Origin of the sequence: Thermus sp. CCB_US3_UF1 (genome assembly GCF_000236585.1) — a bacterium.
Lineage (GTDB): Bacteria > Deinococcota > Deinococci > Deinococcales > Thermaceae > Thermus.
Window position 1 is genome coordinate 861,054 of record NC_017278.1, and the last position, 107,974, is coordinate 969,027.

The window sequence follows — 107,974 nt, forward strand, 5'->3', positions numbered from 1 at the left end:
TTTGTAGACTGAGGTGCCCATGGACCTTACCCCCTTGGATGTACGCTACCAGGAGTTCCCCACGGGGCTTCGGGGTTACCAGAAGGAGGCGGTGCGGACCTACCTGGCCCAGGTGGCCGAGGTGATGGAGGGCCTGATCCAGGAAAACGAGGCCCTAAAGGAGCAGCTCAAGGCCCTGGAGGAGGAGAACGCCCGCCTCAAGGAGGCCGAGGGGGAGCTGAAGCGGGCGGTGGTGGCGGCGGAGCGCATCGCCCGGGAGATCAAGGCCCAGGCGGAGCGGGAGGCCGAGCTCATCAAGAGGGAGGCCCTGGCCGCCAAGGAGCAGGTGCTCCGCGAGGCGGCGGAGGAGCTTAGGCGCCTAAGGGCCGAGATCGAGCGGGCCAAGCAGGAAAAAGCCCTCTTCCTGGGCCAGCTTAAGGCCCTTCTAGAGGGGTATTTGGACGCCTTGAAGCGGTGGGAAGCCCCTTGAGGCCCTGCAGGGGCTTAAGGCCCAGGTAAAGCCAAAGCCGGTACAGGGCCTCCCGGGCCCAGTAGCCCAGAGGGTAGGGGCCAGGGACGGGGTGGCCCTCGGCCTCCAGGCCAAGCAGCCGGGCCAGGAAGAGGGCCCGCCCCAGGTGGGGGGCATCGGTGACCAAAAGGACCCTTCCCCGGAGGTGGGGCTTGAGGAAGAGGAGGTTTTCGTAGGTGTTCTGGCTTTGCGTTTCGCAGAGGAGGGCCCCTTCCGGTACCCCCCGTTGCGCCAGGTAGCGGCAGCCCACCTCCCCCTCGCTGTACCGGTCCCCCGGCATTCGTCCCCCCGCCACCGCCACCCGGGGGGCTTGGCCCTGGCGGTAGAGGGCCAGGGCGGCCTCGAGGCGCCGCTCCAGGGCGGGGGAGGGCTTGCCCCCGTACTGGGCCGCCCCCAGGACCACGATCCAGGCGTAGCCCCCATGGGCCCAGGCGGGTACGAGGAGCACCAGGGCCAGGAGAAGGCCGCGCACGGCCCCCACTCTACGCCAGAGGGGCCCCTTCGGGTATACTGAGGGAGCATTGGAGAAGATCTTCGGCAGGACGGAAGGGCTCAAGAAGAGCGAGCTAAGGAAGCTTTCCAATCTGTACCGGAGGCGGGTGCCTGCGGAGCGGGTCCTCACCCCGGAGCTGGCCCAGACCCTGGCCCTCCTCTCCCAGGAGGTGGGGCGGCCCCTGAGCCTCCTCCTGGACCGGGAGGGGCGGGTGGTGCGGGTGGGGGTGGGGGACGCCAAGGAGCTGCCCATCCCCGAAGGGGCCCGGGCCGAGAACCGGCTTTCGGGTTTCCGCCTCCTGCACACCCACCTGGCCAAGGGGGGGCTTTCCCGGCCCGACCTTTCCGTGCTCTTCCTCCACCGCCTGGACAACCTGGCGGCCTTGGAGGTGGAGGAGGGCCGGCCCACCACCTTGCACCTGGCCTTCCTCTCCCCGCCCAAGGCGGAGGAGGAGGACTGGCGCATCCTTCCCCCCAGGCCCTACTTCCAGTACCTGGAGCTGGACCTGAAGGCGGAGGTGGCGGCCCTGGAGGAGGAGATGGCCCGCCAGGCCCGGGTGCACGAGCTCAGGGACGGGAGCGGGGAGCGGGCCATCCTGGTGGGGGTGGACCTGGGGGAAGGCCCCGAGGCCGAGGCGGCCTTGGGGGAGCTGGCCGAGCTCACCCGCACCGCCGGGGGGGTGCCGGTGCGCCAGGTCCTGGTCTTCCGCCAGGCCCTGGACCCCCGGTACCTGGTGGGCCTGGGCAAGCTGGAGGAGCTTAAAAGCCTGGCCTACCACGAAAACGCCTCCACCCTCATCTTCGGCCTGGAACTCTCCCCGGCCCAGGCAAGGGAGATCGAGAAGGCCACGGGCCTCAAGGTCCTGGACCGCACCCAGCTCATCCTGGACATCTTCGCCCTCCACGCCAAGACCCCCGAGGCCCAGGCCCAGGTGGAGCTGGCCCAGCTGCGCTACCTCCTCCCCCGCCTGGTGGGGAAGGGGAAGGAGCTGAGCCGCCTGGGGGGCGGGATCGGCACCCGGGGGCCGGGGGAGACCAAGCTGGAGGTGGACCGCCGCCGCCTCCTGGCCCGGGTGGCCCATCTGTCCCGCAAGCTGGAGGAGTACGCCAAGCGGCGGGAGGAGGCCAGGCGGCAGCGCAAGCGCCGCGGGGTGCCCCTCGTCGCCGTGGTGGGGTACACCAACGCCGGCAAGACTACCCTGCTCCAGGCCCTGGCCCGGGGCGGGGAGCCGGGGGAGGACAAGCTCTTCGCCACCCTGAGGCCCCTTACCCGCCGGGGCTTCCTGCCCGGGGTGGGGGAGGTGCTCTTCACGGATACCGTGGGCTTCATCCGCCGCATGCCCGAGGAGCTCCTCACCGCCTTCCGGGCCACCCTCGAGGAGGTGCGGGAGGCCGACCTCCTGGTCCACGTGTTGGACGCTTCCGAGGAGGGGGCCTTGGGACGCCACCAGGTGGTGGAGGGCCTCCTGCGGGAACTGGGGGTGGAGGCCCCCAGGGTCCTGGCCCTCGCCAAGGCCGACCGGGCGGCCCCCTACGACCTCCTCTACCTCCGGGAGCGGCTTGGGGGGGTGCCGGTTTCCGCCCTCAAGGGCACGGGCCTGGCCGAGCTGAAGGAGGCCCTGGCCCAGGCCCTCCTGCAGGCGGGGGTGCGCCCCCAGGCCTGGGCTCAGTACACGTGAAACCCCTTTAGGCCGGTTTCCTCGGCCCACATGGCCTCCACCGCCTCCACCCGGGCCAGTCGGGGGCCCTGCCGGAGGTGGTGCAAAAAGGCCTGGAGTTCCTCCTCTGGGCCCTCCGCCACCACCTCCACCCGGCCATCGGGGAGGTTTTCCGCGTAGCCGGAAAGCCCCAGTTCCAGGGCCTTCCGCTGGGCGAAGGCCCTGTACCCCACCCCCTGCACCCTTCCCTTCACCAAGGCCACCAGGCGCGGCATGGCCCCATTCTAGGCCCCTTGCCACGCGGCTTTCATCTCCCCTTCTTATGCTTAGGAGGATGCGGCGGGGGCTTTTCCTCCTCCTGGGGGGGGTTCTCCTCCTGGCCCTTTTGGCCTGGCCGCCCCTCCTGAAGGGGGCGGTGGAGCGGGGCCTGGCCCTTGCCGGCTTCCAGGGCCAGGTGAGGGCGGTGCGGGGCCACCTCCTCCTAGGCCTCCGCCTGGAAGGGGTGGTCCTGAGGGGGCCCGGCCTGGCCCTGGTGGCCGAAGAGGCTGGACTTAGCTACGACCTTTTGGGCCTTTTGCGGCGGGAGCTTCCCCTTTCCCTTCGCCTCAAGGGGGCCAGGGTGGAGCCCACCTGGGAGGCCCTGATCCCCGAGAAGCCCGCCCCCCCCCCGGCCATCCGCGTCCTCTTCCGCCACCTCCACCTGGAGGGGGTGGAGGTGGTCCTCCCCCAGGGAAGGAGGCTTTTTCTCCCCTCCTTGCGCCTAAGCCTCCAGGGCGCAAACCCCTACGCCTTCCTGGCCCGGCTTCCCGGGGGCAGCTTCCAGGGGGAGGCCCGGGCCCTTTCCCCCGACCTTTCCCGCTGGGAGGTGCGCTACCGGGGAGAGGTCCAGGGGCTTTCCTTCTTCTACCCCGGGCTCAAGGGGGGGCAGGTTTCCGGGGTCTTCCACCTGGGCCCCGAGGGGGTGCGGGGGGAAAGCCGGGTGGCGGGGGGGGTGGTGGAGCTGGTGGGCTTCCGCCTGGATGGGGTGGAGGGGCCCATCCGTTTCCTGGGGGATAGGGTGGAGGCGAGCCTTCGGGGCAGGGGCCTCGAGGGGCCCCTCCAGGCCTGGGCCGAGGTGGACCTCAAGGGGGAGCGCTACCGCTTCGCCCTGAAGGGGCGGCCAAGGCTTCCCGCCCTGGCCCGGCACTACGGCCTGGAGCTGCCCGTGGAGGGGACGGGGGAGCTCTTCCTGGAGGGGGAGGGCTGGGCCGAGCTCCGGCTCCAAGGCCGCTTCCAGGGGGAGGGGCGGCTTTTGGGGGAGCCCTTCCGCCACCGGGGGACCCTGGCCTTTGCCCGCGTCTTCCGCCTGGAGGCGGGGGTGGAGGGGCGGCTTTGGGACCGCACCTACCGCTTGGCCTTGGCCCTGGAGGGCCAGGGGTACCGGGCGGAGCTCGGGGACTCCCGGGGGAGCCGCCTCCACCTCCTGGGCCAGGGCTCCCGGGTGGAGGCCCGGGGCCAGGTGGCCTGGCCTGGCCCCTTGAGCGGCCAGGCCCAGGTGGCCTTCTGGGGCCAGGGAAGCCGCTGGCGGGCCCGGGTGGCGAGCCCGGGGGTGGGCCTTCCCCTCTTCCGCCCCCTGGACCTTTCCGGGGAGGTGGCGGGGGAGGGAGGCCGGGTGGCCGGGCGGCTTGGCCCCTTGGCCCTGGCCGGCACCTGGGGCGACCTGGCCCTGCGCCTAGGGGAGGTGCCCTTGGCGGTGGGGGCCCTATCGGGCGAGGGGAGGCTTCTTGCGGGACGGCTCCAGGCCGACCTCCGTTTCGCCTCCCCTTACGCCAGCTTCCCCTTGCGGGTGGAAGGGGGGGCGGGGGGGTTCCGCTTCGCCAGCCCCCACGGGGAGGGCAGCTACCGGGGCGGGGTCTTGGCCCTGCGCCTGGAGGGGCTACCCCTGCGCTTCCTGGAGGAGGTTCGCCTTTCGGGGTGGGCCCGGTACGCGGGGGGCGGCCTTTCTGGGGTCCTTGCCCTCCGGGGGGCTCACCTGGAGGCCGAGGCCAGGCTCCGCCGCCTGGGGGCGGAGATCCAGGGGGCCCTCCTCACCCCTTGGGGGAGGCTTCTCCTGGCCGGGGCCTACGACCCGGGGCCGGGCCTGCGCCTGCGGGCGGGGGACCTCCGCCTCGCCTACCGGGAGGCCCTTCGCCTGCAGGGGCAGGCCCTCTTGGGCCCGGTGCGCCTCGAGGCCGACCTCCGGTATGGGCCTGGTTTTTGGGGATTTGCCGAGGCGGAGGTCTACGGGGTGAGGGGGCGGGTGGAGGGGAGGGGGGAGGGGCTTTGGCTCCGCCTCTCGGGGCACGTGGAGGGGGAGGGGGAGGTCTACCCAGGGCTTGGGGTTTCGGGGCGGCTTTTGCCCCCCTTGCCGGAGGGGCTGGAGCTTCCCCCCCTGGCCTTCCGCCTGGACCGGGAGGGGCTGGAGGTCCTTGGGGTGGGGCGGGTGGCCTTCCGGGAGGGCTTCCCCTTCGCCCTTGCCCTCCCCTTCCGCTACCGGGGGGTGGAGGGGCGGGTCTTGGCCGAGGGGGACCGGGAGGGGGGACGGCTGGAGGTCCGGACCCCCTACGGGGAGGCCAGGGGGGCGGGTCCCTGGGGGTCCCTGGCCCTGGAGGGGCGGGTGGCGGTGCCCCGGCTGGGGGCGGGGCGGCTGGAGGGGCGGGCCGACCTCCTGCGGCTGCGCTACCAGGGGGAGGCCTTTTGGGAGGGGCTTGGCCTGCGGCTTGGGGTCCTGGGGGAGGGGGGTAGGCTCCGCCTTTGGGGGACGGGGCCGGGCCTGAGGCTTCTGGGGGGGTACGAGGGGGGGCTTTCCCTCCTCCTGCAGGCGGAGGGGTGGGACCTTTCCCCCCTGGGCCTGCCCCTGCGGGCCACGGGGACCTGGGGGGAGCGGGGGGGGGACGGCTTCGGCTGGAAAGCCCCTACGGGGAGGCCCTCCTCACGGGGGAGGAGCTTCTGGCCGCCCGGGTGCGGCTTGAGGGGCCATACCTTCAGGGGGAGGGGGAGGTTTCCCCGGCGGGCTTTGCCCTCCGGGCCCGGGGGGCCTACCGGGCAGGGGGGGTGGAGGTCCAGGGGGAGGCCTGGGGGGGCGGGGCCTGGGGGGGGTTCTCCCTGGAGGTGAGGGGGGAGGCCCGGGCGCCCTACCTGGAGCCCCTGGCCTTCCGGGGTCGGGTGTGGTGGGAGGAGGGGGTGCGCTACCGCCTGGAGGGCCCCGTGGCCCTGGAGGGGGAGGGGCTTGCCTACCGGGGGCGGTTCCGCCTGCCCTTCCGCCTCCTGGGACGGGAGGGGTGGGTCCAGGGGGATTTCCAGGGGGAGGGCCTGCGGGTGCTAGGGGAAGGGGAGGGGCGCCTGGGGGGGCTTCCCTTTGCCTTCCGCGGGGGGTACGCGGGGGGGCTTTCCCTGGGCCTGGACTACGCCGGGGGGCGGGTGGAGGTACGGGGGGAGGAGGTGGCCTTCGCCCTGGAGGAGGTGGCCCCCCTGGGGGAGGCTTTGGGCCTGGCCCTTTCCGGGGAGGCGGCGGGGCGGGTGTCCCTGGGGGGGGAGGGGGAGGCCTGGGCGCGGGTGCGCTACGGGTCTGAACCCCTGGAGGTGGACTACGGGGAGGGGGTCTTGCGCCTTTTCTTGCCCGGCCGGGGGTGGGCCTGGCCTGGAGGCCGGCCGGGGGGGAGGTGGAGGGGCTAGGGGAGCTTGAGGGCGGGGGGAGGTTCCTTTGGCCCCGGGGGGAGGTGGAGGCGGCCTTCCGCTACCGGGAGGGGGAGGTGAGGCTTGGGGGGTCCCTGGGGGCCCTGGCCCTGGAGGCCCGCTTCCGCCGGGAGGGGGTTGGGGAGACGGGGCTTGAGGCGGGCCTGGACCTTCTGGGCCTGCGGGGAAGGGGGGTGGTGCGGCACGCCTCTTCCTATGCGGAGGGGGAGGTGGCCCTGGCCTGGGAGGGGGGGATGTACTGGGGGGAGGGCTGGCTCCGGGGCCTGGCCTACCTGGTGCAGGAGGGGCCCATCCGGGTCTGGGGGGAGGGGGGTAGGGTGGAGGCGCGCTGGGAGGCGCCCCTTTCCCTTTGGGCCCGGTACGGGGAGGGGCTCCGCCTGGGGGTGGAGGGGGAGGGGGAGGTGGCGGGGGTGAGGGTGCGGGCCCGCCTGGGCTACGGGCCGGAAGGGTACCGGGGGGGCCTCGAGGCCCAGGGGCTGGGCCTTCGCCTGGAGGGGAAGGGGGAAGGCCCCTTACGCCTCCGCCTCCTGGGGGAGGACCTGCCGGGAAGCCTCTCGGCCTGGGGGGCGCTGGAGGGGCTTACCTTTAGGGGAGAAGCCCAGTACGCCCTGGCCCTGGGCCAGGCCCGGCTGGAGGCCTCCGCCCACGTCCAGGGGGGGCTGTCCGGCCTCGCCCTCCAGGGGGAAGGGGCCCTCCGGGGGGAGGGGGAGGCCTGGCCCTTCCGCTTCGCCTACCGGCCGGAAGGATGGTCCCTGGACCCTGGGGCCCTGGTCCTGGAAGGGGAGGCCCCGGGCTTCCGCCTACGCCTTTCCGAGGGGCGCCTCGCCCTGGCCCTGGACCGGGACCTCACCCCCTTCGGCCTGCCCCTGCGCCTCGTGGCCCAGGGGGAAGGCCCCTGGGAAGCCCCCCTGGAGGTGGTCCTAAAGCGCCCCGAGGGCCAGCTTTCCGGGAGGGTCTGGCCCTGGCCCCTTAGGGCCGAGCTTTCCGGGGAGGCCCTGGGGGAGGGCCTGGCCCTGGAGTACCGGGAAGGGGAGGCCCGCCTCCGCTTCCTGGGGCCCCGGCTTTCCGGTACGGCCCGCTACGCCCGGGGGCTTTCCGGGGTCCTGGGCCTCCGCTACCCCCTGCCGGGAGGAAGCCTGGCGGGGGAGGTGGACCTGGGGCGGGGGGGCTTCCGCCTCTGGGGGGAGGGGGCCTGGGCGGGGGAGGTGGCGGGGGGCTTCTGCCTGCCCGCCCCCCTGGGAGGCTGTGCGGGCCTGGCCCTGGAGGCCTCGGGGGGGCTGGCCTACGGGGAGGTGGCCTTCCGGGGGGCCTACCGCTACCGGGCGGCTTCCGGCTACCTGGGAGGGCTTTCCGGGGAGGGGCGGCTTGCCACCCCTTATGGGGCGGTACGCCTCCTGGGCCGGGGCCTGGGGCTGGACCTGGCCGGGGAGGGGCTTCCCCTGGAGGGGCGGCTGGAACTCCACCCCCTCGGCCTGGCCTACCGCTACGCCGGACCCTTGCCCCGGGGCCTAGGGGAGCTGGAGGCGGAAGGGGTGTATCCCGGGGCCTGGCTTAAGGGGCGCTACCGCTACGGGGAGGTCCTCCTGGACCTGGAGGGCCTGCCCGGCTTCCGGGTGCGCCTCCTGGGAAAGGGGCTTAGGGGGGAGGTGGGGCCGGAAGGCCTCCGCCTGGTGGCCGAGGGCTTCGCCTACGGGCCCTTGGCCCTTTCCGGGGAGGTGGCCGGGGCCTGGGGGGCGGTGGGGGCGGACCTCCGCCTTTGGGGCCTGGGCCGGGAGGCCCGGGTGAGGGGGGAGTGGGGCCCCGAGGGGCTCCGCCTGGCCCTGACGGGGGACCTCCAGGGGGAGGTGGCCTGGAAGGGGGCCTGGCGGGGGAGGCTTGCCTTCCGGGAGGGGTTTTTGGACCTTTCGGGCCAGGGGGTGCCGGAACTCCAGGGGGAGGTGCTGGGGGAGGGGGTGCGCCTCCGCTGGCCCCTTTTGGAGGTGGGGGGCCTCTTGGCCCACCTGGCCGAGAGGCGGGTGGAAGGGGAAGGGAGGCTCTTGGCCGGCCTCCTCCCCGGGGGGCTTGGGGTCCGGGGGGAGGGGGAGCGGCTCCTCCTGGACTACCGGGTGCCCGGGCTTGGCCTGCCCCTGGTGGGGGCCTTGGACCTAAAGGACCTCGCCCTTTCCCTCGGGAGCCCTGAGGGGGAAGGGGAGCTTCGCTACGCTTCCGGTGGGGTTTCGGGCCGGCTTGTCCTCAACCTTGGGGGGTTCACCCTGGGCCTCGAGGGGGCGGGGGACCGGGTCCGCCTCCTGGGGGAGCACCCGGCCTGGCCCTGGTGGGCGGCGGGGGCGGGGCGGCTCGAGGGGGAGGTGGACCTAGGGGGAGGGTACCGGGCCACCTACCGGGCGGGGGCGCAGACCCTCGCCCTCACGGGCCGCCTCCTGGAGGCGCGGCTTTGGGCGGAGGGGCCCTACCTTTCCGGGGAACTCACCTACCCCCCGGGCGGGGAGCTCCGGCTGGACCTGCCCCTTCCCCCCTTGGAGAGCCGCTTCCAGGGCCGGGTCTTGGGGCCCGGGTATGGGCTGGAAGGGGTCTTGGAGGGAGGGGTGGGCCGGGTGGCCGTCCAGGGACGGCTTTTGCCCCTGGAAGGGGAGCTGCGGCTGGAGGAGGCCGCCCTGGAGGACTTCCTGGGCCGGTATGCCCCCTACCTGAAGGGCCGGGTTTCCGGGCGGCTGGTGGTGGCGGAAGGAAGGCTGGAAGGGGGCCTGAGGGGGGAGGTGGGGGTGGGGGAGACCCGCCTGCCCCTGGCCTTTTCCGGCCGCTTGGCCCCGGGGGCCCTACAGGGGGAGGGGCAGCTGGGGCCAAGCCCCTTCCGGGTGGACCTCCAGGGGGGGCGCCTGGAGGTTTCCGCCTCCCCCCGGGGCTTCCCCCTCCACCTCCTCCTCGAGGCCGTGGCCGGGCCCCTGGAGGGGGAGGCCTACTGGACGGGGGCGGTGCGCCTGCGCCTGCCCCTGGGCGACCCTTGGCGGGGGGAGGGGGTGCTGGTGGGGGAGAGCCTCCTTTTCCGCGGGGCGGGGGATGAGCTTCGGGGCCAGGCCGCCTTCCGCTACCAGGGGGGGCGGCTTTACGTGGACCGCCTCCGCCTTGCTGGCCGGGGCAGCTGGGAGGGGGGTGGGTACTGGAGCCCGGAGGGAAGCGACCTCTTCCTCACCCTGAAGGATACGGTCTTCACCCCCGTGCTCCAGGTGGTGCCGGCCCTCAAGCCCTACCGGCCCGAGGGCTCGGGGAGCCTGAGCCTGAGGCTGACCGCCCAGGGCTTCCAGGTGGCCTTCCAGGACTTCCGCTTCCGCCTGGGGCCCGTGGCGGGGTACCTGCCCCAGGGCCTCCTCTCCCTCAATGGGGGGGCCCGGGCCGAGGGGGAGCTGGAGCTTTCCGCGCCCTTCCCGGGGCGGGCCAGGCTGGGCCTCGAGGGGCGCCTGGAGGACTTCCGGGTTCTGGCTCGAGGTACGGTTTCCCTGCCCGGCCTGAAGGAGGCCACCCCGGCGGAGGTGGCCTTCCGCTACCCCACCTACGGGGTGGAGATCCGCTTGGGGGAGGCCCAGGCCCAGGGCACCCTCTTCCCCTTGCGCCTGGCGGGGTATGGCCGCCTGCCCCTCTACTACCCCCAGTACTACCTGCAGGAGGGCCTTTTGGACGTCAAGAGCTTCTTCCTCTACGAGGAAAAGGGCACTTACCGCCTTACGGGCAACGCCGAGGTCCTGAGGGCCCGCCTGGCCCTGCCGGAAAACCCCCGCCAGCTCTCCCGGGAGGGGGTCCAGGTGGGAGGAGCCCCGGGCCAGAGGCCCACCCCCTTCCCCCTGGCCTTTGACGGAGTGCGGCTTTACGCCGAGCGGGGGGTCCTGGTGCAGGAGAGCCTGGTCCAGGGGGAGCTCAAGGGGGAGGTCTTCCTGGGCGGCACCTACGCCGACCCCTTCCTGGTGGGGGAGGTGGGGGCGCTGTGGGGCAACTTCCGCCTTTGGGACTCGGTCTTCACCCTGGACCCCGCCAAAAGCGCCTTGCGTTTCCGCCCCGACCGGGGCATCCTGCCCGAGTTCGCCCTGGAGGCCCAGACGGAAACCCGGGGGTACAAGGTGGCCCTAAAGGCCTCCGGGGAGTTCCTGCGCGAGGGGGGCCGGGTCAAGGTGCGCCTGGAGCCCCGCTTTGCCTCCGAGCCTGCCCTCCTGGAGCCCGAGATCTACGCCCTCCTCACCCTGGGCACCCCCGACCTGGCCCGGCTTGCGGAAACCCTTCCCCAGGCGGCCTTGGGGGCGGCCTTGGAGAACCTGATCCTGGGCCAGCTGGAGCGGGAGATGGCCAAGGCCTTTGGCCTGGACCGCTTCCAGGTGCAAGTGCCCCTCCTCCAGGGGGGGGAGGTGGAGGACATCCGCTTCTCCATCGGCAAATACCTGAGCCCAGAGCTTTTCTTGGGCTACGAGGTGGACCTTAGAGGCCAGCAGACCCTTTCCGCCCAGTACCGCCGGGACGGGCTCACCTTCGCCCTGGGCTCCACCTTCCAGCCGGGGGATGGCCGGCTTTCCCGCTTTGCCTTTTCCCTGGGGTACGACCTCACCGAGGCCCTGGGCCTCACCCTCAGCCTCGAGGCCGCCGACACCACCCGGTTTGGGGTGGGGGCCCTCTACCGGTGGTAGCATGGCCGAGGTTATGCGCGCCTTGGCCAAGCTAGCTCCCGAAGAGGGCCTAACCTTGGTGGAACGCCCCCGGCCCGAGCCGGGCCCGGGGGAGATCCTGGTGCGGGTGGAGGCCGCCAGCATCTGCGGCACCGACCTGCACATCTGGAAGTGGGACGCCTGGGCCCAGGGGCGGATCCGTCCACCCCTGGTCACCGGGCACGAGTTCAGCGGGGTGGTGGAGGCGGTGGGCCCGGGGGTAAAGCGCCCCCAGGTGGGGGACCATGTGAGCCTGGAAAGCCACATCGTCTGCCACGCCTGCCCCGCCTGCCGCACGGGCAACTACCACGTCTGCCTGGACACCCAGATCCTGGGGGTGGACCGGGATGGGGGTTTTGCCGAGTACGTGGTGGTGCCGGCGGAAAACGCCTGGGTCAACCCCAAGGACCTGCCCTTTGAAGTGGCGGCCATCCTGGAGCCCTTTGGCAACGCCGTGCACACCGTGTACGCGGGGAGCGGGGTTTCGGGCAAGAGCGTCCTCATCACCGGGGCCGGGCCCATCGGCCTCATGGCGGCCATGGTGGCCCGGGCCAGCGGGGCCGGGCCCATCCTAATCTCCGACCCCAACCCCTACCGCCTGGCCTTCGCCAAGCCCTACGCCGACCGCCTGGTGAACCCAAAGGAGGAGGACCTCCTGGAGGTGGTGCGCCGGGTCACGGGCAGCGGGGTGGAGGTGCTCCTGGAGTTCTCCGGCAACGAGAGCGCCATCCACCAGGGCCTGAAGGCCCTCATCCCCGGGGGGGAGGCCCGGATCCTGGGCATCCCTTCGGACCCCATCCGCTTTGACCTGGCAGGGGAGCTGGTCATGCGGGGGGTCACGGCCTACGGGATCGCCGGGCGGCGGCTTTGGCAGACCTGGATGCAGGGCACGGCCCTGGTCTACTCGGGCCGGGTGGACCTCACCCCCCTCATCACCCACCGCCTGCCCATGAGCCGCTACCGCGAGGCCTTCGCCCTCCTGGCCTCGGGCCAGGGGGTAAAGGTGATCCTGGACCCCAAGGCCTAGGGGCCTTTGGGGTAGCCTCCTCCCCCAAGGAGGGGAGGATGCTTTCCAGGAGGCAGGTGCTGGCAGGGCTTTTGGCCCTGGGCTTGGGCCGGGGCCGGGCCCAGCGGCTGGAGGAGGCGGTGGAGGGCCTCGAGGTGCCCTGGGCCTTGGCCTTCCTGCCCGACGGGGGGTTCTTGGTGGCCGAGCGGCCAGGGCGGATCCGCCTGGTGCGGGGCGGGCGGGCCACCCTCTACGCGGAGCTTTCCGTCTACGCCCGGGGGGAGTCGGGGCTTTTGGGGATCGCCCTCCACCCCCGTTTCCCCCAGGAGCCCTACCTCTACGCCTACCGCACCGTGGAGGAAGGGGGGCTTAGGAACCAGGTGGTGCGCCTCTGGCACCGGGGGGAGCGGGGGGTCTTGGAGCGGGTAGTCCTGGACGGCATTCCCGCCCGGCCCCACGGCCTCCACTCCGGGGGGCGGATCGCCTTCGGCCCCGACGGGATGCTTTACGTGACCACCGGGGAGGTGTACGAGCGGGAACTGGCCCAGGACCTCTCCTCCTTGGGGGGGAAGATCCTGAGGCTCACCCCCGAGGGGGCCCCGGCCCCGGGGAACCCTTTCCTGGGCCGCCCGGGGGCAAGGCCGGAGGTCTACAGCTACGGCCACCGCAACCCCCAAGGCCTGGCCTGGCACCCGGAAACGGGGGAGCTTTTCGCCAGCGAGCATGGGCCCAGCGGGGAGCAGGGCTTCGGCCACGACGAGGTCAACCTCATCCTCCCCGGGGGCAACTACGGCTGGCCCCGGGTGGTGGGCCGGGGTGGGGACCCGCGGTACCTGGACCCCCTTTACTTTTGGCCCCAGGGCTTCCCCCCGGGCAACCTGGCCTTCTGGCGCGGGGGGCTTTACGTGGCCGGGCTTCGCGGCCAGGCCCTCCTCCGCCTGGAGCTTACCGGGGGGAAGGGGAACTGGCGGGTGGCCCGGGTGGAGACCGTCCTTCAGGGCTTGGGCCGCTTGCGGGAGGTGCGGGTGGGGCCGGACGGGGCCCTTTACGTGACCACCTCCAACCGGGATGGCCGGGGCCAGGTCCGGCCCGGGGACGACAAGGTCCTCCGCCTCCTTTAGGCTGAAGGGGTGGAACGCCTTCTGCCCTTCCGCCTGGACGAGCAAGAGGGGGTCTTCTGGCTTTTGGACCAGCGGCGCCTTCCCCTGGAGGAGGTCTGGGTGCCGGTGCGGAGCGCCCGGGAGATGGCCGAGGCCATCCGGGCCATGGTGGTGCGGGGGGCGCCGGCCATCGGGGTGGCCGCCGCCTTCGGCATGGTCCTGGCCCACAGGGCGGGGGAGGACCCGGAGGAGGCCGACCGCCTCCTGCGGCAAAGCCGCCCCACCGCGGTCAACCTCTTCCACGCCCTGGACCGCTTGCGGCCCTTCTGGGGCGATGCCAAGGGAAGCCTCGAGGCCGCCCAGGCCCTCTGGCGCGAGGTGGAGGAGACGGAGCGGGCCATCAGCCTCCACGGGGCCCGGGTGCTCCGGGGCCAGGTCCTCACCCACTGCAACACCGGCCCCCTGGCCACCGGAGGGTACGGCACCGCCCTGGGGGCCATCGTGGAGGCCCACCGCCAGGGGCGGGTGGCCCACGTCTGGGTGGACGAGACCCGGCCCTACCTCCAGGGGGCCCGCCTCACCGCCTTTGAGCTCCTGCGGGCCGGGGTGCCCGCCACCCTCATCGCCGACAACATGGCGGGCTTCCTCATGGGGCGGGGCCAGGTGGACGCGGTGGTGGTGGGGGTGGACCGCATGGCCCTCAACGGGGATTTCGCCAACAAGATCGGCACCTACGCCCTGGCGGTGCTGGCCCACCACCACGGCATCCCCTTCTACGCCGCCTTGCCCCTTGCCTCCGTGGACCCCAAGCTTCCCACCGGCGAGGGCATCCCCATTGAGGAGCGGCCCCCGGAGGAGGTCTTGGAGCTAAAGGGGATGCGCCTGGCCCCGGCGGGTTTCCCCGCCTACCACCCCGCCTTCGACATCACCCCCCACCGCTACCTCACGGGGATCGTGACGGAAAAGGGGGTGCTCTACCCGCCCTTTGACGAGGCCTTGCGGGATGCTTTGGGGCTTTCTTGAGGGGCTTTTGGGCCACCTCTGCCCGGGGTGCGGGGGCAGGCTGGACCGTCCCCTGCTCTGCTCCCGCTGCCGGGCGGGGTTAGGGGCCTTCGCCGCGGGGGAGATGGTCTACCTGGGCCTTTACGGCCGGGTGGGAGGGCTGGCCCGGGCCCTGAAGTATGGCCGGCGGGCGGGGCTTGCCCCCCTTCTGGCCCGCCCCTTGGCCGAGGGGGTCCGGGCCCAGGCCTGGGCCCTGGAGGGGGTGACGGCGGTCCCCACCCTCCTTCCCCGCCTTCTTTGGCGGGGATATAACCCCCCGGAGCTTTTGGCCCGGGAGGTGGCCCGCCTCCTGGGCCTACCCTACCGCCGGGTCCTAAGCCGGGTGCGCTACGCCCCAGGCCAGCCCACCCGGGGCCGGGGCCGCGGGCGGCTTCCCCCGGACCTCTTCGCCCCCCGGGCCCGGGTGGAGGGGGCCTGGCTCCTGGTGGACGATGTCCTCACCAGCGGGGCCACCTTTTTGCGGGCCAGGGAGGCCCTCCTTCGGGCCGGGGCCAGCCGGGTCTACGGGGCCTTCCTGGCGGTGCGGGACCCCAAGGCCCTGGGGCCTTACCGGTAAGGGGCCACACTCCTGGACCTAAAGGTCCCTAAACTTGAGGGGAAGGGGGTGGGTTGGCCGTGAAAAAGCTCCGCCGTCTGGAGGACCTTTTGCCCCACCTCCGGGAGGGACGTTACCGCTTGGGCCCCCACGTGGCCAAGCACATGCTCCAGGAGGGCTTCACCGAGCTGGACATCCTCCGGGCCTTGGAGTGGGGCCGGGAGCTGGCCATCTACCCCGAGGACCAGCGGATGCTGGTCCTGGGCTACATGGTCTTCCCCCCCAGGCTCCGCCTGCCCCTCCATGTGGTCCTGGAGTACGCCACCCCGCGGCAGGTGGACATCGTCACCGCCTTCATCCCCAAGGAGCCCCACCGGGTCTACTCCCGGGCCCGCTTAGCCGCCCTCCTGCGCTTTGACGGGGCCCTCGAGGAGGTCCGCTGGACCAAACCCCTTTCCTCCTACCCCCAGGAGGGCTAGAGGCCTAGGCGCACTCCGGGCAGCGGCCAAAGACCGTAACCTCGTGGCCTTCCGCCTGGAAGCCGGGAGGCAGGTGCCCCTCCAGGGCCAGGTCGCACCCCAGGAGTTCAAAGACCCGGCCGCAGAGGCGGCAGAGGAAGTGGTGGTGGTGGCCCCGCCCCGCGGGCTCGTACCGCGGGGGTTCCCCGGGGAGGGAGACGGGGGTCAGGAAGCCTTCCTCCACCAGGCCCTTCAGGGTGCGGTAGACGGTGGCCAGGCCCAGGGAGGGTACCTTCCTGCGGGCCAGGTCCAGGACCTCCTGGGGGGAGAGGGGGCGGCCCGCCTCGAGGAAGGCCTCCCGGATGGCCCGCCGCTGCCTTGTGGAGCGCTCCATGCCCCCCAGGATAGCAAACTGAGAAGGGGTTTTCATCCTTTGCCGGGTAAAGTGGGGCCATGCGCGCCGTGCTCCTTTTCCTGTTATGGTCCCTGCCCGCCCTGGCCCAGGGGGAGGGGTCGTACCTCCTGGGCCGGATCCTCTCCCTGGACCCTGGCCGGGGGGTGGCCCTGGTGCGGGTGGGGGGGGAGGAATGGGAGGCCCTCCTGCCCGCGGACGGCGGGGGGTTCCGCCCAGGGCAGGGGGTGGTCCTCTACCGGGAGGGGGAAAGGGTCTACGTGACCGAGCCCGACCGCATCCCCCTCCTCCTCTTCCTCCTGGGCCTCTTTGCCCTCTTCGCCGCCCTCTTGGGCCGGGGAAAGGGGGTGCGGGGGCTGCTCGGTACCTTCCTCAGCCTGCTGGTGGTGGTCTACTTCGTGGTGCCCCGGGTGGCTGCGGGAGGAAACCCCCTCCTCATCGCCTTCCTGGGCAGCCTAGGGGTGCTTTTCCTCACCATCTACCTGGTCCACGGGGTGAACCGCAAGACCACGGCGGCCCTGGTGGGCACCCTCCTTTCCGTGGCCTTCGTCCTCCTCCTGGCCCTCTTCTTTACCCGGAGCCTGGCCTTCACCGGCCTGGCCTCGGAAGAGGCCATGCTCCTCAGGCAGTGGGGAGGGGTGGACCTGGTTTCCCTCTTCCTGGCAGGGGTGGTGGTGGGGGCCCTGGGGGCCCTCACCGACGTGACCGTAACCCAGGCCGCCGTGGTCCAGGCCCTGGCCCACGCCAACCCGCGCCTGGGCCTTCTGGAGCTCTACCGCCGCGGGATGGAGGTGGGCTACGACCACATCGGCAGCCTGGTGAACACCCTGGTCCTGGCCTACGCCGCGGGGTCGTTGCCCCTTTTCCTCCTCCTCACCAAGGACCCCACCCCCTTGCGCTTCCTCCTCAACACCGAGCCCTTCGCCGCCGAGCTGGTCAGCATGGTCCTGGGGTCCTTGGGCCTTCTCCTCGCCGTGCCCCTCACCACCTTGGTGGCCGCCTGGGCCTTCCGGGGAGGGCGGGGTGGGCCCCCGGAGGCCCATCCCCATCCCCACTAGGGCATAATGGAACCCGTGCGCCTTCTCCACACCGCCGACTGGCACCTGGGCAAGGTCCTCAAGGGGGTGGACCGCACCCCGGAGATCGGCGAGGCCCTGAAGGCCCTCCTGGAGATCGCGGCCAAGGAGCGGGTGGACGCGGTGCTGGTTTCGGGCGACCTCTTTGACCGCCCCCAGGTTTCCGCGGAGGCCGAGGCCCAGGCGGTGGAGTTTTTCCTGAGGCTAAGGGAGCTGGGGATACCCGCCCTGGTCATCGCCGGCAACCACGACCCCAAGGAGCGCCTCGAGGCCCTGGCCCCCCTCTTCGCCTTGGCGGGGGCGGCGGTGCGGGGGAGGCCCCTCTTCCGGGAGGAGGGGGGGGGTGGTGGCCCTGGGGGGGGTGGAGGCGGCCCTTCTGCCCTTCGTCTCCGAGCGGATCCTGGTGAAGCGGGTCTTCCAGGAGGCGGAGGAGCGCCACCGCAGCTACGCCGAGGCCATGCGCCGCATCCTGGCCAACCTGGAAAGCCCTCTGATGCTGGCCCACTTCGCCCTGGAGGGGGCCAGGCCGGGGGCGGGGGAGTTCGCCTTCCACCTTTGGGGGAGCTACGCCGTTCCCCCCTCCGCCCTGCCCCTTTCGGCCCGTTACCTGGCCCTGGGGCACATCCACCGCCAGCAGCAGGTTTCCGAGGCCCCCCTGGCCTGGTACCCGGGAAGCCTGGTCCAGCTGGACTTCGGCGAGGGGGAGGAGGCGGAGCGGGGAGCCCTTTTGGTGGAGCTTCCCCCCTCGGGCCCTCCCCGGGTCCACCCCATACGGGAGCGCTGGGGTAGGCCCCTTAGGACCTTCCGCCTGCGCAAGGAGGAGCTTGACGCCCGCTTGGCTGAGATGGAGCGCTTCCCCGGCTACCTGCGCCTGGTGGTGGAGGGGAGGCTTTCCCCAGAGGAAAGGGAGCGGCTCTTTCGGGCCCTGCCCCATCTCCTGGCCGTGGAGGCCGCGGGGATGGTGGAGGCCGGGGAGGGGGAGGCCATGGGGGCCCACCTGGGGTTCAAGGAGGCCTACGCCCGCTACCTAGAAACCCGGGGGCGGAAGGAGGAGGCCCTTTTGGAGCGCTTCGTAAAGGTACTGGAGGAGGTGGAGCTTGCGGCCCTTGCGCCTGGAGCTTGAGGGCTTCGGCCCCTACCGGGAAGCGCAGGCGGTGGACTTTTCCGATGTGGAGCTCTTCGCCATCACCGGGCCCACGGGGAGCGGGAAGAGCACCCTCCTGGACGCCATGGCCTTCGCCCTCTATGGCCGCGTGCCCCGGGTGGGGCGGAGCGTGAAGGAGCTCAAGCACCCCGCGGTCCCCGAGGCCCGGGTGCGCCTGGTCTTCCAGGTGGGGGGACGGGTTTTCCGCGTGGACCGGGTCCGGGGGAGGCGGAGCGAGGACCGGCTTTTTGAGATCCTGCCCCAAGGGGAGCGCCTTCTGCCCCTGGAGCGCCAGGCGGAGTTCAACGAGCGGATGGCCCAGATCCTGGGCCTTTCCTACGAGGCCTTCACCCGGGCCCTCCTCCTGCCCCAAGGGGAGTTTGACCGCTTCCTCAAGGGGGAAGCCCGGGAGCGGCACGAGATCCTGGCGGACCTCTTTGGGCTTGCCCTGTTGGAGCGGGCCCGGGAAAGGGCCGCCGAAAGGCGCTCGGCCCTTCTGGAGGAGAAGGGGCACCTGGAGGGGGAGCTCCGCCCTCTGGAGGGGGCCACCCTCGAGGCCAAGGAGGCCCTGGAGGGGGAGCTTCAGGGCCTGCGGAAGGAGATCGCCCGGCTTACCCGGGAGGAAGGGCGCCTGGCGGAGGAGGCCAAAGGGGCGCAGGAGGCCCTCCGCCTCCTTCGGGAGCGGCACGCCCTGGAGTCCTGGCGGGCCCGCCTCCAGGCGGAGGCCCCGGCCATGGCCGCCCTGGAGGCGCGGCTTGCCCGGGCGGCGGAGGCGGAGCGGGCCCTGCCCCTTTGGCGGGACCTCCGCGCCAAGGAGGAGGCCCTCAAGGGGACGCAAGGGGAGCGGCAAGGGGTGGAGGCCCGGCTTGCCGACCTGATGGAGGCCCGGCGGGCCCTAGCCTTTTCCCCCGAGGCCCTAAGGGCCGCCCGGGAGGCCCTTCTGGAGGCCCAGGAGCTAAAGGCCCTGGAGGCCCTCTGGCGCCGGGTGGGCACGCAAGCCCACCCTACCCCCCGCCTGGACCCGGCGGCCCTGGAGGGGGTGCTGGCGGAGGAGGACCGCCTGGCGCGGGAGGCCGAGGCCCTAAGGGCCTGGGCCCGGGCCAAGGCCCGGCGCGAGGAGGAGGAAAAGGCCCTTTCCCGCCTCCAGGAAGAGCTCTCGGCCCTGGAGAGGGAAGGGAAGGCCCTTCGGGCCGAGGCGGAAAGGGTGGAAGGGGCCTTGCAGGCGGCCACCGCCCACCGCCTTAAGGAGGAAGTGGCCGCCCTAAGGGCGCGCAAGGAGGAGTTGGAAAGGGAGCGGGCCCGCCTGGAAAGGGCCTTGGAAGAGCTGGCCCGGGAGGAGCGGCGCCTTGGCCTTTGGGCCTACCGCGACCTCCTGGAGCCCGGGAAGCCCTGCCCCCTCTGCGGGGGGGTGGTCCACGCCCTGCCCCCCCTGGGGGAGCCCTCCCGGCTTGCCCTGGAGCGGCGTTCCCTGGAGGAGGAGCTCCAGGCCCTGCTCCGGCGGCTTGGGGCCCTGGAGGGGGAGCTGGCGGAGAAGGAGAAGGCCCTTTCCGCCCTTCCCGAGCCCCTTCCCGGGGACCTCGAGGCCCTGCAGACAACCCTGGAAGGGCTCAAGGAACGGTTGCAGGCCCTGCGGGAGGGGTATAGGGAGCTCCAGGGGAAGGCCAAGGCCATGCAGGAGGGGCTGGCGAGGCTTCGGGAGGAGGAAGCCCGCCTGGCCCCAAAAGGGGTGGAGGAGCCGGAGGCGGCCCTCCAGCAGGCGGAGCGGGCCCTGGCCGCCCTGAGGGCGGAAAAGGAGGCCCTGGGGGCGGGGCTTTACCGCCACCTCCAGGAGAGGACCGGGGGCCAGGGGGTGAAGGCCCACCTGGAGGCCCTCCGGGCCCGGGTGAAGGACCTGGAGGGGCAGGAGAGGGAGGACCAGCGGCTTTCCCAGGCCATCCAGGAGGCCGAGCACCGCCTGGCGGCCCTAAAGGCCAAGGAGGCCGAGCAGGAGCGGGCCCTGGCCGAGGCCCGGGCCCGGGTGGAAGGGCTTCTTCCCGAGAGGGAGGCGGAAGCCCTTTACCTTCCCCCAGGGGAGAAGGAGGCCCTGGAGGCCCAGCTGCGCACGCACCGGGAGGAGTGGGCGGAGGTGGAGGCCCGCCTGCGCGCCCTTCCCCCGGCCCCGCCCCTTTCCCTGGAGGAGGCCGAGGCAAGGGTCCAGCAGGCCCAGAAGGTCCTGGAGGAAAGCCGGAAGGCCCTGGAGGACCTAAAGCGGCGGGAAGCGGTCCTGGAGGAGCGCCTAAGGGGGCTAGAGAGGGATCTGGACCGCCGCCGGGAGCTGGAGGGCCGCCTGGCCCAGGTGGCCCAGGAGGTGGCTCTGTGGGAGAAGCTGGCCCTGGACCTCCAGCGGCACAACTTCCCCACCTACCTCCTGGGCCTGCGGCAGCAGCACCTGGTGGCGCGGGCCGACGAGCTCCTCCACACCCTTTCCGGAGGGCGGTACCGGCTGCGGGCCCGGGGGAGTGAGTACGCGGTGCTGGACCTCTGGACGGACGCGGAGCGCCCGGTCAAGACCCTTTCCGGGGGGGAGAGCTTCCTGGCCAGCCTGGCCCTGGCCCTGGCCCTTTCCGAGGAGCTTTCCCAGGGGAGGCTTGGGGCCCTTTTCCTGGACGAGGGCTTTGGCACCCTGGACCCGGAAACCCTGGAGCTGGTGGCCGGGGTGCTGGAGAGCCTGCCCACCCGGGGGCGGTTGGTGGGCATCGTCACCCATGTGGAGGCCCTGGCGGAGCGGCTTCCCGCCCGGCTTCGGGTGCGCAAGCACCTCTCGGGGAGCCGGGTGGAGTGGGCCTAGGGGTAGGTTTGTCCCTGGGCGGCCCCATACCCCTTGGGGTACCCTGAGGGTGCCCGGTAACCCTACCCCCTTCCCCACCGGGTAAGGAGGTGCGCCGTGAAGAAGGCCAAGGACATCATGTCCACCCAGGTGGTGATGATCCAAGGGGCGGCCACGGTGAAGGAGGCCATCAACCTCATGAAGGAAACGGGCCTCCGGGCCCTCATCGTGGACCGCCGCCACGAGGAGGACGCCTACGGCATCGTCACGGAAACGGATATCGTCTACAAGGTGATCGCCTACGGCAAGGACCCGGCCACGGTCCAGATCCACGAGATCATGACCAAGCCGGTGATCGCCGTGAACCCCGACCTGGGGGTGGAGTACGTGGCCCGGCTTTTCGCCAACACCGGGATCCGCCGCGCCCCCGTGATCCAGGGGGAGGTGATCGGCATCGTTTCCGTCACGGACATCCTGCATAAGGCGGTGTTCTAAGATGCCCGCCCCAAGGGCGGCCTTGGGGCCGCCCTTTTCTTGACCCGGTCCAAGCTCTTTTTTAGACTGGGGGCGGAGGTGAACAATGCGGCGGTTTTTGGCCCTCTTGTTGTTCCTTGGTCTGGCCCTGGCCCAGGGCCTCGAGGCCTTCTGGAAGGCGGTGGAGGTTCCGGGCGGCCTCTGCTCCGACGGCTCCCCCTACCGCTTCTACGTAAGCCCGGGGGATCCCAAGAGGCTCGTCCTGGACTTCCAGGGGGGCGGGGCCTGCTGGAACGCCGCCACCTGCAGCGCGGAGAGCCAGACCTACCGCAAGCGGGTGGACGTGCAGGAGCTCCTCCTGGCCCAGGGGATCTACAACCGCCTGAGCGCGGCCAACCCCTTCGCGGGCTGGACCCATGTCTTCATCCCCTACTGCACCGGGGACCTGCACGTGGGCCGGGCCACGGTGGACTACGGGGGGTTCAGGGTCCACCACCAGGGGGCCAGGAACGTCCAGGGGGTCCTGGACTACGTCTTTAGGAACTACACCAACCCCGAACGGGTCTTCGTGACCGGGTGCTCCGCCGGGGCCTACGGGGCGGTCTTCTGGGCCGACCGGGTTCTTGCCGCCTACAAGGAGGCCCAGGTGGCGGTGTGCGGGGACGCCGGGGTGGGGGTGCGCACCGAGGGCTTCCCCGGCTTCGCGGTGTGGAACCCCCGGCTGCCCGAGGTCGCGGGGCTTTCTCCCAACCCCCAGGTGGCGGAGATCTACCTGGTCCTGGCCCGGGCCTTCCCCAAGGCCCGTTTCGCCCAGTACACCACGGCCTTGGACGGCACCCAGGTCTTCTTCTATGGCCTCATGAAGGGGGAGCGCACCCCCTCCGAGGCCACGGCCCGGGAGTGGGCGGAAGGGGCCCAAAGGGCCCTCCTCCTTCCCGCCCAGGCGGAGAACTACACCCTCTACCTGGCCCCCGGGAGCCAGCACTGCATCCTGCCCCGGCCCGAGCTCTACACCCTGAAGGTGGGGGAGGTGGCCTTCCTGGACTGGCTCAGGTCCCTGGCTGAGGGGAAGACCCCCCCTCGGGTGCGCCCCTGAGGCCGAAGGCGGCGAACCAGTCCCGGAGCTCGGGGTAGAGGCTGAGGAGGAGGCGGTGCCCCTTCCTGCGGTCCAAGGGGGCCGCGTCCAGAAAGGCCCTAAGGAGCCTGTCCCCCTCCGCAAGGAGGGCCTCGGCCTTGAGGGTGAACTGGGCCTGGAACCAGAGGGCGCTTTCCAGGTTGCCCCGCCGCCTTTCGTAGGCGGAAAGGCTCCGCACCCTGGGGCTGAGCCCCGCCAGGTAGCGGCTCCAGGCCAGAAGGGTTTCCCCGAGCTCCGGCCTGGCCCCCTTCAGGCCCAGAAGGAAGAGGTAGTTGGCGAAGAACTCGTCCAGCCAGCGGGCCCCCGTGCGCAGGCGCCAGGCCACCTGGACCGCGTGGGCGTACTCGTGCCCCAGGTTGAGGTCCAGGAGAAGGGCGGGCTCCCCCGGAGGGGGGCCTAGGGGGAGGAGGACCTCCCGCAGGCGGTGGAGGAGCCTTTCCGGGTAGGTGAGGGGGGCGTAGACGGCCAGGCCCTGGGGGCCCGTGTGCTGGAAGGGAAGGCCGTAAGGATAGGCCAGCCTTTGCCGCCAGTCCCTCTCCGAGAGGGCGTACAGGGTCACCGGGGGGATGGGGGCGTAGGCGGCGTAGACCGCCCGCAGGGCCAGGAGGTAGTCCCTAAGGGCCTGGGCCCTCAGGGCCCCGCCCTGGGAGGCGAAGGCGGGCAGGTGGGGGTGGGGGAGGGCGAGGAGGGGCATCAGATGACTTCGCGGAAACCGATGCGCTCGGCCTGGGCCCGGAGCTCCTCCTTGAGGGCCCGGTGCTCGGGGCGGGAGAGGTCCGGGTCCTCCTCCAGGATGCGCTTGGCCAGGGCCCGGGCCCGCTCAATGATCCCAGTGTCCTCCGCCAGGTCCCCCAGCTTCAGCTCGGGGTAGCCGGACTGGCGGGTGCCCCTCAGCTCCCCGGGGCCGCGCAGCTTCAGGTCCATCTCGGCGATGTAGAAGCCGTCCGTGGAGGCCTCCAGCACCTTGAGGCGCTTGAGGGTCTTCTGGCTTGCCTCCCCGGCGATGAGGATGGCGTAGCCCTCGAGGCCCCCCCGCCCCACCCGTCCCCGGAGCTGGTGGAGTTGCGCCAGGCCGAAGCGCTCCGCGTTCTCCACGATGATCAGGCTTGCCCGGGGGATGTCCACCCCCACCTCGATCACCGTGGTGGAGACCAGAAGGTCAAAGGCCCCCTGGCGGAAGGCCTCCATCACGGCATCCTTTTCCCGGGCGGGCATCTTCCCGTGGAGGAGGGCCATGCGCACCCCGGGGAGGAGGCCCCTTAGCTCCTCAAACAGGGTGGTGGCGGCCTTGAGGTCCAGCTCCTCTGATTCCTCAATGGCCGGGGCCACCACGAAGACCTGGTGCCCCTTGCGCACCTCCTCCCGGGCGAAGGCGTAGGCCTGGAGGCGGAGGCGGTGGGGGAGGACCTTGGTCTTCACCGGGATGCGCCCCGGGGGCATCTCGTCCAGGAGGCTCACCTCCAGGTCCCCGTAGAGGGTGAGGGCCAGGGAGCGGGGGATGGGGGTGGCGGACATGACCAGGACGTCCGGGGGCACCCGGGCCAGCTTGAGAAGGGCCCGCCGCTGCAGGACGCCGAAGCGGTGCTCCTCGTCCACCACCGCCAGGCCCAGGTCCCGGAAGCCCACCTTCTCCTGGATCAGGGCATGGGTGCCCACGGCCACCTGGGCCTCTCCCGAGGCCAAGCGGTCCAGGACGGCCTCCTTCTCCCTGAGGGTCATGGAGCCCAGGAGGAGTTCCACCCGCACCCCCAAGGGGAAGAGGTAGCGGGTGAGGTTTTGGTGGTGTTGCTTGGCCAGGATCTCCGTGGGGGCCATGAGGGCCCCCTGGGCCCCGTTTTGCGCCGCCAGGTAAAGGGCGAAGGCCGCCACCACCGTCTTCCCCGAGCCCACGTCCCCCTGGAGGAGGCGGGCCATCTGCCTGGGGCTTTGCATGTCGGAGGCGATCTCCCCCATAACCCTTTCCTGGGCCCGGGTGAGGGGGAAGGGCAGGGCCTCCTTGAAGGCCTCCACCCAGGCCTCCTCCACCCGGAAGCTCCGGCCCAAGACCATCCCCCCGGCGTCCAGGAGGGCCTTGATTTCCAGAAGGAGGTACTCCTGGAACTTGAGGCGGAGGAGGGCCCGCTTGAGGGCCTCCTCGTCCTCGGGGAAGTGGATGGCCCTTAGGGCCTCGGAGTAGTCCCCAAGCCCTTCCGCCTCCCGGTAGGGGGCCAGGGGATCGGGGAGGGGGAGGGCCCTTTGCAGGGCCTGGTGGACGGTGCGCCGCAGGAAGGCCTGGCCTATGCCCTCCTTGGCGGGGTAGATGGGGACGATGCGCCCGGTGGAAAGGGACTCGGTGCCCTCGTCCTCAAAGTGCTCCACCAGAAGCTGCACCCCGCCCCGCCGCTGCACCCGCCCGGTGACGATCAGGGTGGCCCCCACCTCCACCTGGGACAGGACCCAGGGCTGGTTGAACCAGACCAGGGTGAGCCGCCACCCCCAGGCGTCCTGGGCCCGCACCTGGACCAGCTGCATTCCCTTTTTGGGGGTCTTGAGGAGCTCCTTGGCCAGGACCTTCACCGCCAGGGTGGCCTTCTGGCCTTCCTCCAGGAAGCGCACCCCGGGCAGGGCCCGGCGGTCCTCGTAGCGGCGGGGGTAGTAGTGGAGCACGTCCCGCACCGTGCGCAGGGCCAGCTCGGCCAGCTTTTTCCGGCCCTGGGGGGGGGCGAGGAGGTGGGCGGGGTCCTCGGGGGAGAGGCTTCCCGGGGGCTTGGGGGCAGGGGGGGGCGGGGCGCCATCTTGCAGGAAGCGGATGGCCTCCTCCAGGATCCGCCGCCTTTCCTCGGGGGCCTTTTCCCCATAGCCCTGGAAGAGGCTGAGGAGCTCGGGAAAGGGGCGGGCCAGGTTCCGCACCAGGCCCTCGAGGCCCCCCACCACCACCTGGTCCTTGGCCCCATCCTTCAGCTCCCGGAGGATGGGCCTTAGGAGCCTTTCCCTAAGCTCCCCTTCCCTCACGCTCCCCATGATACCCTTAGGCCTGTGAGCCGCGTGGAGCGATTGCCAAACGGTCTCCTTCTGGCCCTGGAGGAGCGGGACTACCCGGGGGTGGCCTTCCACCTCCTGGTCCCCGCCGGGGCGGTGAACGAACCCGAGGGGCTTCTCGGGTCCAGCGCCCTCCTGGAGGGGTGGCTTTGGAAGGGGGCCGGGGAGCTGGACGCCCAGGGCCTGGCGGGGGCCCTGGACGCCCTGGGGGTAAGGCGGCAAAGCGGGGCGGGGCTGGAGTATACCCTTTTTTCCGCCGCCTTCTTGCCGGAAGTCCTGGAGGAGGTCTTCCGCCTCTATGCCCTCCTCCTCACCCAGCCCCGCCTGCCCAGGGAGGCCTTTGAGGCCGTGCGGAGCGTGGCCCTGCAAAGCCTCCTCTCCCAGGAGGACCAGCCGGCGCGGAAGCTCTTTTCCGAGCTGAGGCGCCGGGTTTTCCTCTCCGCCCACGGGCGGGACCCCTTGGGCCAGGCGGAGGACCTGAAAGGGGCCACCCCGGAGGCGGTGCGGGCGGACTTCCACCGGCGCTATACCCCTAGGGGGGCCATCCTGGCCGTGGCGGGAGGGGTTTCCTGGGAGCGCCTCCTCGCGGCCTCGGAGCCCTTCCTGGCCTGGGAGGGGGAGGAGGCCTTCTACCCCCCACCGCGGCTGGCTGAGCCCCATCGCTTCGCCCTTCCGCGCCCCACCGCCCAGGTGCAGATCGGCCTGGCCTACCCCGACGTGGGGCCGGAGGATCCGGGCTTCTACCCGGCCCGGCTGGCCCTCGAGGTCCTCTCCGGAGGGATGTCCAGCCGCCTCTTCACCGAGGTGCGGGAGAAGCGGGGCCTGGTGTATGCGGTTTCCGCCTTCCCCGCCGGGGTTAGGGGGCAGGGCCTCCTCATGGCCTACGCCGGCACCACCAAGGAGCGGGCCCAGGAAACCCTGGAGGTGATGCTTCAGGAGATGGAAAGGCTGGCCCAGGGGGTGACGGAGGAGGAGCTCCTCCGGGCCAAGGTGGGCCTGAGGACCGCCCTGGTCATGGCCGACGAGTCCATACGCAGCCGGGCCAGCTCCATGGCCCGGGACCTCTTCGCCCTGGGCCGGGTGCGTTCCCTTTCCGAGATCGAAGGGGCCATTGAGGGGACGGACCTGGGGGCGGTGAACGCCTTCCTGCGGGCCCACCCCTACCGCGACCCCTGGGTGGGCCTTCTGGGGGAGGTGGCCCATGTTTCGTGAAGCAGAACTGAAAAACGGCCTCAAGATCATCGCCGAGGTGCTTCCCGATGCCCGGAGTGTGGCCCTGGGTTATTTCGTCAAGACCGGGGCCCGGGACGAGGAGCCGGAGGAGAGCGGGGTGAGCCACTTCCTGGAGCACATGGTCTTCAAGGGCCCCGAGGGGATGGACGCCCTCTCGGTCAACCTGGCCTTTGACCGCCTGGGGGCCCAGTACAACGCCTTCACCTCCGAGGAGGCCACGGTCTACTACGGGGCGGTCCTGCCCGAGTTCGCCCTGCCCCTCTTGGAGCTCTTTTCCAAGCTCCTGCGCCCCGCCCTGCGCCCCGAGGACTTCGCCACGGAGAAGGGGGTGATCCTGGAGGAGATCGCCCGCTACCAGGACCGTCCGGGCTACATGGCCTACGACTGGGCCCGGGCCCGCTTCTTCGCCGGGCACCCTCTGGGCCACAGCGTCTTGGGCACGGAGGAGAGCATCACCGCCCTCACCCGGGAGGCCATGGCCGCCTACCACCGCCGCCGCTACCTGCCGGGGAACATGGTCCTGGCCGCCACGGGCCGGGTGGACTTTGAGGCCTTGGTGGCCGAGGCCGAGCGGCTCACCCAGGACTGGCCCATGGGGGAGGCGGACCGGGCCTACCCCCCCCTCCTCCCCGCCCACGGCGTGGAGGAGCGCCCCTACGAGAAGGCCCGGGCCCTTTACCTGGTGGGCCTTTTCCCCGGCCTGGCCTACGGGGACGAGGGGCGGTACGCCGCCCAGGTCCTGGCCCACCTCCTGGGGGAGGAGGGCTCGGGGCGGCTGCACTTCGCCCTGGTGGACCGGGGCCTGGCCGAGGTGGCCTCCTTCGGCCACGAGGAGGCGGACGGGGCGGGCTTTTTCCACGCCTACGTCCAGGCGGACCCCAGCCACAAGGAGGCGGTGCTTTCCACCCTGCAGGCGGAATTGGCCCGCCTGGAGCGGGAAGGGGTGGGGGAAGGGGAGGTGGAGCGGGCCAAGACCCCCCTGGCCACGGCCCTGGTCTTCGCTGGGGAGACCCCCATGGGGCGGCTCTTTCACCTGGGAATGGAGTACCTCTACACCGGGCGCTACCTCCCCTTGGCCGAGGTCAAGGCCCGGGTGGGGCGGGTGGGGGCGAAGGAGGTCAACGCCCTCCTGGAAGGGGGCCACCTGAGCCGGGGCCTTTACTACCTGGTCCTTCCCCATGGAGCCTAAGGCCCTGGGGGCGGCCCTCTTCACCATCCTCCTTTGGGCCAGCGCCTTCGCCGGGATCCGGGCGGGGCTGGAGGGGCTTGCCCCTGGGCACCTGGTCCTCCTGCGCTTTTTGGTGGCGGGGGCCCTTCTCCTCCTCTTCGCCCCCCTATGGGGGGTGCGCCCGCCCCGCCGGGAGGACCTGCCCCGGCTCTTCCTCCTGGGCTTTTTGGGCATCAGCCTCTACCACACCGCCCTGGTCTACGGGGAGGTCTGGGTGAGCGCCGGGGCCGCCAGCCTCCTCATCGCCACCGGGCCGGTGTTCACCGCTTTGCTTTCCCGCTTCCTTCTTGGGGAAAGGCTTTCCCCTTGGGGGGTTGTGGGGTTTGCCCTGGCCCTGGTGGGGGCTAGCCTCATCGCCTTCGGGGAGGGCGGGGGCCTGGCCTTGAGCCCCGGGGCCTTTCTGGTCCTCCTTTCCGCCCTGTCCACCTCCTTCTACTTCGTCCTACAAAAACCCCTTTTCGCCCGCTACCGCAGCCAGGAGATGACCGTGTACACCCTCCTCCTGGGCACCCTGCCCCTCCTCCTCTTCCTGCCCGGGCTTCCCGAGGCCCTGAGGACGGCGCCCCGGCCCGCCCTCCTTAGCGCCTTGTACCTGGGGGTTTTCCCCGGGGCTTTGGCCTACCTCACCTGGACCTACGCCCTTTCCCGCACCCCGGCCTCGAGGCTCTCCAGCTTCCTCTACCTCTCCCCGGTCCTGGCCATCCTCATCGCCTACCTTTGGCTGGGGGAGGTGCCTTCCCCCCTCTCCCTCTGGGGTGGGGGGCTGGCCCTCCTCGGGGTCCTCCTGGTAAACCTCAAGGGCGTAAAATAGCCCCCGGGGTGCCCTATGGAAGTGAAGGTTATCGGCGTGGTGGGCGCGGGGCAGATGGGTAGCGGCATCGCCCAGGTGGCGGCGGTGGCGGGCTACGGGGTGGTGCTGGTGGACGTGGCGGAAAGCTTCCTGGAAAGGGGCCTGGCCAGCATCCGGCGCTCCCTAGGGAAGTTCCTGGAAAAGGGGAGGATCACCCCCGAGGCCCACGAGGAGGCCCTGGGGCGGATCCGCACCGGCCTAAGCCTCGAGGACCTCAAAGAGGCCGACCTCATCGTGGAGGCCATCGTGGAGGACGAGGGGGAGAAGCGCCGCCTCTTTGAGCGCCTGGGGGCCTTGGCCAAGCCGGAGGCGGTCCTGGCCAGCAACACCTCCTCCATCCCCATCACCGCCTTGGCCCGCTACTCTGGCCGGCCCCAGCGCTTCATCGGCATGCACTTCTTCAACCCCGTTCCCCTCATGCCCCTGGTGGAGGTGATCCGGGGGGAGCTCACCGCCCCGGAAACCCGGGATCTGGTGGTGGCCGTGGCCCAGCGGATGGGGAAGACCCCCCTGGAGGTCCAGGACTACCCGGGCTTCGTGTCCAACCGCCTCCTCATGCCCATGATCAACGAGGCCATCGAGGCCCTGCGCGAGGGGGTGGCCAGCAAGGAGGCCATCGACGGGGTGATGCGCCTGGGGATGAACCACCCCATGGGGCCCTTGGAGCTGGCCGATTTCATCGGCCTGGACACCTGCTTGGCCATCATGGAGGTCCTCCACCGGGGCTTCGGGGACGACAAGTACCGCCCCTCCCCCCTCCTGCGCCGCATGGTCCAGGCGGGGCTTCTGGGCCGCAAGACGGGCCGGGGCTTTTACGCCTACGACGAGAAGGGGAACAAGGTGGGCTAAAAGAAAAAGAAATGAGGATATTATGTCCATTCTGCCCAAGCTTTTACCCCGAGCCAGTTGGCTTGCACTCCTTTTCCTTGCTGCCTGCGCGCCCTCGGCCGTGAACCCTGCCCCGTCCCCAGGGGGCTTCCGGGCGGCCCCCTTTCCCGGCACGCCCTTCCACGCCCGCTCCACCCAGGAGGGGTTCCACCTTTCCGCCACCGCCTTGGGCCTGAGCCTGGGCATGGTGAGGGAGGCGTTTTACCTGGGAATAACCCCCATGGGCCTGGGCGCTTACCTGGAAGCGGGGTACCGGGCTGGGGTGGCCGTTTCCCTGGGCCTTGGCTCCCAGTACTGGGATGGCTGTGTGTGGGATCCTTCCACCCAAACCTGCGCCAGCTACCAGGAACGCGCGTGGGGGTTGGCGGTGGACGTGGCCTACCCTTTTCCTATCCCTACCCAGACCGGGGAAGCCTACCTGGCCCCAAGGGTCTACCTGGGCTACGCCCACATCGTGCGCACGGGCCAGGGAGCTGGGGAGAGAGGCCGGTTTTTCCTGTACCCCGGGGTGGTCCTGGGAATCAACGTTTCCCTTGCCTCCTTGTCTCCCGAACTCCGCCTGGGGCTGGAAACCGGCTTCCTCCTTTACGGGGAGACCGGGACCTTCTTCTCTCCCTTTAGCCTGGGCCTAAGCTACCGCTTCTAGGGGGCCTTTGCCCCTGGAAGCTTTTCCACCCGGGGGGTAGACTCAGGGCCATGGAGCTGCCGCGCGCCTATGGCCTCCTCCTCCACCCCACCAGCCTCCCTGGCCCGTACGGGGTGGGGGTGCTGGGGGAAGAAGCCCGGGCCTTTTTGCGCTTTCTCAAGGAATCCGGGGCCCGGTACTGGCAGGTTCTGCCCTTGGGCCCCACGGGCTACGGGGACTCCCCCTACCAGTCCTTCAGCGCCTTCGCCGGGAACCCCTACCTCATCGACCTGAGGCCCCTGGCCCAGGCGGGGTATGTGGCCTTGGCCGATCCCGGCTTCCCCCAGGGGCGGGTGGACTACGGCTGGCTGTACGCCTGGAAGTGGCCCGCCCTGAAGGAGGCCTTCCGGGGCTTTGGGGCAAAGGCCCCCAAGGAGGAGCGGGAGAGCTTCCTGGCCTTCCAGGAGGAGGAGGGCTCATGGCTTAAGGACTACGCCCTTTTCATGGCCCTAAAGGCCCACCACGGGGGGCTTTCCTGGAACCGGTGGCCCCTGCCCCTGCGCCTCAGGGAGGAACGGGCCCTCAAGGAGGCCGAGGCGGCCTTGGCGGAGGAGGTGGCCTTTCACGCCTGGACCCAGTGGCTTTTCTTCCGCCAATGGGGGGCCTTGAAGGCCGAGGCCGAGGCCTTGGGCCTCGAGGTCATCGGGGACATGCCCATCTTCGTGGCTGAGGACTCCGCCGAGGTCTGGGCCCACCCCGAGTGGTTCCACCTGGACGAGGAGGGCCGCCCCACGGTGGTGGCCGGGGTGCCCCCGGACTACTTTTCCGAAACCGGCCAGCGCTGGGGCAACCCCCTTTACCGCTGGGAGGTGCTGGAACGGGAAGGCTTCTCCTTCTGGGTGGCGCGTTTGGCCAAGGCCCTGGAGCTTTTCCACCTGGTGCGCATCGACCACTTCCGCGGCTTTGAGGCCTACTGGGAGATCCCCGCCACCTGCCCCACGGCGGTGGAAGGGCGCTGGGTCAAGGCCCCGGGGGAGCGGCTTTTTGAGCGCATCCAGGAGGTTTTTGGCCGGGTGCCCATCCTGGCGGAAGACCTGGGGGTCATCACCCCGGAGGTGGAGGCCCTGAGGGACCGCTTCGGCCTTCCCGGGATGAAGGTCCTGCAGTTCGCCTTTGACAACGGCCTGGAAAACCCTTTCCTGCCCCATAACTACCCTTCCCATGGCCGGGTGGTGGTCTACACCGGCACCCACGACAACGACACCACCCTGGGCTGGTACCGCACCGCTACCCCCCACGAGCGGGCCTTTTTGGCCCGCTACCTGGCGGACTGGGGGATTGGCTTCCAAAGGGAGGAGGAGGTTCCCTGGGCCCTCATGGCCCTGGGGATGCGCTCCCTGGCCCGGCTGGCGGTGTACCCGGTGCAGGACGTGCTGGCCTTGGGCTCCGAGGCCCGGATGAACTACCCTGGCCGCCCTGCGGGGAACTGGGCCTGGCGGCTCCGCCCGGGGGAGCTATCCGGGGAACAGGGGGAGAGGCTTCGCCAGATGGCCGAGGCCACGGGACGGCTCAGCTAAACCCCCCCACCCCGTCTAGGGATGGGGGGAGGGGTAGGCCCTGGCCTTTAGCCCAGGGCCTTTTTCACCAGCTCCACGATCTCGTCAATGGTGTCGGCCACGGGAATGCCGGCCTCGGCGAAGGCCTGGAGCTTGGACTCCGGGGTGCCCACGTTGCCCATGATGATGGCCCCGGCGTGGCCCATGCGCTTGCCCTTGGGGGCGCTGCGCCCGCCGATAAAGCCCACCACGGGCTTGTTCATGTGCGCCTTCACCCAGGCCGCCGCCTCCTCCTCGTCGGAGCCGCCGATCTCCCCGATAAGGACCACGGCCTCGGTCTCGGGGTCTTCGTTGAAGAGGGGGAGAAGGTCCTTGAAGGTGGTGCCGATGACCGGGTCCCCGCCGATGCCCACGGTGGTGGTGGTGCCGAGGCCCGCCTGGGAAAGGGCGGCGGCGGCCTCATAGGTGAGGGTGCCGGAGCGGCTGATAAGGCCCACCTTGCCCCGCTTGAACACGTGGCCGGGCATGATGCCGATCTTGGCCTCCTCGGCGCTGATGATCCCGGGGCAGTTGCCGCCAATCAGGCGGCTGCCCAGGGCCTTGATCTCCTCCACCGCCTTCACCATGTCCAGGGTGGGGATGCCCTCGGTGATGAGGACGATGAGGGGGATGCCGGCGTGGGCGGCCTCGAGGGCCGCATCCGCTGCCATAGGGGCGGGCACGAAGATGATGGAAGCGTCGATGGCGTGGTTCGCCACCGCCTCCTTCACCGTGTCGTAGACGGGGAGGCCCAGGACCTCCATGCCCCCCTTGCCGGGGGTGACCCCGGCCACCACCTGGGTACCGTAGGCCAGCATCTGCTGGGTGTGGAACTGCCCTTCCCGCCCGGTGATGCCCTGGACCAGGACGCGGGTTTCGCGGTTCACCAGGATCACGCCGCACCTCCCACCATGGCCACGATGGCCTTAGCCGCCTCCACGGACGTGGGGTACATGTAAATGGGCTTGCCCTCCAGAAGCCGCTTGGCCTCCTCCTCGGCAGTGCCCGCCACCCGCATGACCACGGGCTTGGTGAGGAGGCCCTCCTCCAGGGCCCGGATCACCCCCTTGGCCACCTCGTCGGCCCGGGTGATGCCGCCGAAGATGTTGAGGAAGACCCCCTTGACGTCCGGGTCCTTGAGGACCACCTTGAGGGCGTTGTACACCACATCGGCCTTGGCCCCGCCCCCAATGTCCAGGAAGTTGGCGGGCTTGCCCCCCACCCGGTTCACCAGGTCCAGGGTGTACATCACGAGCCCGGCCCCGTTGCCGATGATGCCGATGCTCCCCGGAAGCTTCACGTAGGCGAAGCCGTAGTTGCTGGCCTCCACCTCCAAGGGGTGCTCGGCCTCGATCTCCCGAAGCTCGGCCAAGTCGGGGTGGCGGAAGAGGGCGTTGTCGTCCAGGACGATCTTGGCGTCCGCGGCCACGATCTGGCCGTCCGTGGTCACCACCAGGGGGTTGATCTCGGCGATGGAGGCGTCCACCCCCTCGTAGGCCCGGTACAGGGCCACCAGGACCTGGGCCAGCTTGTTCAGGTTCCCCTCCAGCCCGGCCCGCTTCACCATCTCCCGGGCCTCAAAGGGGCGGAAGCCCTTGTGGGGGTCAATCCAGAACTTGTGGATGGCCTCGGGGCGTTGGGCGGCCACCTCCTCAATGTCCACCCCCCCTTCCTTGGAGAGCATGAGGACCACCTTCTTCTGGGAGCGGTCCAGGATGAGGCCGGCGTAGTACTCCTTGGCGATGTCCACCGCCTCGGCCACCAGCACCTTCTTCACCGTGAGGCCCTTGATGTTCATGCCCAAGATGGCCTGGGCCTTCTCGTAGGCCTCGGCGGGGGTGTCCGCCAGCTTTACGCCGCCCGCCTTGCCTCTGCCGCCCACGTGCACCTGGGCCTTGATGACCACCCGCTTGCCCAGTTCCTCGGCGATCCGCTTCGCCTCGTCGGGGGTGTAGGCCACCTTGCCGGGCGGCACCGGCACCCCGTAGCGGGCCAGGATCTCCTTGGCTTGATACTCGTGCAGGTTCAAGCTCCACCTCCTTGGCCGGCCAAGGCCGAAGGGCATTATACCCTTCATGCCAGGGGGCTTGGGGGGTAAGCTGGGGGGGAAAGGGGGGGGTTATGGACGAGAAGCGGGCGGGTTGGGCCCTGGGGCTTGCCCTGGTGGTCCTGGGGGTCTTGCTCCTCCTCCAGGCCCTGGGGGTGGCGCTGGGGCGCTGGCTCTTTGGCCTCTTGCTCCTGGGGGCCGGGGGAGGGTTTCTGGCGGCCTACCTTCAGGGGCGGTACGGGTGGGCCTCCATCCCTGGCCTGGGCCTTCTGGGCTTGGCCCTGGCCCTTTTCCTTGAAGGGCAGGCGTGGGCTGGAAGCCTCTTCCTCCTGGGCTTGGGGGCGGGGCTTATCGCCACCTACCTGGCGGACCGGGCCCAGTGGTGGGCCCTGATCCCGGGGGGCATCCTCCTCTCCCTGGCGGGGGTGGCCCTGGTGGAGGGGCTTTGGGCGGTGGAGGCGGGCTGGCTTCTCTTCCTGGGCATGGCCCTCACCTTCGCCGCCCTTTTCCTCCTGGGCCACCGCTGGGCCCTATGGCCGGCCTTGGGGATGCTGCTTCCCCTGGCCCTCACCCGCGAACCCTTGCGGCTTTTTCTGGCCTACGCCCTTCCCTTGGCCCTGATCCTGGTGGGGGGGTATCTCCTTTGGCGTAGCCTGCGCCGGGCCTAGGCCTCCACCGCCGGGCGGGCGAAGAAAAGGCGGCCCACCTGGGTCTGGATGGCCTGGGTGATGACCACCTCCACCTCCTGCCCCCGGTAGCGGTTTCCCCCGTCCACCACCACCATGGAGCCATCCTCCAGGTAGCCCACCCCCTGGTGGGGCTCCTTGCCCTCCTTGAGGATGAGGAGCCTCAGGGTGTCCCCCACCTGGAGCTGGGGCCGGAGGGCCTGGGCCAGGGCCTGGACCGAGAGGGCCTTCACCCCGTAGATGCGGGTCATCTGCAGGAGGGCCAGATCGTTGCTCACCAGGGCCGCCCCAAGGTCCCGGGCCAGGAAGAGGAGCTTCTCGTCCACGCTCTCCCCCTTGGGGGTTTCCTCCAGGACCTCCAGCTCGAGGTGCTCCTTGAGCCGCTCCAGGGCCTCGAGGCCCCGCCGCCCCTTGGCCCGCTTCAGGGGGTCTTGGCTATCGGCGAAGTGCTGCAGCTCCTTGAGGACGAAGTGGGGCACAAAGAGGGGCCCCTCCAGGAAGCCCGTGGCCGCCACCTCCGCCAGGCGGCCGTCCACCAGAACGCTCGTGTCCAGCACCTTGCCCCCTTGGGGGCGGCGCCTTTCTTGGGGAGGGCGCAGGTACTCCTTGTAGCCCAGGGCCAGGTAGGAGAAGAGGGCCACGAGGAAGAGGGCCAGAAGGAGGCTGTGGTAGGGGGAAAAGCCCGGGATCTGGGAGAGGAGGCTGGTGAGGAGGACCGTGAGGAGGAGGCCCAGGGTGGCCCCCAGGGTGAGGGCCACGGGCACCTCCGGGGGCAGTTCCCGCAGGCGGCGCAGCCGGCTTTCCAAGAAGGCCTCCACCCTGGGGGCCAGGAGGATTCCGCCCAGGAAGCCGGCCACCACCAGGTAGAAGCGGTTCAGGGAGAGGAGGCCCGCCGAGCGGGGGAGGAGGCCAAGCCCCTCCAGCCCCACGGCTAGCTGGTAGCCCAGGAGGGCGAAGAGGAGGTAGAAGAGCAGGCGCAGGCTCATCCCAGGTACCGCTCCACCGCCTCCCCCAGGCCCCGGGTGTTCCCGGGGTGGAGGAAGCGGGCAAACCCCGCCCGCTCCCCTTCCCGAAGCCGCCTCTCCAGCCCCACCACGCTCCGCACCTCCCCCAGGAGGCCCACCTCCCCCACCACGGCCAGGTCGTGGGGGAGGGGCCGGCCCACCACCGCAGAATACACCGCCAGGGCCACGGCCAGGTCCAGGCCCGGGTCCTGCACCCTAAGCCCTCCCGCCAGGTTCACGTAGACGTCCAGGTTGGCCAGGGGCAGGCCGAGCCGCCTTTCCAGGACCGCCAGCACCATGTCCACCCGCCTGGGATCCAGGCCCTGGACCAGGCGGCGGGGGGCGGGGAAGGGGGTTTTGGCGGCCAGGGCCTGGACCTCGAGGGCCAAAGCCCTTTCCCCGGCCAGGGCCAGGGCGATGGCGCTGCCTGGCACCCCTAGGGGCCTTTCCAGGAGGAAGGCCTCGGAGGGGTTTTGTACCTCCAGAAGCCCGGCCTCCTCCATGCGGAACACCCCCAGCTCCCCCACGGGGCCGAAGCGGTTCTTGGCGCTCCGCAGCACCCTGTACACCCCGGCGCTTTCCAGGTAAAGGGTGGCGTCCACCGCGTGTTCCACGCTCTTGGGCCCCGCCACCACCCCTTCCTTGGTCACGTGCCCCACCAGGACCACCGCGGTGCCCGTGGCCTTGGCCAGGCGCACAAAGGCGGCGGTGGCCTCCCGCACGGCCACCAGGCTTCCCGGGCTTCCCCCGGCCTCAATGGTCTGGACCGAGTCCACAAAGAGGAGCTGGGGCGGGGCGGCCTCCAAGAAGGCTAAGAGGGGTTCCAGACGGGTTTCCCGCAGCAGGAGGAGGTCTTCCACCCCCAGCCGCCGGGCCCGCAGCTTGATCTGGGCCGGGGACTCCTCCCCAGCCACATAGTAGACCTCCTGGGGCAGGCGTTTGGCCATCTCCAGGAGGAGGGTGCTCTTGCCCACCCCGGGCTCCCCCCCCAGGAGGACCACCTCCCCGGGCACGAACCCCCCGCCCAGGACCCGGTCCACCTCGGCCATCCCCGAGGAGAAGCGCCGCTCCTCGGCCTCGTCCACCCGGGCCAGGGGGATGGGGGTGGGGGCCTCGAGGCCCCCCTTGCCCCTGGGGGGCCTGGGGGTTGGGAGGCTGGCCTCCTGGAAACTCCCCCAGGCCCCGCACCCCGGGCACCGGCCCAGGGGCTTGGGGGTGCGGTAGCCGCACTCCACGCAGGCGTAAGCGGTTTTGGCCATGGGCTAGGCCTCGAGGCCTGGGGCTAGGGAGGGCCGTTAGACCAGGAGTTCCTCCCCCTCCACCTCGTGGAAGGTGAGGTGCCCGTCCTCCACGCTCACCAGGAGGCGGCCAGAGGGTTTTTTCAGGAGGGCCAGGGACAGGGGGTCCTCGATGCGCTCCCGGATGACCCCGCGGATGGCCCGGGCGCTCCCCGTCTTGGGGGCCTGGTCCACCACGAACCGGGCCACCTCGGGGGCGAAGGCGACCTCGATCTCCCGGCTCTTCAGCTCCTTCTGGATTTCGTCCAGCATGAGCCCAGCCACCTGGACCAGCTCCTCCTCGGTGAGGGGCCGGAAGCGGATCACCTCGTCCAGGCGGTCCAGGAACTCGGGGGTGAAGAGGGCCTTGAGGGGGGACTCGGTGTCCACCTCCCGGCTGGTGAAGCCGATGGCGGGGCCCACGTTGTAGCCGGTGTTGGAGGTCATGATGAGGATCACCCGGCGGAAGTCCACGGTGCGCCCCATGCCGTCCGTGAGGCGGCCCTCGTCCAGGACCTGGAGGAAGGTGTTGTACACGTCGGGGTGCGCCTTCTCAATCTCGTCCAGGAGGACCACGCTGAAGGGCTGGCGGCGCACGGCCTCGGTGAGCCGCCCCCCCTGCTCGTAGCCCACGTACCCTGGCGGGGCCCCGATGAGCTTGGAGATGGAGTGGGGTTCCTGGAACTCGGACATGTCAAAGCGGATGAGGGCCCTTTCCGAGCCAAAGAGGACCTCGGCCAGGGCCTTGGCCAGCTGGGTTTTGCCCACCCCGCTTTGGCCCACGAAGAGGAAGCTCGCCGCCACCCGGGTCCTCCCCCCCAGGCCCACCCGGGCCCGGCGCAGGGCGCTGGCCAGGGCGCGGATGGCCTCCTCCTGGCCCACCACCCGCTTTTTCAGCTCCTCCTCCAGGCGCATGAGCTTCTCGTCGTCCTTGTCGTCCACGTACACCCCACCCCAGGAGTCCACCACCGCCTCGATGTCCTCCCGGGTGACCACGGGGGTGCCGTCCTCCTCCTCGGCCACGGGCAGACCCAAGGAGGCGTTGAGGCGCACCCGGCTTGCGGCCTCGTCGATGAGGTCTATGGCCTTGTCGGGAAAGTTCCGCCCGGGGAGGGAGCGGATGCCGATCTTGACGGAAAGCTCCAGGATTTCGTCGGGGATGATGACCCCGTGGTGGGCCTCGTAGCGGGGGCGGAGGCCCTTGAGGATCTCCAGGGTTTCCTCCGGGGAGGGCTCCAGGACGATCACGGGCTGGAAGCGCCGCTCCAGGGCGGCGTCCTTCTCGATGTAGCGGTGGTACTCCCCGGTGGTGGTGGCCCCGATCACCTGGATCTCCCCCCGGGCCAGCGCGGGCTTGAGGATGTTGGCCGCGTCCAGAGTGCCCTCGGCCCCGCCCGCCCCGATCAGGGTGTGGAGCTCATCGATGAAGGCGATAACCTTGGCGTTTTTCAGCTCTTCAATGATCTGGCGCAGCCGCTCCTCAAACTCCCCCCGGTACTTGGTGCCCGCCACCACCCCGGCCAGGTCGATGGCCACCACCCGGGCCCCCCGCAGGATGGGGGGCACCCGCCCCTCCACGATGGCCTGGGCCAGGCCCTCCACAATGGCCGTTTTGCCCACCCCAGGGTCGCCGATGAGCACCGGGTTGTTCTTGGTGCGCCGGGCCAGGATCTGGATCACCCGGTTGATCTCCTCCTGGCGGCCGATCACCGGGTCCAGCTTCCCCTCCCGGGCCTCCTTGGTGAGGTCGCGGCCGTACTCGTCCAGGAAGGGGGTGTTCACCGGCTTTTCCCGTTCCCGGCCCTCGGCCATGGAGAGGATGCGCCAGCGGATGGCGTCCACGTCCTTGGCGAAGTGGGAGAGGATGCGGTAAGCGATCCCGTCCCCCTCGCGGATGATGCCCAGGAGGATGTGCTCGGTGCCGATCACGGCGGCCCCCATGTTGCGGGCCTCGGCGCTGGCCAGCTCCATGACCCGCCGGGCCCTGGGGGTGATGGCCGGGGGCTCACCCGTGCGGCTCCCCTCCCCCCGGCCCACCAGCTCCTCCACCATGCGGCGCATGGCCTCGAGGCTCGCCCCGTACTCCTGGAGGATGCGGGCCGCGGTCCCCCCTTCGCGCATCAGGCCCAGGAGGAGGTGCTCTGGGCCGATCATGGAGTGGCCTAAGCGGCTCCCCTCCTCCCTTGCGTAGTGAAAGACCAGCCTGGCGCGATCGTCGTACCTGTTCATGCTCCCCTCTACCTCACATTCTAGCCTAAGCCCCCTTCCCTTGGGGGTTTGCGCCCCCGCTCACCTTGGGCCCACTGGGCTTCTTCCTGTAAGATGCCCTCTAATCGGGGCCTTAGGCCCTTTGGGGAGGTACGATGCCAGCGAGCACCCTTGACGAACTGGTGGCGCTTTGCAAGCGGCGAGGGTTTATCTTCCAAGGCTCGGAGATCTACGGGGGCCTGCAGGGCACCTACGATTACGGGCCCCTGGGGGTGGAGCTCAAGAACAACCTGAAGCAGGCCTGGTGGCGCCGCAACGTTTACGAGCGGGACGACATGGAGGGCCTGGACGCCAGCATCCTCACCCACCGCCTGGTCCTCCACTACTCGGGCCACGAGGCCACCTTTGCCGACCCCATGGTGGACAACCGCATCACCAAGAAGCGCTACCGCCTGGACCACCTCCTAAAGGAGCAGCCCGAGGAGGTCCTTTCCCGCCTCTACCGGGCCATGGAGGTGGAGGAGGGCCTGCACGCCCTGGTCCAGGCCATGATGGCCGCCCCGGAGCGGGCCGGGGGGGCCATGACCGCCGCCGGGGTGCTGGACCCCGCCACGGGGGAGGCCGGGGACTGGACCCCGCCCCGCTACTTCAACATGATGTTCAAGACCTACGTGGGGCCGGTGGAGGAGGAGGCGGCCTTGGCCTACCTCCGCCCCGAGACCGCCCAGGGCATCTTCATCAACTTCAAAAACGTTCTGGACAGCACCAGCCGCAAGTTGCCCTTCGGCATCGCCCAGATCGGCAAGGCCTTCCGCAACGAGATCACCCCTAGGAACTTCGTCTTCCGGGTGCGGGAGTTTGAGCAGATGGAGATCGAGTACTTCGTCCGCCCGGGGGAGGACGAGTACTGGCACCGCTACTGGGTGGAGGAGCGGCTTAGGTGGTGGCAGGAGATGGGCCTGAGCCGGGAGAACCTGGTCCCTTACCCCCAGCCCCCGGAGGAACTGGCCCACTACGCCAAGGCCACGGTGGACATCCTCTACCGCTTCCCCCACGGCCTGGAAGAGCTGGAGGGGATCGCCAACCGTACGGACTTTGACCTAGGGAGCCACACCAAGGACCAGGAGGAGCTGGCCATCGCCGCCCGGGTCCTCAGGAACGAGCACTCCACGGCCCGGCTGGCCTACCGCGACCCCGATACGGGGAAGTGGTTTGTCCCCTACGTGATCGAGCCCTCGGCGGGGGTGGACCGGGGGGTTTTGGCCCTCCTGGCCGAGGCCTTCACCCGGGAGGAGTTGCCGAATGGGGAGGAGCGCATCGTCCTCCGGCTCAAGCCCCAGCTCGCCCCCATCAAGGCCGCGGTCATCCCCCTGGCCAAGAACCGGCCCGAGATCACCGAGTACGCCAAGCGCCTCAAGGGCCGGCTCCAGGCCCTGGGCCTGGGCCGGATCCTCTACGAGGATACGGGGAACATCGGCAAGGCCTACCGCCGCCACGATGAGGTGGGCACCCCCTTCGCCATCACCGTGGACTACGACACCATCGGCCAGAGCAAGGATGGCACCACCCGCCTCAAGGACACGGTGACCGTGCGGGACCGGGATACCATGGAGCAGATCCGGCTCCACGTGGACGAGCTGGAAGGGTTTTTGCGGGAGAAGTTGAGGTGGTAGCATGGGCGGTGTGCGGGTAGCCGTAGTGGGGGCCACGGGGGCCGTGGGGCGGGAGATCCTTAGGGTCCTCGAGGCCCGGAACTTCCCCCTAAGCGAGCTTCGGCTCTATGCCTCCCCCCGTTCCGCCGGGGTGCGGCTTCCTTTCCGGGGGGAGGAGATCCCCGTGGAACCCCTTCCCGAGGGTCCCTTGCCCGTGGACCTGGTCCTGGCCAGCGCCGGGGGTAGCCTCTCCAAGGCCCTCGCCCTCCGGTGGGTGGAAGGCGGGGCGGTGGTGGTGGACAACTCCAGCGCCTGGCGCTACGAGCCCTGGGTGCCCCTGGTGGTGCCCGAGGTGAACCGGGAGGCCATCTTCCGCCACCGGGGCATCCTCGCCAACCCCAACTGCACCACGGCCATCCTGGCCATGGCCCTTTGGCCCCTGCACCGGGCTTTCGGGGCCAGGCGGGTGGTGGTGGCCACCTACCAGGCGGCCTCGGGGGCGGGGGCCAAGGGCATGGAGGAACTCTTGCGGGAGACCCACCGCTTCCTCCACGGGGAAACCCCCCAGGCGGAGGTCTTCGCCCATCCCCTTCCCTTCAACGTCCTGCCCCACATAGACACCTTCCAGGAAAATGGGTATACCCGGGAGGAGATGAAGGTGGTCTGGGAGACCCACAAGATCTTCGGGGACGAGAGCATCCGCATCAGCGCCACCGCGGTGCGGGTGCCCACCCTGAGGGCCCACGCGGAGGCGGTGAGCGTGGAGTTCGCCAAGCCCGTCACCCCGGAGGCGGCCCGGGAGGTCCTCCGGGCGGCCCCGGGGGTGGAGGTGGTGGATGCCCCCGGGGAGAAGCGCTACCCCATGCCCCTCACCGCCAGCGGCAAGTGGGATGTGGAGGTGGGCCGCATCCGCCAGAGCCTGGCCTTTGAGAACGGCCTGGACTTCTTCGTGGTGGGGGACCAGCTCCTCAAGGGGGCGGCCCTCAACGCGGTGCAGATCGCCGAGGCCTGGCTCAAGGGGCCTTGAGCCAGAGCCAGTACTCCTGGTTCCCCTCCTTGCCCGGAAGGGGGCTTGCCGCCTCCCCCAGCACCTGGAAGCCCAGTTCCTGGGCCCTTTCCCGCACCCGTCTAAGGGCCTCCCGCCGTAGGGCCTCCTCCCGCACCACCCCCTTGTGGGCTCCGGGCCAGAGCTCAAACTGGGGCTTGACCAGGACCAAGGCCTCCCCGCCAGGCCGGAGGAGTTCCCTCACCTTGGGAAGCAGGTGGGTGGAGGAGATGAAGGACACGTCCATGACCACCAGGTCCAGGGCCTCGGGGAGGCGAAGGGTGCGGGCATCCTGCCCCTCCAGGCAGACCACCCGCGGGTCGGCCCGTAAGGAGGGGTGGAGCTGCCCCTGGCCCACATCCACCGCGTAGACCCGCCGGGCGCCCCTTTCCAGGAGCACCTGGGTGAAGCCCCCGGTGCTGGCTCCTAGGTCGGCGCAGGCCTTGCCCGCCACGGCCACGGGGAAGCCTGCCAGGGCCCCGAGGAGCTTGTAGGCACCCCGGCCCACATAGGGCTCCCCTTCCAGAAGCCGGACCTCGGCCCCTTCCGGCACGGAAAAGGCGGGTTTTTGCACCACTTTCCCCGCCACCTGCACCCGGCCCTCCCGGATGAGGCGCTGGGCCTTCTCCCGGCTTTCCACCAGGCCCCGTTCCACCAAGTAGCGGTCCAGCCGCACGAGGGGTATTATCCACCCGTGGAGCCGGATCTTTCCGGGACCTGGTACGTGCTGGAAGGGGAGCCGGGGGAGCACCTGGTCCTCGAGGCCCTAGGCCAGCGCCTCTCAGGGCTTTGGACCTCGGAGGAGCTGGCCCAATCCTTTCTGGCCCGGCACCCGGAGCTGGGCATGCGGGTGAGCCCCCTGGAGGGCTGGACCCTTAAGGAGGCCTTCCTTAGGGCGCTGGCCCTCCTCAAGGTGGAGGCGGTATTGGTCGACTACCGGCCCGGGGTGCACCGGGCGCGGCTGGTAAGGCTTGAGGACCTGCTTTGGGAGGTGCGGCGTGCGTAGGGTGCTGGCGGTCTTGGCGGTGGCCTTGGCCTTGGGCCTGGCCCAGCGGGCCGAGGTGAGCGGGGGGAGCCCCTTTGGCCTGCAAGGGGGGGTACGCCTGGTCCTGGTGCCCTTCCTGGTGGAGGGGCGGCTTTACGCCGGGACAGGGGCGGGGGCCTCAGGGGGTGGGGCAGACCTCCTCCTCAAGCTTCCCCTCACCGACCTCTACCTGGGCCTGGGGGGCTTCTTGGGCACGGGGCCTAGCCTCACCCTGCCCCAGGAGGGGCGGGGCCAGGGAGGGGTGCGGGCGGTCTTGGGCACCTGGCTCAACCTGCCCTTGCCCCTCCTGGGGGTCTTCGCCGAACTCCACCCCACCTACTACCCGGCCACGGGGGGGTTGGGCCTGGGAGGAGGGATAGGGGTGAGCCTGGGCTTCTAGGCCTGGTACCCCTCTTTCAGGGGGACGATACGGTTCATCACCAGGGCCCCGGGCCTCGAGTCCACGGGGTCCTGCCAGAAGTAGCCGAGCCGCTCCAGCTGGTAGCGGGTGTCCTTGGGGTCCTGGGCCACGCTGGGCTCAATGAACCCCCGCTTCACCACCAGGGCCTCGGGGTTGAGGTTCTTCAGGAAATCCCCCCCCTCCTCCGGGTCCTTGGTGAGGAAAAGCCGCCCATAGAGCCTGTACTCCACGGGCAGGGCGTGCCGGGCGGAAACCCAGTGGATCACCCCCTTGGGCTTAGGGCCCTCCTCCGGATTGGCCCCCAGGGTGCCGGGGACCACGCGGGCCTTGAGGAGCTTCACCTCCCCCCCTTCCTCCACCACGTCCTCCAGCTCCACCACGTAGGCGTGGCGCAGGCGCACCCGCTGCCCCGGGGCGAACCGCTTCCAGCCCTTGGGGGGATGGAGGCGGAAATCCGAGCGCTCCATGTAGATCTCCCTGGAGAAGGGGAGGGGCCTCGAGCCCTCCTTGGCGATGTCCCGGGGCCAGTAGGGGGCCTGTAGCCATTCCTCCCCCTCATGGTTGGTGAGGACCACCTTCAAGGGGTTCACCACCCCCAAGACCCGGGGGGCGATGGGGTTCAGGTCGTCCCGCACCACCTCCTCAAAGAGGTCCATCTCGATCCGGGCCTCGTTGCGGGAGATCCCCGTGCGGCGCACGAACTCGCGGATGGCCTCGGGCCGCACCCCCCGCCGCCTTAAGGCCCTTAGGGTGGGGAGGCGGGGGTCGTCCCAGCCCGAGACGTACCCCCCTTCCACCAACCGGATCAGCTTCCGCTTGGAGAGGACGGTGTAGCTCAGGTCCAGCCGGGCGAACTCGTACTGGTAGGGCCTGGGGGAGAGGGGTAGGCCGCACTTGCCCTTGAGGTTTTCGATCACCCAGTCGTAGATGGCCCGGTTGTTCTCAAACTCCAGGGTGCAGAGGGAGTGGCTCACCCCCTCAATGAAGTCCTCCAGGGGATGGGCGTAGTCGTACATGGGGTAGACCACCCACCGGTCCCCGGCGTGGTAGTGGGGGGCGTGGACGATGCGGTAGAGCACCGGGTCCCGCAGCTTGAAGTTGGGGTGGGCGGGGTCGATCTTGGCCCTCAGCACCCGGCTTCCCGTGGGGAACTCCCCCCGGGCCATCCGGGTGAAGAGGTCCAGGTTTTCCTCCACGCTGCGCTCCCGGTAGGGGCTGGGCTTCCCTTGGGCCCGGAGGGCGCTCATCTCCTCCTCAGGAAGGTCATCCACGTAGGCCTTCCCCTCCTGGATGAGGACCAGGGCGCAGGCGTACATCTGGTCAAAGTAGTCCGAGGCGTAGAGGACCCGGCTGGGGGTGAAGCCCAGCCAGCGCACATCCTCCTCTATGGCCCGGGCGTACTCCTCCTTTTCCGTTTCCGGGTTGGTGTCGTCGTAGCGCAGGTTGCACTCCCCGCCGAAGTCCAGGGCCAGGCCGAAGTTCAAGACGATGCTCCGGGCGTGGCCGATGTGGAGGTAGCCGTTGGGCTCTGGGGGGAAGCGGGTGAGGAGCCTGGGGTACTTCCCCTCCCTTAGGTCTTTTTCCACGATCTCGGTGATGAAGCACTCGGGGACGAGGCCCATAAGAAGAGTGTAGCCTTAGCCGAAGCGAGGCGGGCGCTTTTCAAAGAAGGCCCGGATCCCTTCCCGCAAGTCCCCCGTTTCCCGCACCCAGGCGTTGGCCAGGGCCGCCAGGCGGAAGCCGTCCTCGAGGCCCATCCCCGGTAGGGCCAGGAGGAGCTCCTTGCTGAGGCGCAAGGAGGTGGGGGCGTTCTTGGCCACCTCCTCGGCCAGGGCCAGGGCCTCCTCCAGGGCCCGGCCCGGGGCCGCCACCCGGTTCACAAGGCCCAGGGCCTTGGCCTCCTCGGCCCCCACCAGCCTCCCGGTGAGGAGGAGGTCCTTGGCCACCTTCTCCCCCACGGCCCGCACCAGGATCACGGAAACCAGGGCGGCCACGAAGCCGATCCGGACCTCGGTGTAGCCCAGCTTGGCCTCCTGGTCCATCACCACCAGGTCGCAGGCCGTGGCCAGCCCCGCCCCCCCCGCCACCGCTGGCCCGTTCACCGCGGCCACCGTGGGCTTGGGGAAGGTGTAGAGGCGGTGGAAAAGGCGCATGAGGGAAAGGGAGTGGCGGTAGTTCTCCTCCGCCCCCATCTCCGTAACCCTTTCCAGAAAGGCCAGGTCGGCCCCGGCGCTGAAGGCCGCTCCCCGCCCGGTGAGGACCAAGGCCCTGGCCTCGGGGTCCCCTTCGGCCTCCTCCAAGGCCTGGAGGAGGCCCTCCACCATCCCCGGGGAAAGGGGGTTGCGGCGCTCGGGATCGTTGAGGAAGACCCGGTAGATGCGCCCTCGTTCCACCTGGACCATGCCCCCATTGTACCCGGGGGAAGGTTCCTGCTAGACTGCCCTTAGCCCGCAAACCTGTAGGCTTAAGCCTTGCGGGCTAGGAGGTGGTGTAGATAAAGGAGTACCTGACCAACGAACGCATCCGCGCCAAACAGGTGAGGGTCATCGGATCCGATGGCCAGCAGCTCGGCATCATGGACACCCGGGAGGCTTTGCGCCTGGCCCAGGAGCAGGACCTGGACCTGGTCCTGGTGGGCCCCACCGCCGACCCGCCCGTGGCCCGCATCATGGACTACTCCAAGTGGCGCTACGAGCAGCAGGTGGCGGAGAAGGAGGCCCGGAAGAAGGCCAAGCGCACCGAGGTCAAGTCCATCAAGTTCCGGGTCAAGATCGATAACCACGACTATCAGACCAAGCTGAACCATATCAAGCGCTTCCTGGAAGAAGGGCACAAGGTCAAGGTGACCATCATGTTCCGGGGGCGGGAGATGAGCCACCCGGAGCTGGGGGAGAAGCTTCTGGAGCGGGTGGCCGAGGACCTGAAGGGCCTGGCCGTGGTGGAGATGCGGCCCGAGCTTCTGGGCCGGGACATGAACATGCTCCTGGCCCCGGCCAAGGTGTCTGCCTAGACCTTGGGGCCTTCCCTTGGTATAGTGGTAGGGCTTTGGGGAGCACCCAAGACCCCCTTTGGGGGCGCTTCCCAGGGCGGAGGAAGACCATGCCGAAGATGAAGACCCATAAGGGCGCCAAGAAGCGGGTCAAGGTGACCGCTTCGGGCAAGGTGGTGGCCATGAAGACGGGCAAGCGGCACCTGAACTGGCACAAGTCGGGGGGCGAGATCCGTAAGAAGGGGCGGAAGTTCACCCTCGCTGAGCCCGAGGCGGAGCGGATCAAGCTCCTCCTGCCCTACGCCTAAGGAGGTAGAGGATGCCGCGCGCCAAAACCGGTGTCGTCCGCCGCAGGAAGCACAAGAAGATCCTCAAGCTGGCCAAGGGGTACTGGGGCCTGCGCTCCAAAAGCTTCCGCAAGGCCCGGGAAACCCTCTTCGCCGCTGGCAACTACGCCTACGCCCACCGCAAGCGGAAGAAGCGGGACTTCCGCAAGCTCTGGATCGTGCGCATCAACGCCGCCTGCCGCCAGCACGGCATGAACTACTCCTCCTTCATGAACGGCCTGAAGAAGGCGGGGGTGGAGCTGGACCGCAAGGTGCTGGCCGATCTGGCGGTGCGTGAGCCCCAGGCCTTCGCCCTCCTGGTGGAGAAGGCCAAGGCCGCCCGGGCCTCTTAGCGAGGCCAAAGGCGCCTTTCCCCTAAGGGGGGGGCGCCCTTTTCCATGCCGCCCGAAGTTTACGTGATCCTGGTGGCCGCCCTGCCGGTGGTGGAGCTCCGGGGGGCCATCCCCCTGGGGGTGGCCCTGGGCCTGCCGCCGGGGAAGGCCTTTTTCCTGGCCCTCCTGGGCAACCTCCTGGTGGCCCCGGTGGCCTTAGGGCTTTTGCCCTGGGCCATCCTCCTCCTCACCCGGTTTCCCCTCCTGGCCCGGGCTTGGGAGGCCCTCGAGGCCCGGGTGCGCCTCAAGGGGGAGGAGCAGGTGCAGCGCCTAGGGGCCTTGGGCCTTTTCCTCTTCGTGGCCGTGCCCCTGCCCGGCACCGGGGCCTGGAGCGGGGCGGTGCTGGCCGTGGTCTTGGGGCTTAGGCGCCGCTACGCCCTTCTGGCCATCTCCTTGGGGGTTCTGGCGGCGGGGCTCATCGTTCTCCTCCTTACGGGGGGGGCGGTGGCCGGGCTAAACTACCTGCGATGACGGCCTTGCTCCTTCCCTTGGCCTACCTCTTGGGGGCCCTCCCCCTGGGGTACTGGCTGGCCCGGCGGCGCGGGGTGGACCTGCGTACGGCCAGCCCCTACACCCTAGGCCTCGAGAACGCCTTGAGGCGGCTCGGCCTCGGCCTAACCCTCCTTTCCTTCCTTCTGGACTTCCTCAAGGGGTACCTGCCCCTCCTCCTGGGCCGGGGCCTAGGCCTGGACCTGGCCGGACTCCTCCTCCTGGGGGTGGGGGTCTACCTGGGCCACCTTTACCCCCTCTTTTTCCGCGACCCCTGGCCCCTGCGGGCCAAGGGGGCCGGGGTCTTGCTGGGGGTTTTGGCGGCCCTGCCCCTGGAGCCGGCCCTGGGTCTTTTGCCCGTGGCCCTCGCCCTGGGGCTTTACGCCCTTACGGGCTACGCCTCCTTGGGGGCCTTGGGGCTTCCCCTGGGCCTTTTGGGGGCGACCTTCCTCGGGGGGTTTTCCCCTGAGGAAAAGCTTTGGGCGGCCCTTCTCTTCCTCCTTGCCCTTTGGCGGTACAAGGAGAACCTGGGGCGCATCCTGGAGGGGACCGAGCCCCGCTTGGGCAACCCCTTACCCCTTCCCTCGGAGCGGCAGGTGGTCTGCGCCTTTCTCATCCACCCCCTTACCCTGGAAGATTTCTGGCAAAGTCCCCGCTTCCGCTGGGCCAGACCCCTAGTGCGCCTGGGCCTTTTGCCCCAGGCCTGGGTGGAGCGCCTGGCGGAGTTCTTCCGCCCCATGAAGGTGGGGGAGGTGCGGGGGGTGCGGACCGCGGACGGGCGGGAGATCCTCTGCCACCTCATCTCCGCCCCCCTCCTGCCCCACCAGATCAAGGGCAAGCCGGAGCTGGCGGTGCGGCGGGCGGTCCAGGGGGCGCGTCTGGCCCGCGAGCTGGGGGCCACGGTGGTGGGCCTGGGGGCCTTCTGGAGCGTGGTAGGGGAGAAGGGAAAGGCGGTGCAGGAGGCGGTGCCGGGCATAGAGGTGACCAACGGCGGGGCCTACACCGCCGGCACGGTCAAGGCCGCCATCCCCGCCATCCTGGCCCACTTTGCCCAAAGCGGCAAGGACCTGAAGGCCACCACGGCGGCTGTGGTGGGGGCCAACGGGGTGGTGGCCTTCGGCATCGCCCGGCAGATCGCCCCCCTGGTGGGGCGGCTCATCCTGGTGGGGCGGGACCAGGAGCGGCTGGAAAAGGCGGCGGAGAGCCTTAGGAAGAACCTGGAGCGCAAGGGGCAGGCCCCCGAGATCCTGGTCTCCACCGAGGTGGGGTCCATCAAGGAGGCCGATTTGGTCTTCACCGCCACCAGCGACCCCAACCCCGTCATCCTGCCGGAGCACGTGAAGCCAGGGGCCTGGATCTACGACGAGGGGGTGCCCCCCGATGTCCACCCGGCGGTCCGGGGGGTGCCGGGGGTGCGGGTCATCCCCGGGGGGGTGGTGCGGCTTCCCGGGGCCGCCCGGGCCACCCTGGACCTCCACTTCGGTGCCCCCGACCAGGTGCCGGCCTGCCTGGCGGAGACCATGATCCTGGCTGCGGAGGAGGCCTTTTCCCGCAAGAGCCTGGGCGGGGAGGTGAAGGCGGAGAACATCCAGTTCTTCGTGGAGCGGGCGGAGGCCTTGGGCTTCCGGGTGGTGGAGTAGTGTGGCTTCTCCTTTCCCCCACGGCCCTCGAGGCCCCCTTTCTCCAGGGGGAGGCCTTTACCTTCCTGGGCCGCAAGGGGCTAAGGGGGGAGGGCTTCGTCTACCTGGAAACGGGGATCGGCAAGGTCAACGCCGCCCTCACCCTGGCGGCCTGGGCGGCGCGCCACCCGGTGGAGCAGGCCCTCCTCTTCGGCCTCGCGGGCGCCTATCCCCATAGCGGACTGGCCCTGGGGGAGGTGGTCCTGGTGGGGGAGGAGGTGGAGGCGGACCTGGGCCTAAGGGAGGGCCTTGCGCCCCTGGGCTTCCCCGCCTTGGAGGTGGGGGGGGTGCGCTACCACAACCGCTTTCCCCTGGACCCCGGCCTCACCCAGGGCCTAGCCCAGGGCTTGGGCCTGCGGGTGGTGGTGGGCCTGACCCGGGACCTGGTTTCGGAAACCCCGGGGGAGGCCCGTTCCCTGGCCGAGGGGTGGGGGGCGGACCTGGAAAACATGGAGGGGGCAGCCTTCGCCCGGGTCTGCCTGGCCCTGGGCTTCCCCGGGGCCGAGCTCAGGGCCATCTCCAACCCCGCGGGGAACCGGGACAAGGGGGCCTGGCGGGTGAGGGAGGCGGTCTTGGCCCTGGGGGAGACGGTGGGGCGGATCCTAAAAAGGGGGCCCCGCGGAGCCCCCTTGGCCTAAGGCTTGGGGATTAGCCCTTGTAGAAGGCCTCGGCCACGTCCCAGTTGAGGACGTTCCAGATGGCCTCCAGGTACTCGGCGCGGCGGTTTTGGTACTTCAGGTAGTAAGCGTGCTCCCACACGTCAATGCCCAGGATGGGGGTGAAGCCCTCCATCACCGGGTTGTCCTGGTTGGGGGTGGAGAGGACATGCAGCTTGCCGAAGGGGTCCTTGACCAGCCAGGCCCAGCCGGAGCCGAAGCGGCCCATGGCGGCCTGGGTGAGCTTCTCCTTGAGGCTTGCGAAGCCGCCAAACTGCTCGTCCACCGCCTTCTTCAGCTCCCCCACGGGCTCCTTGGCCCCGCCTGGGGTGAGGAGCTTCCAGAAGAGGCTGTGGTTCAGGTGCCCGCCCCCGTTGTTGCGCACCGCGGTCTGGATGTCGGCAGGCAAGGCGGCCAGGTGCCTTAGGAGGGTTTCCACCTCGGCCCCTTGCAGGTAGGGGTACTTTTCCAGGGCGGCGTTCAGGTTGTTCACGTAGGCCCCGTGGTGCTTCTGGTGGTGGATCTCCATGGTCTTGGCGTCGATGTGGGGCTCGAGGGCCTCGTAGGGGTAACCCAGCTCCGGCAGCTTGAACGGATACGGCATAACCTCACCTCCCGCCCCTCACTATAAGGGGCCCACCCCGGGGTGGGGTGGGCCCTCTCACAAAGGGGGCTAGCCCTCGTGGGGCTTGGCCAGCCTCAGGGGCACCACGATGCGGTCAAACGCTTCCTCCGTGAGGTAGCCCAGCTCCAAGGCCGCCTGCTTCAGGGTTTTCTTCTCCTTGAGGGCCTTCTTCACCACCTCCGCCGCCTTGTCGTAGCCGATGGCCCGGTTGAGGGCGGTGGCCAGCATGGGGTTTTTCTCCAGGTGTTCCGCGATCCGCTCCAGGTTGGGCTCAATCCCCTGGGCCAGGTGCTCGTTGAAGGAGGCCATGGCGTCCGCCAGGAGGGTGATGGACTCCAGGGCGGCGTCCACCATCACCGGCTTGTAGACGTTGAGCTGGAAGTTGCCCTGGCTGCCGGCAAAGGCCACCGCGTGGTCGTTGCCGAAGACCCGCACCACCACCATGGTCAGGGCCTCCACCTGGGTGGGGTTCACCTTCCCCGGCATGATGGAGGAGCCGGGCTCGTTGGCGGGGATGAAGATCTCCCCGATCCCCCCGTAAGGCCCGGAGGCCAGCCAGCGGATGTCGTTGCCCACCTTCATCAGGGCCCCGGCCAGGGTGCGCAAGGACCCCATCACCTGCACCAGCTCGTCGTGGGCGGCCAGGGCGGCGAAGCGGTTTTCCGCCACCCGGAAGGGGAGGCCGGTTTCCTCCGCCAGGTAGCGGGCCACCAGCTCCCCGAAGCGGGGGTGGGCGTTGAGGCCCGTGCCCACCGCGGTGCCCCCGATGGCGAGGTTGTAGAGCCCCTTCTCCGCCTCCCTCACCATGCCCAGGGTGGTCTTGAGTTGGGCCGCCCAGCTGCCCACCTCCTGGCCCAGGGTGATGGGCACGGCGTCCATCAGGTGGGTGCGGCCCACCTTAACGATGCCGTCAAAGGCCCGGGCCTTTTCCTCCAGGGTTTGGATCAGGGCCTCCGCCGCGGGGTAGAGCCTCCCTTGCAGGGCCAAGGCGGTGGCCACGTACATGGCGGTGGGGAAGGTGTCGTTGGAGCTTTGGCCCCGGTTCACGTGGTCGTTGGGGTGGACGTACTTGGAGCCCAGGGGGTGGCCCAGGATTTCCGAGGCCCGGTTGGCCAGGACCTCGTTCACGTTCATGTTGGTCTGGGTGCCGGAGCCGGTCTGGAAGACCACCAGGGGGAAGTGCTCGTCCAGCTTTCCCTGGATGACCTCCTCCGCCGCCTGGATGATGGCCTTGGCGATGGGCTCGGGGAGCTCTCCCAGCTCCAGGTTGGCTCTGGCCGCGGCCTTTTTCAGCATCCCGTAGGCGCGGATGACCTCGAGGGGCATGCGGAAGCGCCAGGCCCCAATCCTGAAGTGCTCCAAGGAGCGCTGGGTCTGGGCCCCCCAGTAGCGGTCTGCCGGCACCTTGACCTCGCCCATGGTATCCCGCTCAATCCGGTATTCCATAAACCCCTCCGGCACCGATTTTACGCCTCTTCCTCATAGGGGTCGTGGAGTTTCACCGGCTTGCCCCTAAGGCCTGCCCGCAGGTTGAGCCACTCCACGAAGACGGCGAAGCCCATGGCGAAGTAGACGTAGCCCTTGGGGATGTGGACCCCCGTGCCCTCGGCCACCAGGGTGAAGCCGATGAGGAGGAGGAAGGAGAGGGCCAGCATCTTCACCGTGGGGTGGCGGTTCACGAAGGCGTAGATCGCCCGGGAGGCCAGGAGCATGACGGCCACCGAGGTGAGGATGGCCGCCACCATCACCGGGACGTAGGAGGTAAGCCCCACCGCGGTGATCACGGAGTCAATGGAGAAGACGATGTCCAGGAGGAGGACCTGCCCGATCACCGAGGCGAAGGAAGGGGCCACCCGGCGCACCGCGTGCCCCGACTCCCCTTCCAGCTTCTCGTGGATCTCCTTCACCGACTTGTAGAGGAGGAAAAGCCCCCCGGCGATGAGGACCAGGTCCTTGCCCGTCACCTCGTGGCCTAGGAGGGCGAAAAGGGGCTTCTTCAAGGCCATGATCCAGGCGATGGAGAGGAGGAAGAGGATCCGGGTGACCGCCGCCAGGGAGATCCCCACCATCCGGGCCCGGTCCTGCTCCTCCTTGGGGAGCTTGGAGGCCAGGATGCTGATGAAGATCACGTTGTCCACGCCCAGGACCACCTCCAGGGTCGTGAGGGTGAGGAAGGCGATCCAGACCTCGGGGTTGGTAAGCCACTCCATGGGAAAGAGTCTACATGCCCCCGTAGACTGGAGGGGATGGTGGACGTGCTGGTGGTGGGGGCAGGACCCGTGGGCCTGGCGGCGGCCCTTTGGGCCAAGCGCCTGGGGCTTGGTCACCTGGTCCTGGAACGGGGCACGGTGGCGGAAACCCTCTACCGCTTCCCCCGGGACATGGTCTTCTTCTCCGAGGGGAAGAACCTGGAGATCGGCGGCCACCCCCTGGTCTCCCAGGGCCCCAAGCCCACCCGGAAGGAAGCCCTTTTGTACTACCAGAAGGTGGCGGAGCGGGAGGGCCTAAACCTCCGCCCCTACACCGAGGTCCTGGCCATAGAGGGGCGGGAGGGGGCGTTTAGGGTGCGGGCCCGAAGCCGGAAGGGGGAGGAGGCCTACGCCGCCCGCTACGTGGTGGTGGCCACCGGTTACTTCGGCAACCCCAACCGCCTGGGGGTGCCCGGGGAAGGCTTGCCCCACGTTCTCCACCGCTACGAGGAGGCCGCCCCCTTCTTTGGCCAGAAGGTGGCGGTGGTAGGGGGAAGCAACTCCGCGGTGGAGGCGGCCTTGGACCTCTACCGGGGCGGGGCCCGGGTGACCCTGGTCCACCGGGGAGCGTGGGTGCGGCCGGGCGTCAAGTACTGGCTCCTCCCCGATCTGGAGAACCGGGTCAGGGAAGGGAGCATCCAAGCGGTGATGGAAGCCCGGGTGGAGGCCATCACCCCCGAGGGGCTTTGGCTGGTGCGCCCCGGGGGGCGCCTCTTTTTGGAGGCGGATTTCATCCTGGTCCTCATCGGCTACCGGGCGGAAGACCGCCTCCTTAAGGAGGCGGGGGTGGCCTACGAGGGGGAGAAACCCCGCCTGAGCCTCGAGGGGGAAACCTCCATCCCCGGGCTTTTTGCCATCGGCTCCTGCGCCTACGGCCCCGATACCCGCTCGGTCTTCATTGAAAACGGCCGGGAGCAGGCGGAAAAGGCCCTCCGGGCCATCGCCCGGAGGCTTGGCCTCTTGACACCGGGGGAGGCCCCTGGCTATGCTTAGCCCCAAGATGCGTTCCGTGCTCGCCCTATCCCTAGCCCTGGTCCTAATCGTAGGGCCGGCGGGGGGTAGGGTGTAGCGTCCATAGGCGCATCCACAAACCCCCCGGAAAATCCGGGGGGTTTCGGTTTAGGAGGGGGCGATGAAGGGAGCAGAGGCACTCTTAAAGGCGCTGGAGCGGGAAGGGGTGGAGGTCATCTTCGGCCACCCGGGCGGGGCCATCATGCCCACCTACGACGCCCTCTACGACAGCCCCATCCGCCACATCCTGGTGCGGCACGAACAAGGGGGGGTGCACGCAGCCACCGGCTACGCCCGGGCCTCGGGCCGGGTGGGGGTGGTGATGGCCACCAGCGGCCCCGGGGCCCTCAACCTGGTCACGGGGCTCGCCGACGCCTTCATGGACTCCACCCCGGTGGTGGCCATCACCGGGAACGTTCCCCGGGCCCTGATCGGCACCGACGCCTTCCAGGAGGCGGACGTCACCGGGGTGACCATGCCCATCACCAAGCACAACTACCTGGTGCAGGACGCAAACGACATCCCCCGGGTGGTCAAGGAGGCCTTCCACATCGCCGCCACCGGCAGGCCGGGGCCGGTCCTCATCGATATCCCCAAGGACGTGCAGCTGGCCGAGTTCACCGGCAGCTTTGAGGCGGAGCTGGACCTTCCCGGCTACAAGCCCACCACCAAGGGCCACCCCAAACAGGTGGAAAGGGCCTTGGAGGCCTTGGAGAAGGCGGAAAGGCCCATCCTCATGGTGGGGGGTGGGGCCCAGCACGCCCACGGGGAGCTCCTGGCCTTCGCCGAGAAGACGGGGCTTCCCGTGATCACCACCCTGATGGGCCTGGGGGCTTTCCCCGGGAACCACCCCCTTTGGCTGGGGATGCCGGGGATGCACGGCACCGTGGCCGCCAACCGGGCCATCCACCACGCGGACGTGATCCTGGCCATCGGCCTCCGCTTTGACGACCGGGTGACGGGGAAGGTGTCCCGCTTCGCCCCCCACGCCCACACCATCATCCACGTGGACATTGACCCCGCCGAGATCGGCAAGGTGGTGCGCACCCACATCCCCATCGTGGGGGATGCCCGCCTGGTCCTGAAGGAGATGCTGAAAGGGGCCAGGCCCCTGAAGCTTGCCACCTGGTGGCGGGAGCTGGAGGAGTGGCGCACCCGCCACCCCTTGCGCTGGAAGCCCAAGCCCCACCTGCAGAGCCAGGAGGTGATCCGGGCCTTCTTTGAGGCCACGGGGGGGCACGCCATCGTCACCACCGGGGTGGGGCAGCACCAGATGTTCGCCGCCCAGTTCTTCCCCGTGACCCGGCCCCGCAGCTTCCTCACCTCCGGGGGGCTTGGCACCATGGGGGTGGGGCTCCCCTTCGCCATTGGGGCCAAGGTGGCCCGGCCGGAGGAGCTGGTCTTGGACTTTGACGGGGACGGCTCCTTCCAGATGACCCTGCAGGAGCTGGCCACCCTGGTCAAGTACAAGCTGGACGTGAAGGTGGTGATCCTCAACAACGGCTACCTGGGCATGGTGCGGCAGTGGCAGGACCTCTTCCACGCCAAGCGCTACTCCGAGGTCTACCTGGCGGACTCCAACCCCGACTTTGCCCGCCTGGCCGAGGCCTACGGGATCCGGGGCATCCGGGTGGAGCGCAAGGAGGACCTGAGGAAGGGGGTGGAGGCGGTGCTCCACGCCGATGGCCCCGTGGTGGCGGAGTTCAAGGTCTACCACGAGGAGGGGGTCTTCCCCATGATCCCCGCCGGGGGGGCAGCGGAGGACATGATCCTGGAGAACCCCGCGGAGCGGGAGGAGGTGGAAGCGTGAGGCATGTGATCTCGGTGCTGGTGCAGGACCATCCCCGCGTTCTCAACCGCATTACCAGCCTCTTCGCCCGGAGGGGCTTCAACCTGGAAAGCCTGGCCGTGGGCACCACCCACCAGCCAGGGCTTTCCCGCATCAGCCTGGTGGTCTCCGGGGACGACCGCACCCTGGAGCAGGTGGAGAAGCAGCTCAACCGGCTCATTGAGGTGCTGAAGGTAACGGACCACTCCGAGCCCCACGTGGAGCGGGAGCTCTGCCTGGTCAAGGTCCACGTGGCCGGGGTGGAGGAGCGCCTGGCGGTGAAGGACATCCAGGAGGCCTTCCGGGCCCGGGTGGTGGACGTGGCCCAGAAGACCCTGATCCTGGAGCTCACCGGGGACTCGCGCAAGATCGATTCCTTCGTGGAGGCCCTGAGGCCTTACGGGATCCTCGAGGTCATGCGCACCGGCGCCGTGGCCATGAGCCGGGGCGAGAGGACCCTTAAGGTCAGGGAAAGGAGAGAGGTGGTATGAAGATCTACTACGAGCACGACGCGGACCTGGGGTTTCTCCTCGGCAAAAGGGTAGCGGTCTTGGGCTTCGGCTCCCAGGGGCACGCCCACGCCCTGAACCTGAAGGAGTCGGGGGTGGACGTGCGGGTGGGCCTGAGGCCGGGCTCCAAGGGCTTCGCCAAGGCGGAGGCCGCGGGGCTTAGGGTGCTGCCCGTGGCCGAGGCGGTTAGGGAGGCGGACATCGTCATGGTCCTCCTGCCCGACGAGGTGCAGGGGAGGGTCTACCGGGAGGAGATCGAGCCCCACCTGAAGGAGGGGGCGGCCCTGGCCTTCGCCCACGGTTTCAACATCCACTTCGGCCAGATCAAGCCCAGGCGGGACCTGGATGTCTGGATGGTGGCCCCCAAGGGGCCCGGCCACCTGGTGCGGAGCGAGTACCAGCGGGGAAGCGGCGTACCGGCCCTTTTGGCCGTCCACCAGGATGCCTCGGGGGCGGCCTTCCCCACGGCGTTGGCCTACGCCAAGGCCATCGGGGCGGCCCGGGCCGGGGTTATCCCCACCACCTTCAAGGACGAAACGGAAACCGACCTCTTCGGGGAGCAGGCGGTGCTCTGCGGCGGCCTTACCCGGCTCATCCAGGCAGGGTTTGAAACCCTGGTGGAGGCCGGTTATCCCCCGGAGATGGCCTACTTTGAGACCGTCCACGAGGTGAAGCTCATCGTGGACCTGATCTACGAGGCGGGCTTCGCCGGGATGCGCTACTCCATCTCCAACACCGCCGAGTACGGGGACTATACCCGGGGGGAGGTGGCGGTGCCCGTGGAGGAGACCAAGCGCCGCATGCGGGAGATCCTGCGCCAGATCCAGACCGGGGAGTTTGCCCGGGAGTGGATGCTGGAAAACCAGGTGGGAAGCCCGGTCCTCGAGGCCAACCGCAGGCGCTGGAAGGAGCACCCCCTGGAGGAGGTGGGGGCGAGGCTTCGGGCTATGATGCCCTTCCTGAAAGCCAAGGTATTGCAGGAGGTTGGCTAAGGCTAGGCCCCCCAAAGGGGGGCCTTTGGCGGTTTTAGGAGGGAAAAACATGGAGCGGCACATCCGGATCTTCGATACCACCTTGCGGGATGGCGAGCAGAGCCCTGGGGTAGCGCTTTCCCTGGACCAGAAGCTGGAGATCGCCCACGCCCTGGCCCGGCTCAACGTGGACATCATTGAGGCGGGCTTCCCCGTATCCGGGCCCTTGGAGTTTGAGGCCGTGCGCCGCATCGCCGCCGAGGTCAAGGGCCCGGTTATCGCCGCTTTGGCCCGCACCCACACCTTGGACATTGACCAGGCGGCCAAGGCCTTGGAAAAGGCGGAAAAGCCCCGGATCCACGTCTTCACCTCGGCCTCCAAGATCCACCTGGAGCACATGCTGAAGAAGACGGAGGAGGAGGTTTTGGAGATGGCGGACCAGATGGTCCGCTACGCCCGCCGCTACGTGGACGACGTGGAGTTTTCCGCCCAGGACGTGATGCGGGCCGAGTGGGACTTCGTGAAGCGCCTCTATGAGGTGGCCATTGAGGCCGGGGCCACCACCATCAACATCCCCGACACCACCGGCTACGGCACTCCCCTGGAGTACGGGGCCCTGATCCGCCGCATCCGGGACGAGGTGGTCCGGGGGCGGGACGTGATCATCTCCACCCACACCCACGACGACCTGGGCCTGGCCACGGCCAACGCCCTGGCGGGGATTGAAAACGGGGCCGGCCAGGTGGAGTGCACCATCAACGGCATCGGGGAGCGGGCGGGGAACACCTCCTTGGAGGAGGTGGTCATGGCCCTCTACGTGCGCCGGGACTGGTACAAGGCCTACACCCGGATCAACACCCGGGAGATCTACCGGGTTTCCCGCCTGGTGGAGCGGTACACCGGCATGCCCGTCCCCCCCAACAAGGCCATCGTGGGGGACAACGCCTTCGCCCACGAGTCCGGCATCCACCAGGATGGGGTGCTGAAGCACCGCTCCACCTACGAGATCATGGACGCGGAGCTCATCGGCAGGCGGCCAGCGGTGATCGTTCTCGGCAAGCACTCTGGCCGGGCGGCCTTCAAGAAGGCCCTCGAGGACCTGGGCTACAAGGACCTTTCCGAGGAGGAGCTGAAGAAGCTTTTCGCCCGCTTCAAGGAGATCGCCGAGAAGAAGGGCCCCCTCTCCGCCGAGGAGCTCCAGGCCCTGGTGGAAAGCGAGCGGGAGCCCGCCTCCCACTTCTTTACCCTGGAACATGTCCAGTTTTTCTCCGGATCCGGCCTCCTGCCCACGGCCACGGTGAAGGTGAAGACCCCGGAGGGGGAGAGGTTGGCCACCCATACCGGGGATGGCCCGGTGGATGCCGTGTACAAGGCCCTGGAGGAGGCCATCGGCCTTAGGCCCGAGCTGGAGCTTTACCGGGTGGAGGCCATCACGGGGAGCACCGAGGCCCTGGGCCAGGTGACCGTGCGCCTGCGGCTGGGGGAGCTCCAGGCCGTGGGCGTGGGGGTTTCCCCGGACATCATTGAGGCCAGCGCCCTGGCCTTCCTGGATGCCGCTGGCAAGCTGGCTTCGGGACGGGCCACCAGGCACCCGCCTTCCATCGCGGAGGTGCAGCGGGGTGTCTAAACCCTCCCGCCCCCTGGCGGGGGGCGGGGCCGGGAGGGGCCATGGTGGAGATCCTGGATACCACCCTACGGGACGGAACGCAAGGGGAGGGGATTAGCCTCTCCGTGGACGACAAGGTGGCCATCGCCAAGCGCCTGGCGGCCTTCGGCATCCACGTGATTGAGGGCGGCTGGCCTGGCTCCAATCCCAAGGACGCGGAGTTCTTCGCCCGCATGAAGGGGGTGGACCTGGGGACGGCCAGGCTGGCGGCCTTCGGGGCCACCCGGCGGAAGGGCCTTCTTCCCGAGGAGGACCCCTCGGTCCTGGCCCTCCTGGAGGCCGAGACCCCGGTGGTGGTCCTCTTCGGCAAGAGCTGGACCCTGCACGTGCTGGAGGCCCTGGAAACCTCCTTGGAGGAGAACCTCTCCATGATCCGGGATACCGTGGCCTTTTTCGCCGCCAGGGGCCGGCGGGTGGTCTATGACGCCGAGCACTTCTTTGATGGGTACAAGGAGGACCCCGCCTACGCCCTGGCCACCCTCGAGGCTGCCCGGGAAGGCGGGGCCGAGACCCTGGTCCTCTGCGACACCAACGGGGGCACCCTGCCCGAGGAGGTCTACGCCATCACCAAGGGGGTGGTGGAGCGCTTCCCCGGGGTCAGGGTGGGCATCCACCCCCACAACGACGCGGAACTGGCCGTGGCCAACGCCCTGGCGGCGGTGCGGGCTGGGGCCACCCACGTCCAGGGCACCATCAACGGGTACGGGGAGCGGTGCGGCAACCTGAACCTCACCAGCTTCCTCCCCGCCCTGGTCTTCAAGTACGGCATCCCCGCCCTGCCCCCTGAAAGGCTCCGTGGCCTCAAGGAGCTCTCCCATTTCGTGGACGAGCGGGCCAACCAGACCCCCAACCGCCGCGCCCCCTACGTGGGGGAGGCGGCCTTTGCCCACAAGGCGGGGGTGCACGTCTCTGCCGTCCTCAAGAACCCCCGCACCTACGAGCACCTGCCCCCGGAGTGGGTGGGGAACGGGCGGCGCTTTCTGGTTTCCGACGTGGCTGGCCGCTCCAACCTCCTGGCCAAGCTGCAGGAGCAGGGGGTGGACCTCTCCAAGGAGGAGGCCATGCGCCTCCTCTCCGAGGTCAAGGCCCTGGAGTACGAGGGCTACGCCTTTGAGGGGGCGGAGGCCAGCTTCTACCTCCTGGCCTACCGCCTTAAGGGCGGAGCCCTGCCCTTCAGCGTGGAGGGGTTTTCCGTGTTCGTCCACGGCTCGGGCCTTTCCACCGCCTGGGCCGAGGCCACGGTGCGGGTGCGGGTGGGGGAGAGCCTGCAGCACACCGCCGCGGAGAGCCCCTTCGGCCCCGTTTCCGCCCTGGACCGGGCCTTCCGCAAGGCGGTCTTGGGCTTTTACCCGGAGCTGGCCGACGTGGAGCTGGTGGACTACAAGGTGCGCATCCTCTCCGGCCAGGAGGCGGGCACCAACTCCGGGGTGCGGGTGATGATCGAGATGAAACGGGGGGAGGAGCGCTTCGCCACCGTGGGGGCCAGCGAGAACATCCTCGAGGCCTCCCTGAAGGCCCTCACCGACGGCTACGCCTACGCCCTCCTCTACCCCTTACGGGAGGCTAGGCCTAAGGAAGCCTGACCTCGGACTGGAAGGCGATGGGGGCCTTTTCCCTCAGGGCCTCCTTCAACGTGGTCCATGCGCAGCGCGGCCAGGAAAGGCTTGGGTCCCGTGGGGCTCATCCCCGCCTAGGCCCCCATCCCTGAGTAGCGCCTGAGGCCCAGGCGCCACAGGAGGCGCCAAAGGAGGAGGAAGGCCCCACCCCAAAGGAGCATCACCCAAAGCCCGGGGAAGAGGGCCACTTCCTGCCCGGCCAAAAGGGCCGCAGGCAGGTAGACCAGGTAGGGAAAGGGGGTGAGGAGGGCAAGGGAGCGCAGGGGCTCGGGGAAGACCTCCAGGGGGGCGATGGTGCCGGAGAGGAAGAGGTAGAGGAGGAAGAAAACCTCCTCCACCGCGGCAGCCCGCTCGCTCCAGAAGGTGAGCATGGCGGTGGTGTACTGCATGAGGTAGCGGAGGAGGAAGGCCAAAGCGGTGAGCAAAAGCCCTAGGGCCAAGGGGAGGGCTTCCGGGGTGAAGCGGGCCTCGGGGAAGAGGAGGAAGAAGAGGAGGGTGAGGAGGACCACGAAGGGAAGCCGGGCCAGCCTTTCCGCCACGTGGGCCGCCAGGTGTTCAAAAAAGGGGTCCAGGGGCCTCAGGAGGCGGAAGGAGAGCCTCCCCTCCACCACGTCCCGCTCAAACTCCCACACCACCCAGACCACCGTGGCCTGGCGCACCAAGAAGACCATGAGGAAGTAGCGGGCGAACTCCCCGGGGGAGAGGGGGAAGGCCCCGCTTTGGGCGGCCTCGGTCCACACCCCGAGGAGGATGAGGGGCAGGGCCCCGGCCAGGGCCCAGAGGAAAAGCTCGGCCCGGTATTCCAGCATGTAGGCCAGGTAGACGGAAAGCAGGGTCTTGGCCTTCCTCATCCTTCCTCCACCGGGGCCGGGCTTTGGAACACCCGGGCGATCACCTCCTCCAGGGGGGGTTCGCGGACCTCGAGGTCCTCCACGGGAAGCCTCCGCAGGATCTCCGCCACCCGTTCCGTAAGCCTCTCTCGGGGAACGAGGAGCCTGGCCTCTTGCCCCGAAAGTTCCCGTACCTCTCCGAAGGGGAGGAGGGCCTCCTTGGGCAGGGGGCGGGCCAGGGTAAGCCCCACCTCCCGGTAAGGGGCGAAGCGCTCCGTGAGGCCCTCTAGCTCCCCGTCGTAAAGGAGCCTTCCCTGGTGGATCACCAACACCCTGGCGCACAGGGCGGCGATATCGGCCATGTAGTGGCTGGTGAGGAGGACCGTGGCCCCGTGGCGGCGGTTGTACTCCCGGATGAACTCCCGCACCGCCACCTGGGCGTTCACATCCAGGCCCAGGGTGGGCTCGTCCAGGAAGAGGACCTCCGGGCGGTGGAGGAGGGCGGCCAGAAGCTCGGCCTTCATCCTCTCCCCCAGGGAGAGCTTGCGCACCGGCTGGTGGAGCTTACCCTCCAGGGAGAGCATCTCCGCAAGCTCCCCTACCCGCCGGCGAAACTCCCCCTCGGGGACCTCGTAAATGGCGGCGTTCAGGCGGAGGGTGTCCATGGCGGGCAGGTCCCAGATGAGCTGCTGCTTGTTGCCCATCACCAGGGTGATCTTCTTCAGGAAGGCTTTTTCCCGCCGCCAGGGGATATGCCCGGCCACCCGGGCCTGGCCGCGGGTGGGGTGGATGAGGCCGGTGAGCATCTTCAAGGTGGTGGTCTTGCCTGCCCCGTTGGGCCCCAGGAAGCCCACCACCTCCCCCCGCGGGATGGCGAAGCTTACCCCTTCCGCGGCCCGCACCGTGCGGTACTCCCGGAAGAGGAAGTGGCGCAGGGTGGCCGCCAGGCTTTCCTCTTTCCGGGCCACCCGGTAGTGCTTGGTGAGGTCCTGCGCCAGGATGTGGGCCTCGTCGCGCACCCTTCCAGTCTACCCGTGGTGTAATGGTCCCCGTGCGCTACCTGCGGGTTTTCCTCCTCTTTTTGCGCCTTTCCTTGGCGGCGGAGATGGAGTACCGCCTGAACTTCCTCCTGGGCCTCCTTTCCTCCTTCCTCACCCTCCTGGGGGCCCTTTTTGGCCTGGGGCTCCTCTACCAGGGGGGGTACCGGCCGGGAGGGTGGGCCTGGGAGGAGGCCCTTTTGGTCCTGGCGGCTTTCACCTTGCTCCAGGGCCTGGCCAGCACCCTTCTGGCCCCCAACCTCAACAAGATCGTGGAACACGTGCAACAGGGTACCCTGGACTTCGTCCTCCTCAAGCCCGTGGATCCCCAGTTCTGGCTCTCCTTGAGGGCGTTTTCCCCTTGGGGCCTGGGGGATTTCCTCTTGGGGCTTGGCCTTCTCCTTTGGGGTGGGGTGCGGCTGGGCCTGGCCTTGGGCGACTACCTCCTCTTTGCCCTCTACGCCGCCTTGGGGGGGGTGATGCTCTATAGTCTCTGGTTCCTCCTGGCCACCACCAGCATCTGGTTCGTGAAGATTTACAACGTCACCGAGGTCCTGCGGGGCCTTTTGGAGGCGGGCCGCTTCCCCGCCTCCGCCTACCCGGCCCTGTACCGGGTTTTCTTCACCTTTGTGGTGCCCGTGGCCTTCCTCACCACGGTTCCCGCGGAGGCGGCCTTGGGCAGGGGCCAGGGGCTTTGGGGGGCGGCGGGGGCCACCTTGGCCCTTTTTCTCCTCTCCCGGGGCTTTTTCCGCCTGGCCCTCAGGAGCTACACCTCCGCCAGCAGTTAAAATCCAGGCCATGGCTTCGGTGGCGATCATCCTGCTCCTGGCCTACCTGTTCGGTTCCGTCCCGGCTGGGGTCCTGGTGGCCAGGACCTACGGGGTGGACATCCGCAAGGTGGGCTCGGGCAACATCGGGGCCACCAACGTCCTCAGGACCTTGGGGCTGGGACCGGCCCTGGTGGTGGCCTTTTTTGACGTGTTCAAGGGAGGGATTGCCGTGCTCATCGCCCGGGCGGTGGGCCTCGAGGGGTGGCTCTTGGGGGGGGTGGCCCTGGCGGCGGTGCTGGGGCACAACTACTCCTTGTTCCTGGGCTTCCGGGGGGGGAAGGGGGTGGCCACCAGCTTTGGCACCCTGCTCTTCCTGGACCCGGCGCTGGCCCTTTGGACCCTGCCCATCGGCCTTTCCGTCATGCTCCTCACCCGGTATGTTTCCGCCGGGAGCATGACCGGGGGGGTGGCGGCCACCGTGTTGGCCCTGGCTCTGGGCCGCCCCCCCTGGTTGGCCGCCACGGTGGCCCTCATGGCCCTCCTCATCTTCTGGACCCACCGGGAGAACCTGAGGCGCCTGCAGGCGGGCACGGAGCGGCGCCTGGGCGAGCGGGTGGAGGTGGGGGGTGCTTGACCTTTTGGTGGTGGCCCCTCACCCCGACGATGGGGAGCTGGGATGCGGGGGCACCCTGGCCCGGGCCAAGGCCGAGGGGCTTTCCACGGGGATTCTGGACCTCACCCGGGGGGAGATGGGCACCAAGGGCACCCCGGAGGTGCGGGAGGAGGAGGTGCGGGAGGCAAGCCGCATCCTGGGCCTGGACTTCCGGGGTAACCTCCTCCTCCCCGACGGGGGCTTGGCCGACCTCCCCGAGCAGCGCCTGAAGCTGGCCGAGGCCTTGAGGCGGCTTAGGCCAAGGATCCTCCTGGCCCCCCTGGAGGCCGACCGCCACCCCGACCACACCGCCGCAAGCCGCCTGGCGGTGGCCGCGGTCCACCTGGCGGGGCTGAAAAGGGCCCCCCTGGAAGGGGAGCCCCACCGGGTGGAGCGGCTCTTCTTCTACCCCGGGAACCATCCCTTTACCCCCAGCTTCCTGGTGAAGATCTCCGCCTTTATTGACCGCTGGGAGGCCGCCGTCCTGGCCTACCGCAGCCAGTTCTCCGGGGAGGCGGCCAGCGAAACCGTGGGGCCCAAGGGGGTGGAGGCCAGGAAGGCCCTCCGGCGCCACTGGGGGAACTACCTGGGGGTGGACTACGCCGAGCCCTTCGTGAGCCCCCTGCCCCCCTTGTATGTGCCTTGGAACCGGGCCTGAGGGGCTTGCATAACTTTGCAAGCTCGGGGTATCCTATAAGCCTCATGGCGGGAGACCCCCTTACCCGGCCCAAGGACTTGTTGGACTTCTCGGCCCATGGCCGCAAGGAGATTGAGGCCCTCTTGGCCTTGGCGGAACGGCTTAAGCGGGAGCGCTACCGGGGGGAGGAGCTTAGGGGGAAGGTCCTGGCCCTCCTCTTTGAGAAGCCCTCCTTGCGCACCCGCACCACCCTCGAGGTGGCCATGGTCCACCTGGGGGGGCATGCGGTCTACCTGGACCAGAAGCAGGTGGGCATTGGGGAGCGGGAGCCGGTACAGGATGTGGCCAAGAACCTGGAGCGCTTCGTGGAGGGGATCGCTGCCCGGGTGTACCGGCACGAGACCGTGGAGGAGCTGGCCCGCCACGCCCGCATCCCCGTGGTGAACGCCCTTTCCGACCGCGCCCACCCCTTGCAGGCCCTGGCTGACCTCCTCACCCTCAAGGAGGTCTTCGGCGGGCTTGCGGGCCTCGAGGTGGCCTGGATTGGGGACGGCAACAACGTCCTGGCCTCCCTTTTGGAAGTCGCCCCCCTGGTGGGGCTTAGGGTGCGGGTGGCCACCCCCAAAGGGTACGAGCCCGACCCCCATCTCCTCCAGCGGGCGGGGGCCTTCCTGACCCACGACCCCAAGGAAGCCGCCTTCGGCGCCCACGCCCTGTACACCGATGTCTGGACCAGCATGGGCCAGGAGGCGGAGCGGGAAAAGCGCCTCCGGGATTTCCAGGGCTTCCAGGTCAACGGGGAACTCCTGGCCCTCATCCACCCCCAGGGGGTTTTCCTCCACTGCCTGCCCGCCCATTACGGGGAGGAGACCACGGAAGAGGCCGTCCACGGGGAGCGGAGCCGGGTCTTTGACCAGGCGGAAAACCGCCTCCACACCGCCAAGGCCGTGCTCCTCACCCTGCTAGGCTAGGGGTATGGTCTGCCCTTATCGCTCTTTATGGGGGGCACCGTGGTAAGGGTGGGTATCCTGGGCGCCTCCGGGTATGGGGGAGCGGAGCTCCTCCGCCTGCTCAAGGCCCACCCCGGCGTGGAACTGGTGGGGTTTTCCAGCCGCAAGCACGAGGGCAGGTCCCTTTCTGCCGCCTGGCCGCAGCTTTGGGACGAACGGCTCTTCCTTTCCCAGGAGGAGGTGTTGGAAAGGGCGGAGGTGGTCTTCCTGGCCCTGCCCAACGGCCTGGCCATGGGGATCGCGCCTGAGGCCTTACGGGCCGGGAAGCGGGTCATTGACCTTTCCGGGGACTTCCGCCTGCCCCCCGGGGTCTACGAGGCCTGGTACGGCATCCGCCACCAAAGCCCCGAGGCCTACCAAGAAGCGGTGTATGGCCTGCCCGAGCTTCACCGCCAGGAGCTCCAGGGGGCCCGCCTGGTGGCCAATCCCGGGTGCTACGTCACCGCCGCCACCTTGGCCCTGGCTCCCCTGGCCGCGGAAGGGGTCCTAAAGGGGGGGTTCCTGGTGGGCCTGAGCGGGGTCTCAGGGGCCGGGCGCGAAGGGGAGGGGACCTTTTTCGCGGAGGTGAACGAGAACCTGAAGCCCTACAAGGCAGGGGGCACCCACCGGCACATCCCGGAGATGGAACAGAACCTGGGCCGCCTCCTGGCCCAGGGGAGGCCGGTGCGTACCCACGGGGAGGCCAAGGAGGTGCGCCTCTCCTTTACCCCCCACCTGGTGCCCATGACCCGGGGCATCCTGGTCACCGCCGAGGCCGAGGTGGAAGGGGATTGGAACCAGGGGCTTCTTCAGGCCCTTTACCGGGATTTCTACGCCCAAGAGCCCTTCGTGCGGGTTCTGGACCGCCTTCCCGAAACCAAGGGCACCCTGGGCAGCAACCGGGTGGACCTGAAGCCCCTCTACGAGGCGCGCACGGGCCGGGTCCTGGTCTTCGCCGCCCTGGATAACCTGGTGAAGGGTATGGCGGGCCAGGCTGTGCAGAACCTGAACCTTATGCTGGGCTTCCCCGAGGAAACCGCTCTGCCCAAGGAGGGAATATGGCCGTAAAGCTCCCCAGGGGCTTCCGCGCCGGGGCCACCCGGGCGGGGATCAAGCCTTCCGGCAAGCCGGACCTGGCCCTTCTGGTTTCCGGCCTGCCCGCCGCTTGGGCCTACGCGGCCACCCAGAACCGGGCCGCGGCCCCTTCCATCCACCGGGGCCGAAGGCTTTACGCCGCGGGGGGGGCCTTGCGGGCGGTGGTGGTGAACGCCGGCAACGCCAACTGCGCCACGGGGGAACGAGGGGTTAGGGACGATGCGCGGATGGCGGAGCTCGCCGCCCTTCGGCTGACCCTTCGCCCCGAGGAGGTCCTCACCGCCTCCACGGGGGTGATCGGGGTGCCCTTACCCCTGGAGAGGGTGGAAGCGGGCCTGCCCCAGATCCCCCTGGAGCCCTTGGCCGACCCCTTTGCCGAGGCCATCCTCACCACCGACCTGGTCCCCAAGGTGGCCGAGGCGGAGGTGGCGGGGGCCAAGGTGGTGGGCATCGCCAAGGGCAGCGGCATGATCCACCCCAACATGGCCACCATGCTGGCCTTCGTGGTCACCGATGCCAAGGTGCCCCAGGAGGCCCTAAGGGCGGCCTGGCGGGGGATTGTGGACCGCACCTTCAACCAGGTGACCGTGGACGGGGATACCTCCACCAACGACCTGGCCCTCCTCATGGCCAACGGGGCCTCGGGCGAGGTACCCCTGGAGGCCCTTTTCCAGGCGGTAGAGGCCGTGGCCCAGGAGCTTGCCCGTAAGATCGCCCGGGATGGGGAAGGGGCCACCAAGCTCCTGGTGGTGCGGGTGAGGGGGGCGGCCACGGAGGAGGAGGCCCGCAGGGCCGCTCGGGCCGTGGCGGGGAGCGCCCTTTGGAAAAGCGCCCTCTACGGCAACGATCCCAACTGGGGGCGAATCCTCGCGGCCTTGGGGAACTCGGGGGCCCGGTTTGACCCCTTCCGGGTGCGCATCGCCCTCCAGGGCATCCCCCTGTATGCGGGGGGCGTGCTGCCCTTTGACCGCCAGGCGGCCAGCGCCGCCATGCGGGCCGAGGAGGTGGAGGTCCTGGTGGACCTCGAGGAGGGGGAAGGGGAAGGCGTGGCCTGGGGGTGTGACCTCACCGAGGGGTACGTGCGGATCAACGCCCTGTACACCACCTGAGCTTTGAGGAGAGTTGGCGCGGGATTGGACCAGACTTGGCCGGCCGGGTAGGGGTGATCTTCCGCTAGGCTAACATGGAGGGGATGCGTAGGCGTCCCCTCCTGTTTCTTCTCTTCCTTGCGGCTTGCGCTCGTCCCGATACCGCCCCGCCCGAGGTGGGCCTGGTTCAGCCCGCAGGGGGTGGGGTGGCTTCGGGCCGGACCCTTTCCGTGGAGGGCTACGCCTTTGACCCCTCCGGGGTGGCGAGCGTGCGGGCCAGCGGCCAGGAGGTGTTGCCTGCGGGGGAAAAGGGAAACAAGCTGGTCCGTTTCCGCTTCCGCCTGCAGGCCCCGGCCTCGGGGCGGGTGGAGCTCCTTCTGGAAGCGGTGGACGCCCAGGGCAACCGGGCGGAGCGGCGCATTCCCCTGGAGCTGGATGCCGCCCCTCCCCGCATCCTTTTGGAGCGGGTGGAGCGGGAGGGCGGCCTCTACCGGGTGAGCGGCCGGGTGGAGGACAACCTGGGGGTGGACCGGGTGGCGGTGCAGGTGGGGAAGAGGTTTACCCCCCTTTCCCTACCCAAGGGGCCCGAGGTGGTGTTTCTGGCCGAGGTTCCCCCGGGAGCGGTGCTGGTGGCCGTGGATGCGGCGGGGAACCGTTCTGCGCGCCGTATTCCCTAAGGGGGGGTGTGGTAGACTGCCTGGCGGCATGCGGGAGGCGAAGGACACCCTGGTGGACCTGGCCAAGGCCCTGCGGGAAACCCCGATCCAGGCGGACCAGGTGGGCCGCTTTCGGGAAATCCTCCACCTCCTGCACCGCCTGCCCCCAGGACGGGAGCGGGATGGGCTTCTGGCGGTGGCCTACCTGAGGCTTTATCAGCTTTTGCGGGATCCTGGCGATTACCTGCTTGGCTACAGCTACGCCCGCACGGCCCGGCTGGAGCCTGTGCGCCTACTGGCTGAGCGTCTGGGAGAAGAGGTATGAAGGAACTCCTTGGGCTTTTCGCGGTATGGAGCATCGTGCTTTCCGGTCTGGCCTTGGTGGTGGGGGTGGTCTTCATACGCCGGCAGGAGCGGGTTTGGCACCACCGGGCCATGCTGCTGGCCACCGCTTTGGCGGCGCTTTTCCTGGTCTCTTACCTCAGCAAGTGGGCCCTTTACGGGACCACGGCCTACGGCGGGCCTGAGGCCTGGCGGGGGGCCTATTACTTCATCCTCATCACCCACACCCTCCTGGCCGCCCTCAACGGTCCCTTGGCCCTTTACGTGATCTGGCGGGCCTTTCGGGGGGAGTTTTCCCTGCACAAGCGCTGGGCCAAGGTTCTGGTGCCCATCTGGCTTTACGTGGCCCTTACGGGCTGGGTCATCTACTTGGTCCTGAAGCGCTACGGGGTGGACACGGGCACTATCGCTTTTTAGCGGGTTCCACCACGATCCGCCCCTCCTGGACCCGGGCCAGCTCGGGGCCCTGGGTTTCCTCCCCTTCGGGGGCTTGGGCCAGGTGGGGCCCGATGCGCACCTGCTTGGCGGCCAAGGCCAGGGCGAAGATGAAGCGTTCCTCGTCCCCCGAGGCCCCGGCGTGGGCCAGGCCGCGAAGCTTGCCCACCACGATCACGTCCCCGCCTGCCACCACCTCGGCCCCCGGGTTGACGTCCCCCAGGACCACCACGGTCCCGGGGTGCTCCACCCGTTCCCCTGAGCGCAGGGTTTTGTGGAGGACCAGGGTACCCAAGGGGGTGCGCCCTCGAGGGGGCAGAAGCCGAAGGGGCCGTCCCAGGCCAAGGAGGGCCTCTAGGGTTTCCCCCGAGACCGGACCGGCCACCTCCACCTCGAGGGGCAGCCCCTCGGGCAGCCGCAGGGCGCGGATCTCCTCCGGGGTTTCCCCGCCGTCTAGGCGCAGGGCCAGGGCCTTGGGGGTGGCGCGGAGGCGCATGGGCTTATTCTACCGGTCCTGTGCCTCTTCCTTGGAGATGCCCCAGTAGGCGGCCATCACCTTGCGCACCGCGGGCAGGGCCACGCGGCTGCCCTCCCCGCCGTTTTCAAAAAAGGCCACCACCACCAAAGGGGGGTAGGGGGCGCCGGGTTCCGCGGGGCCGTAGCCCATGTACCAGGCGTGTTCCAGGCCCGCCCGTTTGCCGGGGGTTTCCGCGGTGCCCGTCTTGCCCCCGGTGGGCACGGGGAAGCTTCCCAGCACGTGGCGGGCGGTGCCCTCCTTCACCGTTTTTCGCAAGCCTTCCTGTAGGGTTTGCCAAAAGCGCCCAGGAACCGGGGCCAGGCGGGGGCGGAGGGTTTTCTGGCCCACCTGCTTCACCAGGTGGAGGCTGGGTTTTTGCCCCCCGTTGGCGAGGGTGGCCAGCATCCGGGCCACCTGGGCCGGGGTGGCCAGGACGGGCCCTTGGCCGATGGCCACGGAAAGGGTTTCCCCAGGGTACCAGGGTTCGCCAAAGGTTTCCCGCTTCCAGGCCCGGGTGGGCAGGAGGCCCGCGCGCTCGGCGATCTCCAGCCCCGTGGCCTCCCCTAGGCCCAAAAGGCGGGCCCGGGCTGCTAGGCGGTCCACCACCCCTAGGGGGTCCTGGGCCACCGCCTGGTAGTACCAGGTGTTGCAACTCCAGGCGATGGCCTCCTTCACCGTCATGGGGCCCATGTCGTAGCCGGCCCAGTTGCGCCGCACCTGGCCCCCGTAGACCAGGTAGGGGCTGCAGCGGAAGGAGGTGGAGGGGTTCACGTACCCCTCTTCCAGAAGGGCGTAGCTGGTGGCCAACTTGAAGGTGGAGCCTGGGGTGTAGGGCTGGACCGCCCGGTTGAGGAGGGGGAAGTCCTTGTCCTGCAAAAGGGTCTGGACCTCCTGGGGTACGGGGCGGCGGGCGAAGAGGTTGGGGTCAAAGGAAGGGGCGCTGGCCATGGCCAGAACCTCCCCGGTCCTGGGGTCCAGGGCCACGATGGCCCCCTTGACCCGGGTGGCCGGGGGCAGGCCCTTTTGCCGCCGCCCGGCGTTGATGTCGGCTAGGGCCTCCTCCAGGGCCTTTTCCGCCGCCCGTTGCAGGTCCAGGTCCAGGGTCAAGACCACGTCCTGCCCCGGGGTTGGCTCCTCCAGGATGCTTTCCCGGAGCCTTTCCCCCCGGACGTTCACCTCCACCGCCCTTACCCCCCGCTTGCCCCGGAGGTAGGTTTCCAGGGCGGCCTCGAGGCCCGCCTGGCCCACCTGCTCGTCCGGGCTGTACCCCTGCTTCACCTGCTCCGCGTTGGCCTGGAGCACGTACCCCAGCACGGGGCCGGAGATGGGGTTAGGGTAGTGGCGCTCAATCCGCTCCACCAGCTTCAGGTTCTTCTGCCCCGCGGTGAGCTCGGCCAGGGTGGGGAGAAGGTGCTCGGGGACCCCGGCCTTGAGGACCGTGGGGCCCTTGACGGGGGGTAGCGCGCTAAGGCCCAGGAGGGGGAGGAGGCGCTCCTGGAAAGGGACCTCCCCCCCCTCGTACACCAGGTCCACCACCAGCCGGTCCTGGGCGATCACCCGGCCCTTGCGGTCCAGGATCCGGCCCCGGGGGGCGGGGATGCCCTCGGTCTTGAGGTAGTTGCCCTGGCTCCTTAGGGCGTACTTCTCATGCTCCAGCACCTGGAGCTGCCAGGTGCGCAAGGCCAGGAGGCCAAAGGCCACCAGGAAAAAGAGGATGAGGGCGTAAAGCCGGCCGGTCATCGCTTGGAGGGGAGGAAGCGGAGGGCGAGAAGGAAGAGGGGAAAGGTCAGGAGGCCCTCCAGCAGGAGGTCCAGGGGGGCAAGGGGGGGAAGCTCCAGCCTGAGCCAGTAGGCCACCAGGAAGTACCCCGTCCATTTGGCCAAAAAGGCCCAAAGGAAGGCGAGGAAGGCCCCCGGGGCCTCCCCCGCCACCAGGCGGCGGCTGGCCGCGTAGTGGGCGTAGGCGGCGCTCAGTAGGCCCACCCCGTGCAGGCCCAGAAGCCCAAAGCCCAGGAGGTCCTGCAGAAGCCCCAAGGCGAAGGCGGCGGGCAGGCCCAGGTAGTAGGGGGCGCTACGGGCGTAAAGGAGGGCCAGGACTAGGAAAAGATCGGGGGCCGGGAGACCTTGAGGCCAGAGCCCTCCCAAAAGGCCAGCGAGGAAGAGGGTGGCGAGGAGGCCGAGGAGGGGCTTCATAGGGGCCTGAGCACCATCACCTCCTCCAGAAGGGAAAGCTGGACCAAAGGCCGTACCCAGGCCCGCTGCTTCAGGCCCCCTTGGACCCGCTCCACCCGCTCCACCCGGCCCACGGGGATGCCGTCGGGGAAGAGGCCCAAGGGGGTGCCGGTAAGGAGGAGGTCCCCCGGGGCCACCTTGACCGTGGGGGGGAACTCGGCCACCAGGTGGTCAGGGGGGGCGCCCCGGGCGATGCCCCGGCCCGGGGCCTTTTCCGGGCGCACCCCTACTTGGCTTTCCGGGTCCAGGAGGGTGCGCACCAGGGCCCGCCGCGCCTCCACCTCCACCACCAGGCCCACCAGGCCCTCGGGGGCGGTTACGGGCATGCCGGGCCTGAGGCCGTCCTGTTCCCCTAGGCCCAGGAGGAGACGGCGGTAGAGGCCGGAGAGGTCCTCCCCCACCACCGGGGCCACCGCCACCACCCCGGGGGCCTGGGCCTTGCGCACCTCCAGGGCCCGGGAGAGGCGCTCCACCTCCAGGCGCAGCTGGCGGTTTTCCATCTCCAGGGCGCTTACCTGATCCCTTAGCCCCCGCACCTCCTGGTAGAGGTCCCGCCGCTCCAGGAGGGCGCTCAGGCCAGCCCTGAGGTTTTGCCCCAGGCGGTGGCCCAGGGTGGGCAAGGGGGCGGTGAGGGGGGAGAGGGCGAGGGCCACCCGGGGGGCCAGGGGCCGGGTGAGGGCGGCCAGGCCGAGCCCCAAGGCCAGGAGGAGGAGGAAAAGGATGCGGCGCAGGGCCACCTCGCTCATGGCCGGAACCCCCTTGCCCAAAGCAGGGCGAAGACCCGGGCCACGGGCAGGCCCACCACGGTGTAGAAATCCCCCTCCACCCCCTCCAGGAGGGCCATGCCCAGGCCCTGGGCCCCGTACCCGCCCGCCTTGTCCAGGCCCTCCCCGCTGGCCACGTACCAGGCGATCTCCTCCTCGGAGAGGGGGCGGAAGCGCACCTTGGCGGTGTGCACCTCCAGCACGGTGTCCTGGGGGGTGCGCAGGTAGAGGCCGGTGTGCACCCGGTGCTCCCGGCCCGAAAGGCGGCGCAAAAAGGCCCGGTTTTCCTCGGGGTCTTTGGGCTTACCCAAGGCCTCCCCCTCCAGGTCCACCACGGTGTCCGCCGCCAGCACCCACGCCCCGGCCACGCTCTCCCCCTTGCGCCAGGCCAGGGCCAGGGCCAGCTCCCAAGGGGGCAGGGCAAGCCCCTCCTCCGCCACCCGCGGGGGCACCACCCGCAAGGGGTAGCCCAGGGCCTCCAGCAGGGCCCTCCGGCGAGGGCTTCCCGAGGCCAGGGTGAGGACTAAAGGGGCTCCCCCGCCTCCCATAACCGCAGGACCTCCTCCCGGTAGCGTTCCGCCAGGGCCGGGCTCTTGAGGACCAGGAGGTTTTCGTTGTTCACCTGCCAGGCCCGGAGGGAGAAGTTGTAGCTGCCCGTGACCACCCAGGTCCGGTCCAGGACCATCACCTTGTGGTGCAGGGTGTAGGGGTTGGCGTCCTGGCGCACCTCGAGGCCCCCCTCCAGGAGGGCCTCTTCCCGGCTGTCCTTGAGGTTGCGCCGCTCCAGGAGGACCAGGACCCTCACCCCCCGCGCCTGGGCCTCCCGCAAGGCGGCCACCACCTGGGGGTCGGTGAGGACGAAGGCCGCCACCAAGACCTCCTCCCTGGCCTGGCGGAGGCGTTCCAGGAGGGCCTCCCGGGCCTTTTCCCCGCCCTTGGGGCTGAAGTAGGCCACCCCTTCCACCCCGTCTAGGGCGAAGGCCACGGGTTCTCCACGGCCTTCCTTTTCCCCGGCCAAGAGGGCGGCCAACTCCCGGGCGTACCCCTGGGCCAGGGTGGGGGAGGGGAGGAGGAGGCTGTTTTCGTTGTTGCGGGCAAAGGCGTTCCAGGTCATGTTGGTGCTCCCCGTCCAGACGGCCTTTCCGTCCACCACCAGGAACTTGTGGTGCATGAAGCCCTCCCGTTCGTCGTAGCAGACGGAGATCCCCACCAGGGCCTCGCAGCCTGGGGAGAGGGCCTTCACCCCTTCCTCCAGGGCCCGCCGCGGCACCCTGGGGGGCTCTTCCCTCTGCCCCAGGGAGGCCGCCACCAGGTAGCGGCGGAAGTCCTCCCGGTAGTCGCTCTCCCCGTAAAGGCGCACCCGCACCCCCCGCCGGTGGGCCTCGAGGAGGCCTTGGGCCACTTCCAGATCGCGGAACTCGTAAAAGGCCCCTTCCAGGCTTTCCTGAGCCCCGGCCATCAGGGCCAGGAGCCGGGTCTTGGCCTCTTTCCCCCCCTCGGGCATGAAGTAGACCTCGGCCCCCCCTTCCTCCACCGCCGGGGGAGCGGGGGCGCGCAGCTCCTGGTAGGCCCAAAGCAGGAGGAGGACGAGGAGGACCACGTACCCAGGAAGCCCGGCCAGGGTTCTAGTACCCATGCCCCTCCGCACCCCGTACCTCATCCCGTACCAGGGCCACGCCGCTGGAGGTGCCAAGCCTCGAGGCCCCCGCCTCCAGGAGGCGCAGGGCGGTCTCCCGGTCGCGGATCCCCCCTGCCGCCTTCACCTGGGCCCGTTCCTGGGCCAGGCTTGCCAAAAGGACCACGTCCTCCAGGCTGGCCCCCCGGGGGCCAAACCCCGTGGAGGTCTTGAGGTAGTCGGCCCCGCCCCTCAGGGCGGCTTCGGCCACGCCCCGGAGGGCCTCCGGGGTGAAATACCCGGTTTCCAGGATGACCTTGAGCACGGCCTTGGGCACGGCCTGGCGCACCGCCCGCACCTCTTCCTCCACGTAGGCCAGGTCCCCGGCCAGGGCCCGGCCCAGGTGGATGACCATGTCCACCTCGTCCGCCCCCTGGGCCAAGGCCCAGGCGGCCTCCAGGGCCTTGACCTCCTTGGCTTGGTACCCCAGGGGGAAGCCCACCACGGTCACCAGGCGGAAGGGGGCGTGGGGGTAGCGTTCCCGCACCCACCCCACGTAGCTGGGGGGGATGCATAGGCCGTAGAAGCCATAGGCCAAAGCCTCCTCCGCCACCTTGCCGATCTCCTGGGGGGTGGCGGTGGGCTTGAGGAGGGTGTGGTCGATGTGGGCGGCCAGGTCCATACCCTGCCATCATACGCAAAGGCCGTGATAGGATGGAAAGAGGCCCCTTCTTTGGGGCTTTTTTTGAGGTCAAGATGCTGGCAGTCGGAATCGTCGGTCTACCCAATGTGGGCAAGTCCACCCTCTTCAACGCCCTCACCCGGGCTGGGGCCTTGGCGGCCAACTACCCCTTCGCCACCATCGACAAGAACGTGGGGGTGGTGCCCCTGGAGGACCCGCGGCTTTACGCCCTGCAAAGGGTCTTCGCCAAGGGGGAGAGGGTGCCTCCCGTGGTCCCCACCCACGTGGAGTTCGTGGACATCGCCGGCCTGGTGAAGGGGGCCCATAAGGGCGAGGGCTTGGGCAACCAGTTCCTGGCCCACATCCGCGAGGTGGCGGCCATCGCCCACGTGCTCCGCTGCTTCCCCGATCCCGATGTGGTCCACGTCATGGGCCGCCTGGACCCCTTGGAGGACGCCGAGGTGGTGGAAACCGAGCTGCTCCTGGCGGACCTGGCTACCCTGGAGAGGCGTCTGGAACGCCTGCGCAAGGAGGCCCGGGCCAACCGGGAGATGGCGCCCCTCCTGGAGGCCGCGGAAGGGCTTTACGCCCACCTGCAGGAAGGGCGGCCCGCCCGCACCTTCCCCCCTTCGGAGGAGGTCCGCCGCCTCCTCAAGGAAACCCCCCTCCTCACCGCCAAGCCGGTGATCTACGTGGCCAACGTGGCCGAGGAGGACCTCCCCGATGGGGCCAGTAGCCCCCAGGTGCAGGCCGTGCGGGCGAAGGCCCAGGCGGAAGGGGCGGAGGTGGTGGTGGTCTCCGCCCGGCTGGAGGCGGAGCTGGCCGAGCTTGCCCCGGAAGAAGCCCAGGAGCTTCTTTCGGCTTACGGCCTTAGGGAAAGCGGCTTACAGCGCCTGGCCCGGGTGGGGTACAAGGCCCTTTCCCTCCTCACCTTCTTCACCGCTGGGGAGAAGGAGGTGCGGGCCTGGACGGTCCGTCAAGGGGCCAAGGCCCCGGAGGCGGCGGGGGAGATCCACTCCGACATGGAGCGGGGGTTTATCCGGGCCGAGGTGATCCCCTGGGACAGGCTGGTGGAGGCCGGGGGGTGGGCTAGGGCCAAGGAGCGGGGCTGGGTGCGCCTCGAGGGCAAGGACTATGTGGTCCAGGACGGGGATGTCCTGTACATCCTCTTCAACGCCTAAGGGGGTTTGACGCCGCTTGCCTTTTGTCCTACAATCCCCTTGGACGCTGGGGCGTCGTCTAATGGCAGGACAGCGGACTTTGGATCCGCCGGTCGTGGTTCGAGTCCACGCGCCCCAGCCACCTCTTTTTCATAGGACTTTCGCATCCCTTGGCTAAACTGGCCGCGTGGCGGCGGAGTATCCAGGCCTTCTCCTATTAAGCCGCAGCCCGGCCCTGCGGGCTTACGTGGAACTGGTCCTCTCCGAGGCCCAGGTTCCCGTGGCGTACTTTGATTCGGCCCGGGAGGGGCTTTTTTGGCTCCTGGACCATACCCCCCGCCACATCCTCCTGGACGAGGACCTGGACGTGGACCCCTTTGCCGCCGCCATCCGGATCAAGCACGTCAAGCGCCTAAAGGATATTCCCCTGGCCATCCTGATCTCCCCGTCGGAAAAGCTCCGCACCACCGCCGAGGTGGTGCGGGTGGTGCCCGTGGAGAAGCCCCTCACCCGGGAGAAGCTTTACCGCTTCCTGGGGATCGCCCCCTAGGGGGAGGGCTTGGGTAAACTGGTGGGCGTGCGGGCCGTGCGCCTGGTCCTTCTCCTTTTGGCGGGCCTGGTGGCGGGGGCGGTCCTGGCCCTGGGCTACCTGGCCTACGCCTACACCCGGGGCCTGCCCGACCTTTCCCAGTTGGACCGCTTGCGCCTCACCGCCACCTCTACCCTGTACGCCCGGGACGGCAGCCTCCTGGCCCAGATCGCCAGCGTGGAGGAGGGGCGGGCCATCCACCGTAGCCTGGTCCGCCTGAAGGAGGTTTCCCCCGCCGCCCTGGCCGCTTTGGTCTTCTCCGAGGACCGCCGCTACTACCAGCACTACGGGGTGGACCCGGTGCGCCTCCTGGGGGCCCTCTACGCCATCCTGCGGGGGGATCTCCAGGGGGGGAGCACCATCACCACCCAGGTCATCAAGAACACCCTCCTCAAGGAGCTGGCCCAGGCCCGCTCCCTGGAGCGCAAGCTCAAGGAGTGGGCCCTGGCCCTGGAGCTGGAGCGGCGCTACACCAAGGCGGAGATCCTGGAGATGTACCTGAACGTGGTCCCCTGGGGAGGGAACGCCGTGGGCCTCAAGGGGGCGGCGGAGGCCTACTTCGGCAAGGACCCCGCCGCCTTGAGCCTGGCCGAGGGCCTCTACCTGGCCTCCTTGGTCCCGGCCCCCAACGCCCGGTATGGCGACCTCAAGGGGGTGCGGGCGCGGATGCGCCTTCTCCTGGACCAGATGGTGGCCGAGGGGTGGGTGAGCCGGGAGGTGGCGGAGGCGGCCTGGCGGGAACCCTTGGTGCCCAGGGGGTGGGAGGCCCGTTACGACGGGGAGGGGAACCTCCTGGAGGCCCGGCTGGTGGACCCCGAGGCCCGGCTTTTGGGGGAGATGGAGGTAAGCCTGGCCCCCCACTTTGTCCTGGAGGTGCGCCGCTTCCTCGAGGCCCGCTTTGGCCGGGAAAAGGTCTACGGGGAGGGGGGGCTTAGGGTCTACACCACCCTGGACCCGGCCATGCAGCGGGCGGCGGAGGCGGCGGCCAGGGGGGCCCGCCTGCCCGAGGGGGCGGATCTGGCCCTGGTGGGCCTGGACCCGGAAACGGGGGAGGTGCTGGCCCTGGTGGGGGGGGTGCGGCGGGAGGGGGATGAGTACAACCGGGCCACCCGGGCCCTGAGAAACCCGGGAAGCGCGGTCAAGCCCTTCGTCTACGCCACCGCCTTTGAGGAGGGCTGGACCCAGGCCACCCTGGTTCCCGACCGCCCCCTGGAGTTCCCCGACCCCAGCCAAAAGGACGGGGTCTGGCGGCCCAAGAACTTCTCCGGCACCTTCCTCAACCGGGAGATCAGCGTGCGCTACGCCCTGGACCTTTCCCTGAACCTTCCCGCCGTCTACACCGCCCAGGCCATCGGGGTGGAAAAGGTGGCCAGGAAGCTTTCCCAGGCGGGCTTTGCCGTGCGCTACCCCACCTTGGCCATCGCCATCGGGGGGGCCTCCATCACCCCCGTGGATCTGGCCGCGGCCTACGCCGCCTTTGCCAACGGCGGCTACCGGGTGACGCCCCTATACGTGCTCCGGGTGGAGGATGCCCGGGGCCAGGTCCTCTACCAGGGGGTACCGGAGCGGCGTCCCCTCTTCAGCCCCCAGGCCGCCTACCAGGCCTGGGACCTCCTCAAGGGATATGTCTACGACCTGGGGGAGCGGGGCCTGGCCAAGGGGGCCCGCATCCCTGGCCGGGTGGTGGGGGGCAAGACCGGGACCACCAACGAGGCCCGGGACCTCTGGTTTGCCGGGGTAACCCGGGGGCTTGCCGCGGTGGTCTGGGTGGGGCGGGACGACAACCAGCCCCTGCGCATGGGGGGGAGGGAGCCCAGCAGTTCCGTGGTCAACCCCCCCATCTGGCGGGCCTTCGTGGCCGAGGCCCTCAGGGGCCGGCCCACGGGGGACTTTCCCCCGCCTTCGGGCCTGGTCAAGGCGCGGATGGACCTCCTCTCTGGACTGGCCTCGGCCCAGGGGGTGGAGGCCTGGTTCCCCCAGGACAGGCTTCCCTTGGCCCCTGCCCCTCCCGAAAGCGTGGCCCCGCCCCCGCCCACCCCGGCTTCCCCGGGCCTCGAGGCCCCGCCCGTCCAACCCTCCCCCGAACCTCCCACCCCGCCGGAGGAAACCCCATGAGCGAGCCCCTTTTGGAGCGCGTGCGCATCGTCTTGGTGGAACCCCAGGAGCCCATGAACGTGGGGGCGGTGGCCCGGGCCATGAAGAACTTCGGCCTCTCCCAGCTCTACCTGGTGAACCCCCACCCGCGGGTGGGCCCCCCCTGGGCCCGGGAGGCCTACTGGCTCGCCGTGCACGCCGAGGACCTCCTGGACCGGGCCCAGGCGGTGGGAAGCCTGCGGGAGGCCCTGGAGGGGGTGCACCTGGTGGTGGCCACCACGGGGAGGCCCCGGGAGCTCTACCCGGCCCCCCTGGTCCCGGCCTGGGAGGTTCCCGGGCGGGTCCTAACCGTGGCCGGGCCGGTGGCCCTGGTCTTTGGCCGGGAGACCTTCGGCCTCACCAACGAGGAGCTGGACCTGGCCCACCTCATCGGCACCATCCCCACCGCCCCCGAGCAGCCCTCCTTGAACCTGGCCCAGGCGGTGGTGGTCTTCGCCTACGAGCTGTACAAGGCCGCCCTAGGGGGGAGTGTGGAGGCGCGGGAGGAGCTGGCCGAGGTGGCCGCCCTGGAGGCGCTCTTTGACGACCTGGGCCGCTACATCCTGGAGATCGGCTTTACCGACGCCCACCGCCACCCCTACGCCATGCGCCGTCTGCGGCGCATCCTGCACAAGGCCCGGCTCTCCCCGGGGGAGGTGCAGCTCCTAAGGGGACTCCTCCACCAGAGCCGCTTCGCCATGGGGAAGAAGCATGGCTAGCCAAGGCCTGTACCGCCTCGTCCGCCTGGCCCAGCGCCTCCTCCCCCCCCTGATCGCCTCCGTGGTGGTGCTCTTTGAGCTGGCCCTCCTGCCCTACCGCCACGCCGACGGGGTGCTCTGGCTCCGCCTAGGGTTTTACGGCCTGGTGGGGCCCTTGGTCACCTATGCCGTGCTGGAGTGGATCGCCCAGGAGGTCCTGGAGAAGCTGCGGGCGGAAAAGGCCCTGGAGGAGGCCAACCGCCGCCTTATGGCCGCGGGCCTGGTGTTCCGGGAGGCCTTGGAGAGCGAGAACCTGGAGGAGGCGGTGCAGCGCATGGCCCAGGCCCTGCAGCAGACCCTGGGCTACCCCGTGGCCCTCGAGGCCGAAGGGGTGCGGGCGGGGGAGGAGTGCGGGGGGGTGCGGGTGGAGTTGCCGGGCCTGAAGGGCTTTCTGGAGGCCTGCCCCCCGGCTCCCGAGCGGGCCTTCCTCGAGGTCCTGGCCCACGAGGTGGCGGGGGCCTTGCAGTCGGTGGTGGCCCGGAGCCGCGACCGCCTCACCCTGTTTGAGGTGGACCAGGCCCTGAAGGCCGAGGCCAACCTGGACCGCCTCCTGGAAGGGCTTCTGGACCGCATCCAGGCCTGGGCTGAGGCCCAGGGGGCGGGGGTCCTCCTCCTGGATGAGGAAGGCTTCCTCGTGCCCCGGGTGGTGCGGGGGCTGGCCCTCCCCCCCCACCCCTTCCTGCCCGAGGGGGCCTGGAAGGGGGCCCTGGAGGGGCCGGTCTTCGTGGCCCCTGAGCTTCTGGCCCTTCCCCTCAAGGCCCGGGAGACCGTGGGCGTGCTGGCGGTGAAGGGCAAGGACCTCTCCCGCCGCATCCCCTTCCTCTCCTTCCTGGCCTCCCAGGTGGCCCTGGCGGTGCGGAACGCCCAGGCCTACCTGCGGGCCGAGGAGCTGGCCATCAACGAGGAGCGCACCCGTATCGCCCGGGAGATCCACGACGGCATCGCCCAGAGCCTGGCCTTCATGGCCCTGAAGCTGGACCTGGCCGAGCGCCTCCTGGACAAGGACCGGGAGGCGGCCCTAAGGGCCTTGGCCGAGGTCAAGGAAACCCTCAGGGCCCAGATCCGGGAGGTGCGGCGGAGCATCTTCGCCCTACGGCCCATTGACCTGGAGCGCTACGGCTTTCTGGAGTCCGTGCGCCGCTACGCCCAGGCCTTTGCCGAGCAGGCGGGGTTTCGGGTCCACCTTTCCCTGCCCGAGGCGGTGGGCCTCTCCCAGGCCAGCGAGCTGGTCCTCTTCCGCGTGCTGCAGGAAGCCCTCACCAACGCCGCCAAGCACGGCAAGCCCACCCGGGTGGAGGTGGAGCTCCGCCCCCTAGGGGAGCGGGGGGCGCGGCTTTGCGTGCGGGACAACGGCCGGGGCTTCCACAGCCCCGAGGCCCAGGGCCTGGGGGGGTTTGGCCTCACCCAGATGCGGGAGCGGGTGGAGGCCCGGGGGGGTCGGTTCGCCGTGCGCTCCGAGCCGGGAAAGGGCACGGAGGTGGTGGCGGAGGTGCCCTACTAGGCCCGTATCATGGGAGGCATGGAGGGCCCTATCCGGGTGCTTTTCGTCTGTCTGGGCAACATCTGCCGCAGCCCCCTGGCCGAGGGGGCCTTTCGCAAGCTCTTGAGGGAGCGGGGCCTGGAGGGACGGTTTGAGGTGGACTCCGCGGGCACCGGGGCCTGGCACGCCGGGGAGCCCATGGACCCCAGGGCCCGGAAGGTCTTGGAGGCCCAAGGAGCCTATTTCCCCCACGTGGCCCGGGCCATGACCCGGGAGGACGCCCTTTCCTTCCACCACATCCTGGTCATGGACCGGGAGAACCTAAAGGAGGTCCTCGCCCGCTTCCCCGAGGCCAGGGGAAAGGTGCGCCTCCTCCTGGACTACCTGGGGGGAGGGGAGGTGGCCGACCCCTACTACGGGGACCTGCAGGACTGCCTCGAGGCCTACTGGACCGTGGAGGCCGCCTGCCGGGCCTTCCTGGACCGCCTGGAGGAGGATGGAACCCTTGGCCCTGCTAGGGCGGGCGGGGCTTGAGGCCCAGGGCCCGCCCCTTCCCCTCCACGGGGGGGAGATGGCCCAGGTCTACCGCCTGGGGCCCTATGTGGTCAAGCTGGCCCGGGGGGCCCCGCCGGGGTTTTTCCCCGCCGAGGCCCGGGGGCTGGCTGCCCTTGGGGCCTACGGGGTCCGGGTCCCCCGGGTCTACTGGGTGGGGGAGGAGGGGCTGGTGCTGGAGTTTTTGCCGGAGGGCCCAGAGGACTGGGAGGCCCTGGCGGGGATGCTGGCCCGGCTCCACCGCCGGCGGGAAGCGGCCTACCGGGCCGAGCCGGGGTTTTTGGGCACCTTTCCCCTGCCCGGGCGGGAGGGTGGGGATTGGACGGAGTTTTTCTTTCTCCGCTGTATAGAACCCCTCCTCGCCGCCACCTGGAGCCGCCTGGAGGGGCTTGGCCCCAGGGTGGAGGCCCTTTTCCGCACCCCTTTGCCCGCCGAGGGGCCTTCCCCCCTGCATGGGGACCTTTGGCGGGGGAACCTCCGCTTTACCCCTGAGGGCCCGGCCCTCCTGGACCCCTCCTTCTTCGTGGGCGAGCGGGGGGTGGACCTGGCCATGATGCGCCTGTTTGGCGGATTTCCCCAGGCCTTCTGGCGCGCCTACCGCGCCCTTTACCCCATCCCGGAGGCGGTGGAGCGGGCCCTGCCCCGTTACCAGGTCTACTACCTCCTGGCCCACGTCCACTTCTTCGGCCCGGGGTACCTGGGGGGCTTATGGAAGGCGATTTCCGCCTCTTAGGCCCCATTGACCTCCTGCAGCTTCTGGCCCAGGGGGGCAGGACGGGGCTTTTCGCCGTGGAGGTGGCCGAGGGGGTGGGGGAGGTCTACCTGGAGCGGGGCCGCCCCGTCCACGCCGTCTTCCGCGACAAGGTGGGCCGGGAAGCCCTCCTCGAGGTCCTGGCCCTGAAGGCGGGCCGCTTCCGCTTTCTTCTAGGCCAGCGGCCACCCCGGGGCTCCCTGGAAGGGCCCTTGGAGGCCTACCTGCTCCAGGCCATCCGCCTCCTGGACGAGCGGGTGGAGGTGGGGCCTTTTGACCTGGTGCGCCCTGCCCCCAAGGCCGAGGCCCTCCAGGCCACCTTGGACCCCGAGGAGCTTTCCTTGCTCCTGGCTCTGGGGGAGGGGAAAAGCCCCCTGGACCTGGTGGCGGGGCTGGGCCGGCCTTTGGCCGAGGTCCTCCGCCGCCTGGGCCACCTGGCCCGGCTCCGCCTGGTGGCGGTCTCCCCCCGGGTGCCCCGCACGGCCCGGCTCCGGCTGGCCCTGGGCCGCAAGGGGGCCCAGGTGGAAGCCCTCCTCCTCCGGGCCTGGCGGGAGCACTACGGGGCCTTCCGCCGGGTGCGGGTGAAGGGGGCTAAGGAGCTCCTCCTGGAGGTGGAGGGGGCGGAAGGGCTGGGGGTGGAGCTCTGGCTTTCCCCCGAGCTCCTCCTCTTCCACGGGCTCAAGGTGGGGGAGGAGGTTCTGGTCTGGCCAGAGGTTTAGTATAGTGCCCCCATGCCGGAGCCCCTGGTGGCCTTGGAGTCGGCGGTCCTTACCCACGGACTGCCTTACCCCTTGAACCTGGAGACGGCGGAAGCCCTGGAGGCCGCGGTGGCCCAGGAGGGGGCCATCCCCAAGACCATCGCCCTGGTGGAGGGAAAGGTGCGGGTGGGCCTTTCCCGGGAGGAGAAGGAGGCCCTGGCCCGGGGAGGGGCGGAGAAGGCCAGCCTGTGGAACCTGCCCGCCCTCCTGGCCCAAGGGAAAAGCGCCGGCACCACGGTGGCCGCCACCATTCACCTGGCCCACCGCCACGGCATCCGGGTCTTCGCCACGGGGGGGATCGGCGGGGTGCACCCCGAGCCCTACGACGAGAGCGCCGACCTCCTGGCCTTGGCCCGCACCCCCCTCCTGGTGGTGGCCTCCGGCCCCAAGGCCATCCTGGACCTACGGGCCACCCTGGAGCGGCTGGAAACCCTGGGGGTGGTCCTGGTGGGGTACCGCACGGACCGCCTACCGGCCTTTTTCTCCCCCTCCTCCCCCTTCCCGGTGCCCGCCCGGGTGGAAACCCCCCTCGAGGCCGCCCGGGTATACCTGGAGGCCCGGGAGCTGGGCCTGGGGGCCGTTCTCCTGGTGAACCCCGTCTCCCAGGGGCTGCCCTTTGAGCGGGTGGCGGCCTGGGTGGAGGAGGCGAGCCACCAGGCGGCCCGGGAAGGGATCTACGGCAAGGCCCTGACCCCCTACCTCCTGCGGCGGCTTTCCGAGCTTTCCCGGGGGGAGACGGACCGGGTCAATGGCCTTCTCCTGCGGGAGAACGCCCGCCTGGCGGCCCAGGTGGCCTTGGCCCTTTCCGGGCTAGAATAGCCTTGTGTGCGAGCTGGGGGAAAGGTTGCGCCGGGCGCGGGAGGAGAAGGGGCTCTCCCTAAGGGAGGCCGCGGAAAGGCTTTCCCTGAAGGCCAGGGTGTTGGAGGCCCTCGAGGAATGCCGCTTCGCCGAGCTGCCCGAGCCGGCCCTGGCCCGGGGTTACCTGCGCCGCTACGCCCTCCTCCTGGGCCTGGACCCCGAGCCCCTCTTGGCCCTCTACCCCCGTGGTCCCGAACCCTCCTTTTCCCCCGCCCCCCCCGCCCGCAGGCCCCAGAGGGTATGGCTTCTCCTTCTCCTCCCCCTCCTCCTGGGCCTGGGCTATGGGGCCTACCGGCTCCTGCGCCCTGAGCCTGCCCAGGTGGTCCAGATCCCCTCGGAGCCCCTTCCCCACGCGCCCCAGCGTCACCCTCTCCGGGTGGTGAGCGACCCCCCGGGGGCCAGGGTCTACCTGGACGGTTTCTACCTGGGCCAGACCCCCTTGGAAACCCCTCCCCTGGAGGGGGGAAGGCGGGTCCTGCGCCTGGAGCTTCCCGGCTACCAAAGGCTGGAGGAGGTCCTGCTCCTGGACCGGCCCCTTTCCCTCAACTACCGCCTTCTCCCCGCGCCCGCGCAAGCCCCGGCCCCGCCCGCTGCCACCCCAGTCCCTTCGGGCAAGCTGGTGCTGAGGCTGGAAGGGCGGAGCTGGCTCCGGATCACCCAGGGGGAGAAACGGGTCTACGAGGGCATCCCCCAGGTGGGGACGGAGCTGGCCTTTGACCTGCCGGTGGAGGTGCGGGCGGGCAACCCAGGTGCGGTGCGGGTCTTTTTGGAGGGGCAGGACCTGGGCCTTTTGGGGGAGCCGGGGAAGCCCCTCACCCGCCGCTTCCCCTAGGGGCGTGGGAAGGCTATACTTTTCCCTTGTTGGGGCCACGGGCCCTCAGGAGGCGTATGGCGAAGATTGGCTTCGTGAGCCTTGGTTGCCCCAAGGCCCTGGTGGACTCCGAGCAGATCCTCTCCCGGCTCAAGGCCTTAGGCTACGAGACCAGCCCCACCTACGAGGAGGCGGAGCTGGTGGTGGTGAACACCTGCGGCTTCATCACCCCGGCGGTGGAGGAGAGCCTCGAGGCCATTGGGGAAGCCTTACGGGAAAACGGCCGGGTGGTGGTCACGGGGTGCCTGGGGGCCAGGCCCGAGGTCATCCGCGCCCGCTACCCCCAGGTCCTGGAGGTCACGGGCCCCGGGGAGGTGGAGCGGGTTCTAGAGGCCGTGCAACAGGCCTTGCCCGCGCCCCGGGATCCCTTGCTGGACCTCATCCCGCCCCAGGTGAAGCTCACCCCACGGCACTACGCCTACCTCAAGCTGAGCGAGGGCTGCAACCACCGCTGCAGCTTCTGCATCATCCCTAGCCTCCGGGGCCCCTTGCGCTCAAGGGATGCGGCGGAGGTGCTGGCGGAGGCCGCCCGCCTGGTGGCCACCGGCACCCGGGAACTCCTCCTCATCGCCCAGGACCTCTCCGCCTACGGGGTGGACCTGGGCCACCGGGAGAGTTTCTGGGGGGACCGGCTGGTGCGGGCGGAGCTTAGGGACCTTCTGGCCCACATGGCCGAGCTTGGGGCCTGGATCCGCCTCCACTACGTCTACCCCTACCCCCACGTGCGGGACCTTCTCCCCCTCATGGCCGAGGGCAAGGTCCTGCCCTACCTGGACGTGCCCTTGCAGCACGCCTCCGAGCGCATCCTCCGGCTCATGCGCCGTCCTGGGGGGTACGAGAGCCACCTCAAGACCCTCAGGGCCTGGCGGGAGGTGGTCCCGGAGCTGGCCGTGCGCAGCAGCTTCATCGTGGGCTTCCCCGGGGAAACGGAGGAGGACTTCAGGCTCCTTTTGGACTTCCTGGAGGAGGCGGAGCTGGACCGGGTGGGGGTCTTCACCTACTCCCCGGTGGAAGGCGCCTCGGCCAATGCCCTGCCGGGGCAGGTGCCGGAGGAGGTGAAGGAGGAGAGGAAGGCCCGCCTCCTGGAGGTCCAGGCCCGGATCAGCCTGCGGAAAAACCAGGGCTGGGTGGGCAAGACCCTGGAGGTCCTGGTGGACGAGCTTCCCGAGCCCGGCTTGGCTGTGGGCCGCAGCTACCGCGACTCCCCGGGCATCGACGGCCTGGTCTATGTGGAAACGGACGGCACGGTCCGGGTGGGGGAGAGGGTGCGGGCGCGCATCACCCGGGCGGAGACCTACGACCTTTACGGGGTTCAGGTTTAGGATAGGGGCGGTATGTACATCGTCATCGCCGGGGGCGGGGAAGTGGGCGGAGAGGTGGCCCGCACCCTGGAGAAGGCCCATGAGGTGGTGGTCATTGACCGCAACCCCCAGGCCAAGGAGCGCTTTGCCCACCTGGACGTGAAGGTGGTGGTGGGGGGGGCCACGGACCCCGACACCCTGAGGGAGGCGGGGGTGGACCGGGCCGACCTTTTCATCGCCAGCACCGACTCCGACGAGATCAACCTCCTGGCCTCCCTGCTGGCCAAGGGCCTGGGGGCCAGGCAGACCCTGTGCTTCGTGGGCAAGGGGGGGTATGTGGAGGTGCTCACCGACCCCCGGACCGCGGAGATCCTGGGCACCCGCATCGACAAGGTGCTCTGGCCCCAGCGGGCCATGGCCCGGGAGATCGTGGAGGTGATCCTGGTCCCCGGGGCGGTGGACACCGAGGTGCTGGCCGGGGGGCGGCTCCGCTTCGTGGAGTACCGGGTGACGGAGGGGGGGCCTTACGACCACCGCCTCTTCGCGGGGGAAACCTGGCCTGAGGGGGTGCTGGTGGTGGGGGTGGTGCGGGACGGTACCTTTCTGAGCTTCGCCCACCCCGACTTCCCCGAGCTGGTCCTGGAGCCGGGGGATAAGCTGCTTTTCGTCACTACCCTGCGGGCTTTCCCGGAGCTCGAGGCCTGCTTCGCCACGGGTCGGGAGGTGCGGCGGGTGATGGTGATCGGCGGGGGGAATGTGGGCTTCATGGTGGCCCAGGAGCTCCTCAGGAGGCGGCGGGAGGTGGTGATCATTGAGCCCAACCGGGAGCGGTGCGAATGGCTTTCCCAGGAGCTTTCCGGGGCCCTCATCATCCAGGGGGATGGCACCGACCTGGAGCTTTTGGAGGCCGAGGGATTGCAGGAGGCGGACGCGGTGGTGGCGGTGACCGACAACGACGAGAAGAACCTCCTGGCCTCCCTCCTCGCCAAACAGCTGGGGGTGAGCAAGGTGATCACCCGGGTTTCCCGCTCGGAAACCCGGCGGCTTTTTGAGCAGGTGGGCATTGACCTGCCCCTCACCCCCCGGCAGGCGGCGGTGCGGGCGGTCTTGGACTTCCTGGGGCCGGAGAACGTGGAGCACGTTTCCACCATGGACGAGAACATTGAGCTTTTGGAGGTGGAGTTGCCCGAGGGCTTCCGGCCCCGGGCCCTGGGGGTCTTGGCCGCGCCCCAGGTGGCCCCGGTGGCCTTGGAGCGGGACCACCGGGTGATGCTCTACCGCAAGGACCTCGAGGCCCTCCCCGGGGATCGGCTCTTCCTGGTGGCGGCGCGGGAGGTGGCGGATGAGGCCGTGGCCCGCATCGTCGGCTAGGCCAGGGTTCCGCTCCAGCCTTTACCTTCTAGGCCTCACCTACCAGGGGTTCGGCCTCCTCCTGGCCGCCTTTACCCTTCTGGCCTTCTTCCTGGGGGAGGATGCCCGGGGCTTTGCCCTGGGGGCGATCCTGGGCCTGGGGGTGGGCCGGGGGCTCCAGCTTCTAGGCCATCCCCAGGCCCAGCCCAAGCGGGCCGAGGTCTTCGCCACCGTGGCCCTCCTCTGGATCCTGGTGCCTGCCCTGGGGGCCGTGCCCTACTGGGTCTCGGGGGGGATGCCCTACCTGGATGCCCTTTTTGAGGCCGTGTCCGGGTTTACCACCACCGGGGCCACCGCCCTCCAGGACTTTAGCCTTTTTGGGGAAAGCCTTTTCCTCTGGCGGAGCCTTACCCAGTGGATGGGGGGGATCGGGATCGTGGTGCTCTTTTTGGTGATCTTCCCCCAGCTCCAGGTGGCGGGCCGCCAGGCCTTTTTTGCCGAGAGCACCGGGGTGGAGAAGGAGCGGCTCACCCCCAGGCTTCGCCACACCGCCCAGGCGGTGCTCCGGGTCTACGTGGCCCTTACGGGGATGGCCCTTCTGGCTTACTGGCTTGCGGGGATGCCGCCCTTTGAGGCCCTGGCCAACGCCCTCACCACCATCCCCGCCGGCGGGTTTAGCCCCAACCCCCAGAGCTTCGCCACCTACGCACCCCTGGCCCAGTGGCTGGGCACGCTTTTCATGTTCCTGGCCGGGGCGAACTTCCTCCTCCAATACCGCCTCCTCTTTGGCCGGGAGGTGGGACCCCTCCTGCGGGACGCGGAGTTTAGGGCCTACGGGGTCCTGGTGCTCTTGGCTGGCCTTCTCCTTGCCCTTTACCTTTACACCCATCACCTCTATGGCCTCGAGGCCAGCCTGCGCCACGCCTTTTTCCAGGTGGTCTCCATCCTCACCACCACCGGCTTCGCCAGCGTGGACTTCGCCCAGTGGGTGGTGCCGGCCCAGGCCATCCTGGTCCTCCTCATGTTCGTGGGGGGGAGTGCGGGCTCGGGGGCGGGGGGGATCAAGGTGGTGCGCTGGCTCCTCCTCTTCGGCCTCCTGCGCCGGGAGATCACCCGCACCCTCCACCCCCAGGCGGTCTTGCCCTTGCGCCTGGGGCAACGGGTGGTTTCTGAGGAGGCCCTGCGCCAGGTTTCCGTCTTCGTCTTTCTCTACACCGTCCTCTTCGGCTTCGGCACCCTGGCCGTGGCCCTCCTGGAGGGGGATTTCGTGGTGGCCTTCACCGCCAGTGCCCAAGCCATCGGCAACATCGGGCCGGGCCTGGGCCCCATCGGCCCCATGGGCTCCTATGCTGGGTTGCACCCCCTTTCCAAGCTGGTCCTCATCCTGCAGATGTGGGCCGGCCGGATCGAGATCCTGCCCGTGGTCCTCCTCTTCAGTCCCGAGCTTTGGCGCAGGCTCCGGTAGCCCCAAGGGGTATAATCCTCTCTCGTGAGGACCTTGGGACACATCACGGCCATGCCTCTCCTGCCCGAGCCCCTTTCCGGGCTCAAGGAGCTGGCCTACAACCTTTGGTGGAGCTGGAATCCGGAGGCAGCGGAGCTCTTTCAGGAGATAGACCCTTCGTTGTGGAAGCGCTTCCGGGGCAACCCGGTGAAGCTGCTCCTGGAAGCGGACCCGGGCCGCCTCGAGGGGCTGGCCGCCACCAGCTACCCTGCCCGGGTGGGGGCGGTGGTGGAGGCCCTGCGGGCCTACCTCAGGGAAAGGGAGGAGAAGCAGGGGCCCTTGGTGGCCTACTTCTCGGCGGAATACGGCTTCCACAGCTCCTTGCCCATCTACTCCGGCGGGCTTGGCGTGCTGGCCGGGGACCACGTGAAGGCGGCCAGCGACCTCGGCCTCAACCTGGTGGGGGTGGGAATCTTTTACCACGAGGGCTACTTCCACCAGCGCTTAAGCCCGGAAGGGGTCCAGGTGGAGGTCTACGAAACCCTGCACCCCGAGGAGCTCCCCCTGTACCCCGTGCAGGACCGGGAAGGGCGGCCCTTGCGGGTGGGGGTGGAGTTCCCCGGGCGCACCCTCTGGCTTTCCGCCTACCGGGTCCAGGTGGGGGCGGTGCCCGTCTACCTCCTCACCGCCAACCTGCCGGAAAACACCCCCGAGGACCGGGCCATCACGGCCAGGCTCTACGCCCCGGGCCTGGAGATGCGCATCCAACAGGAGTTGGTCTTGGGCCTTGGGGGGGTGCGCCTCCTGAGGGCCTTGGGACTAGCCCCCGAGGTCTTCCACATGAACGAGGGCCACTCCGCCTTCCTAGGCCTGGAGCGGGTGCGGGAGCTGGTGGCCGAGGGGCATCCTTTCCCTGTGGCCCTGGAGCTGGCCCGGGCCGGGGCCCTCTTCACCACTCACACCCCTGTTCCCGCCGGGCACGACGCCTTTCCCCTGGAGCTGGTGGAGCGCTACCTGGGGGGATTCTGGGAGCGGATGGGTACCGACCGGGAGACCTTCCTCTCCCTGGGCCTGGAGGAGAAGCCCTGGGGGAAGGTCTTCTCCATGTCCAACCTGGCCCTCAGGACCAGCGCCCAGGCCAACGGGGTGTCCCGGCTCCACGGGGAGGTTTCCCGGGAGATGTTCCACCACCTGTGGCCGGGCTTCCTGCGGGAGGAGGTGCCCATCGGCCACGTGACCAACGGGGTGCACACCTGGACCTTCCTCCACCCCAGGCTGCGCCGCCACTACGCCGAGGTCTTTGGCCCCGAGTGGCGCAAGCGCCCCGAGGACCCCGAGACCTGGAAGGTGGAGGCTTTGGGCGAGGAGTTCTGGCAGATCCACAAGGACCTGCGGGCCGAGCTGGTGCGGGAGGTGCGCACCCGGCTTTATGAGCAGCGCCGCCGCAACGGGGAAAGCCCAAGCCGCCTGCGGGAGGCGGAAAAGGTCCTGGACCCCGAGGCCCTCACCATCGGCTTTGCCCGGCGCTTCGCCACCTACAAGCGGGCGGTCTTGCTCTTCAAGGATCCCGAGCGCCTTCGCAGGCTCCTCCATGGCCACTACCCCATCCAGTTCGTTTTCGCTGGCAAGGCCCACCCCAAGGACGAGCCGGGAAAGGCCTACCTTCAGGAGCTCTTCGCCAAGATCCGCGAGTACGGCCTGGAGGACCGGATGGTGGTCCTGGAGGATTACGACATGTACCTGGCCCGGGTCCTGGTCCACGGCTCCGATGTCTGGCTCAACACCCCCCGCCGCCCCATGGAGGCCTCGGGCACAAGCGGCATGAAGGCCGCCCTGAACGGGGCCTTGAACCTAAGCGTCCTGGACGGCTGGTGGGCCGAGGCCTACAACGGTAAAAACGGCTTCGCCATCGGGGACGAGCGGGTCTACGAGAGCGAAGAGGCCCAGGACATGGCTGATGCCCAGGCCCTGTACGACGTGCTGGAGTTTGAGGTCCTGCCCCTTTTCTACGCCAAGGGCCCCGAGGGCTACTCCTCGGGCTGGCTCTCCATGGTCCACGAGAGCCTGCGCACCGTGGGGCCCCGGTACAGCGCCGCCCGCATGGTGGGGGATTACCTGGAGATATACCGCCGGGGCGGGGCCTGGGCCGAAGCGGCCCGGGCGGGACAGGAGGCCCTGGCCGCCTTTCACCAGGCCCTTCCCGCCCTGCAGGGGGTGACCCTCCGGGCCCAGGTCCCTGGGGACCTGACCCTGAACGGGGTTCCCATGCGGGTCCGGGCCTTCCTGGAGGGGGAGGTGCCGGAGGCCCTGCGGCCCTTCCTCGAGGTCCAGCTGGTGGTGCGCCGCTCCAGCGGCCACCTGGAGGTGGTGCCCATGCGGCCAGGGCCCGATGGGTACGAGGTGGCCTACCGCCCTTCCCGTCCCGGGAGCTACGCCTACGGGGTGCGGCTTGCCCTCCGTCACCCCATCACCGGCCACGTGGCTTGGGTGCGCTGGGCCTAGGGCGTATAAGCTTGGCCCTGGCCCCTAGCCTTTGCCCTTTCCCATGGGGGGTAGCATGTATAATCTCCCCGTGCACCTTTGGAGGTGAGGCATGAAGAAGTGGCTCCTTTTCCTAAGTCTGCTGGCGCTTCCCCTGGGCCTGGCCCAGGTGCGCACCTTTGAGCAGGTCCAGCGTGCGGGGGAGATCCGCATCGGCACCGAAGGGGCCTTTCCCCCCTTCAACTACTTTGATGCCAAAAACCAGCTCACCGGCTTTGAGATTGACCTGGGCAACGCCCTGGCCAAGAAGCTGGGCCTGAAGGCCACCTGGATCACCCAGGCCTTTGACACCCTCCTCATCCAGCTCAACCAGGGCCGCTTTGACTTCGTCATCGCCTCCCACGGCATCACCGAGGAGCGGGCCAAGGCCGTGGACTTCACCAACCCCCACTACTGCACCGGCGGGGTCATCGTGGCCAAGAAGGGCGGGCCCAAGACCGCCAAGGACCTCCAGGGTAAGGTGGTGGGGGTGCAGCTAGGCACCACGTACATGGAAGCTGCCCAGAAGATCCCTGGGGTCAAGGGGGTTCGCACCTACCAGAAGGACCCCGATGCCCTCCAGGACCTTCTGGCGGGCCGCCTGGATGCCTGGATCACCGACCGCTTCGTGGCCAAGGAGGCCATCAAGGAGCGCAAGCTGGAAGGGACCCTGCAGCTTGGCGAGCTGGTCTTCCAGGAGAAGGTGGCCATGGCGGTGGCCAAGGGGAACAAGAGCGTTTTGGAAGCCCTCAACCGCGCCCTGGCCGACTTGATGAAAGACGGCACCTACGCACAAGTATCCAAGAAGTGGTTCGGCGAGGACGTCCGGTGCCGGTAAACCCCTCCTGGGCCCGGGGCGCCTAAGCCCTGGGCCTTTTCCCTGCCAAATATGCCCGCTTGGTTCCGCATCCCCCTTCTCCTCGCCCTCCTGGTGGGGGGGTATTTTCTCCTCTTCGCCCTTCTGGGCCTAGCCCTGGAACGCTACTTCCTCCTTGCGGGCTTCGGTCCCGAGCGGGCGGCCTCCGCTGGAGAGGCGTTGGCCGTGGGCGCGGAGATCACCTTGAAGCTCACCCTGATCTCCGGCCTGGCTGGCCTTTTCATCGGCATCTTTGCCGGGATGTTCCGCCTTTCCGCCCGGCCCTGGGTGCGCCTTCCCGCCACCTTCTACATCTGGGTGACCCGGGGGACGCCTCTTTTGGTGCAGATCCTCTTCGCCTACAACGCCCTTCCCCTCCTCCTCCAGCCCCTCTGGCCCGAGGCCCAGCAGGCCCTTACCCCCTACTGGGCGGCCTTTATCGCCCTTTCCTTCAACGTGGGGGCTTACAACGCCGAGGTGGTGCGGGCCGGGATCCAGGCTATTCCCAAGGGGCAGTGGGAGGCTGCCTGGTCCTTGGGCCTTTCCCCTGCGGACACCATGCGCTTCGTCATCCTGCCCCAGGCCCTGCGCATCGTGGTGCCGCCCTTGGTCAACAACGTGGTGGCCCTTCTCAAGGACTCCTCCCTGGCCAGCGTCATCGCCCTGACCGAGCTGGCCCTTTCCGGGCAGCGCATCATCTCCGCCACCTTCCGCCCGGTGGAGGTGTACCTGGCGGTGGCCGCCCTATACCTTCTCCTGACCACGGTCCTCACCCTCTTCACCAACCGCCTGGAGGGGCGGCTCAGGGTGGCCGGGCGCTAGGGCTTGTGTAGGAAAGGGGCAAGGGGTATACTACTTGATGGTGCTAAGGGGGTGTAACTTTATTATGAGGATCAGGAGCTGGCTTGTTTTGGGAGTGGCCTTCCTAGGGCTTTCGCTAGCTCAAGAGTTTATCACGATTGGTTCGGGATCTACCACGGGAGTCTACTTTTTTGTAGCTACTGGCATGGCCAAGCTAGTGAATGATGCCAACGTTGGTTTGCGGGCCAACGCTCGATCTACGGGAGGTAGCATCGCTAACATCAACGCCATCGCTGCTGGAGAGTTTGAGATGGCTTTGGCTCAAAATGACATCGTTTCCTACGCCTACCAAGGTTGTTGCATCACCGCTTTTGATGGCAAGCCGATAAAGGGAATTCGGGCTCTAGCTAACCTATATCCGGAAGTTATTCATATCGTGGCCCGTGCGGACGCTGGCATCCGCACCGTGGCCGACCTGAAAGGGAAGCGGGTGGTGGTGGGGGATGTGGGCTCGGGCACGGAGCAGAACGCCCGGCAGATCCTGGAGGCCTACGGCCTGCGCTTTGAGGACCTGGGCCAAGTTATCCGGGTGAGTCCTAACCAAGGGTCTCAGCTCTTGCAGGAGAGGCGGGCAGATGCTTTCTTCTTCACCGCTGGTCTAGGGGCAAGCGCTATTCAGCAAGCTGCCCTTACCACGCCCATTGCCCTGGTGGCGGTGGACCTGGGCAAGGTGCAGGCCATCGCCAAGAAGTACCCCTTCTACGTGGGCTTTAACATTCCTGGGGGGACGTACAAGGGGGTGGACGTGACCACGCCCACGGTGGCGGTGCAGGCCATGCTGATCGCTGCGGAGAAGCTTTCCCCTGACACCGTCTACCGCTTCATGAAGGCGGTTTTTGCTGACCAGGCGGCTTTCAAGAAGATCCACCCCAACCTGGAGCGTTTCTTTGACCTTTCCCGGGCCGCCCGGGGCCTGCCCATCCCCCTGCACCCCGGGGCGGAGCGCTTCTACAAGGAAATCGGGGTCTTGAAGTAGGCTTAGGAGCAAGCCCGGGGGCCCCGCCTGGGGCCCCCTTTTCCTGGAGGAAGCATGGAAAAAGATGCGTCGCTTTTACTGGAGGAGAGTGAGCTGGGGGGGCGGAAGCCCACGGGGCTAAGCCGCTACCTTCTCTTTGGCCTGGGGGTGGTCTGGAGCCTCTTCCAGCTCTGGGCCACGGAGCTGGGGACCCTGGACCCCTTGCGCCTCAGGGCGGTGCACCTGGCCTTCGCCCTAGCCCTGGCCTTTTTGGCCTACCCTGGCCGCCGGGGGCCTAGGGAGCGGGTTCCCCTTTTGGACTGGGCCCTGGCCCTCCTGGGGGTGGCGGGGGCGCTTTACGTGGTGGTGGACTACTACGGCATCACCCAGATCCGGGGGGGGATTCCCAGCGGAAGGGATGTCTTCTTTGGCTCCCTGACCCTCCTGGTCCTCTTCCTGGCCGCCTGGCGGGCGGTGGGGCCCGCCTTGCCCCTCATCGCCTCGGCCTTCATCCTTTACGCCCTCACCGGGCCCAAGGGGCTCATCCCCGTCCTCCTCCCCCCGTGGCTCCAGCTCCACGCCGGGAGCCAGTGGGGCCAGCTCATGGGCCAGCTCTACACCACCGCCGAGGGGATCTGGGGGGTGCCCCTGGGGGTTTCCGCCACGTTCGTTTTCCTTTTCGTTCTCTTTGGAGCTCTGTTGGAAAAGGCGGGGGCGGGACACTTCTTCATCCAGGTGGCCTATGCCCTCCTGGGCCACTTCCGCGGGGGGCCGGCCAAGGCCGCGGTGGTGGCCAGCGCCCTGACGGGGGTGGTATCGGGAAGCTCGGTCTCCAACGTGGTCACCACGGGTACCTTCACCATTCCCCTCATGAAGCGGGTGGGCTATCCCCCCGAGAAGGCGGGGGCGGTGGAGGTGGCGAGCTCCTCCAACGGCCAGCTCATGCCCCCGGTCATGGGGGCGGCGGCCTTCATCATGGCCGAGTTTTTGGGCATCCCCTACAGCGACCTGATCCTGATCGCCCTCATCCCCGCCCTCCTGGCCTACGCCACCTTGTTCATCACCGTGCACCTCGAGGCCCTGCAGCTGGGCCTCAAGGGCGTGCCCCGGGCGGAGCTTCCCCCCTTGGGCCCCATCCTGCGCTCTGGGGCCCACTACCTCCTCCCCCTGGCCTACCTCCTTTACGCCCTGGTGGGCCTCCGGCTTACCCCGGAGCGGGCGGCCTTGAACACGGTTTTCTTCATGGCCGCCTTGATCCTGGTCCAGGAGGCGTGGCGGGCCTGGCGGGGTGGCGCAGGCCTTACCTTTGGCCTCCTCCGGGGGGTGCGCCTCCTCCTGGAGGGCCTCGAGGCCGGCGCCCGGGGCATGGTGGGGATCGCCCTGGCCACGGCCACCGCCGGGGTCATCGTGGGTATCGTCACCATGACCGGGATCGGCTTCGGCCTCACGGACATCGTGGAGCGGCTTTCCGGGGGGAACCTGGTCCTGGTCCTTCTCCTGGCCCAGCTCACCAGCCTCCTCCTGGGCATGGGCCTCCCCACCACCGCCAACTACATCGTCATGGCCTCCTTGGTGGTGCCGGTGGTCTTGAGCCTTTCCGAGAAGGCGGGTTACCCGGTGCCCCCGGTGGCCGCCCACATGTTCGTCTTCTACTTCGGCATCATGGCCGACTCCACCCCCCCTGTGGCCCTGGCCGCCTACGCCGCCAGCGCCATCGCCAAGTCCGACTTCTGGAAGACGGCGGTGCAGGGCTTCGTCTACGAGCTGCGCACCGCCCTTTTGGCCTACATGTTCTTCTTCAGTCCCAAGCTCCTCCTCCTGGGGGTGGAAAGCCTGGGGGAGGGGGTCTGGATCTTCCTCTCCGCCCTTTTGGGCATGACCGCCTTCAGCGCCAGCCTGGTGGGCTTCCTGCACAAGCGCACCACCTGGCCCGAGCGGGCCCTCCTCATGGCTGCGGCCCTTACCCTGGTGGTGCCCGGGCTGGTCACCGATGCCCTGGGCCTGGGCCTTTTCCTCTTTGTCTACGCCCTGCAGCGGGTGCGAAAATGAAGGCGGTGGAGCCCATCATCCGCATCCGGAACCTGCACAAGTGGTTTGGCCCCTTGCACGTGCTCAAGGGGATCCATCTGGAGGTGGCCCCGGGGGAGAAGCTGGTGATCATCGGCCCCTCGGGTTCGGGGAAGAGCACCCTGATCCGCTGCATCAACCGCCTGGAGGATTTCCAGGAGGGGGAGGTGGTGGTGGATGGCCTGAACGTGAAGGACGAGCGGGCCCTGCGGGAGGTGCGGCGGGAGGTGGGGATGGTGTTCCAGGGGTTCAACCTCTTTCCCCACATGACGGTGCTGGAGAACATCACCCTGGCCCCCATGCGGGTGCGGGGGTGGAGCCGGGAGCGGGCGGAGGCCAAGGCCCTGGAGCTTTTGGCCCGGGTGGGGATTGTGGACCAGGCGCGGAAGTACCCGGGGCAGCTTTCCGGGGGTCAGCAGCAGCGGGTGGCCATCGCCCGGGCCCTGGCCATGGAGCCCAAGGTGATGCTGTTTGACGAGCCCACCAGCGCCCTGGACCCGGAGATGGTGGGGGAGGTGTTGGACGTGATGCGGGACCTGGCCCGGGGGGGGATGACCATGGTGGTGGTGACCCACGAGATGGGGTTTGCCCGGGAAGTGGCGGACCGGGTGGTCTTCATGGACGGGGGTCAGGTGGTGGAGGAGGGGAGGCCGGAGGCCATCTTCACCGCGCCCAAGGAGGAGCGGACCCGAGGCTTCCTCCAGCGGGTCCTGCACCATTAGGCCATGGGCGAGAGGACTCCCTGGCGGGAGCTTAGGGCCCTCCTGGACCCCAAGGCGGCGCTGGCCCTGCGCCGGCGGGGCTTATGGCTTTACGCTGCCTTTCTCCTCTTCCTGCATGGAGCCTTCCTGCTGCTGCTGGGCCTGGTTCTGCCCCCGGCGGCCCACCCAGCCCTCCTGGCCCTGGCCCTGGCCGGAGCGGGGTGGCTTTTCCACCTGGCCCGGGGGGCCCTAAGGGAGGAAGGCCCCCTGGCCCCCTTGGTGGCGGTGGGGTTGGGGGCTGGCCTCGTCTTCTTCCTGGGGGTGATGGGCCTTCTCCTCAGGCCCTTGGGCCTCCTCCTCCTGCCCTTGGGGGCCTTGGGCTTTGCCCACCTCCTCCTGCGGGCCGAGAAGGCCCTCAGCGCCTCAGGGCCCAGGCCAGGTCCTTGAGGCGCACCCGGGCCAGGGCCTGGATCTCCCCCAGGCGTTCCCGGGCCCGTTTCTGTCCCAGCTCGTAGACCAAGGGCAGGTGCCGGTGGTCAAAGGTGTCGATGGGGAAGGGGGGTTCCAGGGGGAGGACCAGGTCGGCCTCCCGGAGGGCCAGGGCCTTCAGCCGCCTGCGGCTGGCCTCTCCGGCCAGGAGGGCGGCCTCCAGGGCCGTCTTGGGAGCCTCCTGGGGCGGGGGGTTGGACACGTCCACCGCCACCACCTTGGGGAAGAGGGCCTTGGCGGCCCGCACCGGCACCTTCTCCGCCACGTCCCCGTCCACCAGGAGCCGCCCTTCCCAGGGGACGGGAGGGAAGAGGCCGGGGATGGCGACGCTGGCCAGTACCGCCTGCCATACCGGCCCTTCCCGCAGGACCACGGCCTCCCCTGTGAGGAGGTCGGCGGCCTGGATGGCCAGGGGGATGGGGCTGGCCTCGAGGCGGGCCTCACCGAAAAGGCGCTTTAGGCCTTCGGCCACCCGGGCGGCCTCCACCAGGGCAGGCCGGCGCAGGGCGGCGAAGAGGCGGGCCAGGGTGCGCAGGTTGCCCGTGCGCCTTAGCTCGGCCACCTCCCGGTCAAAGACCGCTTCGTGCACCTTCCAGGGGTCTTTGTGCCCGAAGGCCCAGGCGGCTGCTGCCAGGGCCCCGGCGGAGCTACCCGCCAGGCCCCGTATGGGGATGCCGGCCTCCTCCAGGACCCGGAGGACCCCCAGGTGGGCGTACCCCCGCACGCCCCCTCCGCCTAGGGCCAGGGCCACGCCGCGCATGGCTCAGTAGCCTAAGCTCAGTTCTTGGCTCTCCCTGACCAGCTCATCCAAAAGGGCCTGCCCGCGCTTCTTGGCCGCTTCCCGGTAGGCGAGCAAGTCTTGGACCTTCACTCGGCGGTGGCTTCCCACCTTGTGGTAGGGAATCTTTCCCTCTTCCAGAAGGCGGATGAGGTAGGGGCGGGATACACCCAAAAGCTCCGCCGCCTGCTGCGTGGTGAGCTCTGCCTCCAAGGAAACGACGCGCACGGGTTCCCCCTTCAGCAAGAGTTCAAAAAGTTGGCGCAGTGCCTTGGCCAGTTCCGGGGTAAGGGTAAGGGAAGCTGCGCCCAGGCGCAGCACCCGGCCGGGGATAAGCTCCTCCAAGAAGGACCGGAGCTCTTCGGGGGGTAATGCCTTGGGCAAGACCGAGATGGCCATAGCCCCCTTAGCCTAGCAGACAAACGAAATAAACGCAACTAGAATTTTCCCGGGTAGGCCGCCATGGCCTTGGCGAAGTTTTTGAGGCCAGCCCCTTCCAGGCTTTGCAAGAAGGCCTTGGGCTCCAGGGTTGACCAGGCGTCGCCGTGGGCGCCGCAGGGCCTGGAGGAGGGGGCTAGGCAGGAAGGGGTTGCGCACCAGCCTCTCGGTTAGCTCCAGCAGATAGGTGTCGGGATGCATGGCCACGAGTTCCCACGGTTCCAGCTTCTTTTGGGGAAAGTCCTTGGTGTTGAAGGTGAGGATGGCCTCGGCGCCTCCCCAGAAGGCGGCGGCCACCACGTGGCGGTCCTTTTCGTCGGGGAGATCCACGTGCTCCACCAGGGGCTCTTGCCAGGCCAGGGCTTCCTGCATTCGTAGGGGAATGGTCCGGATGCGCTCCCTGTCAAGTTCAGGGCGGGCTTGGAGAAGGTTGCTCATCCACTCCTCGTGCACCCGCTCGCTCCATTTGAGCCGGACCAGGTCGTTTAGGGCTAGCTCCATGAAGAGATCGCGGGTTGGTGCGGGGTAGAGCACGCACGCGTCCACAAAGAGCACCCTCGGCAGAGGGCTCATGGCGGCATTTTATAATGCGCCTATGCGTTTGCGGCCCTGCCTGGACCAGGTTCCCGGGGTCTTGGGGGAGATCGCCCGTCGGCGGGCCCTCGAGGTGGCCCCTTACCCTTTGCCTGAAGCCCCCCCTAGGCCCCCCTCCTTCCGGGAGGCCCTCCTGGCCCCCGGGCTTTCCCTCATCGCCGAGGTGAAGCGGCAGAGCCCTTCCGAGGGGCAAATCCGCTCCATAGACCCCGCGGAGGCCGCCCTGGCCTACGCCCGGGGTGGGGCCCGGGCCATCAGCGTCCTCACCGAGCCCCACCGCTTTGGCGGCAGCCTGGAAGACCTCAAGCGGATATGGGGGGCGGTGGACCTTCCCCTCCTGCGCAAGGACTTCGTGGTGGACCCCTTCATGCTGGCCGAGGCCCGCGCCTTTGGGGCCAGCGCCGCCCTCCTCATCGTGGCCCTTCTGGGGGAGCTCACCGCGGCCTACCTGGAGGAGGCCGGGCGGCTGGGCCTCGAGGCCCTGGTGGAGGTGCACACGGAAAGGGAGCTGGAGGTGGCCCTGGAGGCGGGGGCCCAGATGATCGGGATCAACAACCGCGACCTCGCCACCTTGCGCATCGATCTTGCCACCGCGCCCCGTCTGGGCCGCCTGGCCCGAGAGCGGGGCTTCGCTGGGGTCTTGGTGGCGGAGTCCGGCTACGCCCAAAAGGAAGAGCTCAGGCCCTTGGAGGGGCTTTTTGACGCGGTTCTGGTGGGGACCAGCCTCATGCGCCAACCCGACCTGGAAGCCGCCGTTCGGGAGCTTGTAGGATAGCCCCATGTGGGTCATCCCGGCGGTGGACCTCAAAGGGGGGAGGGCGGTGCGGCTCCGGGAGGGCCGGCCCGAGGCCGAAACCCAGTATGGCGACCCGGTGGAGGCGGCCTTGCGCTGGCAGGCGGAAGGGGCCAGGCTCCTCCACCTGGTGGACCTGGACCGGGCCCTGGGCCTAGGGGACAACCGGGAGGCCCTCCTGCGGGTGGCAGAAGCCCTACAGATCCCCTTCCAGGTGGGCGGGGGGGTGCGCTCCCTTGCGGCCTTGCGGGAGGTCCTCTCCTTTGGGGCCGTGCGGGCGGTGGTGGGCACGGTGGCGGTGAAGGATAGGGCCCTATTGGCCGCCATGCTGGGGGAGGTGGGCCCTGAGCGTCTGGCCGTGGCCCTGGATGCTCGGGGCCTCGAGGTGGTGGTATCGGGCTGGCAGGAGGCCACCCCCCTCTCGGCTTTGGACCTCCTTCGGGAATGGGCGGAGATGGGGGTGCGCACGGTGATCTACACCGATGTCCGCCGGGATGGGACCCTGGAGGGCCTGGACCTGGAGGCGGTGGCCCGGGTGCGGGGGGCCTGGCCCCACGAGCTCATCGCCGGGGGCGGCATCGCCGGACCCGAGGACCTCAGGGGCCTGGCCCGGCTGGGGGTGGAAGGGGCCCTGGTGGGCAAGGCCCTTTACGAGGGGCGGGTGCGCCTTCGGGACTTCCTCCAAGGGGTATCCTGAGGGCGTATGAAGCTCGCGGGCTGGGTCTTCCTCCTGGTCAGCCTCGGGGTAGGGGGGGCGGGGCTTTACCTTTACCTGGCCTTTCCCTTTTTGGCCCTACCCACCCCGTGGGGGCTCTGGCCCCTTTACCTGGTCCTACCCGGCGCCTACGCCTTGGGCCTATCCGTGGGGGGGCTTTACGCCTTGGCCCTGGGCCTGGGGGGGGTCCTGGGCCGGCGGGCCCTCCTCCGGGAGATCCGGCGGCTTCAAGGGGAGCTTAGCGCCTTGAAGCGGGAGCGGATAGAGGAGATCCCCAGGATCCCTGACCGGGAAGAGGCATGAGGGACCGGGTGCGCTGGCGGGTCCTGCCCCTGCCGCCCCTCTCCGAGTGGCGGGGGCTCATGGAGGCCTTCGGGATCGGCCCCGAGGCCGCTTTGGCCTACTGGCACCGGGGGGTGCGGCGGCGGGAGGAGCTGGAGCCCGTCTTGAAGCCCCTACCCCTGCAGGGCCTGGAAGGGGCGGTGGACCTCCTCCTTAGGGCCATCCGGGAGGGGAAGCGCATCCGCATCCACGGGGACTACGACGCCGACGGCCTGACCGGCACGGCCCTGCTCCTAAGGGGCCTGAGGGCCTTGGGGGCCGAGGTCCACCCCTTCATCCCCCACCGCCTGGAAGAGGGGTACGGGATCCTCATGGAGCGCGTCCCCGAGCACCTCGAGGCCGCCGAGGTCTTCCTCACCGTGGACTGCGGCATCGCCAACCACGCGGAGCTCAAGGAGCTGGTGGAAAACGGGGTGGAGGTGCTGGTCACCGACCACCACACCCCCAAGGATACCCCGCCCCCGGGCCTGGTCCTCCACCCCGCCTACACCCCAGGCCTAGGGGAGCACCCCACGGGGGCCGGGGTGGCCTTTACCCTCCTTTGGGCCCTCCACGAGCGCCTGGGGCTTCCCCCGCCCCTGGAGTACGCGGATCTGGCGGCGGTGGGCACCATCGCCGACGTGGCCCCCCTTTGGGGCTGGAACCGGGCCCTGGTGCGGGAGGGCCTGGCCCGCATCCCCACCTCCCCCTGGGTGGGGCTCAGGCTCCTGGCCCAGGCGGTGGGGTACACGGGCAAGGCCGTGGAGGTGGCCTTCCGCATTGCCCCCCGGATCAACGCCGCAAGCCGCCTGGGGGAGGCGGAAAAAGCCCTAAGGCTCCTCCTTACGGATAGCGAGGCCGAGGCCCAGGCCCTGGTGGAGGAGCTTTCCCGCCTGAACGCCCGCCGCCAGGCCATAGAGGAGGCCATGCTGAAGCGCCTCCTGCCCCAGGCTGACCCCGAGGCCAAGGCCATCGTTCTCCTGGACGAGGAGGGCCACCCCGGGGTGATGGGCATCGTGGCCAGCCGCATCCTGGAGGCCACCTTGCGTCCGGTCTTCCTGGTGGCCCAGGGCAAGGGGACGGTGCGGAGCCTGTCCCCGGTGAGCGCGGTGGAGGCCTTGAGGAACGCAGAAGACCTCCTTCTGCGCTATGGGGGCCACCGCGAGGCGGCGGGCTTTGCCTTGGATGAGGCCCTTTTCCCGGCCTTCCGGCGGCGCATAGAGGCCTTTGCCGCCCGTTTCCCCGACCCGGTGCTGGAGGTTCCCCTTTTGGGGCTTTTCCCCCCTCCTTCCCAGCTCCCCGAGGTCTATGGGGCCCTCCAGGCCCTGGAGCCCTTCGGCGCGGGGAACCCCGAGCCCCTTTTCCTCCTGGCGGGGCCTCCCGAGGAGGTGCGCACCCTGGGGGAGGGCAAGCACCTGGCCTTCCGCCTGGAAGGGGTGCGGGTGGTGGCCTGGCGCATGGGGGAGAGGCCTCTCCCCCAGGAGGTGGAGGCGGCGGTCCTCCTCACGGAGAACCGCTGGAACGGCACCGTGAGCTACGAGGCCCAGGCCCAGGACTTCCGCGAGCCCGGGGAGCTCCTTGGGGGGGTGGAGCCCTTTGCCTTCCCCCTGCCCCTGGGGGAGGCCCTGGCCCGGGCCCGCCTGGGGGAGGGGGTGTACGTGCCGGAGGACAACCCTGAAGGGCTGGCCTACGCCCAGAGGGCAGGGTTCCGCCTCCTGCCCCCGGAGGAGGCCTCCTTGTGGCTTGGCCTGCCGCCCTCCCCCGTGCGGGTGGCGCGGGTGGGGGTGGCCCTGGGCCCGGCTGCCCGGGAAAGGCTTAGGGCTCTTCCTCCCCTGTACACCCCCGAGGAGCGGCTCAAGGCCCTCCTCCGGCGCCGCCTTCTCTTCGCCTACGAGCGGGGGCATGCGGGTATTTTCAGCGAGGCCCTTTGGGCCTACTGGGAGGTAAGCCGTGTACAAGCAGCCGCGGGAAGCCCATGAGGCGCGGATCTACACCCAGGCCTACCGGGTCTACGGCCTGATCCACCTGGTGCCCGGCTCAGGCACCGCCGACCTCCTGAACCAGGAGCGGCCCTACCTGCCGGTGACGGGGGCCTTGCTCTACACCCCCGGGTACCGCCACCCCCCAGAGGCCAAGGAGCTCAAGGCCAGCACCGGCTTCCTGGCCCTACGCAAGGAGCGGATCCAGTGGGCGGTAGGGGGGAGGCCCGCCGAGCCCCGTACCAGCCCCACCCTCCTGGAGAGGCGCCGCCTGGCCTTCCTCTTCGGGGAGTACCTGGTGGCGGGGGAGCTCCTCCTTCCCCGGGGGGTGCGGCTTTCCGACCACCTCTCCCAGGCCAAGCCCTTCCAGACCCTCCTCGAGGCCCGCCTGTACACCCTTTCCCCCGACAAGGCCATCGTGGAGCTCTCCCCGGTGGAAAGCTTCCCCTTCGTCACGGTGAACCTCCGCCAGGCCGAGGCGGTGGCCGAGGCCCCCGGGGAGGCCCATGATCTCCGGCTCACCCTATTTGGCTGAGGGCCTCGCGGATCCGGGCGGCCTGGTCCAGGTTTTCCCTTAGCCGTGCTTCCTCCGCCTCCACCACCTCCTTGGGGGCCTTCTCCCGGAACCCGGGGGCGGAGAGCTTCCTTTGGCTTCGTTCCGCCAGGTCCAAGAGCTCCTTCAGGCGCTTTTCCTGGCGGCGCTTCCACGCCTCCACGTCCAGAAGGCCCTCCAAGGGCATGCGCACCGTCACCTTGGGCATGGCCTTGACCAGGGCCTTGGCCGGTGCTTCTTGCAGGAGCTCGGCCCGGGCCAGGAAGCGGAAGACCTCCAGTTCCGCCATCACGGCCTGGGTCTCCCCCTCCAGGAAGACCCGGACCTCCTGGCCTGGGGGCAGGCCGGCCTCGGCCCGCAAGGCCCGCACCGCGGACACCGCCTGCTTTAGGGCCTCAAACCGGGCCTCGGCTTCCGGGTCCTCCTCCCCTTGGACCTCCGGCCAGGCCTCCAGGGCCAGCTCCTCCACCCCCCTAAGGGCCTGGTAGAGCTCGCTGGTGAGGAAGGGCATGATGGGGTGGAGGAGCTTGAGCAGGGTGGCCAGGCTCTCCTCCAGGGTCCTTAGGGTGTAGGCGTTCCCCGCCTTGAGGGCCGGTTTGCTGGCCTCGAGGTACCAGTCGCAGAACTCGCTCCAGACCAGCTCGTAGACCTCCCGGGCGGCCTGGGCCAGGTCCAGGGCCTCGTAAAGGGCGGTGATCTCCCGCACCCCCCTTTGCAGGCGGGAGCGCATCCAGCGGTCGGCCAGGCTGGGCTCTTCCGTGCGGGGCTGGAAGCCTTCCCGGGCCAGGAGGACGAAGCGGGCGGCGTTGTAGAGCTTGTTGGCGAAGTTTTTGGCCATCTCCAGCCAGCGCAGGTCCAGCCGGATGTCCTGCCCCCCCGTGGCCAGGTAGGTGAGGGCGAAGCGGAGAGCGTCCGCCCCGTAGCGGGCCACCATCTCCAGGGGGTCAATGACGTTCCCCTTGGACTTGGACATCTTCTGGCCCTTCTCGTCCAGGACCAGGCCGTGGAGGAGCACGGTCTTGAAGGGCCTCTCCCCGCGGAAATGGTAGCCGGAGACCTCCATGCGGGAAACCCAGAGGAAGAGGATGTCGTAGCCGCTGACTAGGACATCCCCGGGGTAAAAGGCCTTCAGGTCCTCCGTCTCCTCGGGCCAGCCCAGGGTGGCAAGGGGCCAGAGGGCCGAGGAGAACCAGGTGTCAAAGACGTCCTCGTCTCGCTTGAGCCTCGCGCTTCCGCAGGCTTGGCAGGCGCTGGGGTCTTCCAGGTAGCGTTCCGGGGGAGGGACGTTCACCTGGCCGCAGTCCTCGCAGTACCAGGCGGGGATCTGGTGCCCCCACCAGAGCTGGCGGGAGATGTTCCAGTCCCGCACCCCTTTGAGCCACTCCAGGTTGACCCGTTTCCAGCGCTCGGGCACGAAGGCGATCTCGTCCCCCTCCAGGCCCCGGATCACCTTTTCCGCCAGGGGCTTCATGGAAAGCCACCACTGGGGGAAGATGGCGTACTCCAGGGGGGTGCCGCAGCGGGAGCAGGTGGCCATCTGGATGGTGTAGTCCTCCTCGGCCAGGAGGTGGCCCGCCTCCCGAAAGAGCTCCACCGCCTTCTTGCGGGCGGCGAAGCGCTCGAGGCCCCTCAGGACCTCGGGCACCCTCTCCCCCTCCATCCGCCCTTGGAGGTTGATGACGGAAACCGGCTCCAGGCCGTGGCGCTCCCCGATCTCGTAGTCCAGGGGGTCGTGGGCCGGGGTCACCTTGAGGGCCCCGGTGCCGAACTCCCGCTCCACCGCCGGGTCGGCCAGGATGGGGATGGGGATCCCCGTGAGGGGGATGCGGGCCTTGCGGCCGATGAGGTGCTGGTAACGCTCGTCCTCGGGGTGGACGGCGATGGCCTGGTCGGCGAAGACCGTCTCCGGGCGCACGGTGGCGATGGCGATCTGGCCGCCCCCCTCCACCTCGTAGGCCAGGGTGTAGAGCTTGCCGGGGGTGGGCTCGGTCTCCACCTCCAGGTCGGAGAGGGTGGTTTCGCACCGGGGGCACCAGTTGACCAGCCTGGGGGCGCGGTAGGCCAGGCCCTCGTGGTAGTAGCGGCTAAAGGCGTAGCGCACCGCCCGGGAACGCTTCTCGTCCATGGTGAAGGCTTCCCGGCTCCAGTCGGCGCTGGCCCCCAGGCGCTTCAGCTGCCGCAGGATAGTCCCCCCGGACTCCTCCTTCCAGCGCCAGACCCGCTCCAAGAAGGCCTCCCGGCCCAGGTCGTGCCGGGTCTTGCCCTCTTGGCGGAGGAGCCTTTCCACCACCACCTGGGTGGCGATGCCCGCGTGGTCGGTGCCGGGGAGCCAGACCGCTTCAAACCCCCGCATGCGCTTGTAGCGGATGAGGGCGTCCTGTAGGGCGTTGTCCAGGGCATGGCCCATGTGCAGGCTTCCCGTCACGTTGGGTGGGGGCATGAAGATGACGAAGGGCTTTTTGCCGCTATGGGGGTTGGCGACAAAGGGGCGGTTCGCCCACTTCTCCGCCCACTTGGGCTCCACGGATTGGGGGTCGTAGGCCTTGGGTAGGTCCATGCTACCCACCACTTTACCCGGGAGGAGGCCCTTTAGGCGGGAGGTTCTTCCAGGGCGTAGAGGTAATACCGCCCCTCCCCCAGGGTGAAGAAGGCGTCCTCGTAGGCCAGGCCCTCTATGGGGGTCTCAGGGGGGAGGGAGAGGGCGGTCTCCCCCACCTGGAGGCCTTGGGGCAGGACCCGGAGCACCCCCCGGGCCACTTCCACCCCCTCGGCCTCGGGGTCGTTGAGGGGGGTGTAGAGGAGGCGGACGGGGAGGCCCTGGAGGCTATGGAGGACGTTGCTGGGGTCCTGGAAGGGGGCCCGGTGGAGGAGGCGCTCGGCCACCTGGGCCACCTCCCCCAGGAGGGCGTAGCGGTCCAGGGGCAGGAGGGCCTTGCCGCTTTGCAGGAGGATGAGGAAGCGCTCCTTCTCCTCGGGGGTGAGGCGGAGGGGGGCCTTGTGGTTCCCCACCCGGGGGTCTTGGTCCAGATCCCCTTCCAAGAGGGCCCTGGCCGCCTGCAGGGCCTCTTCCTGGGTGGGGTAGAGGCTATAGGGGTTCACCTTGAAGAGGAGCTCGTGGCCCCTGGGCCCTTGCACCAGCCAGGCCAGGTGGAGTTCAAAGAAGGGCTTTTTCTGCCACTCGGGGTGCACGGGAAGAGTATAGGGGAAGGGGAGGGGGTAGGTCCTCTCATTGTGCCTTCACCTCTTGCCCAAAGCTATATCCGGGTACTATGTACACGTCAAAACCTCCATAGGGCATAACCCCAAGGGACTTCCGCGCCTTCCTCCCCCTGCACCCCAGAGGGCAAGCGCCCAAAGGGTGAGCAGGTCCAGCCCCGCCCGGAAGAGGCTCTGTCCCAGCCTCCCGTGCTTCTTGGGCCTCACCGGACGCACCCGGTGCAGCACAAGCCCCGTCCGAAACGCCCACACGAAGGCCAGGCTCAAGGGGACCAAAAGCCGCGAAAGCCTCTCCCCCCGCGTCACGTGCGTGGCCTCCAGGTCAAATCCCCGCCCCTTCAGGGCCCCAAAGAGCCGCTCTATCCCCCACCTGAGCCCGTACACCTCCAGCACCCGGTGAGGGTCCAGGTCCGTAGCCACAATCAGCCACTCCCGGACCCCAAGGCGCAACCCCACCACCCACATGCGCCGCCCGTAGACCCAGTACCGCCGCCTGGGCACCCGGCTCTCTCCCACCTTCAGGGAGGCAAAGAGCTCCCAGGCCCGAGGGCCCGAGCCCAACCGCCACATCCGGGTGTTGGCCTTGATTCGGATGCACCGGGGGATGCCCTTCTCCTCCAGGTACCGGAACCACGCCTCCCCTATGAACTCCCGATCCGCCAGGAACCCCTCCACCCGGAGGTGGGGGAAGTGGGCCCTCAGGAAAGCCAAGGCCCTCTCCATCAGGGCGATGCGTTCGGGGGTGGAGGAGTTGCCGTCGTGGGGAAGGAAGCTCCAGAACAGGGGGACGGCCAGGCCTTGGTACAGGAAGGCCAGCATCAGGAGGTTGACCTTGCTCTTCCCCAGCTCCCACTCGGTCCGGTCCATGACCAGGAGGAGCCCTTGGGGTCGGAGGAGGGCGAAGATGAAGCGGGCATAGCCCTCCCCGTCCAGCCCCGGCCAGGCCAAGAACCGCTGGAACCTTCGGTAGGCGGAGCGGGGGTCAGGGCTGGCTATGGAGCCGAGGGAAAGAGCGAGTCTGGGGCCGCTTGTGGTGCGGGCGGTGACCAGAGCCATCACCAGGGCGGCCAGGAAGGTGAGGCGCCTGAGGTCGGCCTTCCAGTATCGCTTCAAGGCGTTGATGAGTGGGGTAAGCTGTTCCATGGGGACCACCTCCTATGGGTACCTGCCCATCCACGTGGGCGCAGGTCCATCCTAAAGGGGTGGTCCCACGTTTTGACGTGTACTGAGATCCGGGTATACCCTAAGCCCGGTATGGCGCTATCGGAAGAGCGGGTCCTCGAGGCCCTGCGCACGGTGATGGACCCCGAGCTGGGCAAGGATCTGGTCTCCCTGGGCATGGTGGGGGAGATCCGGCTGGAGGGGGGCAGGGTGGACCTCCTCATCCAGCTCACCACCCCCGCCTGCCCCCTCAAGGGCCAGATTGAGGCGGAGATCCGGCGGGCCTTGGCCCCTTTGGGCCTCGAGGAGGTCCGGGTGCGCTTCGGCGGCGGGGTGCGCCCCCCCGAGCAGTATCCCCTCCCCGGGGTAAAGCACGTGGTGGCGGTGGCCTCGGGCAAGGGGGGGGTGGGGAAGAGCACCGTGGCCGCCAACCTGGCCCTGGCCCTGGCCCGGGAGGGGGCGGCGGTGGGCCTTCTGGACGCCGACCTCTACGGCCCGAGCCAGGCCAAGATGTTCGGCCTGGAGGGGGAGCGGCTCAAGGTGGACCCCCAGCGCCGCAT

104 protein-coding genes, 1 tRNA gene and 1 pseudogene (2 of these 106 only partly in view) are annotated in these 107,974 nt (G+C 69.5%); 75 read left to right on the top strand and 31 right to left on the bottom strand.

Annotated features, from left to right (window positions below):
- Positions 1–12 carry the 3' portion of a YggS family pyridoxal phosphate-dependent enzyme gene (locus TCCBUS3UF1_RS04320; protein ID WP_014515286.1) on the top strand. The gene continues 624 nt to the left of window position 1, outside the view, so only the last 12 of its 636 coding nucleotides appear in the window; the start codon falls outside the window, past its left edge; it ends in the stop codon at positions 10–12.
- Positions 13–19: 7 nt separating this feature from the next.
- A complete protein-coding gene (locus tag TCCBUS3UF1_RS04325; RefSeq protein WP_014515287.1) occupies positions 20–469 on the top strand; it encodes a DivIVA domain-containing protein in 450 nt (149 codons plus the stop codon).
- Here TCCBUS3UF1_RS04325 and TCCBUS3UF1_RS04330 read toward each other — a convergent pair.
- The gene (locus TCCBUS3UF1_RS04330; protein ID WP_369791725.1) at positions 414–980 is read right to left on the bottom strand and encodes a YdcF family protein; all 567 of its coding nucleotides are present in this window, start codon (positions 978–980) and stop codon (positions 414–416) included. The genes TCCBUS3UF1_RS04325 and TCCBUS3UF1_RS04330 overlap by 56 nt on opposite strands.
- 49 nt (positions 981–1,029) lie before the next feature.
- Here TCCBUS3UF1_RS04330 and hflX point away from each other — a divergent pair, with 49 nt between their 5' ends.
- Positions 1,030–2,679 (top strand): GTPase HflX, encoded by a 1,650-nt coding sequence (hflX, locus tag TCCBUS3UF1_RS04335; protein ID WP_014515288.1) that lies wholly within the window; start codon positions 1,030–1,032, stop codon positions 2,677–2,679.
- Here the strand turns inward: hflX and TCCBUS3UF1_RS04340 are convergent.
- Positions 2,667–2,933 carry an acylphosphatase gene (locus TCCBUS3UF1_RS04340; RefSeq protein ID WP_014515289.1) on the bottom strand — a complete coding sequence of 89 codons (267 nt, stop codon included), beginning with the start codon at positions 2,931–2,933 and terminating at the stop codon, positions 2,667–2,669. The two genes, hflX and TCCBUS3UF1_RS04340, sit on opposite strands and share 13 nt — an antisense overlap.
- 59 nt (positions 2,934–2,992) lie before the next feature.
- On the opposite strand from TCCBUS3UF1_RS04340, the gene TCCBUS3UF1_RS12430 reads away from it, so the two are divergent.
- From TCCBUS3UF1_RS12430 to TCCBUS3UF1_RS04370, 8 genes are read left to right on the top strand one after another with little or no spacing between them, the layout of a single operon-like run.
- Positions 2,993–5,791, top strand: coding sequence for a hypothetical protein (locus TCCBUS3UF1_RS12430; RefSeq protein ID WP_231291415.1), 2,799 nt, complete (start codon positions 2,993–2,995; stop codon positions 5,789–5,791).
- Positions 5,731–6,351, top strand: a complete 621-nt coding sequence (locus TCCBUS3UF1_RS12435) for a hypothetical protein (protein ID WP_255344588.1) — start codon at positions 5,731–5,733, stop codon at positions 6,349–6,351. The genes TCCBUS3UF1_RS12430 and TCCBUS3UF1_RS12435 overlap by 61 nt, the downstream gene beginning before the upstream one ends.
- Positions 6,339–11,039: a translocation/assembly module TamB domain-containing protein gene (locus TCCBUS3UF1_RS12440; protein ID WP_014515290.1), complete on the top strand. Its 4,701-nt coding sequence runs from the start codon at positions 6,339–6,341 to the stop codon at positions 11,037–11,039. The genes TCCBUS3UF1_RS12435 and TCCBUS3UF1_RS12440 overlap by 13 nt, the downstream gene beginning before the upstream one ends.
- A 13-nt stretch (positions 11,040–11,052) precedes the next feature.
- The gene (gene tdh / locus TCCBUS3UF1_RS04350) at positions 11,053–12,084 is read left to right on the top strand and encodes an L-threonine 3-dehydrogenase (RefSeq protein WP_041433965.1); all 1,032 of its coding nucleotides are present in this window, start codon (positions 11,053–11,055) and stop codon (positions 12,082–12,084) included.
- A 38-nt stretch (positions 12,085–12,122) separates the two neighbouring features.
- Positions 12,123–13,184, top strand: a complete 1,062-nt coding sequence (locus TCCBUS3UF1_RS04355) for a PQQ-dependent sugar dehydrogenase (protein WP_014515292.1) — start codon at positions 12,123–12,125, stop codon at positions 13,182–13,184.
- A gap of 9 nt (positions 13,185–13,193) precedes the next feature.
- A complete protein-coding gene (mtnA, locus tag TCCBUS3UF1_RS04360; RefSeq protein WP_014515293.1) occupies positions 13,194–14,186 on the top strand; it encodes an S-methyl-5-thioribose-1-phosphate isomerase in 993 nt (330 codons plus the stop codon).
- Positions 14,167–14,781, top strand: coding sequence for a ComF family protein (locus TCCBUS3UF1_RS04365; protein ID WP_014515294.1), 615 nt, complete (start codon positions 14,167–14,169; stop codon positions 14,779–14,781). Before mtnA ends, TCCBUS3UF1_RS04365 begins: the two co-directional genes overlap by 20 nt.
- A gap of 59 nt (positions 14,782–14,840) precedes the next feature.
- Positions 14,841–15,239 carry a DUF4258 domain-containing protein gene (locus TCCBUS3UF1_RS04370; protein ID WP_014515295.1) on the top strand — a complete coding sequence of 133 codons (399 nt, stop codon included), beginning with the start codon at positions 14,841–14,843 and terminating at the stop codon, positions 15,237–15,239.
- A 4-nt stretch (positions 15,240–15,243) separates the two neighbouring features.
- On the opposite strand, the gene TCCBUS3UF1_RS04375 is transcribed toward TCCBUS3UF1_RS04370, so the two are convergent.
- Positions 15,244–15,612, bottom strand: coding sequence for a zinc uptake transcriptional regulator (locus tag TCCBUS3UF1_RS04375; RefSeq protein ID WP_041433759.1), 369 nt, complete (start codon positions 15,610–15,612; stop codon positions 15,244–15,246).
- 59 nt (positions 15,613–15,671) lie between these two features.
- Between TCCBUS3UF1_RS04375 and TCCBUS3UF1_RS04380 the strand changes: the two genes are divergently transcribed.
- The 5 genes and pseudogenes from TCCBUS3UF1_RS04380 to TCCBUS3UF1_RS04400 all read left to right on the top strand — a co-directional run bounded on the left by TCCBUS3UF1_RS04380 (position 15,672) and on the right by TCCBUS3UF1_RS04400 (position 22,226).
- Positions 15,672–16,688, top strand: a complete 1,017-nt coding sequence (locus tag TCCBUS3UF1_RS04380) for a YibE/F family protein (RefSeq protein WP_041433760.1) — start codon at positions 15,672–15,674, stop codon at positions 16,686–16,688.
- Between the two features lie 15 nt (positions 16,689–16,703).
- Positions 16,704–17,829 (top strand): annotated as a pseudogene (locus TCCBUS3UF1_RS04385) (exonuclease SbcCD subunit D).
- Positions 17,804–20,677 (top strand): AAA family ATPase, encoded by a 2,874-nt coding sequence (locus TCCBUS3UF1_RS04390; RefSeq protein ID WP_014515299.1) that lies wholly within the window; start codon positions 17,804–17,806, stop codon positions 20,675–20,677. The pseudogene TCCBUS3UF1_RS04385 and the gene TCCBUS3UF1_RS04390 overlap by 26 nt, the downstream one beginning before the upstream one ends.
- A gap of 96 nt (positions 20,678–20,773) precedes the next feature.
- Positions 20,774–21,151, top strand: coding sequence for a CBS domain-containing protein (locus tag TCCBUS3UF1_RS04395; RefSeq protein WP_014515300.1), 378 nt, complete (start codon positions 20,774–20,776; stop codon positions 21,149–21,151).
- An 85-nt stretch (positions 21,152–21,236) separates the two neighbouring features.
- Complete coding sequence (locus TCCBUS3UF1_RS04400; RefSeq protein ID WP_014515301.1) at positions 21,237–22,226, top strand: pectin acetylesterase-family hydrolase; 990 nt, start codon at positions 21,237–21,239, stop codon at positions 22,224–22,226.
- Here TCCBUS3UF1_RS04400 and TCCBUS3UF1_RS04405 read toward each other — a convergent pair.
- Both TCCBUS3UF1_RS04405 and recG read right to left on the bottom strand, forming a co-directional pair.
- The gene (locus tag TCCBUS3UF1_RS04405; protein WP_014515302.1) at positions 22,180–22,959 is read right to left on the bottom strand and encodes a hypothetical protein; all 780 of its coding nucleotides are present in this window, start codon (positions 22,957–22,959) and stop codon (positions 22,180–22,182) included. The two genes, TCCBUS3UF1_RS04400 and TCCBUS3UF1_RS04405, sit on opposite strands and share 47 nt — an antisense overlap.
- Positions 22,959–25,265, bottom strand: a complete 2,307-nt coding sequence (gene recG / locus TCCBUS3UF1_RS04410; RefSeq protein ID WP_014515303.1) for an ATP-dependent DNA helicase RecG — start codon at positions 25,263–25,265, stop codon at positions 22,959–22,961. Before recG ends, TCCBUS3UF1_RS04405 begins: the two co-directional genes overlap by 1 nt.
- A gap of 15 nt (positions 25,266–25,280) precedes the next feature.
- Here recG and TCCBUS3UF1_RS04415 point away from each other — a divergent pair, with 15 nt between their 5' ends.
- From TCCBUS3UF1_RS04415 to malQ, 6 genes are all read left to right on the top strand, one after another.
- On the top strand, positions 25,281–26,495 hold the full coding sequence (locus TCCBUS3UF1_RS04415) for a pitrilysin family protein (protein ID WP_041433761.1): 1,215 nt from the start codon (positions 25,281–25,283) through the stop codon (positions 26,493–26,495).
- Positions 26,485–27,705 (top strand): pitrilysin family protein, encoded by a 1,221-nt coding sequence (locus tag TCCBUS3UF1_RS04420; RefSeq protein ID WP_014515305.1) that lies wholly within the window; start codon positions 26,485–26,487, stop codon positions 27,703–27,705. Before TCCBUS3UF1_RS04415 ends, TCCBUS3UF1_RS04420 begins: the two co-directional genes overlap by 11 nt.
- Positions 27,695–28,555, top strand: a complete 861-nt coding sequence (locus tag TCCBUS3UF1_RS04425) for a DMT family transporter (protein ID WP_014515306.1) — start codon at positions 27,695–27,697, stop codon at positions 28,553–28,555. The genes TCCBUS3UF1_RS04420 and TCCBUS3UF1_RS04425 overlap by 11 nt, the downstream gene beginning before the upstream one ends.
- Positions 28,556–28,570: 15 nt before the next feature.
- Positions 28,571–29,443, top strand: coding sequence for a 3-hydroxybutyryl-CoA dehydrogenase (locus TCCBUS3UF1_RS04430; protein ID WP_041433762.1), 873 nt, complete (start codon positions 28,571–28,573; stop codon positions 29,441–29,443).
- 100 nt (positions 29,444–29,543) lie between these two features.
- The gene (locus TCCBUS3UF1_RS04435) at positions 29,544–30,128 is read left to right on the top strand and encodes a hypothetical protein (RefSeq protein WP_155983260.1); all 585 of its coding nucleotides are present in this window, start codon (positions 29,544–29,546) and stop codon (positions 30,126–30,128) included.
- A gap of 50 nt (positions 30,129–30,178) precedes the next feature.
- The gene (malQ, locus tag TCCBUS3UF1_RS04440) at positions 30,179–31,684 is read left to right on the top strand and encodes a 4-alpha-glucanotransferase (RefSeq protein WP_014515309.1); all 1,506 of its coding nucleotides are present in this window, start codon (positions 30,179–30,181) and stop codon (positions 31,682–31,684) included.
- Between the two features lie 47 nt (positions 31,685–31,731).
- Here malQ and sucD read toward each other — a convergent pair whose 3' ends face one another.
- Both sucD and sucC read right to left on the bottom strand, forming a co-directional pair.
- Positions 31,732–32,598, bottom strand: coding sequence for a succinate--CoA ligase subunit alpha (gene sucD / locus TCCBUS3UF1_RS04445; protein WP_014515310.1), 867 nt, complete (start codon positions 32,596–32,598; stop codon positions 31,732–31,734).
- A complete protein-coding gene (sucC, locus tag TCCBUS3UF1_RS04450) occupies positions 32,595–33,731 on the bottom strand; it encodes an ADP-forming succinate--CoA ligase subunit beta (RefSeq protein ID WP_041433966.1) in 1,137 nt (378 codons plus the stop codon). Before sucC ends, sucD begins: the two co-directional genes overlap by 4 nt.
- A 92-nt stretch (positions 33,732–33,823) precedes the next feature.
- On the opposite strand from sucC, the gene TCCBUS3UF1_RS04455 reads away from it, so the two are divergent.
- Positions 33,824–34,417 carry a hypothetical protein gene (locus TCCBUS3UF1_RS04455; protein WP_014515312.1) on the top strand — a complete coding sequence of 198 codons (594 nt, stop codon included), beginning with the start codon at positions 33,824–33,826 and terminating at the stop codon, positions 34,415–34,417.
- Here TCCBUS3UF1_RS04455 and TCCBUS3UF1_RS04460 read toward each other — a convergent pair.
- Genes TCCBUS3UF1_RS04460 through TCCBUS3UF1_RS04470 form a run of 3 tightly spaced genes read right to left on the bottom strand, consistent with a single transcriptional unit; the run spans position 34,414 to position 38,945 of the window.
- Positions 34,414–35,421, bottom strand: a complete 1,008-nt coding sequence (locus tag TCCBUS3UF1_RS04460) for a PIN/TRAM domain-containing protein (RefSeq protein ID WP_014515313.1) — start codon at positions 35,419–35,421, stop codon at positions 34,414–34,416. The genes TCCBUS3UF1_RS04455 and TCCBUS3UF1_RS04460 overlap by 4 nt on opposite strands.
- Entirely contained in the window at positions 35,418–36,698 is a 1,281-nt protein-coding gene (radA, locus tag TCCBUS3UF1_RS04465; RefSeq protein WP_014515314.1) for a DNA repair protein RadA, read from the bottom strand. Before radA ends, TCCBUS3UF1_RS04460 begins: the two co-directional genes overlap by 4 nt.
- A gap of 36 nt (positions 36,699–36,734) precedes the next feature.
- Positions 36,735–38,945 carry an ATP-dependent Clp protease ATP-binding subunit gene (locus tag TCCBUS3UF1_RS04470; protein ID WP_014515315.1) on the bottom strand — a complete coding sequence of 737 codons (2,211 nt, stop codon included), beginning with the start codon at positions 38,943–38,945 and terminating at the stop codon, positions 36,735–36,737.
- Positions 38,946–39,079: 134 nt separating this feature from the next.
- Between TCCBUS3UF1_RS04470 and TCCBUS3UF1_RS04475 the strand changes: the two genes are divergently transcribed.
- A complete protein-coding gene (locus TCCBUS3UF1_RS04475; RefSeq protein ID WP_014515317.1) occupies positions 39,080–40,597 on the top strand; it encodes a glycine--tRNA ligase in 1,518 nt (505 codons plus the stop codon).
- A 10-nt stretch (positions 40,598–40,607) separates the two neighbouring features.
- A complete protein-coding gene (locus tag TCCBUS3UF1_RS04480; protein WP_041433967.1) occupies positions 40,608–41,603 on the top strand; it encodes an aspartate-semialdehyde dehydrogenase in 996 nt (331 codons plus the stop codon).
- Here TCCBUS3UF1_RS04480 and TCCBUS3UF1_RS04485 read toward each other — a convergent pair.
- Positions 41,590–42,297: a TlyA family RNA methyltransferase gene (locus tag TCCBUS3UF1_RS04485; RefSeq protein WP_014515319.1), complete on the bottom strand. Its 708-nt coding sequence runs from the start codon at positions 42,295–42,297 to the stop codon at positions 41,590–41,592. The genes TCCBUS3UF1_RS04480 and TCCBUS3UF1_RS04485 overlap by 14 nt on opposite strands.
- Before the next feature lie 18 nt (positions 42,298–42,315).
- Between TCCBUS3UF1_RS04485 and TCCBUS3UF1_RS04490 the strand changes: the two genes are divergently transcribed.
- Both TCCBUS3UF1_RS04490 and TCCBUS3UF1_RS04495 read left to right on the top strand, forming a co-directional pair.
- Entirely contained in the window at positions 42,316–42,627 is a 312-nt protein-coding gene (locus TCCBUS3UF1_RS04490; RefSeq protein WP_014515320.1) for a DUF3234 domain-containing protein, read from the top strand.
- Positions 42,620–43,045 (top strand): hypothetical protein, encoded by a 426-nt coding sequence (locus TCCBUS3UF1_RS04495; RefSeq protein ID WP_014515321.1) that lies wholly within the window; start codon positions 42,620–42,622, stop codon positions 43,043–43,045. The genes TCCBUS3UF1_RS04490 and TCCBUS3UF1_RS04495 overlap by 8 nt, the downstream gene beginning before the upstream one ends.
- Here the strand turns inward: TCCBUS3UF1_RS04495 and TCCBUS3UF1_RS04500 are convergent.
- Both TCCBUS3UF1_RS04500 and TCCBUS3UF1_RS04505 read right to left on the bottom strand, forming a co-directional pair.
- Positions 43,042–44,688 (bottom strand): glutamine--tRNA ligase/YqeY domain fusion protein, encoded by a 1,647-nt coding sequence (locus TCCBUS3UF1_RS04500; protein WP_014515322.1) that lies wholly within the window; start codon positions 44,686–44,688, stop codon positions 43,042–43,044. The two genes, TCCBUS3UF1_RS04495 and TCCBUS3UF1_RS04500, sit on opposite strands and share 4 nt — an antisense overlap.
- A 15-nt stretch (positions 44,689–44,703) precedes the next feature.
- Entirely contained in the window at positions 44,704–45,468 is a 765-nt protein-coding gene (locus TCCBUS3UF1_RS04505) for an enoyl-CoA hydratase/isomerase family protein (protein WP_014515323.1), read from the bottom strand.
- 92 nt (positions 45,469–45,560) lie between these two features.
- Between TCCBUS3UF1_RS04505 and infC the strand changes: the two genes are divergently transcribed.
- The 6 genes from infC (at position 45,561) to mqnB (ending at position 49,579) form a co-directional block, all read left to right on the top strand.
- Entirely contained in the window at positions 45,561–46,076 is a 516-nt protein-coding gene (infC, locus tag TCCBUS3UF1_RS04510) for a translation initiation factor IF-3 (protein WP_081477225.1), read from the top strand.
- An 89-nt stretch (positions 46,077–46,165) separates the two neighbouring features.
- Positions 46,166–46,363: a 50S ribosomal protein L35 gene (gene rpmI / locus TCCBUS3UF1_RS04515; protein WP_041433968.1), complete on the top strand. Its 198-nt coding sequence runs from the start codon at positions 46,166–46,168 to the stop codon at positions 46,361–46,363.
- A gap of 11 nt (positions 46,364–46,374) precedes the next feature.
- On the top strand, positions 46,375–46,734 hold the full coding sequence (gene rplT, locus TCCBUS3UF1_RS04520) for a 50S ribosomal protein L20 (protein ID WP_014515326.1): 360 nt from the start codon (positions 46,375–46,377) through the stop codon (positions 46,732–46,734).
- A 45-nt stretch (positions 46,735–46,779) separates the two neighbouring features.
- Entirely contained in the window at positions 46,780–47,244 is a 465-nt protein-coding gene (locus tag TCCBUS3UF1_RS04525) for a small multi-drug export protein (protein WP_014515327.1), read from the top strand.
- Positions 47,241–48,902 carry a glycerol-3-phosphate acyltransferase gene (locus TCCBUS3UF1_RS04530; protein WP_014515328.1) on the top strand — a complete coding sequence of 554 codons (1,662 nt, stop codon included), beginning with the start codon at positions 47,241–47,243 and terminating at the stop codon, positions 48,900–48,902. The genes TCCBUS3UF1_RS04525 and TCCBUS3UF1_RS04530 overlap by 4 nt, the downstream gene beginning before the upstream one ends.
- Positions 48,902–49,579 (top strand): futalosine hydrolase, encoded by a 678-nt coding sequence (mqnB, locus tag TCCBUS3UF1_RS04535; protein ID WP_014515329.1) that lies wholly within the window; start codon positions 48,902–48,904, stop codon positions 49,577–49,579. Before TCCBUS3UF1_RS04530 ends, mqnB begins: the two co-directional genes overlap by 1 nt.
- 10 nt (positions 49,580–49,589) lie before the next feature.
- Here the strand turns inward: mqnB and TCCBUS3UF1_RS04540 are convergent, their stop codons facing one another.
- From TCCBUS3UF1_RS04540 to TCCBUS3UF1_RS04550, 3 genes are all read right to left on the bottom strand, one after another.
- Positions 49,590–50,201 (bottom strand): superoxide dismutase, encoded by a 612-nt coding sequence (locus TCCBUS3UF1_RS04540; RefSeq protein ID WP_014515330.1) that lies wholly within the window; start codon positions 50,199–50,201, stop codon positions 49,590–49,592.
- A 69-nt stretch (positions 50,202–50,270) separates the two neighbouring features.
- Entirely contained in the window at positions 50,271–51,668 is a 1,398-nt protein-coding gene (fumC, locus tag TCCBUS3UF1_RS04545) for a class II fumarate hydratase (protein WP_014515331.1), read from the bottom strand.
- 20 nt (positions 51,669–51,688) lie between these two features.
- Positions 51,689–52,432, bottom strand: a complete 744-nt coding sequence (locus tag TCCBUS3UF1_RS04550; RefSeq protein ID WP_014515332.1) for a TerC family protein — start codon at positions 52,430–52,432, stop codon at positions 51,689–51,691.
- Between the two features lie 36 nt (positions 52,433–52,468).
- Between TCCBUS3UF1_RS04550 and TCCBUS3UF1_RS04555 the strand changes: the two genes are divergently transcribed.
- From TCCBUS3UF1_RS04555 to cimA, 6 genes are all read left to right on the top strand, one after another.
- Positions 52,469–53,464, top strand: coding sequence for a YpdA family putative bacillithiol disulfide reductase (locus TCCBUS3UF1_RS04555; RefSeq protein WP_014515333.1), 996 nt, complete (start codon positions 52,469–52,471; stop codon positions 53,462–53,464).
- A gap of 139 nt (positions 53,465–53,603) precedes the next feature.
- The gene (gene ilvB / locus TCCBUS3UF1_RS04560) at positions 53,604–55,292 is read left to right on the top strand and encodes a biosynthetic-type acetolactate synthase large subunit (protein ID WP_014515334.1); all 1,689 of its coding nucleotides are present in this window, start codon (positions 53,604–53,606) and stop codon (positions 55,290–55,292) included.
- Complete coding sequence (gene ilvN / locus TCCBUS3UF1_RS04565) at positions 55,289–55,801, top strand: acetolactate synthase small subunit (protein ID WP_014515335.1); 513 nt, start codon at positions 55,289–55,291, stop codon at positions 55,799–55,801. The genes ilvB and ilvN overlap by 4 nt, the downstream gene beginning before the upstream one ends.
- A complete protein-coding gene (gene ilvC / locus TCCBUS3UF1_RS04570) occupies positions 55,798–56,811 on the top strand; it encodes a ketol-acid reductoisomerase (protein WP_014515336.1) in 1,014 nt (337 codons plus the stop codon). Before ilvN ends, ilvC begins: the two co-directional genes overlap by 4 nt.
- A gap of 49 nt (positions 56,812–56,860) precedes the next feature.
- Entirely contained in the window at positions 56,861–58,417 is a 1,557-nt protein-coding gene (locus tag TCCBUS3UF1_RS04575; RefSeq protein ID WP_014515337.1) for a 2-isopropylmalate synthase, read from the top strand.
- A 41-nt stretch (positions 58,418–58,458) separates the two neighbouring features.
- Entirely contained in the window at positions 58,459–60,039 is a 1,581-nt protein-coding gene (cimA, locus tag TCCBUS3UF1_RS04580) for a citramalate synthase (protein WP_014515338.1), read from the top strand.
- Positions 60,040–60,146: 107 nt separating this feature from the next.
- Here cimA and TCCBUS3UF1_RS04585 read toward each other — a convergent pair whose 3' ends face one another.
- Entirely contained in the window at positions 60,147–60,923 is a 777-nt protein-coding gene (locus tag TCCBUS3UF1_RS04585) for an ABC-2 family transporter protein (protein WP_014515339.1), read from the bottom strand.
- The gene (locus TCCBUS3UF1_RS04590) at positions 60,920–61,921 is read right to left on the bottom strand and encodes an ATP-binding cassette domain-containing protein (protein ID WP_014515340.1); all 1,002 of its coding nucleotides are present in this window, start codon (positions 61,919–61,921) and stop codon (positions 60,920–60,922) included. The genes TCCBUS3UF1_RS04585 and TCCBUS3UF1_RS04590 overlap by 4 nt, the downstream gene beginning before the upstream one ends.
- Before the next feature lie 23 nt (positions 61,922–61,944).
- Here TCCBUS3UF1_RS04590 and TCCBUS3UF1_RS04595 point away from each other — a divergent pair, with 23 nt between their 5' ends.
- From TCCBUS3UF1_RS04595 to TCCBUS3UF1_RS04635, 9 genes are all read left to right on the top strand, one after another.
- Entirely contained in the window at positions 61,945–62,727 is a 783-nt protein-coding gene (locus TCCBUS3UF1_RS04595) for an ABC transporter permease (protein WP_014515341.1), read from the top strand.
- A 10-nt stretch (positions 62,728–62,737) separates the two neighbouring features.
- Positions 62,738–63,343, top strand: coding sequence for a glycerol-3-phosphate 1-O-acyltransferase PlsY (gene plsY / locus TCCBUS3UF1_RS04600; RefSeq protein WP_014515342.1), 606 nt, complete (start codon positions 62,738–62,740; stop codon positions 63,341–63,343).
- On the top strand, positions 63,336–64,019 hold the full coding sequence (gene bshB1, locus TCCBUS3UF1_RS04605; RefSeq protein WP_014515343.1) for a bacillithiol biosynthesis deacetylase BshB1: 684 nt from the start codon (positions 63,336–63,338) through the stop codon (positions 64,017–64,019). The genes plsY and bshB1 overlap by 8 nt, the downstream gene beginning before the upstream one ends.
- Positions 64,020–64,063: 44 nt before the next feature.
- A complete protein-coding gene (argF, locus tag TCCBUS3UF1_RS04610) occupies positions 64,064–64,969 on the top strand; it encodes an ornithine carbamoyltransferase (RefSeq protein WP_014515344.1) in 906 nt (301 codons plus the stop codon).
- A 48-nt stretch (positions 64,970–65,017) separates the two neighbouring features.
- Entirely contained in the window at positions 65,018–66,055 is a 1,038-nt protein-coding gene (argC, locus tag TCCBUS3UF1_RS04615; protein ID WP_155983314.1) for an N-acetyl-gamma-glutamyl-phosphate reductase, read from the top strand.
- A complete protein-coding gene (gene argJ / locus TCCBUS3UF1_RS04620) occupies positions 66,046–67,191 on the top strand; it encodes a bifunctional glutamate N-acetyltransferase/amino-acid acetyltransferase ArgJ (protein ID WP_014515346.1) in 1,146 nt (381 codons plus the stop codon). The genes argC and argJ overlap by 10 nt, the downstream gene beginning before the upstream one ends.
- A gap of 83 nt (positions 67,192–67,274) precedes the next feature.
- The gene (locus TCCBUS3UF1_RS11885) at positions 67,275–67,847 is read left to right on the top strand and encodes a hypothetical protein (protein WP_041433763.1); all 573 of its coding nucleotides are present in this window, start codon (positions 67,275–67,277) and stop codon (positions 67,845–67,847) included.
- Positions 67,848–67,875: 28 nt separating this feature from the next.
- Positions 67,876–68,151, top strand: coding sequence for a hypothetical protein (locus tag TCCBUS3UF1_RS04630; protein ID WP_014515348.1), 276 nt, complete (start codon positions 67,876–67,878; stop codon positions 68,149–68,151).
- A complete protein-coding gene (locus tag TCCBUS3UF1_RS04635) occupies positions 68,148–68,585 on the top strand; it encodes a DUF420 domain-containing protein (RefSeq protein WP_014515349.1) in 438 nt (145 codons plus the stop codon). The genes TCCBUS3UF1_RS04630 and TCCBUS3UF1_RS04635 overlap by 4 nt, the downstream gene beginning before the upstream one ends.
- On the opposite strand, the gene minC is transcribed toward TCCBUS3UF1_RS04635, so the two are convergent.
- From minC to deoC, 7 genes are read right to left on the bottom strand one after another with little or no spacing between them, the layout of a single operon-like run.
- On the bottom strand, positions 68,572–69,099 hold the full coding sequence (minC, locus tag TCCBUS3UF1_RS04640; protein ID WP_014515350.1) for a septum site-determining protein MinC: 528 nt from the start codon (positions 69,097–69,099) through the stop codon (positions 68,572–68,574). The genes TCCBUS3UF1_RS04635 and minC overlap by 14 nt on opposite strands.
- A 9-nt stretch (positions 69,100–69,108) precedes the next feature.
- Positions 69,109–70,860: a penicillin-binding transpeptidase domain-containing protein gene (locus TCCBUS3UF1_RS04645; RefSeq protein ID WP_014515351.1), complete on the bottom strand. Its 1,752-nt coding sequence runs from the start codon at positions 70,858–70,860 to the stop codon at positions 69,109–69,111.
- Positions 70,857–71,312: a rod shape-determining protein MreD gene (locus TCCBUS3UF1_RS04650; protein WP_014515352.1), complete on the bottom strand. Its 456-nt coding sequence runs from the start codon at positions 71,310–71,312 to the stop codon at positions 70,857–70,859. Before TCCBUS3UF1_RS04650 ends, TCCBUS3UF1_RS04645 begins: the two co-directional genes overlap by 4 nt.
- Positions 71,309–72,097: a rod shape-determining protein MreC gene (gene mreC / locus TCCBUS3UF1_RS04655; RefSeq protein ID WP_014515353.1), complete on the bottom strand. Its 789-nt coding sequence runs from the start codon at positions 72,095–72,097 to the stop codon at positions 71,309–71,311. Before mreC ends, TCCBUS3UF1_RS04650 begins: the two co-directional genes overlap by 4 nt.
- Positions 72,094–72,663 (bottom strand): nucleoside triphosphate pyrophosphatase, encoded by a 570-nt coding sequence (locus tag TCCBUS3UF1_RS04660; protein ID WP_014515354.1) that lies wholly within the window; start codon positions 72,661–72,663, stop codon positions 72,094–72,096. Before TCCBUS3UF1_RS04660 ends, mreC begins: the two co-directional genes overlap by 4 nt.
- Positions 72,639–73,751 (bottom strand): phosphatidylserine/phosphatidylglycerophosphate/cardiolipin synthase family protein, encoded by a 1,113-nt coding sequence (locus TCCBUS3UF1_RS04665; protein ID WP_155983261.1) that lies wholly within the window; start codon positions 73,749–73,751, stop codon positions 72,639–72,641. The genes TCCBUS3UF1_RS04660 and TCCBUS3UF1_RS04665 overlap by 25 nt, the downstream gene beginning before the upstream one ends.
- Entirely contained in the window at positions 73,741–74,412 is a 672-nt protein-coding gene (deoC, locus tag TCCBUS3UF1_RS04670) for a deoxyribose-phosphate aldolase (protein WP_014515356.1), read from the bottom strand. Before deoC ends, TCCBUS3UF1_RS04665 begins: the two co-directional genes overlap by 11 nt.
- A gap of 74 nt (positions 74,413–74,486) precedes the next feature.
- On the opposite strand from deoC, the gene ychF reads away from it, so the two are divergent.
- From ychF to TCCBUS3UF1_RS04775, 21 genes are all read left to right on the top strand, one after another.
- Positions 74,487–75,593: a redox-regulated ATPase YchF gene (ychF, locus tag TCCBUS3UF1_RS04675; RefSeq protein ID WP_041433970.1), complete on the top strand. Its 1,107-nt coding sequence runs from the start codon at positions 74,487–74,489 to the stop codon at positions 75,591–75,593.
- A 47-nt stretch (positions 75,594–75,640) separates the two neighbouring features.
- A tRNA-Gln gene (locus tag TCCBUS3UF1_RS04680) sits at positions 75,641–75,714 on the top strand.
- A 45-nt stretch (positions 75,715–75,759) separates the two neighbouring features.
- The gene (locus tag TCCBUS3UF1_RS04685; RefSeq protein ID WP_014515358.1) at positions 75,760–76,122 is read left to right on the top strand and encodes a hypothetical protein; all 363 of its coding nucleotides are present in this window, start codon (positions 75,760–75,762) and stop codon (positions 76,120–76,122) included.
- A 21-nt stretch (positions 76,123–76,143) separates the two neighbouring features.
- Positions 76,144–78,276 (top strand): transglycosylase domain-containing protein, encoded by a 2,133-nt coding sequence (locus TCCBUS3UF1_RS04690; protein ID WP_014515359.1) that lies wholly within the window; start codon positions 76,144–76,146, stop codon positions 78,274–78,276.
- Entirely contained in the window at positions 78,273–79,013 is a 741-nt protein-coding gene (locus TCCBUS3UF1_RS04695; RefSeq protein WP_014515360.1) for an RNA methyltransferase, read from the top strand. The genes TCCBUS3UF1_RS04690 and TCCBUS3UF1_RS04695 overlap by 4 nt, the downstream gene beginning before the upstream one ends.
- A complete protein-coding gene (locus TCCBUS3UF1_RS04700) occupies positions 79,006–80,553 on the top strand; it encodes a sensor histidine kinase (protein ID WP_014515361.1) in 1,548 nt (515 codons plus the stop codon). Before TCCBUS3UF1_RS04695 ends, TCCBUS3UF1_RS04700 begins: the two co-directional genes overlap by 8 nt.
- A gap of 9 nt (positions 80,554–80,562) precedes the next feature.
- The gene (locus tag TCCBUS3UF1_RS04705; protein ID WP_041433765.1) at positions 80,563–81,066 is read left to right on the top strand and encodes a low molecular weight protein-tyrosine-phosphatase; all 504 of its coding nucleotides are present in this window, start codon (positions 80,563–80,565) and stop codon (positions 81,064–81,066) included.
- Positions 81,029–81,817 carry a fructosamine kinase family protein gene (locus TCCBUS3UF1_RS04710; RefSeq protein ID WP_041433766.1) on the top strand — a complete coding sequence of 263 codons (789 nt, stop codon included), beginning with the start codon at positions 81,029–81,031 and terminating at the stop codon, positions 81,815–81,817. Before TCCBUS3UF1_RS04705 ends, TCCBUS3UF1_RS04710 begins: the two co-directional genes overlap by 38 nt.
- Positions 81,793–82,554: a DUF4388 domain-containing protein gene (locus tag TCCBUS3UF1_RS04715; protein WP_014515364.1), complete on the top strand. Its 762-nt coding sequence runs from the start codon at positions 81,793–81,795 to the stop codon at positions 82,552–82,554. The genes TCCBUS3UF1_RS04710 and TCCBUS3UF1_RS04715 overlap by 25 nt, the downstream gene beginning before the upstream one ends.
- 12 nt (positions 82,555–82,566) lie before the next feature.
- Positions 82,567–83,412, top strand: coding sequence for a pseudouridine-5'-phosphate glycosidase (locus tag TCCBUS3UF1_RS04720; RefSeq protein WP_014515365.1), 846 nt, complete (start codon positions 82,567–82,569; stop codon positions 83,410–83,412).
- Positions 83,413–83,416: 4 nt separating this feature from the next.
- Positions 83,417–84,283, top strand: a complete 867-nt coding sequence (locus tag TCCBUS3UF1_RS04725) for a RodZ domain-containing protein (RefSeq protein WP_014515366.1) — start codon at positions 83,417–83,419, stop codon at positions 84,281–84,283.
- Between the two features lie 56 nt (positions 84,284–84,339).
- On the top strand, positions 84,340–85,644 hold the full coding sequence (gene rimO, locus TCCBUS3UF1_RS04730) for a 30S ribosomal protein S12 methylthiotransferase RimO (protein WP_014515367.1): 1,305 nt from the start codon (positions 84,340–84,342) through the stop codon (positions 85,642–85,644).
- Between the two features lie 12 nt (positions 85,645–85,656).
- Positions 85,657–86,994: a Trk system potassium transporter TrkA gene (trkA, locus tag TCCBUS3UF1_RS04735; protein ID WP_014515368.1), complete on the top strand. Its 1,338-nt coding sequence runs from the start codon at positions 85,657–85,659 to the stop codon at positions 86,992–86,994.
- Positions 86,966–88,438: a TrkH family potassium uptake protein gene (locus TCCBUS3UF1_RS04740; RefSeq protein WP_014515369.1), complete on the top strand. Its 1,473-nt coding sequence runs from the start codon at positions 86,966–86,968 to the stop codon at positions 88,436–88,438. The genes trkA and TCCBUS3UF1_RS04740 overlap by 29 nt, the downstream gene beginning before the upstream one ends.
- A gap of 24 nt (positions 88,439–88,462) precedes the next feature.
- Entirely contained in the window at positions 88,463–90,919 is a 2,457-nt protein-coding gene (glgP, locus tag TCCBUS3UF1_RS04745) for an alpha-glucan family phosphorylase (protein WP_196793728.1), read from the top strand.
- A gap of 91 nt (positions 90,920–91,010) precedes the next feature.
- Complete coding sequence (locus TCCBUS3UF1_RS04750; RefSeq protein WP_014515371.1) at positions 91,011–91,775, top strand: ABC transporter substrate-binding protein; 765 nt, start codon at positions 91,011–91,013, stop codon at positions 91,773–91,775.
- 51 nt (positions 91,776–91,826) lie between these two features.
- Positions 91,827–92,615 (top strand): amino acid ABC transporter permease, encoded by a 789-nt coding sequence (locus tag TCCBUS3UF1_RS04755; protein ID WP_014515372.1) that lies wholly within the window; start codon positions 91,827–91,829, stop codon positions 92,613–92,615.
- Positions 92,616–92,679: 64 nt separating this feature from the next.
- The gene (locus tag TCCBUS3UF1_RS04760; protein ID WP_014515373.1) at positions 92,680–93,630 is read left to right on the top strand and encodes a TAXI family TRAP transporter solute-binding subunit; all 951 of its coding nucleotides are present in this window, start codon (positions 92,680–92,682) and stop codon (positions 93,628–93,630) included.
- 54 nt (positions 93,631–93,684) lie between these two features.
- Positions 93,685–95,658, top strand: a complete 1,974-nt coding sequence (locus TCCBUS3UF1_RS04765) for a TRAP transporter permease (RefSeq protein ID WP_014515374.1) — start codon at positions 93,685–93,687, stop codon at positions 95,656–95,658.
- The gene (locus TCCBUS3UF1_RS04770) at positions 95,655–96,398 is read left to right on the top strand and encodes an amino acid ABC transporter ATP-binding protein (protein ID WP_014515375.1); all 744 of its coding nucleotides are present in this window, start codon (positions 95,655–95,657) and stop codon (positions 96,396–96,398) included. The genes TCCBUS3UF1_RS04765 and TCCBUS3UF1_RS04770 overlap by 4 nt, the downstream gene beginning before the upstream one ends.
- 3 nt (positions 96,399–96,401) lie before the next feature.
- Entirely contained in the window at positions 96,402–96,824 is a 423-nt protein-coding gene (locus TCCBUS3UF1_RS04775) for a hypothetical protein (protein ID WP_014515376.1), read from the top strand.
- Here TCCBUS3UF1_RS04775 and TCCBUS3UF1_RS04780 read toward each other — a convergent pair.
- From TCCBUS3UF1_RS04780 to TCCBUS3UF1_RS04790, 3 genes are read right to left on the bottom strand one after another with little or no spacing between them, the layout of a single operon-like run.
- Positions 96,793–97,626 (bottom strand): patatin-like phospholipase family protein, encoded by an 834-nt coding sequence (locus TCCBUS3UF1_RS04780; RefSeq protein WP_014515377.1) that lies wholly within the window; start codon positions 97,624–97,626, stop codon positions 96,793–96,795. The two genes, TCCBUS3UF1_RS04775 and TCCBUS3UF1_RS04780, sit on opposite strands and share 32 nt — an antisense overlap.
- 3 nt (positions 97,627–97,629) lie before the next feature.
- Complete coding sequence (locus TCCBUS3UF1_RS04785) at positions 97,630–98,043, bottom strand: helix-turn-helix domain-containing protein (RefSeq protein WP_014515378.1); 414 nt, start codon at positions 98,041–98,043, stop codon at positions 97,630–97,632.
- Positions 98,044–98,055: 12 nt separating this feature from the next.
- A complete protein-coding gene (locus TCCBUS3UF1_RS04790; RefSeq protein WP_231291416.1) occupies positions 98,056–98,655 on the bottom strand; it encodes a PIN domain-containing protein in 600 nt (199 codons plus the stop codon).
- Positions 98,656–98,683: 28 nt separating this feature from the next.
- Here TCCBUS3UF1_RS04790 and trpC point away from each other — a divergent pair, with 28 nt between their 5' ends.
- From trpC to TCCBUS3UF1_RS04815, 5 genes are read left to right on the top strand one after another with little or no spacing between them, the layout of a single operon-like run.
- On the top strand, positions 98,684–99,451 hold the full coding sequence (gene trpC, locus TCCBUS3UF1_RS04795; protein ID WP_041433972.1) for an indole-3-glycerol phosphate synthase TrpC: 768 nt from the start codon (positions 98,684–98,686) through the stop codon (positions 99,449–99,451).
- 4 nt (positions 99,452–99,455) lie between these two features.
- Positions 99,456–100,166, top strand: coding sequence for a 1-(5-phosphoribosyl)-5-[(5-phosphoribosylamino)methylideneamino] imidazole-4-carboxamide isomerase (locus TCCBUS3UF1_RS04800; RefSeq protein WP_014515381.1), 711 nt, complete (start codon positions 99,456–99,458; stop codon positions 100,164–100,166).
- A gap of 6 nt (positions 100,167–100,172) precedes the next feature.
- Complete coding sequence (locus TCCBUS3UF1_RS04805) at positions 100,173–100,487, top strand: hypothetical protein (protein WP_014515382.1); 315 nt, start codon at positions 100,173–100,175, stop codon at positions 100,485–100,487.
- Positions 100,484–102,484 (top strand): DHH family phosphoesterase, encoded by a 2,001-nt coding sequence (locus TCCBUS3UF1_RS04810; RefSeq protein ID WP_041433767.1) that lies wholly within the window; start codon positions 100,484–100,486, stop codon positions 102,482–102,484. Before TCCBUS3UF1_RS04805 ends, TCCBUS3UF1_RS04810 begins: the two co-directional genes overlap by 4 nt.
- Positions 102,456–103,019 carry a hypothetical protein gene (locus TCCBUS3UF1_RS04815; RefSeq protein ID WP_014515384.1) on the top strand — a complete coding sequence of 188 codons (564 nt, stop codon included), beginning with the start codon at positions 102,456–102,458 and terminating at the stop codon, positions 103,017–103,019. Before TCCBUS3UF1_RS04810 ends, TCCBUS3UF1_RS04815 begins: the two co-directional genes overlap by 29 nt.
- On the opposite strand, the gene TCCBUS3UF1_RS04820 is transcribed toward TCCBUS3UF1_RS04815, so the two are convergent.
- The 3 genes from TCCBUS3UF1_RS04820 to TCCBUS3UF1_RS04830 all read right to left on the bottom strand — a co-directional run bounded on the left by TCCBUS3UF1_RS04820 (position 103,003) and on the right by TCCBUS3UF1_RS04830 (position 107,396).
- Positions 103,003–105,594 (bottom strand): valine--tRNA ligase, encoded by a 2,592-nt coding sequence (locus TCCBUS3UF1_RS04820; protein WP_014515385.1) that lies wholly within the window; start codon positions 105,592–105,594, stop codon positions 103,003–103,005. The two genes, TCCBUS3UF1_RS04815 and TCCBUS3UF1_RS04820, sit on opposite strands and share 17 nt — an antisense overlap.
- Positions 105,595–105,626: 32 nt before the next feature.
- Positions 105,627–106,226 (bottom strand): hypothetical protein, encoded by a 600-nt coding sequence (locus TCCBUS3UF1_RS04825; protein ID WP_014515386.1) that lies wholly within the window; start codon positions 106,224–106,226, stop codon positions 105,627–105,629.
- Between the two features lie 78 nt (positions 106,227–106,304).
- Positions 106,305–107,396, bottom strand: coding sequence for an IS4 family transposase (locus TCCBUS3UF1_RS04830; protein WP_014514485.1), 1,092 nt, complete (start codon positions 107,394–107,396; stop codon positions 106,305–106,307).
- A gap of 111 nt (positions 107,397–107,507) precedes the next feature.
- Here TCCBUS3UF1_RS04830 and TCCBUS3UF1_RS04835 point away from each other — a divergent pair, with 111 nt between their 5' ends.
- A protein-coding gene (locus tag TCCBUS3UF1_RS04835) for an Mrp/NBP35 family ATP-binding protein (protein ID WP_014515387.1) crosses the window boundary here: on the top strand, positions 107,508–107,974 show its 5' portion. The gene runs 586 nt beyond the window's last position; 467 of the gene's 1,053 nt are visible here — the first part of the coding sequence; it begins with the start codon at positions 107,508–107,510; its stop codon lies off the right edge, out of view.

Coding starts and splice junctions, on each gene's coding strand:
- TCCBUS3UF1_RS04550 (WP_014515332.1), bottom strand. CDS start 52,432: ATGGAGTGGCTTACCAACCCCGAGGTCTGGATCGCCTTCCTCACCCTC.
- TCCBUS3UF1_RS04660 (WP_014515354.1), bottom strand. CDS start 72,663: ATGGGAGGCGGGGGAGCCCCTTTAGTCCTCACCCTGGCCTCGGGAAGC.
- TCCBUS3UF1_RS04765 (WP_014515374.1), top strand. CDS start 93,685: ATGGAAAAAGATGCGTCGCTTTTACTGGAGGAGAGTGAGCTGGGGGGG.
- TCCBUS3UF1_RS04380 (WP_041433760.1), top strand. CDS start 15,672: ATGCGCGCCGTGCTCCTTTTCCTGTTATGGTCCCTGCCCGCCCTGGCC.
- cimA (WP_014515338.1), top strand. CDS start 58,459: ATGGTGGAGATCCTGGATACCACCCTACGGGACGGAACGCAAGGGGAG.
- TCCBUS3UF1_RS04325 (WP_014515287.1), top strand. CDS start 20: ATGGACCTTACCCCCTTGGATGTACGCTACCAGGAGTTCCCCACGGGG.
- recG (WP_014515303.1), bottom strand. CDS start 25,265: ATGGGGAGCGTGAGGGAAGGGGAGCTTAGGGAAAGGCTCCTAAGGCCC.
- TCCBUS3UF1_RS04460 (WP_014515313.1), bottom strand. CDS start 35,421: ATGAGCCTGCGCCTGCTCTTCTACCTCCTCTTCGCCCTCCTGGGCTAC.
- deoC (WP_014515356.1), bottom strand. CDS start 74,412: ATGGACCTGGCCGCCCACATCGACCACACCCTCCTCAAGCCCACCGCC.
- argF (WP_014515344.1), top strand. CDS start 64,064: ATGGCGGGAGACCCCCTTACCCGGCCCAAGGACTTGTTGGACTTCTCG.
- TCCBUS3UF1_RS04710 (WP_041433766.1), top strand. CDS start 81,029: ATGGAACCCTTGGCCCTGCTAGGGCGGGCGGGGCTTGAGGCCCAGGGC.
- plsY (WP_014515342.1), top strand. CDS start 62,738: ATGGCTTCGGTGGCGATCATCCTGCTCCTGGCCTACCTGTTCGGTTCC.
- TCCBUS3UF1_RS04455 (WP_014515312.1), top strand. CDS start 33,824: ATGGACGAGAAGCGGGCGGGTTGGGCCCTGGGGCTTGCCCTGGTGGTC.
- TCCBUS3UF1_RS04575 (WP_014515337.1), top strand. CDS start 56,861: ATGGAGCGGCACATCCGGATCTTCGATACCACCTTGCGGGATGGCGAG.
- TCCBUS3UF1_RS04650 (WP_014515352.1), bottom strand. CDS start 71,312: ATGAAGCCCCTCCTCGGCCTCCTCGCCACCCTCTTCCTCGCTGGCCTT.
- TCCBUS3UF1_RS04540 (WP_014515330.1), bottom strand. CDS start 50,201: ATGCCGTATCCGTTCAAGCTGCCGGAGCTGGGTTACCCCTACGAGGCC.
- TCCBUS3UF1_RS04775 (WP_014515376.1), top strand. CDS start 96,402: ATGGGCGAGAGGACTCCCTGGCGGGAGCTTAGGGCCCTCCTGGACCCC.
- TCCBUS3UF1_RS04790 (WP_231291416.1), bottom strand. CDS start 98,655: ATGAGCCCTCTGCCGAGGGTGCTCTTTGTGGACGCGTGCGTGCTCTAC.
- TCCBUS3UF1_RS04770 (WP_014515375.1), top strand. CDS start 95,655: ATGAAGGCGGTGGAGCCCATCATCCGCATCCGGAACCTGCACAAGTGG.
- TCCBUS3UF1_RS04430 (WP_041433762.1), top strand. CDS start 28,571: ATGGAAGTGAAGGTTATCGGCGTGGTGGGCGCGGGGCAGATGGGTAGC.
- TCCBUS3UF1_RS11885 (WP_041433763.1), top strand. CDS start 67,275: ATGCGTAGGCGTCCCCTCCTGTTTCTTCTCTTCCTTGCGGCTTGCGCT.
- argJ (WP_014515346.1), top strand. CDS start 66,046: ATGGCCGTAAAGCTCCCCAGGGGCTTCCGCGCCGGGGCCACCCGGGCG.
- ilvB (WP_014515334.1), top strand. CDS start 53,604: ATGAAGGGAGCAGAGGCACTCTTAAAGGCGCTGGAGCGGGAAGGGGTG.
- TCCBUS3UF1_RS04820 (WP_014515385.1), bottom strand. CDS start 105,594: ATGGACCTACCCAAGGCCTACGACCCCCAATCCGTGGAGCCCAAGTGG.
- TCCBUS3UF1_RS04805 (WP_014515382.1), top strand. CDS start 100,173: ATGAAGCTCGCGGGCTGGGTCTTCCTCCTGGTCAGCCTCGGGGTAGGG.
- TCCBUS3UF1_RS04715 (WP_014515364.1), top strand. CDS start 81,793: ATGGAAGGCGATTTCCGCCTCTTAGGCCCCATTGACCTCCTGCAGCTT.
- TCCBUS3UF1_RS04375 (WP_041433759.1), bottom strand. CDS start 15,612: ATGGAGCGCTCCACAAGGCAGCGGCGGGCCATCCGGGAGGCCTTCCTC.
- TCCBUS3UF1_RS04340 (WP_014515289.1), bottom strand. CDS start 2,933: ATGCCGCGCCTGGTGGCCTTGGTGAAGGGAAGGGTGCAGGGGGTGGGG.
- TCCBUS3UF1_RS04700 (WP_014515361.1), top strand. CDS start 79,006: ATGGCTAGCCAAGGCCTGTACCGCCTCGTCCGCCTGGCCCAGCGCCTC.
- TCCBUS3UF1_RS04530 (WP_014515328.1), top strand. CDS start 47,241: ATGACGGCCTTGCTCCTTCCCTTGGCCTACCTCTTGGGGGCCCTCCCC.
- mreC (WP_014515353.1), bottom strand. CDS start 72,097: ATGAGCGAGGTGGCCCTGCGCCGCATCCTTTTCCTCCTCCTCCTGGCC.
- TCCBUS3UF1_RS04355 (WP_014515292.1), top strand. CDS start 12,123: ATGCTTTCCAGGAGGCAGGTGCTGGCAGGGCTTTTGGCCCTGGGCTTG.
- TCCBUS3UF1_RS04810 (WP_041433767.1), top strand. CDS start 100,484: ATGAGGGACCGGGTGCGCTGGCGGGTCCTGCCCCTGCCGCCCCTCTCC.
- TCCBUS3UF1_RS04740 (WP_014515369.1), top strand. CDS start 86,966: ATGAGGCCGTGGCCCGCATCGTCGGCTAGGCCAGGGTTCCGCTCCAGC.
- TCCBUS3UF1_RS04365 (WP_014515294.1), top strand. CDS start 14,167: ATGCTTTGGGGCTTTCTTGAGGGGCTTTTGGGCCACCTCTGCCCGGGG.
- minC (WP_014515350.1), bottom strand. CDS start 69,099: ATGCGCCTCCGCGCCACCCCCAAGGCCCTGGCCCTGCGCCTAGACGGC.
- TCCBUS3UF1_RS04830 (WP_014514485.1), bottom strand. CDS start 107,396: ATGGAACAGCTTACCCCACTCATCAACGCCTTGAAGCGATACTGGAAG.
- TCCBUS3UF1_RS04420 (WP_014515305.1), top strand. CDS start 26,485: ATGTTTCGTGAAGCAGAACTGAAAAACGGCCTCAAGATCATCGCCGAG.
- TCCBUS3UF1_RS04630 (WP_014515348.1), top strand. CDS start 67,876: ATGCGGGAGGCGAAGGACACCCTGGTGGACCTGGCCAAGGCCCTGCGG.
- ilvC (WP_014515336.1), top strand. CDS start 55,798: ATGAAGATCTACTACGAGCACGACGCGGACCTGGGGTTTCTCCTCGGC.
- TCCBUS3UF1_RS04595 (WP_014515341.1), top strand. CDS start 61,945: ATGGTCCCCGTGCGCTACCTGCGGGTTTTCCTCCTCTTTTTGCGCCTT.
- TCCBUS3UF1_RS04785 (WP_014515378.1), bottom strand. CDS start 98,043: ATGGCCATCTCGGTCTTGCCCAAGGCATTACCCCCCGAAGAGCTCCGG.
- TCCBUS3UF1_RS04475 (WP_014515317.1), top strand. CDS start 39,080: ATGCCAGCGAGCACCCTTGACGAACTGGTGGCGCTTTGCAAGCGGCGA.
- TCCBUS3UF1_RS04425 (WP_014515306.1), top strand. CDS start 27,695: ATGGAGCCTAAGGCCCTGGGGGCGGCCCTCTTCACCATCCTCCTTTGG.
- rplT (WP_014515326.1), top strand. CDS start 46,375: ATGCCGCGCGCCAAAACCGGTGTCGTCCGCCGCAGGAAGCACAAGAAG.
- TCCBUS3UF1_RS04755 (WP_014515372.1), top strand. CDS start 91,827: ATGCCCGCTTGGTTCCGCATCCCCCTTCTCCTCGCCCTCCTGGTGGGG.
- TCCBUS3UF1_RS04645 (WP_014515351.1), bottom strand. CDS start 70,860: ATGACCGGCCGGCTTTACGCCCTCATCCTCTTTTTCCTGGTGGCCTTT.
- trkA (WP_014515368.1), top strand. CDS start 85,657: ATGTACATCGTCATCGCCGGGGGCGGGGAAGTGGGCGGAGAGGTGGCC.
- TCCBUS3UF1_RS04705 (WP_041433765.1), top strand. CDS start 80,563: ATGGGAGGCATGGAGGGCCCTATCCGGGTGCTTTTCGTCTGTCTGGGC.
- rimO (WP_014515367.1), top strand. CDS start 84,340: ATGGCGAAGATTGGCTTCGTGAGCCTTGGTTGCCCCAAGGCCCTGGTG.
- TCCBUS3UF1_RS04585 (WP_014515339.1), bottom strand. CDS start 60,923: ATGAGGAAGGCCAAGACCCTGCTTTCCGTCTACCTGGCCTACATGCTG.
- malQ (WP_014515309.1), top strand. CDS start 30,179: ATGGAGCTGCCGCGCGCCTATGGCCTCCTCCTCCACCCCACCAGCCTC.
- fumC (WP_014515331.1), bottom strand. CDS start 51,668: ATGGAATACCGGATTGAGCGGGATACCATGGGCGAGGTCAAGGTGCCG.
- tdh (WP_041433965.1), top strand. CDS start 11,053: ATGCGCGCCTTGGCCAAGCTAGCTCCCGAAGAGGGCCTAACCTTGGTG.
- TCCBUS3UF1_RS04780 (WP_014515377.1), bottom strand. CDS start 97,626: ATGCGCGGCGTGGCCCTGGCCCTAGGCGGAGGGGGCGTGCGGGGGTAC.
- TCCBUS3UF1_RS04800 (WP_014515381.1), top strand. CDS start 99,456: ATGTGGGTCATCCCGGCGGTGGACCTCAAAGGGGGGAGGGCGGTGCGG.
- TCCBUS3UF1_RS04760 (WP_014515373.1), top strand. CDS start 92,680: ATGAGGATCAGGAGCTGGCTTGTTTTGGGAGTGGCCTTCCTAGGGCTT.
- rpmI (WP_041433968.1), top strand. CDS start 46,166: ATGCCGAAGATGAAGACCCATAAGGGCGCCAAGAAGCGGGTCAAGGTG.
- TCCBUS3UF1_RS04720 (WP_014515365.1), top strand. CDS start 82,567: ATGCCGGAGCCCCTGGTGGCCTTGGAGTCGGCGGTCCTTACCCACGGA.
- TCCBUS3UF1_RS04505 (WP_014515323.1), bottom strand. CDS start 45,468: ATGGTCCAGGTGGAACGAGGGCGCATCTACCGGGTCTTCCTCAACGAT.
- TCCBUS3UF1_RS04750 (WP_014515371.1), top strand. CDS start 91,011: ATGAAGAAGTGGCTCCTTTTCCTAAGTCTGCTGGCGCTTCCCCTGGGC.
- TCCBUS3UF1_RS12430 (WP_231291415.1), top strand. CDS start 2,993: ATGCGGCGGGGGCTTTTCCTCCTCCTGGGGGGGGTTCTCCTCCTGGCC.
- TCCBUS3UF1_RS04400 (WP_014515301.1), top strand. CDS start 21,237: ATGCGGCGGTTTTTGGCCCTCTTGTTGTTCCTTGGTCTGGCCCTGGCC.
- TCCBUS3UF1_RS04635 (WP_014515349.1), top strand. CDS start 68,148: ATGAAGGAACTCCTTGGGCTTTTCGCGGTATGGAGCATCGTGCTTTCC.
- radA (WP_014515314.1), bottom strand. CDS start 36,698: ATGGCCAAAACCGCTTACGCCTGCGTGGAGTGCGGCTACCGCACCCCC.
- TCCBUS3UF1_RS04665 (WP_155983261.1), bottom strand. CDS start 73,751: ATGGGTACTAGAACCCTGGCCGGGCTTCCTGGGTACGTGGTCCTCCTC.
- TCCBUS3UF1_RS04555 (WP_014515333.1), top strand. CDS start 52,469: ATGGTGGACGTGCTGGTGGTGGGGGCAGGACCCGTGGGCCTGGCGGCG.
- TCCBUS3UF1_RS04500 (WP_014515322.1), bottom strand. CDS start 44,688: ATGGGCCTCGTCCCCGAGTGCTTCATCACCGAGATCGTGGAAAAAGAC.
- TCCBUS3UF1_RS04470 (WP_014515315.1), bottom strand. CDS start 38,945: ATGAACAGGTACGACGATCGCGCCAGGCTGGTCTTTCACTACGCAAGG.
- ychF (WP_041433970.1), top strand. CDS start 74,487: ATGCTGGCAGTCGGAATCGTCGGTCTACCCAATGTGGGCAAGTCCACC.
- TCCBUS3UF1_RS04405 (WP_014515302.1), bottom strand. CDS start 22,959: ATGCCCCTCCTCGCCCTCCCCCACCCCCACCTGCCCGCCTTCGCCTCC.
- TCCBUS3UF1_RS04695 (WP_014515360.1), top strand. CDS start 78,273: ATGAGCGAGCCCCTTTTGGAGCGCGTGCGCATCGTCTTGGTGGAACCC.
- TCCBUS3UF1_RS04525 (WP_014515327.1), top strand. CDS start 46,780: ATGCCGCCCGAAGTTTACGTGATCCTGGTGGCCGCCCTGCCGGTGGTG.